The sequence below is a fragment of the Amycolatopsis sp. NPDC049691 genome (assembly GCF_040675005.1).
Taxonomy (GTDB): Bacteria; Actinomycetota; Actinomycetes; order Mycobacteriales; family Pseudonocardiaceae; genus Amycolatopsis.
Genome location: NZ_JBFANX010000006.1, coordinates 391,327 through 481,234, shown reverse-complemented (window position 1 = coordinate 481,234; position 89,908 = coordinate 391,327). Strand labels below are relative to the sequence as shown.

Below are 89,908 nucleotides of genomic sequence, written 5' to 3'. Positions count from 1 at the left end.
GATGTTGTCGTTCAGGTGGAACTTCTCGGTCATCTGGGCGATGTAGGCCGGCGCGCACTAGGAACGTCATGACCCGCTATGTCCTGCGACGGCTGCTCCAGCTGATCCCGGTGTTCTTCGGCACCACCTTCCTCATCTACGTCCTGGTCTGGGCCGTGCCCGGCGACCCGTTCTCCGGCAAGTGCGGCCAGACCGCCTGCCCGCCGGCCTACATCGCCCAGATGACCGAGAAGTTCCACCTGAACGACAACATCTTCGTGCAGTACTTCAAGTACCTCGGGAGCCTGTTCACCGGCGACTGGGGCGAGACCTTCAACGGCACGTCCGTCGGCGAGCTGATCGCCACGTCGTACCCGATCACCCTGCGCCTGGCCGTGATCGCCGTGGTCATCGAGGCCCTCATCGGGCTGACCGCCGGCGTGCTGACCGGCCTGCGCGGCAAGGGTTTCCTCGACAACCTGGTCCTCGTCTCGACGACGTTCCTGATCTCGCTGCCGGTCTTCGTGACGGCGATCGTGCTGCAGCTCGCCCTGGGCGGCAACGGCCTCGGCCTGATCGAGGCCAGCGTGTCGGACGACCCGGGCATCGGCGAGCTGATCGTGCCCGGCCTCGCGCTCGGCAGCCTGTCGATGGCCTACGTCGCCCGGCTGGCGAGAACGAGCATCGCCGAGAACCGCCGCGCCGACTACGTGCGGACGGCGATCGCGAAGGGCCAGCCGCAGAGCCGGGTCGTGCTCGTCCACCTGCTGCGCAACTCGGTGATCCCGGTGCTGACGTTCCTCGGCACCGACCTCGGCGCCCTGATGGGCGGCGCGATCGTCACCGAAGGCGTGTTCAACATCAACGGCCTCGGCGGCCTCATCTTCCGCGGCATCCAGAACCGGGAGAGCGCGACCGTCGTCGGCGTGGTCGTCCTGCTGGTGCTGGTGTACCTGCTGATGAGCCTGATCGTCGACCTGCTGTACGCCGTTCTCGACCCGAGGATCCGCTATGACTGACCCGAACCTGGTGGGCGGCGGCGGGGCCGACGCGGCCGAGCTGTCCCGCGTCGACGACTCCGCCACCGGCCCGCAGAAACCCCGCAGCCTGTGGAGCGACGCCTGGCGCCAGCTGCGCCGCAAGCCGGCGTTCGTCGCCTCGGCCGTGATCATCCTGCTGATCGTGCTCATCGCGATCGCACCCGGGCTGTTCAGCTCGCGCGACGCGGGCTTCAGCGACCTCGCGCACGCCAACGAAGGCCCGTCCGCGGACGCCTGGTTCGGCTACGACAACCAGGGCCAGGACGTCTACGCCCGCACCATCTACGGCACGCGCGCGTCGGTGCTGGTCGGCGTGTTCGCGACGCTGCTGACCGTCCTCATCGGCTCGATCGTCGGGATCCTCGCCGGCTACTACGGCCGGATCGTGGACAGCCTGCTGTCGCGCTTCGGCGACATCTTCGCCGGCCTGCCGTTCGTGCTCGGCGCGATCGTCATCCTGACGACGTTCAACGCGCCCGGCTCGAACCCCGGCGCGGTCACCATCATCGTCCAGGTGGTCTGCTCGATCGCGGTGCTGAGCTGGCCGGTCGCCATGCGCATCATGCGGTCGGCGACGCTGGTGGCCAAGCAGCTCGACTACGTCAAGGCCGCGCGCGGCCTCGGCGCGAGCACGCCGCGGATCATCTTCCGGCACCTGCTGCCGAACACCCTGGCGCCGGTGCTCGTGTACGCGACCATCGCGCTCGGCGCGTTCATCGGCGCCGAGGCGACGCTGGCCTACCTCGGCATCGGCGTGCGCCCGCCGGTGATCTCGTGGGGTGTGATGATCAGCGACTCGCGGGACTACTTCCGCAACGACCCGCACATGCTGCTGTTCCCCGGCGCCTTCGTCACCCTGACCGTGCTGGCCTTCGTGATGCTCGGAGACGGCATCCGCGACGCGCTCGATCCGAAGTCGAGGTAGATCCTCTTGTCCGACAACGAACTCCTGCTCGAAGTAGAGGACCTGCACGTCGAGTTCCGCACGTCCGACGGCGTGGCCAACGTGCTCAACGGCGTCGGCTACTCGGTGCACGCCGGGGAAACCCTGGCCGTGCTCGGCGAATCCGGCTCCGGGAAGAGCGTCACCGCGCAGACGGTGATGGGCATCCTCGACATGCCACCGGGCGTGATCACCGCCGGTGCCGTCCGCTGGCGCGGCGAGGACCTGCTGACCGCGTCCGACGAACGCCGCCGCGAAGTGCGCGGCAGCGAGATCGCGATGATCTTCCAGGACGCGCTCTCCGCGCTGAACCCCGTGTTCACCGTGGGCTTCCAGATCGAGGAACAGCTGCGCGTGCGGCTCGGGATGTCCAAAAAGGACGCCCGGAAGCGGGCGATCGAGCTGCTCGACATCGTCCGCATCCCCGCCGCCGAGCGGCGGGTCAAGGACTACCCGCACCAGTTCTCCGGCGGCATGCGCCAGCGCGCGATGATCGCGATGTCCCTGGCCCTCGACCCGGACCTGCTCATCGCCGACGAGCCGACCACCGCCCTCGACGTCACCGTCCAGGCCCAGATCATGGACCTCTTGGCCGAGATCCAGGCCGAACGCAAGATGGGACTCGTGCTCATCACGCACGACCTCGGTGTGGTCGCCGAGGTCGCCGACCGGATCGCCGTGATGTACGCCGGCCGGATCGTCGAACAGGCCGACGTCGTCGAGCTGTTCCGCGCCCCGGCCCACCCGTACACCGCCGCGCTGATGGACTCCCTGCCCCGGCTCGACCTCAAAGGACAGACGCTGGAAACCATCAAGGGCCTGCCACCGAGCCTGCTCGACATCCCGCCGGGCTGCCCGTTCCACCCGCGCTGCAAACGGGCCGAAGCGAAGTGCGGCGAGGAAGTGCCGCCGCAGCACGGCATCGGCTTCGGCCGGACCAGCGCGTGCCACTTCGCCGAAGAGGTGGTGAACTCCCGTGCCTGAACCCATCCTTTCGGTCACCGACCTCAAGAAGTACTTCCCGGTCCGCACCGGCGTCCTGTTCAAGCGCACGATCGGCCAGGTCAAGGCCGTCGACGGCGTCTCGTTCGACCTGCTGCCGGGCGAGACGCTCGGCGTCGTCGGCGAGTCCGGCTGCGGCAAGTCCACCTTGGCCCAGGTGCTGATGCGCCTGGAAGAACCGACCGGCGGCACCGCGAAGTTCGAGGGTCGCGACATCTTTTCGCTGCGCGGCGCCGAACTGCGGAAGCTGCGGCGCGAGATCCAGATCGTGCTGCAGGACCCGTACACGTCGCTGAACCCCCGGATGACCGTCGGCGACATCGTCGGCGAGCCCTTCGAGATCCACCCCGACGTGGCGCCCAAGGGATCGCGGGCGACGAAGGTGCAGGAACTCCTGGAGGTCGTCGGGCTCAACCCCGAGCACCTCAACCGCTACCCGCACCAGTTCTCCGGCGGGCAGCGCCAGCGCATCGGCATCGCCCGGGCACTGGCCCTGCGGCCCAAGGTGATCATCTGCGACGAGCCGGTGTCCGCATTGGACGTCTCGATCCAGGCGCAGGTGATGAACCTGCTCGGGGACCTGCAGACGGAGTTCGGGCTGTCCTACGTGTTCATCGCCCACGACCTGTCCGTGGTGCGGCACCTGTCCAACCGGGTCGCGGTGATGTACCTCGGCAAGATCGTCGAGATCGGGACGGACGAGGAGATCTACGAGCGACCGTCCCACCCGTACACCCAGGCGCTGCTGTCGGCCGTGCCGGTGGCCGACCCGGCCGTGCGCGGGCAGCGGCAGGTGATCCGGCTGACCGGCGACGTGCCGAGCCCCCTGGATCCCCCGTCCGGGTGCCGGTTCCGCACGCGCTGCTGGAAGGCGCAGGACGTGTGCGCGACCGACGTCCCCCTGCTGGAGCCGCGCACCGACGGACACTTGTCAGCTTGTCACTTCGCGGAGCAGAAGTCGGTTGTTCCATAACGTACGTTTGGCCGTTGTTTGCGCAATGTCCGATCTATACGGTGCAGGAACCGCTTTCCCGAGGAGGAGAATCGTGAAGAGACCCAGGCTTCTCGCCGCGGCCATGGCCGTCCCGCTGTTCGGGGCGATCTCGGCCGTCGCGGTCCCGGTCGCGTCGGCGCAGCCCGCGCTGTCCGGCCCGGCGACCGAGTTCACCGTGCTCGCCAAGGACACGCAGAGCATCGCCACCGCCCAGCAGGCCATCAAGGCCGCCGGCGGCACCGTGCTGGAGACCAACACCGCCGTCGGCCTCATCAAGGCCAGCGCCCCGGCCACCGGGTTCACCGAGCGCGTCTCGGCGAACCGGGCCGTGTTCGGCGCGGCCAAGTCCCAGGTCATCGGCTCGCTGCCGAAGAACGGCAAGAAGGCCAAGAACGACAACGCCGAAAAGGAAGGCCGCGGCACGGCGGCTTCGGCGAAGAAGGCCGCCGCGGTCGGGATGGACCCGCTGGACGACCAGCTCTGGGGCCTCAAGTCCGTCCGCTCCGACCTTTCGCGCACCAAGCAGGCGGGCAGCAAGCAGGTCAAGGTCGGCGTCATCGACACCGGTATCGACGGCACGCACCCGGACATCGCGCCGAACTTCGACGCCGCCGACTCGCGCAACTTCACCAAGGACATCCCGTTCGACGCCAACGGCGTCGAGGTCGACGGGCCGTGCGAGTTCCGCGGCTGCGTCGATCCGGCCAACCACGACGACGGCGGCCACGGCACGCACGTCGCCGGCACCATCGCCGCCGCGGCCAACGGCTTCGGCGTCTCGGGTGTCGCGCCGAACGTGACGCTGGTGAACATCCGCGCCGGCCAGGACTCGGGCTACTTCTTCCTGCAGCCGACCGTCGACGCGCTGACCTACGCCGGCGACGCGGGCATCGACGTCGTCAACATGTCGTTCTACACCGACCCGTGGCTGTACAACTGCACGGCGAACCCGGCGGACTCGCCCGCCGAGCAGGCCGAGCAGCGCACGATCATCGAGGCGACCCAGCGCGCGCTGAACTACGCGCACCGCAAGGGCGTCACGATGGTGGTCGCGCTGGGCAACCAGCACACCGACCTCGGCGCGCCGCAGCCGGACACCACCAGCCCGGACTACCCGGCGAACGCGACGCACCCGCGCACGATCGACAACACGTCGTGCCTCAACCTGCCGGTCGAGGGCAACCACACGATCGGCGTGAGCGCGTTCGGGCCGTCGCAGGCGAAGGCGGACTACTCGAACTACGGCACCGAGCAGATTTCGGTTTCCGCGCCGGGCGGCTACTTCCGCGACGGCTTCGGCACGCCGTGGTTCCGCACGGTCGAGAACGAGATCCTCTCGACGTACCCGAAGAACGTGGGCGTCGCCGAGGGCAACATCGACGCGGCGGGCAACGTGACGCCGGCCGGCGTCGCACTGGGCATCCAGAAGGCGACGGCGGCGGACGGCCGGGTCGGCTACTACCAGTGGCTGCAGGGCACGTCGATGGCAACGCCGCACGCGACCGGCGTCGCGGCGCTGATCATTTCCCAGTACGGCAAGAAGTCGCACGGCGAGTTCGGCATGGACCCGGACAAGGTCCAGCGCGTGCTCGAGGGCACGGCGACGGAGGTCGCCTGCCCGACGCCGCGGACGGTGGACTACCTGAAGGAAGGCCGCGACGCGACGTTCACGGCGACCTGCGTGGGTGACCCGTCGTTCAACGGCTTCTACGGCCACGGCGCGGTCGACGCCTACGCGGCGGTGACCCGTGGGGCGCAGTACCTGAAGTAGGGATCCGGCGTGAACGGCCCACCTCCGGCCGGAGGTGGGCCGTTCCGCGTTCCGCCGGGCTTCTCCGGCCGGTAAACCTTTCCGTCGCTTCGCGCGTGTACGGCGGGACGAGGGAGGTCCGGTGAGCGTGAAGACGGCGGAGCAAGCGGCGGCGAACTGGCTGAAGGCCCACGGCGTCCGGGTGGCCGAGCCGGCCCCGCCGTTGACGGCGCGGCTGAGCCCCCGCTGCGGCAAGAGCGTGCCGGAGGCGGTCGGCCCCGTCGCCGCCGTGCTCACGGTGCTCGGTGCCGGCATCCTCGGCTACCAGTTCCTGCGGCTCCTGCCCGGCGTGGAACGCGCCGACCTGCCGTCCGGCGGGTACATGTCCTTGATGGCCGCCATGGTGTCGATGACGGCGTGGCTGCACCGCCGCGCCGGCGACCGGCGGGCGGCGGCGCAGCTGGGGGTCCGGCGCCTGGACCGGCCGCGGCCGCCGTGGCGGGAGGTGCTCGGCGGCTGGTACGTGACGTCGCTGGCGATCACGTTCGGCGGCGGTGCCGTCCTCGGGATCGCGCTGGCGGCCACTGGCTCGCTGTGGGGAGTCTTCTGGCTCGCCCTGCTCGCGGTCGGGGCGGTCGTGGACGCGGTGATCCTGACCGGGGTGATCCGCCGGCCGGTCCTCGCGCAGGACGAAAGCTCACTGGCGGTCGACGTCGTGACGCGGCTGGAAGACGTCCAGCTCGCCCTGCCGTCGCTCTTCGCGGTGCCGGTGGTCGTCGACGTCGTCCTCGAGCACCCGCCGGGCAAGCCCTGGCTGGTCGGCTACGTCGTGCTGGCGGTCGCGACGCACGTCGTCGCGTGGTTCGCCCAGCGCCGCCGGACCCCCGCGCTGCCCGTGGACGGCAGCTACGGCGTGCCGGCGTGAGCCGGGCGGCCGAGCGCGAGGCGGCGCTGCGCTGGCTGGCCGGCCGCGGGCAGCCCGTCGCCGCGCCGACGCCGTTCATCGACGCGCTGCTGGCCACGCGCAACCTCCGCCCGCAGAGCCTGCTGTGGCTGGTGGTGTTCGGCGTGCCGGTGGTGTTCGGCGGGATCTTCTACCTGGACTTCTTCGGCGCGAGCTGGAGCGCGCTGGTGTACCTCGGCTGCTTGGTGATCCAGCTGTCGGTGTGGCAGTCCGTCCGGTCCGCGCAGCGGCAGCTGGCGAAACGGACCCAGCCCTGGCCGGGCGCGCCCGGTCGCCCCGGCGGCTGGTTCCTCACCGCGTGCGCGCTGGCCTACGGCGGCGGTGTGGCCATCGCGGTGTCGCTGCTGCCCACCGCGCCGGCCTTCGCCACCGGACGGCTGGTCCTGCTCGGCGTCTTCGCGCTGTGCGGGCTGCTGATCCTGGTCGGCTTCCTGCGGGCGCCGGTCCTCGCCGTGGACGACGCGTCGGCCGCGGTGTACCGCGGGCTGCGGGCGGAGAACGTCCACGCGGCCTCGCCGGCCCTGGTCGCGGTGCCGCCGCTGCTGGACCTGGTCACCGAGTCCCCGCTGCCGCACGGGTACGCGCCGCTACTGGCGCTGTACGCCGCGCTGGTCGTGGCCGCCGAGCTGGTCGCGTTCGTCCGGGGCCGCCGCCCGTTGCCACCGGGGCACTACGGCGAGCCGCTGCCGCGGGGGTCCGAGGTCGACTGGTCGCCCCCGGACCCCCGCTGACGTCAGCGGTTCGACGCCTTCTTCACGAACTTCGCGAGGTCCTTCGACTGCTGCACCCGCGTCGGCTCGTGGACGTACATCATGTGCCCCGCCGGGTAGTACGCCGTGTCGATGTTGTCCCGCAGCTCCTCCGGGATCTGCAGGTGGGCCAGCACGTGCTCGGCCGCGTAGTAGGCGGTCGCGCCGTCGTAGTGGCCGAACGCCACGTGGATCCGCAGGTGCGGGTTCGCCCGCATCGCCGCGCTCACCGAGTCCACCACCGACACCGAGCGGCCCTCGAAGTCCGAGTACGACCACGCCTTGAACGTGTCCTCGTGGATGAGCTCGTACGGCAGGTCGCTGGCGTACCCGAGCTCGGCCCGCACGTAGTGGTTGAACGCCGCCGCGTACGCGCCGATCACCCGGGAGATCGACGGGTCGTCGCTCATGTGCTCGCGGCCGCCGTCCGGCTCCCACGTGGTGAAGCGGCCGTCCATCCGGCCGACCGTCAGGCCCCGGTCGCGCAGCAGCTCGGTGAAGAACCGCACGTGCTCGATCCGCAGGTTCACCCGGTCCACATAGGACTCCGTGAGGCCGGTCAGCGACGCCAGCGTGGCCACCGCCTCGGCACGATCCTGAGTGGACAATCGTGCGCCGCGCGAAAGCACGTACGGCAGGTCCTTCGCCGCGAAGTCCTCGGCGTCGGCCAGGACGTCGTCGAGCGGGCGCTCGCCGTGCAGGCCGTGGTAGTGCGCGATGGCCGCGTACGTCGGCACGTACAGCGAGTACGGCAGGTCGTTGCCCTCGGTGAACCGCAGCGTGCCGAGGTCGAGCACCGACGAGATCAGCAGCAGGCCGTTGAGGTAGAGCCCGTGCCGCTCCTGCAGGTGCGCGGCCAGCCCGGCGGCGCGCAGCGTGCCGTAGGACTCGCCGGCCAGGAACTTCGGCGACAGCCAGCGCTGGTGGCGCGACACCCAGAGCCGGATGACCTCGCCGACCGACTCGATGTCGCCCTTGAAGCTGTGGAAGTCCTTCGTCTCCTCGCCGCCCGAAACCCGCGAGTAGCCGGTCGACACCGGGTCGATGAACACCAGGTCGCTGTGCGCGAGCAGCGACTCGGGGTTGTCGGCCAGCCCGTACGGCGGCGGCACCAGGTCGTCGACGTCGCCGGAGAGCACCCGGCGCGGGCCCAGCAGGCCCATGTGGAGCCAGATGCTCGACGAGCCGGGGCCACCGTTGAAGGCGAACGTCACCGGCCGCGTGCCCGGGTCGGCGTCGTCGAGGGTGTAGGAGGTGATGAACACCTCCGCCTTCGCCTTGAAGCCCTCGGACTTGCCGTCCTTGACGATCTCCTTGCGGAGCACGATCCGGCCCGCCTTCGCCGTGTACGCGAGCTTCTTGCGCTTCACGGTGAGCGTGTGCTGGGTCGTGACGATGTCGTCGGTCGGCTCGGCCGGGATCTCGGTGGTGTCCTCGGCCTTCTTCTCGGGGGCCTCATCGGGGGTCGTGTCCGCCATGGACCCAACTTAGACGGCGGCGGCACGGGCCTGTGGCAGGGTGACTTGGTGCACACCGACGACCGGCCGCCGAGGTCCCTCGCCCAGCTCGACGCCGCCGTGTCCGAGTGCCGCGCCTGTCCCCGGCTGGTGACCTGGCGCGAGGGTGTCGCCGGCACCAAGGCGGCGTTCCGCGGTGAGGAGTACTGGGCGCGCCCGGTGCCGGGCTTCGGGCCGCCCGACGCGTCACTCGCCGTCGTCGGCCTGGCCCCCTCGGCGCACGGCGCCAACCGCACCGGCCGGATGTTCACCGGCGACCCGTCGGGCGACTTCCTCTTCCGCGTGCTCCACGAGGTCGGGTTGGCGTCGCAGCCGACGTCGACGGCCATCGGCGACGGCCTCGAGCTGTACGGCACGCGGCTCGTCTCGCCGGTGCGCTGCGCCCCGCCGGAGAACAAGCCGACCCCGGCCGAGCGCGACACGTGCCGTCCGTGGCTCGCCGAGGAGCTGGCGCTGTTACGTCCGACACTGCGCTCGATCGTGGTCCTCGGCGCGTTCGGCTGGCAGGCGTTACTGCCCGTGCTCGCCGCGGCCGGCTGGCCGGTGCCGCAGCCGCGGCCGGCGTTCGCGCACGGCGCCGTCGTCGAGCTGGGCGACCTGCGGCTTTTCGGCTGTTACCACGTGTCACCGCGGAATGTCCAGACGCACCGCGTGACCCACGCCATGGTGGCGGACGTGTTCCGCGCCGCGACCTCGGTGACAGCGCCGGACTGAATCGTTACGGAAACCGCAGCGACGCTGGTCACAGCCGGATGGGGCCCCCGAGCGAGGTCGCGGCGAAGGTGTCACCATGAGGACATGGCTGCTGCGAAGTCGAAGTCGGAACCGACTCGGATCCTCGTCCTCGGTGGTGGGTACGTCGGGCTCTACACGGCGTACGGCCTCCAGAAGATGCTCCGGGCCAACGAGGCCTCCGTGACCGTCGTTGACCCGCAGCCCCACATGACCTACGCGCCGTTCCTCCCGGAGGCCGCGGCCGGCGCGATCGAGCCCCGGCACGTGGTCGTGCCGCTGCGGCGGGTGCTGAAGCGCTGCCACGTGCTGACCGCGCGCGTCACCAAGATCGAGAACGAGAAGAAGTCCGTCACGGTCGAGGCCGCCGACGGCCACATCGAGCAGCTGGGCTACGACGTCCTGGTCGTCGCGCTCGGCGCCGTCGCGCGCATCCTCCCGATCCCGGGCCTGGTCGAGCAGGGCATCGCCTTCAAGACCATCGGCGAGGCGATCTACCTGCGCAACCACATCATGACCAAGCTCGACGAGGCGGCCAGCACGCTCGACCCCGAGCTGCGCAAGCGCCTGCTGACCTTCACGGTCGTGGGCGGCGGGTTCGCCGGCATCGAGGCGCTGGCCGAGCTCGAGGACATGACCCGGTTCGCGGTGGAGAACTACTACCCGAACATCAAGGTCTCCGACATCCGCTGGGTGCTCGTCGAGGCCGCCGGCCGGATCCTGCCCGAGGTCCGCGAGACCCTCGGCGTGTACACGGTCGAGCAGCTGGAGAAGCGCGGCATCGAGGTGTACCTGTCGACGGCGGCGAAGTCGTTCGAGAACGGCCACGTCGTGCTCTCGGACGGCACGGAGTTCGACACCGACACGATCATCTGGACCGCCGGCGTGAAGGCCAACCCGGTGCTGGCCAACTCGGACCTGCCGCTGGACAAGCGCGGCCGCCTCGAGGCGACCGCGGCGATGCAGGTCGTGGGGCACCCGGAGGTGTGGACCGCGGGCGACAACGCGGCGATCCCGGACCTCTCGCGGACCGAAGAGGACCCGACGGCGACGTGCCCGCCGAACGCGCAGCACGCGGTCCGCCAGGCGACGCTGCTGGCGAAGAACATCATCAAGGTCCTGCGCGGCGGCAAGCCGAAGGACTACTACCACAAGAACCTCGGCGCGGTGGCCAGCCTCGGCCTGCACAAGGGCGTCGCGGACGCGCTGAACCTGAAGATCAAGGGCTTCCCGGCGTGGCTCTTCCACCGCGCGTACCACCTCAAGGCGATGCCGACGTGGAACCGCCGCATCCGGATCCTGTTCGACTGGATCCTCGGCGGGCTGTTCCGGCGCGAGGTGATTTCGCTGGGGCAGATCAACAACCCCAAGGACGAGTTCGCGCGCGTCTCGAAGTCCTGACCCTCCTTTCCGGAAGCCCCTGGCCCTCGCGGCCGGGGGCTTTCGTCGTTTTCGGGGCTATTGCAGGGAAATGACCGGCTGTGTGCCGGTGAGCGACATGGTCTGGACAACTGGGCCGGTGAGCGGGTAAACCCTTTCTTCACAACGCGGAATAAGTCCGCTCCGGCTCCTCTCCCCACGGTCCCCCCTGGAGCTCACCATGTCCTTTTCCCGTGTCCTCACCGCGGCTTTGCCCGCTGTCGTGAGCGCCGCCGTCCTCGCCACGACCCCGTCGACCGCCGCCGCGGCCGGCGGCGCCTTCCCCGCCCACTACGCGGCGCCGTACCTGCAGATCAGCGACGCCGACGCCGGTCAACTGGCCGCCGACATGAACGCGACCGGCACGAAGTTCTACACGCTCGCGTTCCTGACCCCGCAGTCCGGCTGCACGCCGGTGTGGGAGGCGAACGGCACCGGCGTCGGCTCGTTCAAGTCCCAGATCAGCGCGTTGCAGGCGGCGGGCGGCAACGTGATCCCGTCGTTCGGCGGCGCCGAAGGCGGCGAGCTGGCCCAGACGTGCACGAACACGGCCGGCCTGACCGCGGCGTACGCGAACGTGGTGAACACGTACGGCACGCCCCGCCTCGACTTCGACATCGAGGGCGGCGTCCTGACCGACACGGCGTCCAACCAGCGCCGCAACTCGGCCCTGGCGGCGCTGCAGCAGCAGAACCCGGCGGTCCAGGTCGACTACACGCTGGCGGTCGACCCGACGGGAATCCCGTCGAACGAGCTGGACCTCCTGCGCGACGCGAAGAGCAAGGGCGTCAAGGTCAGCGTGGTCAACTTGATGGTGATGGACTTCTACGACGGCCAGCCGGTCCTGAGCGACGCGCTGTCGGCGGCCCGGGCATCGGCGTCGCAGCTGTCGAGCCTGTACGGGATTTCGACCTCGGCGGCGTACGCGATGATGGGCTTGACGCCGATAGCGGGCCGCAACGACGACGGCGCCCAGTTCAGCCAGTCGGACGCCCAGCAGCTGGAGACGTTCGCGGCCCAGAACGGGGTGGCGGAGCTGTCGTTCTGGGAGCTCCAGGACTACGACCGGGCAACGGGCTACGCGTACTCGCGGATCTTCAACGCGATCACGGGCGGCACGACAACGCCGCCTGCATCGAGCGGCACGATCACGGGCTACGGCGGCAAGTGCGTGGACGTGGCAGGAGCATCCACGGCGAACGGCACGACGGTGGACCTGTACACGTGCAACGGGACGAACGCCCAGCAGTGGACATCGACTTCGGGAACGCTGCGAGCGTTGGGCAAGTGCCTGGACGTGAACGCGGCGGGCACCGCGAACGGAACTCGAGTGCAGCTGTACGACTGCAATGGGACGGGTGCCCAGCAGTGGACGCACTCGGGCAACCAGCTGGTGAACCCGGCATCGGGCAAGTGCCTGGACGCAACGGGCCCGAGCTCGGCGGACGGAACACCGCTGCAGATCTGGACGTGCACGGGAGCGGCGAACCAGTCCTGGACGCTCAACTAAGTCCACAGTAGACACTGGGCCGGGTCGCTCCTGCGGCCCGGCCTAGTGTGTCTTTCGAGTGACGACGCCGCTGCACTACCATCCAAATGGCGAGGGGAGGGGCGGTGAGCCAACCGGTCGATGCGAAGTTTCCTCCGGGCAGCTTCCTGGCCGGGTTGTCCCGTACGGCGCGAACCGCTCTGCTCGAGCTGGGCGTTGCGCGGGAGTTCGGGCCAGGGAAGATCCTCCTTCGAGAGGAAGACACCAGCACGCACGTCTACTTGCTGGTCGACGGCTGCGTGAAGATCACCGGCGCCACACCCGACGGCCATCTCGCTCTGCTGGCGATCCGCGTCGGCGGCGACCTCGTCGGCGAGCTGGCGGCGATGGACGGCCAGCCTCGCGTCGCCACCGTGACCACTGCCGGCCGGTTGCGGACCCGTCTCATCACGCAAGCCGAGTTCCGCCGATTCCTCCTCGCTTTCTCGGACGTGTCACTCGCGGTCAGCGGCAGCGTCGGCGCGAAACTGAGGTGGGCCACCCGACGGCGGATCGACTTCGGCAGCCGCGAGGTGCGGATCCGGCTCGCCAGGGTGCTGCTCGAGCTCGCGACGTCGTACGGAGTTTCGGCCGGGCCGCACCTGCGGATCGGTGTGGCTCTCACCCAGCCGGAGCTCGCCGCGCTGGTTGGAGCTGCCGAACCGACGGTGCACCGCTCACTGGCCCAGTTGCGCCGCGAGGGGATCGTCGAGACCGGCTACCGCCGGGTCTGCGTCTGCGACCGGGTCCGGCTCGCGGTCATCGCCGACGGCTGAGTGGGCTCACGGAAGAACCGCCGCGATCACCAGGACCAGAGCGCTCGCGAAGAGCGCGCACGTACCGGCCAGCGCAGACCGCACGTGGTGGTGCTTGCGCATCGCCAAGGCTGCCAGCAGCCGGATCAACTCGTGCGCTTGTTCGCGTTGCGCCGCTCGTCTGGTGACGGCCGTTCCGGCGGCTACGCTCGGGAAGGCGAACTGATTCTCGCTGGAGGGGGCGGCCGTTCGCGGCCGGATCGCCAGGAATACGTGCAGCGACGCGTAGGCGTAGGCCAGTGCGAAGCAGATCAAGGCACCGACCAGGACTAGCCGCGGCACCGAGCCGGATCGGGCGCTTCCCAGGAAGCCGGCTTGAGCGGCTACGAGTGCGGTGATCATGGTCTGCACGGCCACCACGGTGCGGGCTTTCTCGTCGGCGTGCTGGACCGCGCCCTGGAAGAAGGTCACCGTTGTCAAAGCGGTGGCCACCTCGTCCGCGATCCCGCCGTGCCCTCCGGTCAGGCCGGCTGGTGTTCTCTTCCGCGTCACGCCCATGGTTCTCCTTCCCGGTCATCTTCGATCGTCGCCGCCCTGAGCCGTGGGTATCCCATCGCGCGACGGCTTTGAGAGGCCGGAAACCACTTCTTCCCGAACGGGAAAGCCGTCTTCTGACGTGGTGCGCGTGGTCGTCGTGTGGCAACGGTGGAGCGCGGCGCACACGCTCGAGGAGGGGAGTGGAGCTGAACCAGAAGTCGTGGCCGATGGGTAGCTTGCTCGGCCGTATGTCTACCAGGACCCGTGACGGTTTTCTCGAACTGGGCACAGCCGTGACCTACGGCGCGCGCCAGCAGGTCATCCGGCAAGGCGAGGAAAGCCATCACGTGCTGGTGGTTCTCGAGGGGACCATGAAGGTGTTCGTCGACACGGAGTTCGGCCGTCCGGTCCTGCTGGGCCTGCGCGGACGGGGTGATCTGCTCGGCGAGATGTCGGTGCTGGAGGGCAGGCGCCGGTCAGCCAACGTGACGACCTGCACCGCGGCCCACGTCAGACTGGTCAAGAGCGCGCAGCTGAAGAATTTCCTGGACCGCAACCCGGACGCGTGGGCCGCGATGGCGGCTTCGCTCAGTTCGCGGCTGCACTGGGCGAACAGCCGACGGGCCGAGTTCGTCGCCTGCCCGGCCCCGATGCGGGTCGGCCGTGTGCTCGCCGATATCGCCGGCAGACACGGCGTCCGTACGCCGGAGGGCTGGGACCTCGACGTGGCGCTCACCCAGACGGAAGTCGCGTCGCTGGCCGGAGTGGCGCTGGCGACGTTCGAAAAGGCCCTGCAGCTGTTGCACCGGTCGGGCCTGGTCCGCCGGGAATATCGACGGATCGTAGTCGACGATCTCGAGAGGCTGGCCCGGTTCGGGGTGCCCAACCGGCGAAACCCGTATCAATACGGGGTCGGCGACGCGGATGTGGCTCAGAGTTAGGGAATCGAAACGCAGATCGATCTTCCGGAGGAGGCCGCGTTGCCGGAATACACCGAGTTCTCGCGGGCGCTGCTGCTGGCCGTCGACATGTGGCGCTATGGGGCCCGGGACGGGTGGCAGCAGGCTGAGCTGCAACAAGTGCTGTCAGAGATGGTTTCGGCCGCGGCCGCGGTGGCCGGACTCGATCAAGCGGCGTGGGAAGTGCAGGACGGTGGTGACGGCTTCTTCGCCCGCGTCGCCGACAGCGCTGCCGAGCCCGCGCTGGTGGGCCCGTTCGTCCGGGAGCTCGACGCTCGCCTCGGGCGGTTCAACTACGTCCGGCGGCTGGAAACACGCTTGCGGTTGCGCATTTCGATGCACCACGGTGGATCCGTGCCGGCCGCTCACGGCCACGCGTCGGACGGACCGGTCCACGTCAACCGCCTTCTGAACGCGGAACAGGCGCGAGCTGTATTGGCCGAGTTGCCCGAGGCCAACCTCGTCCAAATCGTTTCACAGCCGATCTTCGAAGGCTGTGTGCGGCAACGTCTCACCGAGGTCTCCGAAGCCGAATTCTCGCGGATCCGGGTAGACCTCCCGGCCAAGGAGTTCTCGGCGGATGCGTGGATCCGCGTACCGGGGGTGCCGGCCGCGACGGTATCCGGCCTCACCGGCGGTCCCGGGACGCTGGTCGTCAGCCTCCACCCCCTGACGCCCGTGCGCAACAGCTCGGACTTCGTCGGACAGGTCCTGGCTCGCGCTTGCGTCGCGGCGGCGGTCACGTTGCCCGGTGACTTCGACGAAGGAGTACCGCCATTCACCCTGTCCCTGGCCGAAAGCGACGGCGACCGGGTGCTGGGGGTGTGGCTGCACCACCTGAAGCAGGCGCTCCAGGCGCACGACGCGGATCTGCGGATCGTGGTCGGGGTGGCTTTCGGCCCCAGCCCGGTGGCTGCACGAGAGCTGGCGAGCGGGAACGTGGCTGGGGGCTACCTGTCCGGTATCGACGGGAGTCCCCTCGTCGTGGTGGTGTCCGACGACGTCCACTGGCGGATCATCGCGGGTTCCACCGCGCGCATGGTCATGCCGGACAGCTACCGGCCGCTGGGCACCGAACCGGAATCCTGGCTGCGCGTTCCGGGGTACTCCGTGCCGCCGGATCCGGCTCCGCCACGGCGCGATGCGCCGACTGCCCCTCGGTTCGGGGTCGTACACGGACCGGCGTCGAACTTCGAAGGGGGGACTTTCAACGCCCCCATCGTCGTCGGGTCGTGGCACAACTACGGGGAGCCAGGACGATGAGCGAAGGTTCCGCGGGCACGCCGCCGCCTCAGTCGCCGGCACCCAGCCCTGCCCCGGTAGCGAAGTCCACGGGGCCGTCCGAGGGCGGCGGCTCGCCGAAGGGGGCTGCGCAAACGGGAAGCGCGCAGAGACGCGGTGCGACGCAGAAGACCGGTTCCGACAGCGAAAAAGACCGGCTCGACGACGAGACACGAGGCGTAAACCAAGCGCTGCGCCAAGGAGACCGCTTCTTCTCGACGAAGTACTCGCAACACGGGCCCAGCGCCTACTTGCACCAGCCGATGGTCACCGACCTGCAGGTCGGTGACCGGATCCAGATCTACGCCGGGCAGGAGATCTCCCGTCGCTCCGGATCTGTGCGCAAAGACGTGCTGTCCTGGGTCCGGGCCCGTTACCTGCCCGCCGACGACCACGACGACATGCGCGAGGTGCTCAAGCAACGCAGGGTCATTCTCCTTCGGGGGCAACCGGGCACCGGACGCGCCACCACGGCGTTGCATCTCCTGGACCGGGTGGCCGAAAGCCGGGTGTTCCGGTTCCGGTGTGGCAAGACCGTCAAGTCGCTCACCGGCGCCGAGTTCCCCGAAAAGAACGCCGGGTATGTGACCAGACTGCCCCGCCAGGTGAGTGGCGCCCTCACCGAAGACAGCCTCGACGAGCTTCGCGACCGGCTCGAGAAAGCGTCGTCGTTCTGTGTGCTGGTCGCGGAGGGGGACGCCCGGTTCCTCGACGTTTTCGGAGGTTACGCGTTCGACCACCGGCCGCCGGACCCCGCCGCTTTGCTCGCCAAGCACATCGAGCACGAGGTCCGGCCCGATGATCCGCCCGACCTCGAAGATCGTCTGAAGGCCCTTCGCGCAGAGCGGTGGGTCGCGGACGCCCTGGGACCCTGCCCGCGGCCCCTCGAGTCCATGCGGATGGCGACACTGCTCGTGCAGCACGCCCGGGGCGAACTCACCCGGGAGGACGTCGAGGGTGAGGCCGCCCAGGCGGTGCACCGCCAAGTGGGGAACTGGTTCGCCGCCTTGCAGGGGATGGCACCCGGCGCCGAACTCGACGAAGCTCTTCGGCTGTGCGCCTTCCGCGTCGCATTGGCGGTGCTGAACGATTCGCCGTACAACCTGGTGGCGGAAGCGGCTGAGATCCTGGGCTCCAAGCTGGTCAACGCCACGGGCAAAGACGACAAGCGCCGGGTGTCCCTGTTCGCCGATGACCAGGGCAGCCGGCTGCCGGCCTTGCGAGCGGGGATCTTCGACGGTTACGCCACGTTCGGTCGCGAGAAGGTGCCCATGCCGCTGCTGCGCTTCCACGACCCACGGTACCCGACGGCCATCCTCGACCACGTGTGGTCGAACCACCACCGGATGCGGGACTCCCTCAACGAATGGCTGACGAAGCTGGGTGAGGACGACCGCCCGATGATGTGGGTTCGCGCCGCGCAGGCCACCGGCTACCTCTGCCGGAAGGACTTCGTCTACGTCTACACGAAGATGATCAGGCCACGAGCCGTTGAAGGCGAACGGGGTTGGCTGCTGGGCAGCCGCCGCCTGTCGCCGGCGATCGCGCTGGACCAGGCCGCTCAGGACGACGACCTCCGGCCGGCCATCATCGAGAGACTGCAGGACTGGCGTCGATCCGCCTACCGCCCGCTTCGCTGGACGGCCGCGGCGACGTACGGGTTTTCGCTGGGACGCCGTCGCATCGACGAAACACTCGAAGAGCTGAGGGTGCTGGGAACCCCGTCGGAAATCCGGGAGCCGCTGGAAGAAGGCGACGACTGGGACGTCATCTGGATCTCCGGCTACAGCGTCGCGAAGCTACTGGCGTTCGGCAAGGTCACTGAGGTCCTCGCGTGCCTCCGGCGGTGGATCGGCAGCGATCGAAGCAGTCTCCGGCGGCTGGCGTTGCGAAGCCTCCAGCATCTGACCGACCTTTACGGGTTCGAACTCGATCACCTCGAGATGGCCACCCAGGACGACCGGCCCGTGCTTCGGCCCGGAGCCGAGCAATGGCCGTTGCTGCTTACCTTGCATTCGCAGGACCCGAGCCTCACGAAGCCGATCGCCGAGCTGCTCCGCGAATCGTTGCGGGCACGCGAGGGCGACGTGCTGGCCCGGCATTTCCTCGCCCGGTGGATCCGCTGCGCGGAACAGGACGAGGTGCTGCTGGACACCCTTGCCGGGTTCCTGGCCGAGCTCGTGGGACGGCGAGGTGACGCGGAACGCCTGCTCCACCTGATCGGCCGGCTGACGAATGACTGGGCCGACCCGCTGCAACCCGGCGTGGCGGCTCGGCTTACCACTGCGATCAAAGGCCGGACCGAAATGAAGGTGGTCGTATGACCGACGAAAAAGCGACCGAGGAAACCGACCCGAAGGACGAGGAACAAGCGGAAACTCCGGACAAGACCGAGCCGGCTTTGCCGAACTCGAGTGCGCAAGGTGGTGCACCGACGGTGCGCACCCTCGACGGTTCCGCCTATGCGCCCATCCTGGACAACGAGCGCGTGGGCCGACTCGGGTTCATGCGGAACAGGACGCCGGTCCGGCCCTGGGTGGCTCGGGTGTTCGTCCAGGCGGACGGCCGGATGACGGTGTTCGACCGGCACAAGCAACCGACCGCTGGCGAGCTCTTCTGGGGCGGGTTCCGTTCGGTCTTCGAGGTCGACCTTTCCCTGCGGCGGCTCTCGTTGGAGATCGCGTTGCCGAGCAAGGGAGACGCCTTCGTCTTCCGCGCGGAGGCGGATATCCAGTGGCGGGTCAAGGATCCCGAACTGGTCGTGGCTGAAGGGCTCAGGGACGTCCGGCCCGTGCTCGTACCGCCCTTGCTCGCCGGGCTGCGGCAGGCGAGCCGTGCCCTGGAGGCGTCGGACGTCGAGGCCGCGGAGCAGGCGGTCAACACGCAATTTCCGACCGACTGGCTGTCGGAGGACTTCGGGCTGTGGACGAACGTGCTGATCCGGCTCCGGATGGACGAGCAGAAGGAGCGCAACGTGCGGCTGAAGTCCGAAGTAGCGGCCTTCAAGGTGCTCATCAAGGACGGCGATCTCGATCAGTTCGCGCTGCAGCTGGCGCAGAACCCGAAGGACGTGGAGCCGGTGGTGCGCGCGCTCGTCCAGGAGCGGGACACGCACCGCCGGGAGGTCTTCGACTTCATCACGCGGCTCATCGAGTCCGACGCGCTCGACCGCTGGCAGATCGACGACCAGGTCCGGATCGTGATGCAGTGGATGCAGACGTCGATCAACCGGGTTTTGACCGGCACGGACGCCGCGCGGCAGCTCAGCTTCGAGGACCGGACGACCGAGCCCTCCCGGAACGGCTCGGCGAGCCACGCGAGCGGTGCGTGATGTGGCCGCTGCTCCCGCAAGCGTTGCCGGGCCTGGCGGTGGTCGTCGCGATGGCCTGCCTGGTCGTCCGGTTCGTCGTACCGGTGGCGCTGAGAACGTTGGTCGAGCCGGCCCGCGATGTGGTGACGTTGCTGGCGGCGCTCCTGGTACTGCCGGAGTACTGGGTCAGCCGGGCCCACCGGCGCGCCGGCGGGACACCACCTCACCTGGCCTACCTCTACGGACACGGCGTGACCCGGCTGGCATGGCTGGGCGACCGGGGTGTCGTCTTGACGCTCCGATCCCTGGCGAGGGCCGCGGTTGCGGTCCACCCATTGGTGGTGGGACTGGTGGCGGCGGCGTGGAAACTCGCGCTATCGGTCTGAGCCCCGCGCCGAACCAGTCCTCCGCTGGATGTGTGCATCACCTAGAGTGTGCGGTGCCCCCGTAGCCCAATCGGCAGAGGCAGTCGACTTAAAATCGACGCAGTGCGGGTTCGAGTCCCGTCGGGGGCACCACCACCCTGGATTCCGGCTCAGGCGACGCCGTCCTGTACCGGATAGTGGATGACGACCGCGCCGCCGGTGGCGTAGTTCGCGACGTCCGCGGACACCTCCCGGCCCTCCGGAGACTCCCTCGCCGCCTTCATCGCCTCAGCGTCCGCGAACTCGGCTTCGAAAATCGCGAAGTATGGCGTCTCTCCCCGCGTTGCCGCCACGTCGAAGCTGTAGCGCCACGCCAGCAGGCCCGGCATGCGCGCGACCAGCGGCAGGTGCTTGGTCACGTAGTACTCGCGGAAGTGCTCGGGATTGGCGGGCTCGGGGTACAGGACCACCAGTTTGTGCATGAAACCTCCGTTCAGCGGCGACGGCTCAGGCCGATCCGACGTCCGGCCCGGTCGTGCCTCCATAGGTCGCGATCTTGTACTCCGTCGCCGCGAGGGACAAGGTCAGCTCGCGGATTCGGCGACGGATCGTGTCGCGGTGCTCGATGAGCATGTCGAGGCGCTCGGGCACCGTGTCGTCGCCCGCGTCCACGAGGGCGATGTAGTGCTGCAGGTCGCGCATCGGCATTCCCGACAGCCGCATCCGGGTCAGGAAGATCAGGCGCCGGACCGCTTCGGCGTCGTACACGCGGTATCCGTTGCTGTCCCGGCCTACTTCGACCAGCCCCGCTCGTTCGTAGTAGCGCAGCGTGTGCGGGGAGAGGTCGAGCATGTCGGCGATCTCGGCGATCGTCATCGGCCCGTCCGCCGAGGTGGCGTCGGTGAGCCGGTGGATGGCCTCGACCGACAGCTCGTCGTCGTCGCCGAGCATCGCCAGTGCCCGGGCCATCAGTTCGTCCGTGGCCATGCCGTCCAGCCTAGATCGGCCGGGCCGACGGCGGGACGTCGGTGAAGTCGGCGCTGCGGGCGGTTTCGGCCCACCGCTCGACGCCTTCGAGGTCGCGCCGGTAGGCCCGGGTGAGCCGCTCGACGGCCTCGCTGCCCAGCGGCAGCCGCAGCGGCACGTCGTCGCCGTGGACGAGGGAGACGATGATGTCCGCGGCGCGCGCCGGGTCGCCTTCCTGGGCGCCGTCGGCGCCGGCCATGTCGGCGCGGACGGCCGAGAGGACGTCGCGGTAGGTCTCCGACGGCTCCGCGAACTCCAGCACGTCGGCGCCGTTGAACCCGGTCCGGAACCGGCTCGGCTCCACGAGCATCACGCGGATCCCGAACCGCCCGACCTCCCCGGCGAGGGACTCCGACCAGCCTTCGAGGGCGAACTTCGACGCCGAATACGCGGCCACGCCGGGGAACGACTGCCGTCCTCCCTGGCTGCTCATCTGCACGATCGTCCCGGACCCGCGTTCGCGCATCCCGGGCAGCGCGGCGCGGACGAGGGCGGCCGGGCCGAACAGGTGCAGGTCCATCAGCTCACGCAGCTGCGCGTCGCTCACTTCCTCGACGGCGCCGACCACCGCGCGGCCGGCGTTGTTGACCAGGACGTCGAGCTGTCCGAAGTGGTCGTTGGTGTCCTTCACCAGGTCCGCGGCCGCGGTGGTGTCGCGGGCGTCGAACTTCACGACCAGGCAGCGGTCCGGGTACTCGGCCTCCAGGTCGAACACGCCTTCGGGCCGGCGTACCGCGGCCACCACGTTGTCGCCCGCCGAGAGTGCCGATTCCGCCAGTGCGCGTCCGAAGCCGCGGGTCGCGCCGGTGATGATCCAGGTCTGTGTCATGGCGGCGACGCTATGGCTTCGAGCGCGCTCGAACGCAAGCCCGACCTGATGCGGGAAGATGGCCGGCATGACCTTGCCTGCCCTGCCCGACGAGTCCTTCCGGCGCGTCCTCTGCGTGGTCGCCCACCCCGACGACATGGAGTACGGCACCTCCGCGGCCGTCGCGAAGTGGACGTCTCGCGGCGTCGACGTCGGCTATCTGCTGCTCACCCGCGGCGAGGCCGGCATGCCGAACCCGCCCGAGGAGACGGCTCGCCTGCGGGTCGCCGAGCAGCGGGCCGCCTGCGACGTCGTCGGCGTGGAACACCTGACCGTTCTCGAGCACCCGGACGGCGTGCTCGTCTACGGCCTCGATCTGCGCCGGGACATCTGCCGGGAGATCCGCCGCTTCAAGCCCGACGTCGTCTACGGCACCGGGTACGCCGTCGAGACGCCCTACGGCTTCGACCAGGCCGACCACCGCGCGGCCGGGCTGGCGACGCTCGACGCGATCCGGGACGCGGGCAACCGGTGGGTCTTCCCCGAGCAGATCGACGACGAGGGGCTCGAACCGCACACCGTGCGCTGGTACCTCACGACGGGCGTCACGGATGCAACCCACGGCGTCGACGTCACCGGCGAGCCGCTGCGGCGGGGCGTCGCCTCGCTCGAGGCGCACGCCGCCTACCTGGCCGCGCTCCCGGACCACCCCGCCCCCGCGGACTTCATCCCGAAGTTCTCCGCCATGAGCGGCAAGGCCATGGGCGTCGAGCACGCCGTCCTGTTCCGCGCCTACGACCTGCAGGCCCCGCCGGAACTGCCCACCGACCCGGAAGCCGGGTGAATCCTTTCGCGCTGCGGGCGTCTCTTATGAGGTGACAGGAGAACGCCGGGAAGGGAGAAGCAGCGTGGGCTGGGCGAACGAGCAGCTGATCAAAGCCGCGCAGGACGGGGACCTGGAGTCGCTCACCGCGGTGGTGCGGGACGCGCACCCGCACGTGCGCCGCTTCGCCGAGCACCTCTGCGCGTCACCGCAGGATGCCGAGGACGCGGCGCAAGAGGCGTTGATCGTTCTCTACCGCAAGATCGGGACCTTGCGGGCCTCGGCGGCGCTGGCGTCGTGGATGTTCCGGATCGTCCGGAACGAGTGCCTGCGCCGCCTGCGGCGGGCGTTCGACCAGGACCCCGGCGGCGCGGCCGCGCTCGACCTCGTCGCGTCGGCCGAAGACGAAGTCCTCGGGCGGCTGGAAGCCGAGCGGGTCGCGGAGCTGATCCGGGCCTTGCCCGACGTCACGCGCCGCGTGCTGATCATGCGCGACGTACTGGGTTATCCGGGACGGGCGGTTGCCGACGCGCTCGGGCTGAGCACCCCGGCGATGAAGTCCCACCTGCACCGGGGCCGCACCACGCTGCGCGGCCGCGCCTGATCGCCCTCTCACTTCGGCTCGAAGGGAAATCCCGCCATGCTCGAACCCGGCTCGCCCGCGCCCTCGATGGTGCTCGAAGACACCGCCGGGCAGGACGTCCGCCTGCCCGGCCACCAGGGCGCGGTGCTGCTCTACTTCATGCGGTCGACGTCGTGCCCGATCTGCAACCGGCACGTCCAGGACCTCGTCGCGAGCAGTGCCGAATGGGCCGGCGTCCGCGTGCTGATCGCCGTGCCCGAGGACCGCGAGCACGCGGCGGCGTGGAAGGCCAGGCGCCGGATCCCGTTCCCCGTGCTCACCGGCCGCCGCGACAGCCCGCACGAGCTGATCGGGCTGAGCCGCAAGGTGTTCGGGGCGATGCAGCAGTCCGGCAGCGTCCTGATCGACGCCCACGGCGTCGTCCGCCACGCCCATGGCGCCACTTTGCCCACGAACAGCTACGACAGGACGGGCATCGCCGCGGCCGTCGCGGCACTCGGCGCCCCGGCCTGAGCCCTTAGGCTTCCGGCTGCCCGGGCATGCGGAGTTCGTCGGAAGGCCGGAAGACAAAGTGAAGAGACGTCGTCGGGTGGCCGGTGGCGGTGCGGGAACGTCGCCGCGGAACCGTCAGGACCGGCTCATGGTGCTCATGCACGAGTACAACGCGGCACGGATGGAGCAGCTCCAGAGCCGTACCACCCAGAACTCGATGATGACCGCGGCGGTGGCGGCGACCGCCGCGGTCTTCGCCGCGCTGCTGTCCACCTGGTCGAACGCCGGTTTGCGGATCGGCATCCTGAGTGCGGCTCCGCTGTTCATCGTGATCCTGTGGAGCGTTCGGCTCGCTGAGATCATGCGGATCGGGCGGACGTCGGAATTCCTCCTCGAACTCGAACGACTAGTCAACGCGGAGGTCGCCGGCGGCCGGCGTACGGCCGATCCGCGCGGGCTCGACCCGGCGAACGCGTTGCACTGGGAAAGCTGGCTCCGGGGAAAGAACAGGTGGCGGATCGCGTTCCGGACCGGAAGCAGCTACCTTCTGACGTCGGTGCTCCTGCTCGGCACGGCCTTCACCGGCACCGTCCTGGCTGTCGTCTACTCGCTCGCGGATGCCCGCGCCGGCGGCGGGCTGAGGGTGTTCACCTGCCTGGCCTCCGCGCTCTGGATCGGCGTGTTCACCTACTCGGCAAGGTGGTTCCGGCACCCCGTGGTCCGGAACCGGACCGAGCTGGTGACCTGAACGCCATGCCGGTCAGACGTGGACGGGGAACTTCGCCGGCCCCCGGAGGTTGATGCGGCCGTTCCACTCCAGGTCGCCCGCGAAGTCCAGCTTTGGGAACCGCCGCACCAGACGGCTCACCGCGACCTGCCCCTCCAGCCGCGCCAATGCCGCGCCCAGGCAATGGTGCGGGCCCGCTCCGAACGAAACCTGGTGTCGCGCCTCCGGGCGGTCCAAGCGCAGTTCCGCGGCGTCCGGGCCGAAGAACCTCTCGTCGCGGTTCGCCGATCCCAAGCATGCCAGCACGAACGTCCCCGCCGGGATTTCGCGGCCCGCCACCGTGTGCGGCGATGTCGTGATCCGGCGGGTCTGCTGGACCGGTGAGTCGTACCGCAGGAACTCCTCGACGGCGTTGGCCGCCAGCTCGGGTTGGGCCGCCAGCAAAGCCAGCTGTGCGGGGTTGCGCAGCAATGCGTTGACGCCGTTGGCGATCAGGTTGACCGTGGTTTCGTGGCCCGCCACGTACAGCAGCACCACCTGGGCCACCAGCTCGTCGCCGTCGAGGACCTGGCCGTCGTGTTCCGCCGCGATCAGCGCCGTCAGCAGGTCGTCCGCCGGGTTCGCGCGCTTCCAGGCGATCACCTCGCGGGTGATGGCCGTCAGCTCCGCGTCCGCCGCCGCGATCGCGCGGGCCGTTTCCTCGTCGGCGACGATCTCCAGGGACCGGACCAGCGTGCCGCTCAGCTCGCGGATACGGGAGTGGTCGGTCGGGGGCATGCCCAGCATCTCGGAGATCACCGCGAACGGGAGCGGGAACGCCAGCTCCTCGACCAGGTCGCAGGTTCCCTTGTCCGCCATGCGGTCCAGCGCCGTGTCCACCAGTCCGGCGATCTTCGGCTCCAGGGCGGCGATCGCGCGGCGGGTGAACACCTTCGTCACCAGGGACCGCAGCCGCGTGTGGTCGGGCGGGTCGCGGTCGAGCATCGACCGGTTGAGCGCGCCCGCGTCCTCGTCGGCGGCGGAGAACTCGAACGGGGATTCCGCCAGGTTGGCGACGTCCACCGACAACCCCGCCCGCAGCAGCGCCGAGACGTCTTCGTAGCGCGAGACGAACCAGAAGCCCAGCGGGTGGTCCTGCACCGGATCCTCGTCGCGCAGCAGCTTGTACTGCTCGTACGGGTTCTCGAAGAACCCGGGCGCGAACGGGTTGAACAGCAGCTCGTCGGTGTTCGTCATGGCGTGACCCCCGTACCTACACCGTGTCGGTGACATACGCAGTGTATGTCCTATGCTTTGCGCATGTCGACCCTCAAGAGCCGGCGGGAGCAGTACTCCGAGGCCACGCGGGCCGCGCTGCTGGCCGCGGCCACCCGCCGGTTCGCCGAGGACGGCTTCGCCGGCACGGCCCTGGAGGACATCGCCGCCGACATCCAGGCCACGCGCGGCGCGATCTACCACCACTTCGCCAGCAAGAAGGCGTTGTTCGAGGCGGTCTTCGAACAGCTCGAGACGGGCGCGCTGGAAGTGTCCGCGAACGCGGCGGCGCGCGCGGCGGACCCGTGGTCGGCGGCGTTCTCGGCCCTCGACGCGTTCCTCGACCGCTGCTGCGACCCCGTCTACGGCAAGCTCGTCTGGCGGGAGGCGCCGCTCGCGCTCGGCTGGGTGCGCTGGCAGGCGGCCGAGGAGCAGTACGCGTACGGCCTCGTCGAGCAGCTGATCAAGGCGCTCGTCGAGGGCGGCGACATCGACGAGCAGCCGCTGGAGACCACGACCCGGCTGGTGTTCGGCATGGTGGGCACGGCCGGGATGGCGCTGGCCGAGGCAGCCGATTCGGACAAAGCCCGGCTCAAATCGGAGTATGCGACGGTCATCGCGAGGATGGCTTCGGGATTGCGGCCCGCCGTCACGTGAATCGTGGCCCGCGGCTTTCCCGAGCATCGTTTTCTTCGGTTTTCTGACCCATTCGAGATAACGGGGACACCCTGAGTAGCACTTGTGAGGTCCGTGTAGGCTCCGGACTCGCTTGACCGGGTGATCACTCACCCGAATCAGTAGCCGCCTGCGGGGGTGGATGGCTGCTTACGTCGTGGTTCGGGCTCGGATAGGAGATTTATGCAGGTCAGGTCCACTCTCGTCCGTGGCGGGATCGCGGCTCTCGCCGCGGCCGCCGCCGTCATGATCAGCTCGCCCGCCGCCCTCGCGGACGACGGTGCCGCCCGCGGCCGCGTCGTCGCCGACGAGCACGGCAACGCCAAGGCGACCGTCGGCTACCGGCTCAACCTCGGCCGGGGCGGCGACTACATCGCCGAGCTGTTCGAAATGAAGCTGTCCAACGGCAGCACGCTGAAGCTCTACTGCGTGCAGATCACCGTCGGCCTGCGCACCGACGTCGACATGGTCGAGCGTCCGTGGAGCAAGTACCCGGCCGAGAACTCGTCGTTCGAGAAGAACAACACCAAGATCAACTGGGTGCTGCACAACGGCTACCCGGGCACCGGCCTCGACGCGCTGGGCAAGGCGCTGAAGAAGGCGGGCGTCGAGACGCACGACGGCATCTCCGAGCGCGAGGCCATCGCCGCGACGCAGGCCGCCGTGTGGCACTTCAGCGACGGCGTGAACCTCGACGCCACCAAGCCGCTGGCCGAGGAGAAGGACGCCGGCGCCAACGCCGACGTCGCCGCGCTCTACGCCTACTTCACCGGTGACCAGAACAAGGGCATCGGCGAGCAGCCGAAGCCGACCCTGAACATCGCCGCGGACAAGACCGAGGGTGCGGCCGGCAGCAAGATCGGCCCGTTCAGCGTCGCCACCAGCGGGGACATCACCTCGCTGACCAGCCAGCTGCCCGAGGGCGTCAAGATCACCGACGCCGACGGCAAGGAGCTGAAGAACTCCGACGTCAAGGACGGCAGCAAGCTGTACGTCGACGTCCCGGCGGGCACCAAGCCGGGCAAGGGCGGCTTCACGCTCAAGGCCACCGGCGAGCTGGACACCGGCCGCCTGTTCGTCGCCGAGAACTACGCGAAGAAGCCGGCGCAGTCGCTGATCGTCGCCGACTCGGAGAAGACCGAGGTGACCGCGAACGCGGCCGCCAGCTGGACCGAGGCGGGCGCCCCGACCACCGCGCCGAGCACCCCGGCCGGCTCGAACGGCGGTGGCGGCGACCTGGCCAACACCGGTGTCGACGCTGCGGTTCCGTTCACCGTGGGCGGCCTGCTGCTCGGTGGCGGCGCGCTGATGCTGCTGGTGAACCGCCGGCGCAGCCGCGCGTAAGCACGCTCGACGAGACGGGGTCGGTCCACAGTGGACCGGCCCCGTTCTTCGTGTCCGGAAACCGACCATCGGATTGCGATCATCGGGGCAAACCGGGCGAATCGCCGGGTAATTGGTCTAGACTTTTCGGCATGCGTGGGACGACCGTTCCGCCGGGGACGCCCTGCCCGCCGCCGCGGGCGGGGGAGCTGCCGATGCACCGGCTGGAGGTGCCCGCCCCGCACGCGCCGCCGTTCGCCGTGGGCACGTTCGACGAGGTCGGGCCGCTGTCGCGCGCGGAGTTCCCGCACCGGCACACCTTCCACGAGCTGGTCCACGTCACCGGGGGCACCGGCGCGCACGTCGTCGACCTGGCGCGCCGCCCGCTGCGGCCGCCGCACTTCGGCGTCATCGCGCCCGGGCAGGTGCACCAGTGGGCCGGCGTGCGCGGCCTGACCGGGCACGTCGTCCTGTTCACCGACGACTTCCTCCTCGACCACCCGGCCGACCGCGAACTGCTGCGGCGGCTGAGCGAGCAGCCGTGGCCGCGGCTGGACGCGGCCGCCGACGCCGTCGTCACGCGGCTGATCGCCGACCTCGTCGAGGAACACCGCCACGGCGAGGAATCGGTGCTGCGGGCGCTGGTGCACGTCCTCCTCGCGCGCGCCGCGCGGTTCCTGGGGACGCCTCCGGCCCCGCCCGCCGGGGCGGTGGCCGCGGAGTTCACCCGGCTCACCGGCCGGCCCGACCTCGGGCTGTGGTCGGTGTCGGCGCACGCCGAACGCCTCGGCGTCACCCCGGGCCACCTCACCGAGGCCGTGAAGGCGGCGACCGGCCGGACCGCCGCGCAGCTGCTGCGCGAGGCGCGGACCCGGGAGGCGCAGCGGTTCCTGCTCCGCACGGACCTCACCGTGCGGCAGGTCGCGAGCCGCGTCGGGTTCGCCGATCCGGCGTACTTCTGCCGGTTCTTCCGCCGCGAAACCGGGCTGAGTCCCGGCGACTTCCGCCGCGGCGCGGGAAATCACCACGACTGACCGGTCCAGTCCATCGTCGCCGGCCCGGTGCGCTGCCTACGTTCGAGGGGATCCCCGACGCCCCCACGAGGAGCAGGCATGGACGAAGACAGCAAGCTCAGCCGCAAGACGGTGCTGCGCGCGGCGCTGGCGGCGGGCGTCGCCGCGCCGGTCGCGCTGATCGGCGGCCCGGCGCTCGCCCGCACGACCGTCGCCGGCGGCCGGGTCCCGGAACTGACGCCGGCGTGCCACGACGGCGACGAGCCGACGATCGAGCAGACCGAAGGGCCCTACTTCAAGCCGAACTCGCCGGAACGGACCGACCTGGTCACGCCCGGCACCCCGGGCACGCGCCTCACCGTGTCGGGCTACGTCTTCGGTCGCGCCTGCCTGCCCGTGAGCCGCGCGCTGCTGGACTTCTGGCAGGCCGACGTCAACGGCGCGTACGACAACACCGGCTACACCTTCCGCGGCCACCAGTACACCGACGCACAGGGCGCGTTCCGGCTCTCGACGATCGTGCCCGGCCTCTACCCCGGCCGCACCCGGCACATCCACGTCAAGGTCCAGGCGCCCGGCCGGCCGATCCTGACCACCCAGCTCTACTTCCCCAACGAGCCGCGCAACAACACCGACACGATCTTCGACGCGCGGCTGCTGATGACCGTGCGGGACAACGGCTCCGCGAAGGAAGGCGCCTTCGACTTCGTGCTGAACGTCCCGCAGACGCCGACGTCGACGCCGCCGACCTCCACCCCGCCCGGGGGCACCACCTGGGCGGTGGGCACCAGCTACGCGGCCGGTGCCCGGGTCACCTACGGCGGCCAGGGCTACGTGTGCTTGCAGGGGCACACCGCCCAGCCGGGCTGGGAACCCCCGGCCGTCCCCGCGCTGTGGCGGGCGGAGTGACCCGCTGAGGAGGGAGGGAACGGGCGGGGCCTGGACTGCACCCGGGCCCCGCCCGGTTTCCGCACGATTGGCGTCGCGCCGGCCCCGGCCGGCCTGCGACATTCGCGGCATGACGGATTCGCGATCGTGGCTGCGGCGCTTCCACCCGGCGGCGCCCGGCGCGCCGAGGCTCGTGTGCTTCCCGCACGCCGGCGGGGCGGCGAGCTACTTCCACGCGTTGTCGGCCGCGCTGGCCCCCGCGGTCGACGTGCTGGCCGTGCAGTACCCGGGCCGGCAGGACCGCCACGCCGAACCGCTGGTGGACGACCTGTTCGTGCTCGCCGACCGGCTGGCCGGGGTGCTCGCCGCCGAGGTCGCCGCGCCGGTGGCGTTCTTCGGGCACAGCATGGGCGCCAGCCTGGCCTTCGAGGTCGCGCGGCGGTCCGGGCCCCGGCTGTCGGGCCTGTTCCTGTCCGGGCGCCGGCCGCCGTCGGCGGAACCGGCTCCGCTCCCGGAGCGCAGTGACGACGACCTGCTCGCCGACCTCCTGCGGCTGGGCGGCACCGACGGCCGCGTGCTCGAGCACACCCAGCTCGTCCGCGCGATGCTGCCGGTGCTGCGCAACGACTACCGGGCCACGTCGGCCTACCACTACCGGCCCGGGCCCGACGTGGCCTGCCCGATCGTCGCGCTCGTCGGCGACCGCGACCCGAAGGTCACGGACGGAGAAGCGCGGCAGTGGGCGGCGTTCACGTCCGGCGCGTTCGAGCTGACCACGTTCGACGGCGGGCACTTCTACCTGAACGACCAGCTCACGGTGGTGAGCGGCCTGCTCGGCGAGCGGCTCACCCGGTGGACGGGTGAGCCGCTCGCGTCGGGTCAGCAGTAGAGGTTCGCGCCGGGGTCGACGCCGAGGATCGACGTGATCTGGCGGTACTTGTCGACGCGGCTCTGGACCTGGGCGGGGTTGCCGCCGTTGCACTCGATCGAGCCGTTGATGCTGCGGATGGTCTCGCCGAAGCCGGCGCCGTTCACCATGGCGTTGTGCGGGGTCATGGTGCCGGGGCCGCTCTGGGTGTTCCAGTACCAGAGGCCGGTCTTCCACGCGACGGCCGCGTTCTGCTCGACCTGGTAGGGGTTGCCGAGCAGGTCGATGCCGAGCGCGTCGCCGGCGGCCTTGTAGTTGAAGTTCCAGCTCAGCTGGATCGGGCCGCGGCCGTAGTAGGCCGACTGGCCGGCGGGGCAGCCGTAGGGCTGGTTCCAGTCGCAGTAGTGCGGGTAGTTCGCCGTGTTCTGCTCGACGATGTAGACGAGCCCGCCGGTTTCGTGGTTGACGTTGGCGAGGAACGCGGCGGCTTCCTGCTTCTTGACCGTGTCGCTGCCGGTGTTCGCGAAGCCGGGGTACGCCGACAGGGCCGCGGTCAGGCCGCTGTAGGTGTAGAAGCTGTTGCGGCCGGGGAAGATCTGGTTGAACTGCGCTTCGCTGACGACGAACGCGCCGGGGTTGCCCGGGTCCGTGCCGCCACCGCAGCTGTAGGGCTCCCAGTACCAGGTGCTGATGACCGGGTCGTAGCCCGGGTTGGCGTTCTTGGCGCGGTAGTAGCCGCCGTTGGTGTAGCGCACGATCGCGCCGACGTCGTACCACTGGCCTGCCACCCAGTTCGGGTAGCTGCAGGTGGTCCCGCCACCGCCGTCGCAGCTGTAGGGCTCCCAGTACCAGGTGCTGATGACCGGGTCGTAGCCCGGGTTGGCGTTCTTGGCGCGGTAGTAGCCGCCGTTCGTGTAGCGCACGACGGCGCCCACGTCGTACCACTGGCCGGCGACCCAGTTGGGCGCGGTGCAGGCGGCGGCCGCGGCCGGCGGGGCCTGGCCGGTGGCGGCGGGTACGCCGAGCACGAGCCCGGCGACGGCGGCGAATGCGGAGAGGATCGCGGCAAGACGTCTTCTCAAGACTGGCTCACTCCTTCGGCCACGACGGAGTCCGGACGCGGGGGCGCCCGGTGTCGGAGGGGGTGTGCTCATCCGGCCGAGACGAGGGTGTCACCGGTCACTAGAACAGATTGGTCTAGTCCAGTCAAGGATTCTGGCCCGCCGGGCAAGGGGTGTGCGCGAACGACTCCGGAGTTGAACCGCGCGGCCGCCCGTGACGATCGGACCGGGCGCATCCAGTCCTATGTGGACTCCGCGCGGCCGAGGTGGTCGAGCATCGAGCGGACGGCTTCGAACTCCCGGACCTCCTGGCGGCAGTCCGGGCACGCGGCGAGGTGCCGCTCCACCCGCGCCGCGTCGGCGGCCTCGAGCAACCCCAGGCTGTACGCCCCGAGGTCGGTCCGGTCGTACCGGGCCATGGATCGCGTCTCCGTTTCCGCGTCCCGCACGGGAACGCCCGCACTACCGGACGTCTCCAGAGTCCTGGCCCGTACGCGGCACCGGCGGCCTTCTCCCGTTTTCCACCCGATCGGCCGACAACTTGCGGCGCCGAACAGCCCATGTGAGTGACAGCGGGCGGTCACGGTACTCACCGGTCCGGACACGGAAAGCTTTTGTGCCACCAATTTCCGCGATTCCGCGTCATGGGCCCGCGGCGGGCTCGTCGGTTCTGCGTCGGACCGGAATTTTCCGGCTCCGACCTGGGCGAAGGCGATCCGAAACGAGGAGAGCGAGAGCGATGACCGTACGGAGCCACCGGGCGGACGACGTCGTGGACGAGGTCGGGGTGTGGCTGGCCGGGGAGTTCGCGGGGCGGCTTCCCGCCGGGGAGATCGACCGCGTCGTCAAGCTGACGCGGCTCGATCTGGAAGGCAGCATCGCGTCGGAGGAGCTGGGGGAGATGCTCCACCGGCTGGGGCGGGCCCGCTTGCAGCGGATCCTGGACCTGGCGCCGGCCACGCAGGTGCGCATCCCGCGAGCCCGCTGACCAGGGCTTTCCCGGGAAAGCGACGGGTCAGCGGGACGCGGCGGCCTTGAGGGTGCGCAGGACCGGCGCCGTCTCCAGCGTGTGGATGGCGTCGAGCGCACCCAGCCTGCGGGTCAGGTAGTGGTGCAGCCCGGCCGCGTCCGGGCAGAGCGCGTGCGCGACCAGGTTCGCCGGCCCGGTCGTCGCCGCGACGAGCGCCAGTTCCGGGTGCGTGGCCAGCTCCCGGGCGACGGCGTCGAGGTGCGCGGGCGCGACCGACATCCAGAGCAGCGCGTGGGTGGTCGCGCCCAGCGCGGCGGCGTCGACCTCCAGGTCGAAGAACACCGTGCCGCCCGCTTGGAGGTCGGCCAGCCGGCGCGCGACGGTCGCCGCGGACCAGCCGGTGGCCGTCGCCAGCTCGGCCAGGCTCGCCCGGCCGTCGCGCTGCAGCGCCGCCATCAGCAGGTCGTCGTCCTCGGTCAGCGGCTTGCCCTCGCCCGAGACGGCCGGGGTCAACGCGGCGGCCTGCGCGGCGTCGAGGGCGTTCGCGCGCCCGAGCCACGCGGTCGGGCCGCCGAAGTAGCGGTGCAGCAGCTGGTGCGCCGACACCGCCGTGATGCTCGCCGAGCGCGGGACGTCCCGCAGCAGCAGCGAATGGTCGCTCGCGGCCGGCGTGTGCACGTTCACGCAGATCTCCGTGCCGCCCGAGACGAGCTTGACCCACGCGGTGTCGGCCCGCCGCGCCAGCGCGAGCGCGACGTCGCGCGCCGTGTTCGGCGTCGCGGTCAGCCGGACCATCCACTCGGCCTGTCCGGCGCGTTGCGGGTCGGGCAATCCGACGACGCGAAGCGACGCTTCGGCGCGTAGCCGGCGATAGCGGCGCGCCACCGTCTGCGTCGAGACGCCGAGTACTTCGCCGATCTTCGTGAACGGCGCCCGGCCGTCGAGGTGCAACGCGTGGATCAGCGCGCGGTCGACGTCGTCCAGAGCCGTGGTCATATCCATCATCAAAGCGCAGTGCGTGGAAGAAATCAGCAACCTTGCCCCGGAAAGTGGAACCTGCGGCCAGGTAGAGGCGATGGTCGGTGGCGAACGAAAGGGGGCACCTCTTGCCGACCAGGACCCGCTACCGGCACCGCTGGGCCGCACTCGCCGTGCTGCTCACGGCCGAGGCCATGAACCTGCTCGACGCGACGATCGTCCAGGTCGCCGGCCCGGTGATCCACGCCGAGCTGCCCGGCCCGGACGCCGACATCCCGTGGTTCTCCGCGGCCTACACGCTGCCGTTCGCGGTCTTCCTGATCACCGGCGGCCGGCTCGGGGACGTCTTCGGCCGGGCGAAGACGTTCAAGATCGGTGTGACGGGCTTCGTGCTCTCGTCGCTGGTCTGCGCGGCCGCGCCGGACGCCGCCATCCTGATCGGGGCCAGAGCGGTGCAGGGCGCGGCCGCGGCGCTGGTCATCCCGCAGACGATCGGGCTGATCCGCGCCCTGTTCGACGGCGACGAGCGTGCGAAGGCGCTCGGCACCATCGGCCCGGTGATGGGCCTGTCCGCGGTCACCGGGCCGCTGCTCGGCGGGCTCCTGACGCACGAAGTGTCGTGGCGAGCGGTGTTCCTGGTGAACGTCCCGCTCGGGCTGGCGGTCCTGCTCGCCGCGCGGTTCCTGCGGGAGGACAAGGCCGAGACGCGCCCGAAGCTCGACGTCGCGGGCACGCTGCTCGTCGTCGCCGGGACGGGGCTCGTCGGCTACGCGCTGATCAACCCGGCCGGGACGAACTTGTGGCTGCTCGCCGCCGGTGCCGCGGTGCTCGCCGGGTTCGGGTTCCACCAGCGCCGCACGTCCGCGCCGCTGGTCGAGCCCAGCCTGTTCGCCAACCGGGGGTTCCCGTCCGCGCTCGCCGGGTCGCTGCTGTTCTTCGCGATGATGACCGGGCTGATGCAGGTCGTGCCGATGCGGCTGCAGCTCGGCGAGGGAGCCGACGTCCGCACCGCCGGGCTGACGCTCGTGCCCCTGTCCGCCGGGCTCGCGGTGGCGTCGTGGTTCGCCGGGAGCAGGCTGGTGCCGCGGTTCGGCGCGCGCGTGATGTTCGCCGGACTCGCGCTGGTCCTGGCCGGGACGCTGGCGCTGGCGCTGGCCGACGCGCGCGTCGGTGCGCTCGCGCTGTGCGGTCTGGGCATGGGGACGTTCACGGTCCCGTTCTTCAGCGCGGCGCTGGACCGCGTCCGGCCGCACGAGACGGGCTCGGCGGCCGGGCTGCTCAACGCCGTGCAGCAGCTGGGCGGGACCCTCGGCGTCGCGCTGCTCGGCGGGCTCTACCTGAACACCGGCAGCGCGGCCACGGCGTTCGGCGTCGCCGCCGGACTGACCGTGGCCGCGGCCGTCGCGGTCGTCCCGCTCAGTAGTCGTCGCGGCCGGTGAACTGCTGCTCCAGCAGCTCCGCCGCGCCGGCCACCAGCTCCAGCGGGTCGATGAACTCGTTGATGTCGAGGTTGATCAGCGGCAGCGAGTGGCGCAGCACGAGGTGGTCGCCCATCACCGCGAGCCCGCCCACGACGGTCGAGTTGCCGACCTCGGTCAGCACGTCGAGGAGGTCGACCTCGTCGTGGCGGGCGAATGGCGTCGCGATCTGGACCCAGTCCTCGCGCTGGTCGAGGATCTCGCGGGCGATCACCACGATCTGGGCGCGCTGCTCGGTGTCGGGCTCGTCGCCGAAGATCAGCCGGATGCGGATCTCGTCGGGCTCGTCGCGCACCACCCGGTACTCGTGCCTGATGTACGCGACCAGGTCGCCCCACTCGGCCATCAGGCGGCCCCGATCCGGTCGAGGTCGGCCAGGACGTCCGACGGCAGTTCGAGCGAAGCCGCGGCGAGGTTTTCGCGCAGGTGCTCGGGCGACGACGTCCCGGGGATGAGCAGCATCGACGGCGACCGCTGCAGCAGCCAGGCCAGCGCGACCTGCATCGGCGTCGCGTCGAGGCGGGCGGCGCAGTCGTCGAGGATCCCGGACTGCAGCGGGCTGAAGCCGCCGAGCGGGAAGTACGGCACGAAGGCGATGCCCTCGGCGGCGCACTTGTCGACGAGGGCGTCGTTTTCGCGGTGCGCCAGGTTGTACTGGTTCTGCACGCAGACGACGGGCGCGATCGCCTTCGCTTCGTCGAGCTGCTCCGCGGAGACGTGGCTGACGCCGAGGTGCTTGATCAGGCCCTGCTGCCGCAGCTCGGCGAGCACCCCGAACGGCTCGGCCAGCGACATCGGCACCGGGTAGTCGCCGGCCGCGTTGCTCAGCCGCAGGTTCACCACGTCGATGGCGTCGACGCCGAGGTTGCGGAGGTTGTCGTGCACGGCCTGGGTCAGCTCGCCGGCCGACAACGCGGGCGGCCACGCCTTGTCGGGCGTCCGCCGCGCGCCGACCTTCGTCACGATCGTCAGCGACTCGGGGTACGGGTGGAGGGCCTCCTTGATCACCGCGTTCACGGTGTGCGGCCCGTAGTAGTCGCTGGTGTCGATGTGGGTGACGCCGCTTTCGACGGCTTCGCGCAGCACGGCGACCGCGGTGTCGTGGTCGCGCGGCGGTCCCCAGACACCGGGGCCCGCCAGCTGCATGGCCCCGTACCCCATCCGGGTCACGGGGATCTCCCCGCCGAGGCTGAAAGTGCCGCCCAGGTTTGCCATTCCGCTCCTCAGGTAGGTGGCGTTCCGCCGAGGAGTCTAGGGAGGATCAGCCGCACGCGCCCTTGCTTCGCAGCACGCGCGTCACCGACTCCTGCACCCGTGCCGCCGGCAGTTCCCCCGTCTGCACCGCCTTGACCAGCCGGTCCAGCACCTCGTTCACCCGGCCGCCGGACGACCACAGCGCCTGGTCCGCCCCGGCCTGCAGGGCCTTCAGCACTGCGTCCGGCAGCGGGTACTGGGACGTGATCGCCTTCATCGCGCCCAGGTCGTCGGTCACGACGAGGCCGGTGAAGCCGAACTCGGTCCGCAGCAGCTGGTAGGCCGCCGGCGAGATCGACGCCGGGACACCGCCGGTCAGGTCCGGCACGTCGAGGTGGCCGACCATGACCGCGACCGGCCCGTAGCTCGCGATGTCGCGGTAGGGCACCAGGTCCACCGCCCGCAGCTGCGCGAGCGGCGGGGTCACGACCGTGCCCTCGTGCGAGTCGCCCGAGCCGTGGCCGTGGCCGGGGAAGTGCTTGAGCACCGGCTGGACCCCGCCGTCGCGCAGGCCGGCCGCGAACGCCGCCGCGTAGGTCTTCACGCGGTTCGGGTCGGGGCTGAAGGACCGGTCGCCGATGACGTCGTCGTCCGGGGCGTCGGTGACGTCGGTGTCCGGCGCGAAGTCGACCGTCACGCCGCGCGCGCGCAACTGGCGGCCGCGGTCGGCGGCCAGCGCGCGGACCTCGGCGGGCGACTTCGTCGCGGCCAGCTGCCGGGCGGACGGGATGTCGCCGTCGAGGTCGTCGATGCGCTGGACGCGGCCGCCCTCTTCGTCGACCGACACCGCCACCGGCAGCCGGGCCACGCCCTGGACGGCGTCCAGGGAACGATCTTTCAACAACGCTGTTGCGTTACCGCCGATGAAGATCCCGCCGACCTGGTTGTCGCGCACCAGCGACACCGTGGAGGCCGGGTTGTCGCCGGACACCCCCACGACGACCAGCTGCGCGACCTGACGGCGGACGTCGAGGCCGTTCACCAGCGCCGCGCAGTCCCCGGGGCGGGCCAGCCTCGACGTCGGCGCCGGGGCGGTGGTTCGGGACGAAGACGGTGAAGGCGGTGGCGGCGGGACCGGCGAGCGCGGGATGGCCAGCCCGCTGACGGACTCCGCTCCGCAGCCGGTGACCAGCGAACTCAGGCACAACGCCACCCCCACGGCAGCCAAACTTCGGCGGTTCATCGGTCCCTTCACTCGTCGGCGTGCCCCACGACCGTAGTCGACGCCCCGGCTTCACGATGTGAAGAAGGGGGTGAGGAAGGTTAGAGAATTCGTGAAGGCGGCCTCAGCAGACTGGCACCGCAAGGACACGGACAGTGGGGAGGGGTTCGATGGACCAGGTGCGGGTGGCGGCGTGGGCGTCGGATCCGATCGCGCTCACGGGGCTGATCAACCACCTGAAGTCGCGGCCGGAGCTGCTGGTCGTCTCGCGTGCCCGGCGCGCCGAGGCGTCGGTGCTCGTGTTCGCCGTCGGGCAGGTCGACCGCGAGGTGATCAACGCGCTGCGGGGCGCGGCTGCCGAGTCGCCCGCCGCGATCGTGCTGGTCGCCGGGCACGTCGACCCCGGGCTCCTGAGCCTGCTGGCCGACTGCCACGTCTCCGTCGTGCTGCCGCGGACCGCGCTGGACCGGCTCACCGAGAGCGTGCTCGCCGCCGCGCGGGGCCGCACGACGCCGTTGCGCGACCAGGTCGAGGCCCTGGCCCACGAAGGCGCCGGGGCGGCGCTGACGCCGCGCGAGGTGGATGTGCTTCGCCTGATGGCCGAAGGCTGGGACACTGCGGAGATCGCGGGCAAGCTCTGCTACTCCGAGCGGACCGTGAAGAACGTCATCTACGCCATGACCAACCGGCTCAACCTGCGCAACCGGCCGCACGCGGTCGCCTACGCCGTGCGGGCCGGTGTGATCTGAGGAAGGCCGTTGCGCACGATCGTCCGCCGGACCGCCGTCGCGGTCGCCGCGTTGATCCCGCTCGCCGCCTGCAGCACGGGTGACGCCGGCGGCCCGACGAAGCTCACCATCGCCACCTTCGGCGAATTCGGCTACGCGCCGCTGATCGCCGAGTACCAGAAGCTGCACCCGGACATCACGGTCCAGAACCGCGTCACCGACTTCGACACCCACCACAAGGGCCTCGCGACGCAGCTCGCCACCGGCCGCGGTGCCGCCGACGTCGTCGCGATCGAAGAGCAGTACATCCCGCAGTACCGCAAGGCGAAGGACAAGTTCGTCGACCTCGCTTCCTTCGGCGCGCGTGAGCTGGAAAAGCAGTGGGCGCCGTGGAAGTGGGCGCAGGGCACCGACGGCGCGTTCGTCCTCGGCCTCGGCACCGACATGGGCAGCCTCGCCCTCTGCTACCGGCGGGACCTCTTCCAGGCCGCCGGCCTGCCGGCCGACCGCGACGAAGTCGCGAAGCTGATGCCGGACTGGGACGCCTACGCGGCCACCGCCCAGCGGTTCACCGAGAAGACGCCGGGCGTGAAGTTCGCCGACTCCGCCGGGACCGTCTACACGGCGATGCTCAACCAGTCGCCGGAGAACTACTTCTCCGCGGCCGACGACTCGTTCATCGGCGACCGGAACCCCAGTGTCCGCGCGGCTTTCTACCTGTCCGGCGGCATCGCCGCGAAGGGGCAGACGGCGGCCGCGACGACGTTCACGCAGGCCTGGAACGTGGCCATCAAGCAGGGTTCCTTCGCGACCGTCGCCTGCCCGGCGTGGATGCTCAGCCAGATCAAGGAAGCCGGGGGCGACGCGGGAAAGGGCAAGTGGGACGTCACGACCGTGCCGGGCAAGAGCGGCAACCAGGGCGGCTCGTTCCTCACCGTGCCGAAGCAGAGCGCGCACCCGAAGGAGGCGTACGAGCTCGCGAAATGGCTGACCGCGCCGGAGCAGCAGAAGAAGCTCTTCCTCTCCGACGGCATCCTGCCCAGCGAGCCGTCGGTGTACACGGATCCCCAGGTCGTCGCGCACACCGATCCGTATTTCGGGGACGCGCCGATCGGGCGGATCTTCGCCGCGTCCGCCGATCGGCTGCGGCCCAACTACCGCGGCCTGCGCGACGCCGACGTCCGGCCGGAGTTCGGCCGCGCGCTCGGGCGGATCGAAGACAAGACCGACGGTGTCGACCAAGCCTGGGCGGAAGCCGTGCAGCAGGCGCAAGCCGCCCTGAAGTAGCGCGCGTGCTCGCTCGTTTCGACCGCAAGGCGACGCCGCTGCTGCTCGTCGCGCCCTTCTTCGCCCTGTTCCTCGTCTTCGGCGCGTTCCCGCTGCTCTACACGGCGTGGGTGTCGCTGCACGACTGGAACCTCCTGGACGGCGACCAGGGCTACCTCGGCCTGGCGAACTACGGCGAGCTGCTGGCGGACCCGAACTTCTACAACGCGCTCGCCAACACCGTCGGCATCTTCCTGCTCGCCGCCGTGCCGGAGTTCCTGCTGGCCCTGGGCATCGCGGCGCTGCTCGACCGCCCGCTGCGCGGCGCGACCTGGTGGCGCACCGGCGTGCTGCTGCCGAACGTCGTGTCCGTCGTCGCGATCGGGCTCGTGTTCGGGCAGCTGTTCAGCCGCGACTACGGCGTCGTCAACGAAGTGCTCGGCTGGTTCGGCATCGCGCCGGTCAACTGGCAGGCGACGAGGTGGACGTCGCACCTCGCGGTGGCGTCGATGGTGCTCTGGCGCTGGACCGGCTACAACGCGCTGATCTACCTGGCCGCGATGCAGGCCGTCCCCGGCGACCTCTACGAAGCCGCTGCGCTGGACGGCGCTTCGCGGTGGCGGACGTTCTGGTCGATCACCGTGCCGGGCATCCGGCCCGCGATCGCCTTCACCGCGATCGCCGGCACGGTCAGCGGCCTGCAGCTGTTCGCCGAGCCGCAGCTGTTCGACGCCGGCGGGTCGGGCGGGACCGGCGGCAACGACCGCCAGTTCCAGACGCTCGCGATGTACTTGTACGAGAAGGGTTTCACGCACTTCGACGCCGGTTACGCGGCCGCGCTGACCTGGGTGCTGTTCGTCGTCTGCGCGGGGTTCGCGCTGGTCAACTACCGGCTGGTGCGCCGGTTCGTGAGGTCGGCGTGAGGCGCCCCGGCGGCTGGGTCTACGTGGTGCTGATCGGCGTGCTGGGCGCGTCGATCTTCCCGCTGTACTGGTCGTTCATCGTGTCCACAAGGGACAACGCGGCGATCGGCGAGACGTCGCCGCTGCTGCTGCCCGGCGGGCACCTCTTCGAGAACGTGCGCCGCGTCTTCGACACCGTCGACTTCTGGCTGGCGCTGGGCAACTCGCTCATCGTCGCGGGCACGGTGATGGTGTCCAACGTCGTGCTCGCGAGCCTGGCCGGGTTCGCCTTCGCGCGGCTGCGGTTCCCGGGTCGCGACACGCTGTCTCTGCTGGTCGTCGGCTCGGCGATGGTGCCGGCGCAGCTCGGCGTCATCCCGCTGTACCTGGTGGTCGGCGAGCTCGGCTGGTACGGGCGGCTCGAGGCGGTGATCGTGCCGGGGCTGCTCAGCGCGTTCAGCGTGTTCTGGATGCGGCAGGCGTGCGAGAACGCGATCGACGCCGAGCTGGTCGACGCCGCGACCGTCGACGGCTGCTCGATCCTGCGCACGTACTGGCACGTGGCCGTCCCGTCGCTGCGCCCGGCGGCCGCGGTGCTGGGCATGCTCACGTTCCTGGCGACGTGGAACGACTACTTCTGGCCGCTGGTCGTCCTCGACCCGAACGAGACACCGACCGTGCAGGTCGCGCTTTCCCAGCTCGCGAGTGGGTACTACACCGACTACGCGCTCATGCTGACGGGTGCGACCGTGGGCGTCCTGCCCGTGATCGCGTTGTTCCTGCTGCTGGGCCGCCACATCGTGCGGGGGATTCTGAGAGGGGCGCCGGTATGACCTTTCCGACGGGCTTCCTGTGGGGCGCGGCGACCGCGTCCTACCAGGTCGAAGGGGCGGTGACCGCGGACGGGCGCGGACCGTCCATCTGGGACACCTTCTCGGCTCGCCCGGGCGCGGTGCTGGGCGACGCGTCCGGCGAGGTCGCCTGCGACCACTACCACCGCTTTCCCGAGGACATCGGGCTGCTGGCGGACCTCGGCCTGAACGCGTACCGGTTCTCGGTGGCGTGGCCGCGGGTGCTGCCGGACGGGCGGACGCCGTCACCCGCCGGGCTCGCCTTCTACGACCGGCTGGTGGACGAGCTGCTCCGCCGGGACGTCACGCCGGTGCTGACGCTGTACCACTGGGACCTGCCGCAGGCTCTGGAGGACGCCGGTGGCTGGCCCGCACGCGATACGGCGTACCGGTTCGCGGATTACGCCTCCTTCGTGCACGACGCACTCGGCGACCGGGTCAACCAGTGGACGACGATCAACGAGCCGTTCTGCGCGGCGTTCCTGGGGTACGGCAGCGGGGTGCACGCACCGGGCGTCCAGGACCACGACACGGCGCTGGTCGCGGCGCACCACCTCCTGCTGGCACACGGGCTGGCGACGCGGGCGTTGACGGCGCAGGCCCGGCCGGGGCACCAGTTCTCGCTGGCGTTGAACTTCGCGCCGGCGCTGGCGGACGGCACCTCGCCGGCGCACCTCGAGGCCGCGCGGAAGTTCGACGGGATCCACAACCGGTTCTTCCTGGACCCGGTGCTTGGCCGGGGCTATCCGCCGGACGTGATGGCCGATGTCGAGTACCACGGCGGCCGGTTCGCGGCATCGGTCCGCGACGGCGACACGGACACGATCGCGGCGGCGATCGACTGGCTGGGCGTGAACTACTACGCGCCGGCGCGGGTCACGCCGTTGGCCGATCCGTTGGCGCCGGGCAATTGCCCGTTGCCGGGCCTGCGGGGACTGGACGTGCTGCCGGCCCGCCCGCCGTTGACGGCGTTCGGCTGGGAGCAGGCCCCGGCCGTGCTGACCGACTTGCTGGGGTGGCTGTCGTCGCGGTCCGGGTTGCCGTTGGTGGTGGCGGAGAACGGAGCGTCCTTTGTGGACCAGGTGGCCGGCGGCCGGGTGTACGACGCGGCGCGGGTGAACTACTTCATGGAGCACTTGGGGGCGGTCCACGAGGCCATCCGCGCCGGCGCGGACGTGCGCGGGTACTTCGCGTGGTCGCTGCTGGACAACTTCGAGTGGGCGATGGGGTACTCGCAGCGGTTCGGGCTGGTGCACGTGGACTTCGAGACGCAGGTCCGGACGGTGAAGGATTCGGGCCGCTTCCTGGGCCGCGTCGCCAAGGCGAACGCGCTAGGGCCGCTGCTGCCGGAAGGCGTCGGCGACGCCCGAGCGTGACGGTGTCTCCAGCTTCCCCAGCAACCGGGCCACGTGCGCCTGTACCGTCCGGCGCGGCAGCGACAGCTCCGCCGCGATGTCCGGATTGGACTTCCCGTCCGCGACCAGACTCGCGATCCGGACCTCGATCGGCGTCAGCGACTCCCACCCGTGTCCCGGCCGGATCGGGGAGAACAACGCACCTCGCCGCACGCCCAGCCGCCGCAACCGCGTCTCCGCCCGGCGCAAGTCCCAGCGGGCGCCCAACGTCGTGTACAGCTCCGCCGCCTCCTCGAACGCCGCGTGCGCCGCGTCCAGGCGGCCCGCGCGGGCCAGCAGCACCGCCGCGTCCTCCAGGACCGTCGCCAGCTCCGGGCGGCGGCCGACCGCGCGGAAGTGCTCCGCCGTCGCCAACACCGCCGCCGGGTCGTCCTCGATCAGCCCGCGGCACCACGACGCCGCCGCGTGGGCGCGTGCCGGGCGCCGCTCCTTCGCCGCCTCCTCCTCGCACACCGCCAGTGCCCGGCGCGCCCGGTCGGGTTCGTCCTGCTCCATCGCCAGCCGGACGTACGCCGGGAGCCATTGGTGGCGCAGCATCATCTGCGCGTACGTCGGGTTCAGGATCGGCTCGAGGATCGCCAGCGCGCGGACCCGGTCGCCGCGCTGCTCGGCCGCCAGTGCGTCCGCCACCAGCAGGAAGTCGAAGCTCTCGCGCTCGGCGCCGGTCGCCGGGGCGTACTCCTCCGCCGCGTCGAGGTGGGCCGCCGCCTGGGCGCGGTCGTCGCGGCGGCCCGCGATCAGCGCCGCGACGCCGTGCAGCAGCAGCGCCGCCGGGCCCGGCTCGCGCAGGCCGTAGAACGTGATCGCCGGGCCGTCTTCGGTGACCGTGTCCAGCTCCACCAGCGCCTCGTCCCAGCGGCCCTCCCAGTACCGGTGCACCGCGACGGAAACCTGCAGCCCCACCGGCATCGCGTGCCGCGCCGCGACGTCGCCCGCCGCGCGCAGGGCCGCGTCCGCTTCGGCGAGCCGGTCGAGGTTCTGCAGCGTGAAGACGCGGTTGTCGAGCAGGTCCAGGTGCAGGTCGGCCAGCTCGTGCTCGTCGCCGACGGCCTCGATCGCCGCGTCGATGTGCGCCAGCGCGGAATCGTGCTCGCGGCGCACGGAATCGACCAGCCACAGCGACTGCAGTGCGTGCGCCGTCAGGTACCGGTCACCGTCGGCGAACGACTTCGTCTCGTACGCCGCCTTTTCCGCGGCGTCCAAATCGGACAGATCACCGCGCCGGAAGTTCGCCAGCAGCTGCCGGTGCTTGACCCGCCACAGCTCCGGCACGGCCGGGTCGTCGACCGACGCCGCGAGCGTCGCGACCGCGCCCTCGGTGTCGCCACGGCGGTGCCGCAGCGCCGCCAGGATGTGCCGCATCTCCTCGACGGCGTCGGGCTCGGCGGCGACGTCGAGTGCCTGCTGCGCCAGGGTTTCCGGGTTCCGCTCCAGCCGGAACAGCACCTTGACCAGTGCCACGAGCAGGACCTCGCGACGGTCCCCGGCACCCGCGGCCAGCGCGCGTTCCAGCAGTTCGACGGCGATCAGCGGCGCGCGGTTCGACACGGCCGCGTGGTGCGCGGCGAGCCAGTCCAGCACCCATTCGTCCACTGTGGCCGGTGCCGCGACGAGCTGCTCGGCGACGCGCTTGACCGGCGCGCCGATCCCGGCGAGCGCTTCCGCGGCCTGCCGGTGCAGCGCGGCCCGCGTCCCGGCCAGCAGCCGGTCGTAAAGCGCTTGGCGCAGCAGGGGATGCCGGAACGCGAGCTGCGTCCCGGTGTCGATCAGGACGTTCGCGGCGACGGCCTCTTCGAGCGGCTCCAGCAGGTCCGACGGCCGCGTGCCGAGCACCGCGGCGATGTCCCCGACGGCGAACTCCATGCCCAGCAACGCACCCCAGCGCAGGACTTCCTGGGTCCGCGCGGGCAGGAAGTCGAGCCGCCGGTCCACCGCGGCGACGAGCGAACTCGGCGTTTCGAACTCGGCCGGGTCGTCGACGTCGGCCGCGCCGCCGGTCACCTCGACCGCCCCGGCGCGCAGCAGGACGTCGACCATTTCCTTGACGTACAAGGGGTTCCCCGCGCCACGGGCGGCCAGCTCGCGCAGCCCGGGCCCGGGTGCCGCGCCGATCTGGTCCTCGATCAGCCGTCCGACGTCCTCGCCGCTCAGCGGGGCCAGATCGAGCACGACGCCGTCGCGGGCCTGGACGCCGCGCCGCAGCTGGGCGAGCTCGGCGCGGTCCGGCGCCGGCCGGGTCGCGGCCACCAGCAGCAGCGGCAGCTGCCGGGTCGCCGCGCACAGGCGGTGCCAGACCAGCACGGACGCCTCGTCGGCCCACTGCAGGTCGTCGACGACCAGCACCTGCGGCGAGTCCGCGCACAGCTCGTCGACCAGGGCCAGCAGCCGGTCGACCGCGCCGAGCACCGGGTCGGCGGGCCCCCAGCTGCGGCGCACCGGGTCGCCCGAGAGCTCCTTCGCCAGGCGGGCGCGCCGCGGGTCGGGCGAATGCGCGTCGATCTCGAGGCACTCCAGCATCACCTGCAGCGGGAAGCGGGTGCTCAGCTCGTCGGCGGCGGCCCAGAGCCGCCGGAAGCCGGGGCCGTCCGGCAGGGTGCTGGTGAGCAGCTCGGACTTGCCGATCCCGGCATCGCCTTCGATCCACACGGCCCGGCCGCGCCCGGCCCGGACGTCGGCGACGAGCTCGGCGAGCCGGGCGGTTTCGGCTTCCCGGCCGAAGAGCCGGTGCCCGGTGACCTCGACCGGCGCCGCGGGCGCGTCGAGGGCCGGGTCCTGGGCGAGGATCCGCTGGTGGAGCCGCTGCAGCGCCGGTCCGGGCTCGACGCCGAGCTCGCCGACGAGGGTGGCGCGGGCGTCGCGGAAGACGTCGAGGGCGTCGGCGGGCCGCCCGCTGCGGTAGAGGGCGAGCATGAGCGACTCGCGCAGCGACTCCCGCAGCGGGTGTTCGCCGGCCAGCACGGCCAGTTCGGGCGCGAGGTCGAGGTGGCCGCCGAGGGCGAGCAGGGCCTGGGCGCGCCGTTCGAGGGTGTCCAGCCGCAGTTCGGCGAGGTATTCACGGTGCCGCTCGGCGAACCCGCCGGGCACGCCGGAGAGCGCTTCCCCTTGCCAGAGCGCGAGAGCGGCGTCGAGTTCGGTGACGGCGGCTCGCGGGTCGCCTCGGTCCAGGTGCGCCTGCGCCTGTTCGCGGTGGCGTTCGAAGACGGCGGCGTCGAGCGCGTCTTCGTCGAGCAGCAGCGAGTACCCGGCCGGGTCCGAGACGAGGACGCTGGCCGCCGACCAGCGCGACCGGTCGGGTTCGAGCGCCCGCCGCAGCCCCGAGACGTAGGTGTGGACGCTGCCCTCGACGCTCGCGGGCGCGGAGTCGCCCCAGACTCCGGCGATCAGCTCGGCGCGCGGGACGGGCCGGCCGGCGTTGACCGCGAGCACGGCGAAGATCGCGCGCTGACGAGCGGGGCCCAGGCCGATCTCGGCCACCCCGCGCCAGGCCCGCAGCGGGCCCAGCAAGCCCACTCGCAGCCCGGTGTCCGCTTCCCCGCGCATGTCGTGCCGTCCCCTCTGGGACTCGCGTCCCAGACCCCATTCCCCCAGGGACAACTACTTCGGCGAGCTTACTGACGTGGCAACCCCCGATCGGGTTGCCTGGTCCGCCACGGCCCTCACTCGCCGGCGACCGCGCGGGTCCGCACCGAACCCGCCCGCCGGATCCCGAACGGCTGCATCCGGCTTTCCGCGCGCCGCACGTCCCACACCGCGCCCATCCCGGTGTACGCCGTCAACGCCGTGCGGAACGCCGTTCGCGCGTCGTCGAGCTGCCCGGACTCCGCCAGCAGGATCGCCGCGTCTTCGGTCGCCTTCGCCTGCTTCAGCAGCCGGCCCGCCGCGCGGTAGTGCGCGACCGCCGTCAGCACCGGTTCCGGGTCGCCGGCGACCAGCCCGCGGCAGTGCGCGGCCGCCGCCGCGTGGGCGGGCGGGACCTCGCCGTCGGCCGACAGCAGGCGCACCGCCTCCTGCGCGCGCTCGGGCATCCCGAGCTGGAGCGCCAGCCGGACGACGTCCGGCAGCCACTGGTGGCGCGCGGCCGGCGGGTAGTTCTCCTCCAGCAGCGGCAGCAACGCCGCCAGCGCCGCCTCGGGCCGGCCGTCCTGCTCGGCCAGCAGCGCACGGGCCGCGAGCAGGAAGTCGCCGCCGTCGGGCTCGAGCCCGGGCGGCCACTGGCGGCGGCCCGCAGCGTCGACGTGCGTCCTGGCCACGGCGGTTTCGCCGCGGTGTCCGGCGATCAGCGCGCCGACGCCGTGCACCAGCAGCGCCGAACCCGGGCTGCGCAACACGTACGACGCCGTTTCCGCGCCGTCGCGGATCACCGCGTCCAGCTCGCCGAGGGCCTCCGGCCAGCGGCCCAGCCAGTAGTAGTGGACCGCGCCGGCCAGGTGCATCTCGCCCGGCACCGCGCGGGTCGCGGCGATCCGCCGGGCGGCCTGCAGCGGTTCGGCGGCTTCGTCGAGGCTGTCGAGCGTCGGCACGGACAGCGCCGCGTCGTCCAGCGGGTGCAGCCCGGCCGGCGCCAGGACCGTCTCGTCGCCGAGCCGCTCCAGCGTGGCCAGCAGCGATTCATGCCGCCCACGCCACATCTCCGGGACGTCGGCGTCGTCGAGGGTCCGCTTCAGCTCGGCCGTCGCCTCGGCGAAGTCGCCGCGGCGGTAGTAGACGTAGGCGAGGATCCAGCGCATCTCCGCCGCGCGACGGCTGTCGGACGTCCGCGCGACGACCGAACGCGCTTCGGCTTCGGGCTCCCGGCCGAGCCAGAACAGCAGCCGGGCGAGCGTCGCGGTCAGCGTCTCCCGCGCGTCCGGCGGCAGCGCGCCCTGGGTGACGGCGTGGCGCAGCAGGTCCACGGCGACGCGCGGGGTCTCGGTGGCGACCGCGCCGATGTTGTCCAGCAGCCACGTCGTCACCCACGGGTCGACCTGCGCGGGCGCGGCGGCGAGCTGCTCGGCGACGCGGGCCGCGGGAGCGCGCGCGGCGGCGAAGGCCTCGGCCAGCTGCCGGTGCAGCGCCACCCGCATCGCCGCGGGCGCCTTCTCGTAGAGCACGCGCCGCAGCAGCGGGTGCCGGAACGCGAGCCGGTCGCCCGACTCGACGAGCACCCCGGACGTGATCGCCTCGTCGACCGCGCCGACCAGCGCCGTCGGCGGCCGCTCGGTGGCGACGGCGATGTCCGACAGCGAGAACTCGCCGCCCAGCAGCGCGGCCCAACGCAGAGTGTCGCGGGTGCCGCTGGAAAGGAAGCTCAGGTACAGCGTGATCCGCGACCCCAGCGGCGCCGGGATGGTCTGGCAGGAGTTGCCGTCCAGGTGCGCGTGGACGCCGTCGAGCACGATCATCGACTGCGCCAGCAGCGTCTCGACGATTTCCCTGGTGTAGCGCGGGTTCCCGGACCCGTAGGAGACCAGCGTCCGCAGGCCGGGCCCGGGTGGCGCGCCGACCAGCTCGGTGGTCAGCTCGGTCGTCTCGGCCTCGGCCAGCGGGGGCAGCGCCAGCACGGTGACATCGTTGTCGAACTCGGCTCGCAGCTCGTCGAGCGCGGCCGGTCGCGGGACCGGGCGGCACGCGCCCACCAGCAGCAACGGCAGTTCCCGCGTCTCCCGGCTCAGGTACCGCCAGACGCGCAGGGTGGTGTCGTCGGCCCAGTGCAGGTCGTCGACGACGAGCACCAGCGGCGCCTCCGCGCACAGCTCGCGGACCAGCCCGAGCAGGCCGTCGACGGGGTCCTCGCCCGAGCGCTCGCCGAGCCGGGCGGCCAGGTTCGCGCGCCGCTCGTCGGTCGCCCGCGGGTGCACGCCCAGCGCATCCAGCAGCGGCCGCAGCGCGAACCGCTGGTCGAGCGCGTCCGCGGCGGCGAAGGCGGGCTTGAGGTCGTGGGCCATGGCGAGCAGTTCGGCCAGCAGCGCCGTCCGGCCGCTGCCCGGTTCGCCTTCCAGCCACAGCGAATGCCCGGTGCCCGCGGCGGCGTCGGCGACGGCTTCGCGCAGCCGGGCCAGCTCCGCTTCCCGGCCGACGAAGACGTCGGCGCGCTCGGGCATCGCCGTGACCGGCGACCGCGGCACGCGCACGGGCGGAGGCGGTTTCGGCGCCGGCTCGTCCCGCAGCTCGTCGTGCAGCCGCCGCAACGCGGGCCCCGGCTCGGTGCCCGAGGATTCGACGAGCCGGTCGCGGACGTCGGTGTAGACGGCGATCGCCTCGGTCCGCCGGTCGGAGCGGGCCAGCGCGCGCATGAGCAGGCCGCGCAGCGTCTCGCGGAACGGGTGCTCGCGGGTCAGCGCGGTCAGTTCGGCGATGAGCTCGGCGTGCCCGCCGGACTCCAGCACGATCTCGGCGCGTCGCTCGATCGTCGCCAGCCGCACCTCGGCCAGCCGCGCACGCTGGGCGGCGGCGAACGGCCCGGGCAGGCCCGAGAGCGGGACGCCGTGCCAGAGGTCGAGGGCCTCGTCGAGGATCTCGCGCGCCCCGCGCAGGTCGCCGGCCGACTGCTTGCGCTGGGCCGCCTCGCGCCGGGCCTCGAAGCGGTGGACGTCGATCGCGCCGGCGTCCAGGCGCAGCGAGTAGCCGGAGCCGATCGACGCGAGCAGCTGCGGGCCTTCGCCCTTGGCACGGCCGGGTTCGAGCGCGCGCCGCAGCCCGGAGACGTAGGTGTAGATGGAACCCTGGGCGCTCTGCGGCGGCGCCTCGCCCCAGACGGCGTCGATCAGCTCCTCGCGCGAAACCGTGCGGTTCGGGTTCATCGCGAGGACCGCGAGAACCGTCCGACGGTGCGCGGAGCCGAGGTCGAGCTCCGTTTCCCCATGCCAGGCTTTCACCGGGCCGAGCAGCTGGAGTCTCGGTGCCGCAGCCGACATCGATCTCCCTTTCTGCGCTGACGAACCGTCACGCGCCGGATGCCTGACGTGAGCATACGCGGCCGCCGTGAACCGGCAGGCAAGGATGGCGGACATTCGGGCAACGGCGCACGGGCGGGGTTCCGCCGGGCCGCGGCGTGCGCGACGCTCGGGGACGCCGAGACCTCGAGGAGCCCGAAATGGCCACAGCCGAGCCGACGGAGGACATGAAGCGGGCGGCCGCCCGCTTCGCCCGCGCCGTCGACGCAGCCGGCTCCCACCTCCGTGACGTCGCCAGCGAGATGGCGCTGGTGCAGGCGTCCTGGCGCGGGGACGCGTCGGTGCGGTTCGGCCAGGCGATGAGCGACTGGGAGCAGGAGTTCGACGTGATCCTCTCGCGGCTGGCGCGGCTGCTCGAGACGACCGGCGGCCCGGTGCCGCTGCAGCGGCGGCCATGAGCAGGCACGAGCTCGACGTCCGCTTCGCCGACCTGGTGCTCGACCGGATGGGCGCGATCACCGGTGAGCTGGGCGACCTGCTCGCCGAGCTGGAGTCCACTGTGGAGCCGGAGCTGGCCGGCTGGACCGGCGAGGCGCGCGAGGAGTACCTGCGCGCGAAGCGCGAGTGGGGGCGGGCGGCCGAGCGGATGCCGGGGTGCCTGGAGCGGGCGCGGGAGGCGTTCGGCGAGCTGGCGGGTTCCGTCTTCACGCGCGTGAAGACGGAATAGGGACGGTGTGAAGACGGGCGGTCCACACTGCGACCATGAAGCCCGTCGAAGTGACCGTCCTCGCCTCGGACCCGATCACGCACGCCGGCGCGGTGAGCCTCCTGGAAGCCCATCCGGACGTCCGGATCACCGACCTGGTGCCCGACGTGCTGCTGGTGATGGAGGAGCACGTCACCGAGGCCGTGCTGGGCGAGATCCGGGCGGCGAAGGCGTCGCACGTCGTGCTGGTCGTCGAGCACTTCCGCGAGAGCGACCTGATGGCGGTGCTGGAGAGCGGCGTCGTGGCGATCCTGCCGCGCCGCGAGACGGGCGGCGCCGAGCTGGTGACGGCGGTGCTCGCCGCGGGCGACGGCACGGCGAACCTGCCGCCGCGGCTGCAGGGCGCACTGCTTTCGCAGGTCCAGCGGATGCGCAAGGACGTCCTGGAGCCGAACGGGCTCACGCTGTCCGGGCTCGCGGCGCGCGAGTGCGACGTCCTGCGGCTGGTCGCCGAGGGCTTCGGGACCGAGGAGATCGCGGCGAAGCTGTGCTACTCCGAGCGGACCGTGAAGAACGTTCTCTACGGCTTGATGACGCGGTGCGGCCTCAACAACCGGGCCCACGCCGTCGCTTACGCGTTGCGAGCGGGCGCGATCTGAGACGTTTTCTTTGCCACTGTCACCTTTCCGTGGGCTAGGGTCGCGATCATGGTGTCGACCGCCGCGGAGATCGCGGCTTCCGTGCGGGCCGGGCAGCTCGATCCGGTCCAGGTGGCCAAGGAGGCCCTCGACCGGATCGCGGCGGCGGACGGCGTGGTCGGCGCCTTCCGCCGGGTGCGTTCGGCCGAGGCGCTCGAGGAAGCCGCGGCGGTGGCAACGCGGCCCGATCTGGCGTCGTTGCCGCTGGCCGGGGTGCCGGTCGCGGTCAAGGACGTCACGGAGATCGCGGGCGAGTACGCGTCGCACGGTTCGCTGGCGGGGTCGTCTTCGCCGTTCGAGGAGGACGGGGTGATCGCGGCCCGGCTGCGGGCGGCGGGCGCGGTGCTCGTGGGGCTGACGCGGGTGCCGGAGCTGTGCGTCTGGCCGATGAGCGACACCCCGGACGGCATCGCCCGCAACCCGTGGGACCCGACGTACGCGTCGGGCGGCTCGTCCGGCGGCAGCGCGGCGGCGGTGGCGGCGGGCTTGGTCCCGCTGGCCCACGGCACGGACGGCATGGGCTCGGTCCGCCTCCCGGCGGCGATGTGCGGGCTGGTCGGGCTGAAACCGGGCGCGGGCGAGCTGTCGGAGGGCGGCTGGTTCGGCATGTCGGTGCACGGCCCACTGGCGACGACGGTCGAGGACGCGGCGCTGCTGTACTCGGTGCTGGCCGGTGATCCGTCGCTGGCGTCGGTGCCTTCGCCGTCAGCGGTGCGCATCGGGATGTCGACGACGGTGCCGCTGCTGCACACCCCGGTGCCCCGCGAACTGGTGGCGGCGGTTTCGCAGGCGGCGGGCCTGCTGGCGTCGGCGGGGCACGCGGTGACGCCGGCCGCGCCCCGCTACCCGGCGACGATGGTCCTGGGCATGACGGCCCGCTGGCTGGCGGGCCCGGCGGTCCAGGCGGCGGACTTCGACTTCGCGCGGTTCCAGCGCCGGACGCGCACGCACGTCCGGGTGGGCAGGCTGCTGTCGCGAGCGGGGCTGATCCGTTCGAGCACGCGGGACCGGTGGGTGGCGCGGGCCGCGGAGTTCTTCGCTTCGCACGACGTCCTGATCACGCCGACGCTGTCCCATTGGCCGGTGAAGGCGGGCCGCTGGCACGAGAAGCGGTGGCTGGCGAACGTGCTGCCGTCGACGCGGCTGGCGGGCTTCACGGGGCAGTGGAACTTCGCGGGCTACCCGGCGATCACGGTCCCGGTGGGCCGGTCGGCGCGCTCGGGGCTGCCGACGTCGGTCCAGCTGGTGGGGCGGCCGGGCGAGGAGTCGTTGCTGCTGGGCTTGGCGGCCCAGCTGGAGGCCGCGAACCCGTGGCCGAGGACAGCCCGCTCCTGAAGCGCCCCAAGCTCAGAAAGGTTCCGCGGCTTCTTGGGGCATGCGGCGCTCGAACTCGGAGAACGCCATGCTTTGTTCCGGGGTCAGACGGCGGTTGAGACTCCGGACCCACTCGGCTCGGCGCGCTTGCATCGCTTGTGAGTAACGCCTGCTCTTGCCCTGGCGAGGCGCCTTGGCGAATCGTTCCCAAGCCGCTTGGCGGCTGACGCCCAGCGCTTCGGCGATTTCGTCCCATTTCACCCCGAAACTGCGGGCCAGCTCGACCTCGTACGCGACCAGGCGTTCCGCGCTCGCGGCGAGTTCGCTGACTTCCAGCAACCACGGGGTGAAGTCCCTGTCCGCGGTGAGTGCGGGCTTTTCCCGGGCGACCGCGTCCGCGGCCGAGCGGTGCCGCCGAGCCAGATCCGAATACGCGCGAGCCACCGCGGCCAGGTGCTCGGCGTGTGCCCGCAAGGTGGTTCGGCGCGGCTTTCGCATGATCGGAGGCCCCCTCTGCTTGTTGAAGTTCGTCAAGCCGACCTTGACGAACTTTTTAAAGTTTATCTTGACAAGAGCGGACGCGGCGTTCGCCCCCCAGGAGGGGGCTCACCACTGCACTTGCTCAGTTGGTGTCAAGGTTACCTTGACAGATGAGTGCAAAGACGCCCAACCTGTGGGCCACCGGGCGTTCGACGGTGGTCCGCACCGGCCGGAGGCTGAAAAGTCCCTTGGTGTACCAACCGCACACCTTGGGAGTTCTTGTGTTGACCACGATCATCCAGCCCGCCGCGACACCGGTGGCCGGTGTGGTGCTCGCGTTGGCCGTCATAGCGCGTCCGCTACTGCGGTATCCACATCTCTGGCGGTACCTCGAAACCCGGCTCAAGGTGAGAGCCGCGAAGCGAAAGCAGCGAAAGCGCCCCTGAACGCGCCGAAGGCCGCCTCGAAACCTCGAGGCGGCCTTCGGCGCGTCAGCTCAGGAGCCCGGCTTGCTCGCCGTCGGGGTCAGGGGCTTGGCCCCGTTCCCGTTCGCCGGCTTCGTCGCCGGCCCGTTCGAGTTGGCGGGCTTCGGCGCCGGCTTGGGCGCCTGCGCGGCCGGTTTCGGCGCCTTCGCCGATGCCGGGATCGACGGCTGGACCACCGGCACCACCGGGGCCGACGGCGTCGTCGCGGCTTCCGGGGACTCCGCCGAGTCGCCGCCCACCAGCTTCGACGCCTGCGGGATCACCGCTTCCTCCGGCAGCGGCGCCAGCTGCGTCTCGCTGCGGTTGAGGATGTCCTCCGCCATCGCCAGGCTCTTGCGGGCCTGCTCGCGGATCTCCGCCAGGCGCTCGACCTTGCGGTTCGCCGCCGTCGTGCGCTGGGCCGCCTGGGTGGTCGCCTCGTCGAGGCGGCGGCGGGCCTCCGCGGTGGCCTCGTCCAGCCGCCGCTTGGCCTCCGCCGTCGCCTCCGCCAGCCGGCGCTCGGCCTGGTTCTTGCTCGCCGTGCGCTGGTCGGCGACGTGCTTCTCCAGCGCCGCCTTCTGCGCCGCCTGGGACGCCTCGAACTCGCGCTCGAGCTTCCGCCGCTTCCGCTCCGCCTCGTTGTCCAGCAGCTCGCGCCGCTGGGCCGCCTCGACGGTCAGCCGCTGCACCTCGGCGCGCGTCTCGGCGAGCGCGTTCTCGTGCTCGGAGTGCAGCAGGTCGGCCTGCTTGTCGAGCTCCGCGACCAGCTTCGTGTACCGCTCACGCAGCTTCTTCGACGCCTCGGTCGAGCCCGCCCACGTCTTCTCCGCGGCGGCCTCGGCGCGCTTGATGATCTCGTCCGCGCGGGCCTGCGCGAGCGTGACCGTGCGCTGCATCCGCTCGTCGAGGTCCTCGAGCCGCTCCGGCGGCTTCTTCAGCTCCTCGATGCGCGCTTCGAGCGCCGCCACCTGCGAACGGACCGTCTCGGCCTCGCGGGTCGCGGCGGCGGCCTGCGCCACGGCGGCGTCGCGCTCGCTGAGCACGCGGCGCAGCTGGGCTTCGACGTGGTCCAGGTACTGCCGGACCTCGTTGCGGTCGAAGCCGTGCCAAGCCTGCGTGTACTCGCGGCGAAGGGGGAGGAGGCCGTTGAGGGCGGTTGCGGCGGGGTCGCGCTCAGGAACCATGGGCCCGACCGTACCCGGGGACCGTCCGCTTCCGCCGTCCGGCTTAACGAATCACCAACACGTGTCGCCGTGTCGCCGGAACGGCCTCACCCCGGAAACCCTCGGTTACCAGTGGAACCCGCGCGAAAGCCGGGCGAGAGCCATCGCCGCGCGCGAGAGGTGTTTCTCGCCACGGCCGATCTTCAGCTGGCCCGAACCGCCCGCCGCGGTCGAATCCGGGAAGATCCGGAAGCCCTGGTACGCGATGGCGTCGGTGAGGCCCGGCGTGAGCGTGTAGGCCAGCCCGATCGCCTGCCCCGCCGGGGTGCCGATGTGCTTGGGCCGCTCGACCAGCGCCTTCATCACCATGTCCGCGGCCTGCTCCGGCGACTTCGTCGGGAACGCGTCGTAGATCTTCGTCGGCCGGATCATCGGCGTGCGCACCAGCGGCATGTGGATCGTGGTGAACGTGATCCCGTCGCCGTGCGTCTCGGTCGCCGCGATCCGGGAGAAGTAGTCCAGTGCCGCCTTCGACGCCGCGTACGCCGAGAAGCGCGGCGCGATGCCCTGGACGCCGATCGACGACACGTTCACGATGTGCCCGAACTTCCGCTCCGACATGTGCGGCAGCACCGCGAGGATCAGCCGGACCGCGCCGAAGTAGTTGATCGCCATCGCGCGCTCGTAGTCGTGCATCCGGTCGTAGGACAGCTTGATCGACCGGCGGATCGACCGGCCGGCGTTGTTGACCAGCATGTCGATCCGGCCATGCTCGGCCAGCATCGCGTCGACGGCCTTGTGCACCGAGTCCTCGTCGGTGAGGTCGGCCGGGTAGACCGACGCCGTGCCGCCGGCGGCGACGATCTCGTCGCGGACCTCTTCCAGCTCGTGCTGGCGGCGCGCGACGAGCAGCGGGACCCCGCCGGCCGCGGCGACCTTCAGCGCCGTCGCGCGCCCGATGCCCGACGACGCGCCGGTGATGATCACGCGCCGGCCGTCCAGTTCGCCGCGCGGGCCGTGCTTGCGCGCGCGGAACGGGTCGAGGTGCTCGCGCCAGTAGCGCCACAGCGTCGGCGCGTACTCCTCCAGCCGGGGCACCTCGACCGTGCCGGCGAGGGCCTTGCGCGTCTCGGCCGAGGAGAACACCGACGGGAACGCCATCGTCTCCAGCAGCACCGGCGGGATGCCGAAGCGCTCCAGCACGGCGTCGCGGGCGATGGTGACGCCGGGGATGTGCTCGGTCAGCTTGACCAGCCCGACGATCCGCTTGGACAGCCCTTCCCCGAGCTGCACGGTGATCGTCGGCGCGCCCGCGGCCTTCGCGAAGGCGTTGTAGACCGAGACGACCGGCTGCGGCTCGGGGTTGACCAGGTGGAACGCGTGGCCGTCGAGCCCGGGCTTGACGACCAGCTCCAGCAGCGCCTCGGCGACGTAGTCGACCGGCACGATGTTGGTGTCGCCGAGGTCCGGGCCGACGAGCGGCAGCACGTCCGGCAGCCCGGCCAGCCGGTTGATCGCCGGGAAGAGGTAGTACGGGCCGTCGATCTTGTCCATCTCGCCGGTCTCGGAGTGCCCGACGACGACGGCGGGCCGGTACACCCGCCACGGCACCCGGTCCTGCTCCCGGACGATCTTCTCGGCCTCGAACTTGGTCCGGTGGTACGGCGTGACCAGCCGCTGCCCGGCGTCGAACATCTCCTCGGTGAAAACGCCTTCGTGGTCGCCCGCGACGGCCACCGAGGACACGTGGTGCAGGCAGCCGGCGCGCAGGTCGGCGGCGAGGTCGACGACGGCGCGCGTGCCGTCCACATTGGCCTTGACGCTGGCTTCGTCGTCGGCGGTGAGGTCGTAGAGCGCGGCCAGGTGGACGACGTGGTCGACGCTGCCGCGCAGCTGCTCGCGGTCCGCTTCGGACACGCCGAGCAGCGGCTCGCCGAGGTCGCCGGTGACGAGCGTGACGCGGTCGGAGTGCGGCCACTGGTCGACCAGCGCGGCCAGCTTGGCCTTGCTCGACGCGCGGACCAGCAGCGCGACGCGGTCGTCGTCGGGACGGGAGAGCAGCAGCCGGGTGAACTGGCGCCCGATCAGTCCGGTCGCCCCGGTCACCAAGAACGTCGCCATCGTCTTCACACCTCTCACCGCGCTCGCCTGACCCTGGGCATTCTGCTGCATGGCGACGTCACTGACCACCGTGCCGAAACGTGATGTTACCCACGAGTAACTTATTCGGGGTCCGCGACGACGACGCGGTTCTCCTCGTAGCCGTCCGAGCCGCCGACCCAGCGGCCGCCGCACGTCACGAGCACCACGCGGTGCGGGCCGGACTGGCCGAACAGGTCGTCGGCGCGGGCGGGCAGGTCGTCCTTGTGCACCGTGACCAGCTGGGAGATCCGGTAGCGCCGGGTCCGGCCCGCACTGTCCACAATGGTCACTTCGCCGCCGATCCGCGCGGACCACAGCTCGGCGAACGGCCCGGTGGCGCCCCGCCAGTTGACGTGCCCGGCGAAGACGCTCGCCCCGCCGGCGGCGTTCAGGTCGGCGCCCCACCAGGTCGCTTGGCGCAGGTCGGCGGGGACGGGGAGTTCCCCGCTGGGGCCGAGGTCGGTGCGGACGAGGGTCGCCGTGCCGCCGGCGGGGAGCCGGACGGTGCCGGGTTGTTGAGGGGGCGGTGCCGGTGGGGCGGACGTCTGCGCGGCCGGGGCGGCGGGGGCGGCGCTGGTGGTCGCCGGCGCCGGGGGCGGCGGCGGTGCGGGCGTGGCCGGACGGGCCGCCGGCGCGGCGGCCCCGGCGGCGGGCAGCGCGGTCCCGGCGACGACGACCGCGGGCGCCGAGGTGACGACGTTGCCACCGAACTGGACGGCGAGCACGGTGGCCGCGCCGAGCGCGAAGCCGACGAGCAGCCGCCCGCGCTTCGGCTTCCGGGGCGCCCATTCGCCGACGGGCTCGGCTTCGCCCCAGCCGGCCCAGGTGTCGTCCGCGGTCCAGCCGGCGTTCGCGGCGGCCTGGCCGGTGGTGCCCGCGACTGCCCGGCCGCCGGTGTGGCTGCTCGTTGCCCGGCTGGGGTCCGCGGCGGTCTGGCTGGCGGTTGTTCGGCTGTCGGTGTGGCCGCTCGCGGTCCGGCCGGCGTTCGCTGTGGTCTGGCTGGCCGCTGTCTGGCTGCCGGTGTGGTCGCTCCCGACCCAAGTCGCCGCGGCCTGGCCGCCGGCCGTGCCCGCGAGCGGTTCGGCCCGGCCACCGTGGCCGGCCGGCCGGGCCGGGCTCGGCTCGAACCAGCCGCCCGCGCTGGGCCGGTACAGCGTCCCGTCGTCGTCCGCCGACCAGCCCTCGGCGTTGGTGCGTGCCATCTCGCTTACCTGCGCGAGGCCCGCCGCGCGGCGAAGGCCGCCAGCCCGGCGCCCAGCAGCACCAGCGCGCCGAGCCCGGCCAGCCCCGCCACCGAATAGCTCGTCTCGACCGCACCCCGCGCCTGGACGACCGGCGCGCCGCCCGCCGGGATCGCCCGCGGCACTTCATTGGGCTTGTTCGTCACCGTCAACGCCAGCGTCTCGCCCGGCTTCACCGTGCCACACGCCGACGGCGGGTTCTTCGGGTCGTACGCGTTCGTGTAGCCCGGCGGCGGGCTCGCCTCCACCACGCAGATCTCCTGCGGCGCGCGCAGGTTCTCGACCTTCACGCCGCCCGTCGCGCCGTCCGTCGTGACCACCGCGGGCTTGCCGTCGGCGCCGGTGAGCGGCTTGCCGTCCTGGCCGAGCGCGGCCGTCGCCCTGTCCTTGCCCGTGATCCGCAGGACCGCGCCGCCGACGCCCTTGCCCGTGTTCGCGTCCGTCTTGGTCACCTGGACCTTGCCCGGCTTCGCGACGCTGACCACGCCCTGCGCCGTCAGCTCCTGCTCGCCGCCGGTCGAGACGACGCGCTGCTTGCCCGTGTCGACCGGTACCCGCACGTACGGCCGGTCGGCCGGCGCGGACAGCGACGCCACGAGCTTCGGCTGCTCACCGGCCGGGGTCAGCTTCACCTTCACGGTCCCGTCGGCGCCCGTGTCGAGCGTGACGTCCTTCGCGGCGCCCTGCGGGCTCGCGTTGCCCGCGGCCGGTTCCCCGCCGCCGAGCGTCGCGGCGGTCGCCACCAGCTTCACCGGCACCCCGGGAACGCCCTTGCCCTTGGCGTTCTTCACCGTGACCGTCCACTCGGCGGGCTCGCCGGGGTACTGCGGGTCCTTCGGCGTGGTCACCGACGCCGTCCACGGGCCGCGGTTGGCCGCCGCTTCGGACTTCAGCTCGTCGACCGCCGCCCGGGCGCTCGCGGGCAGGCCCGCCAGGTGGAACGGCGCGTCGTAGCCGAGCTTCGCGGCGGGCAGCGCCGGGTCGAGGTCCGCCGGGGTGCGCGGCGCCGAGGTCCAGGAGTGCAGCAGGTGCGCCAGCGCCGCGGCCTCGTCCGGCTTCTTCGTGGCGCCGTAGCGCAGCAGCAGGTACGAGATGTCCGCCGCCTGCTCGGCCGGGAGCTTCGTGCCCCACTTCGTCAGCAGCTCGTCGCCGGGTTTGTAGACCTCGTCGGTGTCCGGCGCCTTCAGCTGGAAGCTCACGCAGAACACCTGCTGCCCGCCGACGACGTAGGACCCCAGCCAGTTCCGGGGGCCGGTGCCGTCCTGGCCGGGCTCGACCGCGTAGCCGACGCCCTCCTGCTTCGCGGCGTAGGCCGCCGGGGCCGCGACGGTCACGGACAGCGCGCCCAGCAGGGCCGCGGCGACCAGGCCGGTGAGCGCGCGGACGCCCGCGCGGGGACGTGTCGACCACCTCATGGTGTCCAGGCTCCTTCGTCGGACGCGGTTCGGTACCACCGCGTCTTCGCAGGTCACGTGCTTGATCAAGTCCCCGACGCGCGCACGGTGAGCATCCGGGCACGCCAGGTGAGGGTCACTCGGAAGGGGTGCGGGTGTCTACCGCTCTTCGGGTGGCTGTCGCCGAACGGTCGTGATCTCCGTCGCATACCGTGTCCACCGAGGCCAGGGGCTCGCCGTCGAGTAAAGTCCTCTTTACTCGACGGGAACCGCTCGCTCCCGGCGGTCGTTGAACCCGATGCAGCGTCGATCCACGAAGCAGCAGATCCAGGAGGATCAGGTGCGTTCCAGTAGCAACCCGGCGTTCCGCAACCTGCCGCACGGCGGAACGCAGACTTACGGCCAGTACGGGCCCCCGGTGGGCTTCAACCAGACCCAGGGCGGCGTGCCCGGGTACGGCCCCGGGCAGGTCCGCTCCGGCGAGGGCGACCGCCCGATGACGGTCGACGACGTCGTCGTCAAGACCGGCATGAGCCTCGGCGTCGCGCTGCTCGCCGGCATCGTCACCGGCATCTGGGCCCAGACCCAGCTCGCCGAGACCGGCAGGCTGTCCGGCGCCCTCATCGGCGCCATGCTCGGCGGCCTCGTCGTCGGGCTCGTCATCTCCCTCGTGATCATCTTCCGGCAGAAGCCGAGCGGCCCGCTGACGCTGGTCTATTCGGCGGCCGAAGGGCTCTTCCTCGGCGCGCTCAGCGGCGTGTTCGAGGTCGTCTACCCGGGCATCGCGCTGCAGGCGATCATCGGCACCGCCGGTGTCTTCATCGGCATGCTGGTCGTCTACAAGACCGGCGCGGTCAAGGTGACGCCGAAGCTGACCAAGTGGATCGTCGGTGCCGTCGTCGGCGTCGCGATCCTGATGCTGTTCAACCTGATCAGCGCGCTGTTCTTCGGCTTCAACCCGCTGCGCGACGGCGGCCCGCTCGCCATCGTGTTCAGCATCGTCTGCATCGGCATCGCGGCGTTCAGCTTCCTGCTCGACTTCGACCAGGCCGACCGGATGATCCGCGAGGGCATGCCGTCGAAGTGGGCCTGGTACACCGCGTTCGGCCTGATGACGACGCTCGTGTGGCTGTACCTGGAGATCCTGCGGCTGCTGTCGTACCTCCGCGAGTAACCTGGCTCACCGTTCCCCAGTGAAGGCGCTCCGTAATCGGCGGGGCGCCTTTTCTGTGGGTAATTCGTGCATTCGGGGACCCCGCTGCGGGCCGCGCTCACCCTGCGTGTTGGATGTGCCGGTCGGTTCTTCATTTCACATGTGTGAGGTGCACAGTGAGCGTTCCCCCTCCGGCCCCCGGGGGCCAGCAGCCGGTGGGCCAGCCCGATCCGTACGGGCCGCCGCCGGGCGGTCAGCCGCAGCAGTACGGCCAGCAGGGCCAGTTCGGCGCGCCGGGCACCCCGCCGCAGGACGGCCAGTACGGCCCGCCGCCGGGGCAGTACCCGCCGCCGCCCGGTCAGCCCGGCCAGTTCCAGCCCGGCCAGTTCCCGCCCGCGCCCCCGGTGCCGAAGAAGTCGAAGACCGGCGCCATCATCAAGTTCGGTGTCCTCGGCGTCGTCGTGATCGTGGCCGTGGTCATCGGGATCGTGTCGTTCAACAGCTCGCCGGCCAGCTCCAACGTCGGTGACTGCCTCTCGATCACCGAGTTCACCCGGGGCGGCGACGACCCGGCGAAGGCTGACTGCGGCGACCCGAAGGCCAACGTCAAGATCGCCGCGAAGCTCGACAGCGCGAGCGACCAGTGCCCCGGCGGCTCCGACTCCGGCTACGACACGTACTCGGTCAGCGGCCGCAGCTCGTACAAGCTGTGCCTGATGATCAACGCGAAGCAGGGCGACTGCCTGGCGAACTTCTCGTCGCAGACCAAGGGCTACCAGAAGGTCGCGTGCACCGACCCGAGCAAGGACGCCGAGCTCGTGAAGGTCGTCGAAGGCCAGGCCAGCGACAGCGTCTGCGAGGGCACCGAAGCCACCCGCGTCGCGATCTACCCGCAGCCGGCGACGACGATGTGCGTCAAGACGAACTAGCTGCCGGACCGTCGGAGGCCTTCTCGCGTGCTTCGCGAGGAGGCCTTCTTCGCGTCGGGAGGTACCCGGATTGCTCCGTTCGTCCCACAGTGTGCGACGGGCTGCGACGAAGCGATCACCGGACCTACCTTGGGTCGTCCTTCCCGCCCGAGCCTGGAGTACTGGTGGCGACGACCGAATCCCCTGCCGGTGAAAAGAAGTTCCTCGACTTCCCCACCTCCTGCGCCGCGCCCGTCCCGCAGCCGGAGGAGCCCGTCCGCGTGGTCCCGCTGGCCGTCGCGGGTGTCCTCGCGGCCGGCCTGACCTGGTACGTCTGGGCGAGCCAAGGCCCCAAGTTCGGGGTCCTGCTGCTGCTCGGCCTCGGCCTCGGGCTCGCGTTGTTCCACTCGCGCTTCGGTTTCACGTCGGCGTGGCGCCAGCTCATCGCCGTCGGCAACGGACAGGGCCTGCGCGCCCACACGCTCCTGCTCGGCACCGCCGCGACGCTGATCGCGCTGATCGCGGGGACCGGTGCCGGGCTGTTCGGCAGCAAGCCGGCGCCGACGGCCAGCCCGCTCGGCCTCGCCCTCTTCGTCGGCGCGACGCTGTTCGCGATCGGCATGCAGCTCGGCGGCGCGTGCGCGTCCGGCACGCTGTTCGCCGTCGGCTCCGGCCAGTCGGCGATCGTGCTGACGCTCGGCGGGTTCATCAGCGGATCCGTGCTCTACACCTGGGCGTACCCGCTGCTGAACGGCTGGCCGGCCTTCCCGGGCGTGCTGCTGGCCGACCACGTCGGCTGGTTCGGCTCGTGGGCGATCACGATCGCCGTGCTCGGCGGGATCGTGCTGGCCACCCGCGCGGTGCAGCGCCGCCGCACGCCGCCGCCGGTGGACGTCGTGCCGACCGCGCACGGCTTCGCGCGGATCCTCCGCGGCTCGTGGCCGGTCCTCGTCGGCGCCGTCGTGCTGGGCGTGCTGGCCGGCGCGGTGTTCCTCGTGTCCGGCGGGATCTGGGGCGTCACGAGCGCGTTCTCCTTGTGGGGCGCCAAGATCCTGCAGGTGTTCGGGCTGCACCCGGAGTCGTGGGAGTTCTGGCGGCAGAAGACCAACGCGACGTCGCTGGCCGGCCCGATCTGGAAGGACAAGAACAGCCTGACCGACATCGGGATCATGATCGGCGCGGCGGTGGCCGCCGCGGCCGCGGGCGCGTGGAAGATCCACAGCTCGATCCCGTGGCGCACCGCGGTGGCCGCGATCCTCGGCGGCGTCCTGATGGGCGTCGGCGCGCGGATGGCGGGCGGCTGCAACATCGGCGCGTACCTCGGCGGGATCTCGACCGGCAGCCTGCACGGCTGGCTGTGGGGCGTGTTCGCGCTCGGCGGCACGTGGGTGGGGCTGAAGCTGCGGCCGCTGTTCGGGCTGGCGAACCCGGTGCCGACCGACAGCATCTGCTGACGCGGTTTTGTCGGAGGTCCCCGGTATCGTCGCGGACGAATCGACGAAACTGGGGGAAATCTCCTTATGACTACGGAAAGAACCGGCTCGGCGCCGAACGGTGACGCGCTCGACGCCGGGGTGCTGAAGGTCGCGTCCGTGGTCGTCCTCGGCGCCATCATGGCGATCCTGGACACCACGGTCGTCAACGTCGCGCTGCAGAAGCTGACGATCGAGTTCTCGACGTCGTTCGACGTCATCCAGTGGGTCGCCACCGGCTACCTGCTGGCGCTGGCCACCGTGATCCCGGTCACCGGCTGGGCGTCCGACCGGTTCGGCACCAAGCGGCTCTACATGCTCGCGATCGTGCTGTTCCTGGCGGGCTCGATGCTCGCGGGCGCGGCGTGGAACATCGAAACGCTGATCATCTTCCGCGTCCTGCAGGGCTTCGGCGGCGGCATGCTGATGCCGTGCGGCATGACGATCCTGACCCGCACGGCGGGCCCGCAGCGGCTCGGCCGGGTGATGGCGGTGCTGGGCGTGCCGATGCTGCTCGGCCCGATCGGCGGCCCGATCCTCGGCGGCTGGCTGGTCGACGCGGTGAGCTGGCGCTGGATCTTCTTCATCAACGTCCCGATCGGCCTGGTCACGCTGCTGCTGTCGTGGCGGCTGCTGCCCAAGGACGAGCCCGAGACGGCGTCGCGCTTCGACTTCGCGGGCATGCTGATGGTGTCGCCCGGCCTGGCGGCGCTGATCTTCGGCGTCTCGAAGATCCCGTCGGCGGGCGGGGTCGGCGCGGTCGAGGTGTGGCTGCCGGCGCTGGCCGGGCTGGCGCTGCTGGTGGCGTTCGTGCTGCGCGCGCTGCGCGTGCCGAACCCCCTGGTGGACCTGCGGCTGTTCAAGAACCGGTCGTTCACGGTGGCGATGGTGACGATGTCGCTGTTCTTCGTGGCGTTCCTCGGCGGGATGATGCTGCTGCCGACGTACTTCCTGCTGGTGCGCGGCGAAACGACGCTGCACGCCGGGCTGCTGCTGGCCCCGCAGGGCATCGGCGCGATGATCACGATGCCGATCACCGGCAGGCTGGCGGACAAGGTCGGGGCGCGCAAGATCGTGCTGCCCGGCATGGTGCTGATCATCGGCGCGATGGCGGTGCTGACCCAGGTCACGGCGACCACGCCGTACTGGACGCTGCTGTCGGCGCTGTTCGTGATGGGCCTGGGCATGGGCTGCACGATGATGCCGATCACGACGTCGGCGCTGCAGACGCTGCAGCCGAAGGACATGGCCCGCGCGTCGACGGCGACGAACATCGTCCAGCAGACGGCGGGCGCGATCGGCTCGGCGGTGATGGCCACGATCCTGGCGGCGCTGCTGGCGGGCAAGTTCGGCGTCCCGACGGCCCAGGGCCAGCTGGCGGCAACGGGCGCGATCCTGAACCCGGCCACGCACACGGCGGCGACGGGCCTGGCGGCGGAGGCGTTCTCGACGACGTTCGTGTGGTCGCTGGTGCTGGTGGTGCTGTGCGTGCTCCCGGCGCTGTTCCTGCCGAAGACGAAACCGGCGGCACCGGCCCCCTCGGAAGGCGAGGAGGCGGCACCGCCGGTGATGGTCCACTGAGCCGATGGGGAAGACCGGGAAACCGTGGTCGTTCGGGTTCGTCTACGTGCTGCGCAACCCGCGTGATCCGGGCGTGGTGAAGATCGGGTTCACCGACCGGCTTGCGGAAGACCGGGCCAAGGAGTTGTCGGGCTCCGGCTTGCCCGAACCCTTCACGGTCGAATTCCGGGCGGCGACGTGCCGCCCGCGGGAGCTGGAGCGGTTCGCGCACGACGCGCTCGCCGAGTTTCGGCTCAACCCGCGCCGCGAGTTCTTCGAGGTTCCCGTCGAAGTCGCCATCGAGACGATCCGCGAAGGACGTGCGCTGGTGGACGGGATCGGTGCGTGGGCGTCGGACGAGGTTCACACCGTCGGCGCGGGCGATCGGATGACGCTCGCCACGAAGGCCGGTGAGATCTTCGTGGTTCTGGCCATGCTGGATCCGTTGCTGTCGAGACCGTTTTATCCGTACGACTTCTGGCAAGCGCACACCGACGGCGACAGCCTCGAACTGATGGGCACGGACAACGTCGGCGCGGTGGCGGGACTCAGTGACGACGATCAGGGCGCCACTGAGGACCCCGTCCCGTTTCTCGATCGGGCCGGGACCGCCCCAGCGGGAGTGATCAACGGCCGCGAACGTCTCCGTCCGGGGGACAGGCTGGTGTGGCTGGCGGTCGATCCGACAGGGGAAAACGCGGTGACCGCCATCTTCGAGATGAGCGATCACTGCCAGGTCGTCAGCCGGACGTGGGACTTGAAGTTCGCCCCGAACGGCTTCCCGCTGCTGCTGAACATCCCGATGTTCGAGAAGCTCCCGCCGGTCGCGGTCCGCCGCACCCGCGCAGCCTTGGCGATGCCGCGTCTTCGCTTCCCGGGGCCGGGGCGTCTCGATCCGGAGGAGGAGGTGCCTGTCGCCGGGGATCCGCAGCCCCCTGAGTACTGGCTGCCTCAGCTGAAGCGAGGGGAGCGCGGCAGCAGCTGACCGGAAGGGGTGAAGGCCGCCACCGGAAGCCCGGTGGCGGCCTTCACCGCGTCACAAGCTCAGGAGAGGCGTTCGATGATCAGCGCCATGCCCTGGCCGCCGCCCACGCACATCGTCTCCAGGCCGAACTGCTTGTCGTGGTGCTGCAGGGAGTTGATCAGCGTCGACGTGATGCGCGCGCCCGTCATGCCGAACGGGTGGCCCACCGCGATCGCGCCGCCGTTGACGTTCAGGCGGTCCAGGTCGATGCCCAGGTCGCGGTACGACGGGATCACCTGCGCGGCGAACGCCTCGTTGATCTCCACCAGGTCGATGTCGCCGATCGACAGGCCCGCCCGCGACAGCGCCTGCTTGGACGCCTCCACCGGCCCGTAGCCCATGATCTCCGGCGACAGCCCCGTCACGCCCGTCGACACGATGCGGGCCAGCGGCGTCAGGCCCAGCTCGCGCGCCTTCGTGTCGGACATGATCACCAGCGCCGCCGCGCCGTCGTTCAGCGCGCAGCAGTTGCCCGCCGTCACGCGGCCGTCCGGGCGGAACACCGGCTTCAGGCCCGAAACGCCCTCGATGGTCACGCCCGCGCGGGGGCCGTCGTCCTTCGAGACGACCGTGCCGTCCGGGAGCGTCACCGGGGTGATGTCCTTGGCCCAGAAGCCGTCCGCGATGGCCTTCTCGGCCAGGTTCTGCGAGCGGACGCCGAACTCGTCCATCTCCTCGCGCGTGACGCCCTTCAGCCGCGCCAGGTTCTCCGCGGTCTGGCCCATCGCGATGTAGACGTCGGGGACGTCACCGGACTCGCGCGGGTCCGTCCAGCTGTCCGTGCCCGACTCGGCCGTCGCCGCCGTGCGCTTCTCGGCGTCGGCGAACAGCGGGTTGTGCGTGTCCGGCCACGAGTCCGAGCTGCCCTTGGCGAACCGCGAGACGGTCTCGACGCCGGCCGAGATGAAGACGTCGCCCTCGCCGGCCTTGATCGCGTGGAACGCCATCCGGGTGGTCTGCAGGCTGGACGAGCAGTAGCGCGTGATGGTGCAGCCGGGCAGGTGGTCGTAGCCGAGCTCGACGGCGACCGCGCGGCCCATGTTGAACCCGGACTCGCCGCCCGGCAGGCCGCAGCCGAGCATCAGGTCGTCGATGTCGGTCGGGTCGAGCTCCGGCACCTTGGCCAGCGCGGCCTGGACCATCTGCACGGTCAGGTCGTCGGGCCGCATGCCGACCAGCGAGCCCTTCCCGGCACGGCCGATCGGCGAACGAGCGGTGGAGACGATGACGGCTTCAGGCATGGCGTGACACATCCTCGTATCGCGAGCTAAGCGGTTGCTCACCAGTGTGCCGTGAACCACGCTCCCGGCAAAGCCGAACGCGACCAACGCAACAGCGGGCTGGCAGGATCACCCGGGTGGGGACCGAGACGCGCGTGCTGCGGACGAGGACGATCCTGCTGTGGGGCGCCGGGCTGCTGGTCGTCGCCGCGCTCGCGGCCACCCTGCTGCTGACCCTCCTGGGCGGTGGCCGCCCGGAGGACTCCGCCCGGCTGGACGCCCTCAAGACCGCCGCCAACATCGTCGTCGGCACCGGGGGCGCCGCCGCCCTGCTGCTCGCGGCGCGGCGGCAGCGGTCGGCCGAGCTCGACCTCGCGCAGAAGGACCACGACGCCACCGAGCGGCGGATCACCGAGATCTACGGCAAGGCCGCCGACCAGCTCGGCAGCGACAAGGCGCCGGTCCGCCTCGCCGGGCTGTACTCGCTCGAACGGCTCGCCGGCGGGTACCCCGAGCACCGGCAGACGATCGTCAACGTCCTCTGCGCCTACCTGCGGATGCCGGTCGAGGACGCCGACAAGGAGGGGGCGCAGGTCCGCAAGACCGCGCAGCGGATCCTCCTGCTGCACCTGCGCCCCGGCAGGCCCGAACAGCCGAACGAAGGCTTCTGGCCGGACATCGACCTCGACTTCTCCGGGGCGCGGCTGGTCGGGCTGAACCTCACGCACTGTTCGATCCGCTCGATCACCTGCTACGGAACGACGTTCTCCGAACTGACGTCCTTCCGCGGCACCCGATTCCGCACTAAAGCGGACTTCAACAAGGCGCACTTCAAGGAACGGGTCGATTTCCGCGGGGTGGAATTCGTCGACGGGTGCGAGACGTTCAACGGTGCCGTTTTCGCAGGTCCGGCCGATTTCGGGACGAAGTCCGCCGCGCGGCTCGCGGGCGCCGAAGCCGAACCCGGGTTTCCCCGTACCTGGCCGGAAGGCTGGGAAGAACGCGGCGGCACGGGCAGGTCACAATTGACACGAAAGGACGAACCGGGGCAACCGGCGCGCCGATAGGATCGTCGCAGCAATAGCAGGGTCGCCATTTCCGATACGGGAGGTGAACTGGCGATGTTGACCGGACGGGCCGCCTACGGGGCGTCCCTGGCTCTTCGGATGGGGTGCCGCACCACGGCCTGCGCCAGGCGGGACCTCCGGGACGGGACGACGGCTCGGCGTGCGGCGGCCCTCGGGCCGGCACCGGGGTAGACGAGCGGCTTGGTGGCCGCCGGCGGTCTGCACCGGGCGGTCCGACCCCGCTGACGCGGACCCGGCGTGCCCGACGCGCACCCGGAGACCCCGCCGGCGCACGAGTGGACAACGCCACCGGTGCGCCGTTTAGGCTGGCGGTCGTGGAGTACGCAGAGCACATCGCAGACCTCGTGGGCAACACCCCGCTGGTCAAGCTGAACTCGTTGACCAAGGGGCTGAAGCCGCTCGTGCTGGCCAAGGTCGAGTACCTGAACCCGGGTGGCTCGGTCAAGGACCGGATCGCGCTGCGCATGATCGAGGCGGCCGAGAAGTCCGGCGAGCTGCGCCCGGGCGGCACGATCGTGGAACCGACGTCCGGCAACACCGGCGTCGGCCTGGCCATGGTCGCGCAGCGCAAGGGCTACCAGTGCGTGTTCGTCTGCCCGGACAAGGTCAGCGAGGACAAGCGCAACGTGCTCAAGGCGTACGGCGCCCGCGTCGTGGTGTGCCCGACGGCGGTCGCGCCCGAGCACCCGGACTCCTACTACAACGTCTCCGACCGCCTGGTCCGCGAGATCGACGGCGCCTGGAAGCCCAACCAGTACGCCAACCCGCAGAACCCGGAGAGCCACTACCTCTCCACCGGCCCGGAGCTGTGGACGCAGACCGACGGCAAGATCACCCACTTCGTCGCCGGCGTCGGCACCGGCGGCACCATCTCCGGCACCGGCCGGTACCTCAAGGAGGTCAGCGACGGCCGCGTGCAGGTGGTCGGCGCCGACCCGGAGGGCTCGGTCTACTCCGGCGGCAGCGGGCGGCCGTACCTGGTCGAAGGCGTCGGCGAGGACTTCTGGCCGGACACCTACGACCGGAACATCGCCGACGAGATCATCCCGATCTCCGACGCCGACTCCTTCCAGGTCACCCGCCGGCTCGCGCTGGAGGAGGGGCTGCTGGTCGGCGGTTCCTGCGGGATGGCCGTCGCCGCCGCGCTGAAGCTCGCCGAGCGGCTCACCGAGGACGACGTCGTGGTCGTGCTGCTGCCCGACGGCGGCCGCGGGTACATGACGAAGGTGTTCAACGACACCTGGATGTCCTCCTACGGCTTCCTGCCGCCCGACTCCTCCGGTGCCACGGTCGCCGACGTGCTCACGAAGAAGAGCGGGCACCTGCCGGCCCTGGTGCACTCGCACCCGAACGAGACCGTCGCCGAGGCCATCGCGATCCTGGCGGAGTTCGACGTCAGCCAGATGCCCGTGGTCAGCGCGGAGCCGCCGGTGATGGCCGCCGAGGTCGTCGGCGCCGTCAACGAGCGCGACCTGCTCGACGCGCTGTTCACCGGCAAGGCGCAGCTGGCCGACCGGCTGGAGCGGCACATGTCCCCGCCGCTGCCCACGATCGGCGGCGGCGAGCAGGTCGGGGCCGCCATGACGGCGCTCGAAGGCGCCGACGGGGCGCTCGTGCTGATCGACGGCAAGCCCGCCGGCGTCGTCACCCGGCACGACCTCCTCGGCTTCCTGGCCGGGCGCTGAACAGCAGCTCAAAAGAGTCTTGATCGGTGGACCCGGCAGGGGCGTTACGAGCGCCCCGCCGGGTGATCCGATAGCGTGAGCGCGAGTACAAAACTTTCGCGTCCTCGTCAAGGGGGTTCAAGACCCACATGAGTGCACCGCAGCCACCGAACCAGCCGTGGGGTGGCGGCCAGCCACCTCAAGGCCCGCCGAGTGGCCCCCAGCCGCAGCAGGACAACCCGTTCGGCAGTCCGGAACCGACGCAGGTCGTGCAGCCCGCCCAGCCGCAGGGTGGTTCCCCGTTCGGGGAGACGCCGGAGCCGACCCAGGTCGTCCAGCCCGCGCAGCCGGGTGACGGCGGGGCGACCCAGGCGATGCCGCCGGTCGACGCGAACGCGACCCAGATGGTGAACCCGGTCGGCGGCGGCGACGCCCCGGTCGCGGACTCCACGCAGCTGGTGCCGCCGGGCTCCCAGCCGCCGGCGATCCCGTACACCCCGCCGCCGAGCGCGGCCGACAACCCGGCCGCGGCGTTCGGCCAGCAGCCGGGCGGCTACGGCCAGCCGGGGCAGCACGGTCAGCCCGGTCAGCCGGGCGGGTTCGGGCAGCAGCCGGGCGGGTTCGGCCAGCCGGGCCAGCCGGGCCAGCCGCCGCAGGGCTTCGGCGGTCCCGGCTTCGGTGGCCCCCAGCAGCCCGGCTTCGGCGGTCAGCCGCCGCAGTTCGGCGGCCCGTCGGCGGGCGGCAACGGCCTCTTCGGCTACATCGCCGGTGGCGTGGTCGCCCTGCTGGCCCTGGTCGCGCTCATCATCTCGTTCAGCTACATGGGCGACGCGAGCGACTACTCGAAGATCTTCGACCTCGCCCCGGACCAGGCGGCGATCGACAAGGTCCTCGACGCGGCGGGCATCGTCGGCCCGGGCACGGTCTGGTTCTACGTGATCATGATCCTGCTGGGGTCGCTGATCTCCCTCGCCGGCGGCGTCGGGCTGGCGCTGGTGGGCAAGCTCGGCGGGATCAAGAAGTTCGTCCCGATCGCGATCGCCGCGGGCGGCGCGCTGCTCACGCTCTTCGCGCTCCTGCTCAAGATCGGGATGACGCCGAACTCGGAGACGCTCGCGCAGGCGTCCGCGTCGGAGAAGGACACGTTCGGCCTCGGGCTGCCGCCGCTGATCATCGGCATCCTCATCCTCATCGTGGGGGTGCTCGGGCTCATCCCGGCGACGCAGCAGTTCGTCGGCCTCGGTGGTGGCGGCGCCGCGCCGGGCGGGCCGCAGGGCTTCGGCGGACCCCAGGGCTTCGGCGGCCAGCAGCAGGGCGGCTTCGGCCAGCCAGGCCAGCAGGGCGGGTTCGGGCAGCAGCAGGGCGGCTACGGCCAGCCCGGTCAGCCGCCGCAGGGCTACGGCCAGCAGCAGGGCTACGGCCAGCCGGGCGGGCCCAACCCGTCCAGCGGCGGGTTCCCGCAGCCGTCGAGCGGGGGCTTCCCGCAGCCGGGCCAGCCGCCGCAGCAGGGTGGGTACGGCCAGCCGGGGCAGCCGCCGCACGGCTACCCGCAGCAGCCGGGTCAGCCGCCCCAGGGCTGGGGTCAGCCGCCGGGGCAGCAGGGCCCGCCGAGCGGCGGGTTCGGCCAGCCGGGCCAGCACGGTCAGCCGCCGCAGCAGCAGTGGTGAACTAGTACACCTTTCCGTGCCCCGGAGCCCATTCGGCTCCGGGGCACGCTGCGTTTATGGCCGAATTCGCAATTGTCCGAAGAGGACGAATAAGCGATACATCAACTGTCGGTGATCACGTGACAGCATTTCGGCCGCTACCGCAGGAAAATGATCTTGGGTTCCGCCGTCCGGCCGAATTCGGTTCTCTTTCGGAGTCATTTCCCCATTTGCCCACTAGGGTGAACGCCGTAGTCCCGCGCTGGAGCTGATGGGGGAGTTGTGACCGGTCCGCACGGATACCCGGTGGCACATTCACGTTCGCATTCGTCGGCTAGGCCGTCCGGCGTAACGGCGGTTCTCGCCGGATTGCTCGGGCTCGCGGCCGCGGTCGCCGCCGGATACGTGCCGGTCAAGATCTACCTCGACATGCCCGCCGAATTCAGCCTCGGCGCCCTGCCGGGCTGGGTGCTGATCGACCTGGCCGGCTACCTCGGCGCCGGGCTGGTGCTCCTGCTGGGCGCGCTGGTGACGTTCTTCCGCGCGACGGCGGGCGCGGTCCTGCTCGGCGCGGGCGCCCTGCTGGCCATCGGGTCGCTGCTGACCGAGCCGTTCTCGGTGGGCGTTCCGCTGGGCCGCTTCACCGACGCGATGTTCACCCACGGCGGCTTCGCAATGGTCGACCGGGTGGGCCTCGCCGCGCTGGCCGTGCTGGTGCTGGTCCTGGCGTTCGTGCCGCCGACGTTGCGCTACCTGCGCTACCGCACGCCGACGCGGGGGATGTGGACGAGCCAGGAGGCCTACTCGACCCGGAGCTGGTGACCCGCGCCGGTCACCCGCGGTGATCGGTCGTATCCTCGGCGGCCGTGACCGGAACCGAAGGCCGGGCGGCCCGCGCCGCCGCGGCGCTCGCCCTGCTCGGCGGAGTGGTCTACCTGGCCGGGCTCGTCCTGGACGTCGTCGCGCTGTTCCGGTACCCGGAGGACGCCGGGCGCGTCGCGGTCCACGCGGCCGTCGACGCGGTGCTCGCGTCGGCGCTGCTGCCCGGCGGTGTCCTGCTCCTGCGGCGGCAGGACGCGGGCCGGATCGGCTGCATCGCCGGGAGCTCGGCCGCCCTGCTCGCGACGCTGACGTCGGCGGCCCTGGCGGCGGCCGGGGTGACCTTCGGCGGCCCCGGTGACCTGGCGATGGGCGGGCTGACCGCGCTGGCCGTGGTGGTGCCGCCCGCGCTGGCCACGCTGGCGCTCGCCCTGTCCGCCCCCGCCGCCCGCTGGTGCACCCCTGAGATCCATCCCACCTGACGGGAATGTCCGGCCCCCGCCGTACGCTCTACCCATGGTGGACGACTACTCCGTACTGGGATTCGAGACTCGCGCGATCCACGCCGGTCAGAAGCCCGACCCCCGCACCGGCGCCGTGATCGTGCCGATCTACCAGACCTCGACCTACGCGCAGGACGGCGTGGGCGGGACCCGCGAGGGCGACTACGAGTACTCGCGCACCGCGAACCCGACCCGCTCGGCGCTGGAGGAGGCGCTGGCCTCGCTGGAAGGCGGCCGGCACGCGCTGGCCTTCGCGTCCGGCATGGCGGCCTCCGACGTGGTGCTGCGCAGTACGCTCCGCCCCGGTGACCACCTCGTGCTCGGCAACGACGCGTACGGCGGCACGTTCCGCCTGATCGACAAGGTGCTCAGCCTGTGGGGCGTCGAGCACACCGTCGCCGACCTCGCGAACCTCGACGAGGTGCGTGCCGCGATCCGGCCCGAGACCAAGCTGGTCTGGTGTGAGTCGCCGACCAACCCGATGCTCGGCATCGCCGACATCGCGGCGCTGGCCGGGGTCGCGCACGACGCCGGCGCCCGCCTGGTGGTCGACAACACCTTCGCGACGCCGTACCTGCAGAACCCGCTGGCGCTGGGCGCGGACATCGTCCTGCACTCGACGACGAAGTACCTCGGCGGCCACTCCGACGTCGTCGGCGGCGCGATCATCACCAACGAGGACGAGCTGCGCGAGCAGTTCTTCTACCTGCGCAACGCCGCGGGCGCGGTGCCGGGGCCGTTCGACGCGTGGCTGACCCTGCGCGGCATCAAGACGCTGGCCCTGCGCATGGAGCGGCACAGCGACAACGCCGAGCTGATCGTCCAGGCGCTGGTCAAGCACCCCAAGGTGGCGAAGGTCTACTACCCGGGCCTGCCGGAGCACCCGGGCCACGAGACGGCGGCCAAGCAGATGCGCCGGTTCGGCGGCATGGTGTCGTTCAGCCACGCCGACGGCGAGGCGGCCGCCCTGGAGGTGGCGTCGCGCACCAAGCTGTTCATCCTGGCCGAGTCCCTCGGCGGCATCGAGTCGCTGATCGAGCACCCGGGCAAGATGACCCACGCCAGCACGGCGGGCTCGACGCTGCAGGTCCCGGCCGACCTGCTGCGCCTGTCGGTCGGCATCGAGGACGGCCGCGACCTGGTGGCCGACCTGCTGGCCGCCCTCGGCTGACCCTCAAGCGCCGACGTCGAGACCGCCGCCGTAGAGGCGCTCCACCCGGAGCGTGATCACGACGCGGCGGTCTTCGACCATGTTCCGCAGGAACACGGCTTCGTCCCCGGGATCGGTGAACGGCGCCTGCATCGCGAGCAGCGCCCGCCCGGTCGCGTCCCCCGGCACCGTGCTCGCGGGCGACACCTCGGCCACGCCTTCCGCGACGGCGAAGGCCAGGTGGTCGTCGCTGCCCACGTAGAGCGACGCGTGCGGGTCACGGGCCAGCTGGCGGACCTTCGCGCGCCCGAGCGCCGACCCGATCCGCACGACGCGCTCTTCGGGGTCCCAGGCGTAGGCGACGGTCGACAGGTGCGGGAAGCCGGCGCGGTTGACCGTCGCCAGCGCGCCGAGACTGTGGCCGCCGAGCAGTTCGCTCAGGGCGTCTTCGGTGGGCTTCGCGGGTCCGGGGCCGCGGCCCGGTTCGTAAACGGTGGTCACCCGATGATCATCGGGGCCGGGCGGACCTCGCGGAAGAAGGCACTTTCGTGTTCCCGGGGCACACCGGGGTAACCCACCAGGTCAGGGGTTGTAGTTCCCGTGCACGACGCCGCCGGACTTCGGGGTGCCCGCGGCCGGGAGGTTCGCGCCGTCCACGCAGCCGCCGACCAGCTCCACGTGGCTGTCGTGGCGGATGTACTGGGCCGGGGACGCGCACGAGGCGCTGTCCACCGTGATGTACGCGGCTCCGGTGAGCGCGGCGGCCGACGCGAGGCCGATCACGAGCGGGACCAACCCGGCGGACCGGGTGGCGCGAGCCCGTCGAGCGTCGTTCCCCCGTGCCATGGTTGCTCCCTGTTTACCGTCCGTTGACACCGCCCAGGGTACCCGGCCACCCGCCCTGTCAACCTGTGGAGTTCCTGAGTGGCATAGTCCGGGCCATGGAACTCGTCACCATCGAGCGGATCCAGGCCGCCCGGGAACTCCTAAAAGGAGTGACCAGGGTGACGCCGATGGAGCACGCGCGCGACCTGCGCAAGCTCCACGGCGGTCCGGTGCACCTGAAGTGCGAAAACCTGCAGCGCACGGGGTCGTTCAAGATCCGCGGCGCCTACACCCGCATCCACGGCCTGAGCGCCGCCGAACGCGAACGCGGCGTCGTCGCGGCCAGCGCCGGCAACCACGCGCAGGGCGTCGCGCTCGCCTCGTCGCTGCTCGGGGCCAAATCGACCGTCTTCATGCCGCTGCGGGCGCCGCTGCCGAAGCTCGCCGCGACCCGCGGGTACGGCGCCGACGTCCACCTCCACGGCGCGCTGCTGGAGGAGACCCTCGCCGCGGCGATCGAGTTCGGCGAGCGGACCGGCGCGGTGTTCATCCACCCCTTCGACCACGCGGACGTCATCGCCGGCCAGGGCACCGTCGGCCTCGAGATCCTCGAGCAGGTGCCGGGCGTGAAGACGATCCTGGTCGCCACCGGCGGCGGCGGGCTGGTCGGCGGGGTCGCGTCGGCGGTGAAGGCGGTGCGCCCGGACGTCCGCGTCGTGGGTGTCCAGGCCGAGGAGGCCGCCGCGTACCCGCCGTCGCTGGCCGAGGGCGCGCCCGTGCGGCTGGGCTCGACCTCGACGATGGCCGACGGCATCGCGGTCGGCGAACCGGGCCCGGTCAGCTTCGCGCACGTGGCGTCGCTGGTCGACGACGTCGTGACGGTGTCCGAGGAGTCCCTCTCCCGCGCGGTGCTGCTCTGCCTCGAACGCCGGAAGCTGGTGGTCGAGCCGGCGGGCGCGGCGACCGTCGCGGCCCTGCTGCAGCACCCCGGGCTCTTCGAGCCCCCGGTGGTGGCGGTGCTTTCGGGCGGCAACGTCGACCCGGTGCTGCTCCTGCAGATCATCCAGCACGGCATGACCGCGGGCGGCCGCTACCTGCGCCTGCACCTGCGGGTCCCGGACCGCCCGGGCTCGCTGGTCGGCGTGCTGTCGTGCGTGAGCGAGCTGGGCGCGAACGTCCTCGACGTCGAGCACTCCCGGATCTCCGGCAGCCTCGACCTCGGCGAGGCCGACATCGTGCTGGCGCTCGAAACCCGCGGCCCCGAGCACTGCAAGGACCTCGAGATCGCGTTGACGAACGCGGGTTACACGGTGGTCTGACCGGTCTTTCGGGGGTTCCCGGTGGCGGAGCCCCCGGCCCGCGGCGAAGCCGCGGATGTCACAGCGTTTCGCCCGTGATCGCCGCCAGGGCCAGGTCCTTGGCCGGCTCGGGGACGTCCGTCGGCGCGGTGAAGCGGCGGGCCCGGATGTGGGCGACCAGGTCCGGGTCCGGCGGCACGCCGTGCTCGCGCAGGTAGTACGCGACCGCGCCGGGCCAGGCCCAGGCTCCGTCGGTGCGGAAGTTCATCGGCACCGCGTCCGCGCGGTCGGGCGCGAACGCGTCCGGGCCGTTGCTGCGCGAGGCCAGGATGACCGGCGCCGCGTCGAGGTACGCGAGCACCCGTTCGGCCTCCGCCGGAACCAGCTGCGGCCGCCGGACGAGCGGACGGCCCGAAGCGTCGACGCCGTCGTAGATCCGCGGCGTGCGGACCTCGCCGTCGGCCGCCGGCGGGGTCAGCCCGGCGCGCTCGCGCAGCCAGGCCGGGATGTGCTCGTCGGCGCGGGGGAAGAACCGCAGCTCGTCCTGGAACCCGATCGGCGGCGGCTGCTGCCGGAACGGCGGTTCGAGGTCGGGCCGCACGAAGTCGACGTCGGGCGGCTGCGCCGGCTCGAACACGAGGATCGCGCCCAGCCACGTGCCGACGCCGGGCTGGTACATGCCCGACCGCAGCACCCCGAGCAGCCGCACCGCTTCCGGGTGCGGCTGTCCGGGCCGGGGCACGCCGTCCGGCCCGGTCACCAGCAGGTCGGCTTCGACGTGCCGCCCGGCGGCGCGGTACTCCACACGCAGCTGCCGCCACCCCGGCGGCACCTGCGACGTCAGCACCGCGCCGAGCCGGCGGGCGATCTCCTGCTGCTGGTCCGGGCGCAGCGGCCCCGGTGGCTGGGTCATGGCGCGGAACTCCCGTGTCAGTTGCCCGCCGCGCGAGCCGCCTGGAGCCCGGCGCGGTACCACTCCGGCATGTACGCCTCGTCGCGCGGGAAGCGCTCCTGCTCGGTCGCGAACTCCTGCGGCGCCGGCGGCGGCTGGAAGTCCGGCTGGTTCTTGTAGTTGTACTGGATGGTGAAGCGCGACGGCGGTTCCAGGATGTAGCGCGCGGAGAACCAGGTGCCCTCGTTCTCCGTGTACATCCCGCCGCGCAGCCGCTGGAAGCCGCGCCAGACCTCGGCGGGCGGGTCCCAGACGCGTTCCTTGCCGTCCGGCCCGGTCACGGCGACGGCGACGTCGAGGTTCCGGCCGACGGCGCGGAAGTCGATCACCAGCTCACGCCAGCCGGGCGGGAGCGCTCCGACCAGCTCGTTCGTGATTCCGTCCAGTTCTTCCTTCTGCTGGACCGGGTCGAGCAGTGGCCAAACGGGCATGCGCGGGTTCCTCCTGGTGGTTCGGGGCGGTGGCCATCATGGCACGGCGGGTGGGGTCCGCTGCTGCTCGAGCTGCCCGCCCTCGTCGAGCAGGTCCCGCAGCCACGGCGGGATGTGGGCGTCGTCGCGCGGGAACGCTTCGAGGTCGCGCGAGAACGCCGTCGGGTGCAGCGGCGGCCACCAGCGGGGGTCTTCGTCGAAGTTGTAGGCGAACTCCGGCGCGGCGCCGGCCCGCAGGTGCACGGTGGCGGAGAACCACGTGCCGCGGCCCGGTTCGTACTTCGTCTCGCGCAGTTCCCGGAAGCCGGCCTTCGCCGCGGGCGGGACGTCCATCGACCCGTTGCGGCCGTCGGCCAGCTTCAGTTCGAGGGCGTAGTCGTAGGCGAGGACGGTCGCCGAGACGGTGAGCCTGATCCACCCCCAGCCCGGCGGCGCATCCTCCGCGAGCGCGGCGGCGACCGCGGTTTCGAGGTCGTCAGGCATCGGCGGCCTCGCTTCCGTAAGGGGTGTTCGGACCGTAGTTGATCTTGGAAGGATCGTTGGGGAAGTCACGTTCCTTGGTCACGCGCGAGAGTTCGATCGGCTTGCCGTCCGCGCCCTTCACGATCTCGCCGTCCGCGTCGACCTGGTACTGGACCTCCTGCCAGCGCATCGTGACGTTCGCGGGGACGCCGTTCCCGAGGTCGCCCTCGGTCCGGACCTGGTAGTTCTCGATCTCCTGGCCGGGGTGGTCGGCGTACCGGCCCAGCTCGACCTCCTGCTTGCGCCAGGAGGCGTCGTGGATCCAGCCGTCGCGGTTGTTGCCGCTGTTCGAGGCCGCCATCTGCGAGTGCATGTTGACGTACTCGCCCGGCCCGCCCATCTCGTTGGCCGCGAAGTGCCCGCCGGCCCACTTGACCTGCTCGTACTCGGCGTCGCCCTTGAACGTCTTGCGTCCTTCGCCGCCGGACCGGTTCTGGGACGCCGTGTCGCGGAAGTCCTCGTTCTGGCCACCGAAGTGCGGCTCGCCGGTCATCGCGACCGGCTTGCCGTTGTCGCCGACCTGGAAGTTCCAGTGCTTGTTCGAGTTGTGGAAGTTCTCCACCTGGTACTGCGCGCCCGGCACGAGCGGGTAGCGCAGGTCCGGGTTGTGGAACGGCGCCTCCTTGCCCGGGGTCGCCTCCACGTGCGTCACCTTGCCGTCGGCACCGGTGAAGAAGCTGCTCGTGGCGCCGTTCTTGTAGGTCACGTTGTACTGCGCGTTGGGCGCCAGCGGGCCTTCGGCACGCAGCACCTGCGGGACACCGTCGTCGGCGAGCTTCGTGTTGCGCGTCCGCGGTTCGACGTCCTCGATCTCCTTCGGCGATTCGATCGACGGGTGCCCGTCCGGCCGATCGCGGTGGCCGGCGTAGTGGCTGTCCTCGTGCCGGTCGAAGGTGACGAACCGTTCGCCGAACTCCGGGGAGTTGCGGTCGATCGTCCGCGGCTTCGGCACCTCGTCGTAGGGCAGCGGGTCGTCGGGGGTGTCGCCGTCCCCGCGGTGCTGCGCGCTGTCGGCGTCGACGTCGTGCTGGTCGCCGTGGTGGCTGTCGGGCGCGAAGCCGTCGTCGCCGGCCCGGTGGGTGGAGCCGTCGGGGTGGTGGGTGTTCCACTCGCCGTCGGGTGGGATGCGGGGACGCATCTTGCCGTCGGGGCCGATTTCGTAGTCGGACGAGAAGACCCGGCCGTGGGAGTCGGTCCAGGCCGGTTTGGTGGGGGCCATGACTTCGGTGTCGAGCTCACGGGAGAGCCGGTGGGCGAAGTCGTTGGAGGAGGCGTCACAGCCGATGAGCCGGATGGGGCGGCCGTCGTAGTCGCCGTTGCGGCGCAGGATGTCGGCGAATTCCTCCGGGGTGTAGAGGCGGTCGCCGATGCGGGCGTGGCCATCGGGGGTGACGTGGACGTCGACGGTGTAGCGGCCGTCCGGGTCGGGTTGGACGCGGTGGGGCAGGTCGCCCATGGCGGGGTCGCCGGCGTGGTAGGAGCTGCCGGAGGGGGTGCTTTCGGCGTGGCGGGCGTTGACCTCGTCCGGGGTGAGGGGCTCGTTGTGGTGCGGGGCGCCGTCGGGGCCGGGGGTGTTGTCGTGCGGGGTGTGCCCGGGGCCGTTTTCGTGCGGCCGGGTGTGGGTGTCGGAGCCGTGGGGGCCGCCAGGGCGGGTGCCCGGGGCGTGGGTGTCGGGGCCGTGCGTGCCGCCGGGGCGGGCGCCCGGTGCGTGGTCCGGGGCGTGGGTACCGGGGCCGAAGCCGCGGGCTGCGGGGGCGGGGGCGTCCGGGGTGCGCGGACGGCCGCCGCCGGGCAGGTCGCCGCCGCCGCGGGGGCGGCCGGGTGCGTCGACGTGCGGGCTGTGGGCGCCGGGGCTGCCCGGGGTGCCGGTCCAGCCACCACCGCCACCGCCGGCGCGCGGGGAGCCACCGCCGAGGCCACCGCCGCCCGGAGTGCCCCCGGGCATGCCGCCGCCCATCATCGGGGCACCACCCTGCGGCGGGACACCCGCGGCGGCACCGTCGCCACCGCGCGGCGACGGGACGGTGCCGGGGTCGCCGGTCCGCGGAGCGGTGGGGGCGGTACCACTGGCCGAGGTAGCGCCATCGGCGCGCGGCGGCGCGGCATTGCTCGGCGAATCGGTCCCGCCGTGCGACGGAGTGCTGTCGCCACCGCGGGTGGGCGACGGGCTACCGTCCCCGACCCGCGACGGGGTGCTGTCGGTGCCTCGCGCGGGCGAGGGGCTTTCGCTGGTGTGCGACGGGGTGCTGTCGCTGCCGCGGGTGGGCGAGGGGTTGCTTTCGCCGGTGTGGGAGGGAGTGCTGTCGGTGCCTCGCGTAGGCGAGGGGCTGCTGTCGCCGATGTGCGACGGCGTGTTGTCGCTGCCGCGGGTAGGCGAGGGGCTGTCGCTGGTGTGTGACGGGGTGCTGTCGCTGCCTCGCGTAGGCGAGGGGCTGCTGTCGCCGGTGTGCGACGGGGTGCTGTCACTGCCACGCGTGGGCGAGGGGCTGCTGTCGCCGGTGTGCGACGGCGTGCTGTCGCCACCCCGCGTCGGCGAAGGACTCGAGTCGCTCGCCCGCGAGGGTTCCCCGGCGTGGGACGGGGTGCTGTCCGTGCCACGGGCGGCAGAAGGACTGCTGTCGCCCGAAGGCGATCGCGACGACGAAGGACTCGAATCGCCTGTGTGCGACGAAGAACTGTCGCCCGTGTGCGAAGCAGAACCGTCGCCGGTGTTCGAGGTTGAACCCTCCCCGTCACCCCCGTGCGATGGCGCGCTTTCCCCGTCCGGCGATCCCGATCCCTCCCGGCCGGAACTCCGCCGCGATCCCGGATCGGTGTTCATCGGGTCGGAACTCGGCGAGTCACCGTCGGCGTGGCCGGAGTCGCCGGAGTGTGAACCGTCCCCGGCGTGGGCGCGGGTGTGGACTCCGCCGCCCTCCTTGGGGATCTTGTGGACGAACCCGCCCTCCTTGATCTTCAGCCCGTCCAGGCCGCTGACCTTGCCCAGCACCTTGCCGAACACCTTCGCGATCTTCTCGAAGACGTCCACCAGCTTCGACAGCAGCGGCGACACCTTGCGGATCGTGTCGGTCAGCTTCTTGAGCAGGTCGCCGATCTTCTTGCCCCACTTGGCGATCGCGGCCGACGCCTGCGCCACCACCACCGGCGTGCCGAAGCCGAGGGAGAAGACCTCCTCCATCACCCACGCGATCAGCTTGCCGACCAGGTCCGCGATCAGCTGCCGCACCGTCTCGCGGACGAACGACACGACCTGGCCCATGATCATCGTGACCGTGCTGATCGCGCCGGCCACCGTCGCCGCGCCCGAAAGCGCCTCCGAATGCTCCGCGGCGAACTTCCGGTACGCGTCCGCGCCCGCGCCCGTCCAGCCCGTGGTGCCGTTCTTGACCGCGTTGTCGAAATCGGTCTTGCGCTCGCCCAGCGCCTTGGACACGTTGCCCCACGTGTCGGCGTAGGACTGGATCACCGGCGGGTTGCCCGCCACCGAATCCAGCATGTCCTTCAACGGCTGCACGTGCTCCATCAGGAACGACGCCACCGACGACATCAGATACCCGAACGGGTCCACCGCCGCGCCGGCGATCTCGCCCGCCAGCGACAGCATCCCCAGGCCACCGGAAACCCAGTCGCCGTCCTTGATGCCGTTGAACGCGTCCATCGACGACTCGGCGATGCCGATGCCGCCGGCCCAGCCGTAGTCGCCGTTGCCCGCGGTGAACGCGCCCGGCCCGTCCGGGTCCTTCTTCGCGTCGACGACGAGCGGGTTCCCCTCCGGCATCACGCACCGCCCGCGGACTTGTTGAGATCGCCGGCGACGCCGGACTCGTACTTGTGGTAGGCCGCCGCGGCTTCGCGGACCTTGCCCGACACCGCCGTCATCGCCTGCACGGCGTCCTTCAACGCGTCGATCCCGTACTGCTCCACCGGGTCGAGCATCATCCGGAACGGCTGGCAGAGGATGCCGTACGCGTCGGTCGGCATGCTGACCTGGTTCGCCGCGTCGACGGCCTGCTGCAGCCCGTCCCCGATGGCGTCGAGCTGGTGGGCGTGCGCCGTCAGGTCGGTGCTGAGTTCCACGTCCGTCATCGGTTCCCCCTCAGGAAAGGATCGGTCCGCCGAAGTCGTCGTCATCGTCGTTGTCGGCCGGACGCCGGCGCCGCGGCGGCTGCGGCGGGGCAGGCGGCGCGGGCGGCGGTGGCGGAGTGCGCGGCGGCTGCTCGTCGCTGTCCTCCGGCAGGAACCGGCGGACGCGGTCGGGCTCCGGGAACGCGGGCTCGGGCTCCGGCGGCGGCTGCGGGAACGTGCTCTGCGCCTCCCGGACGATCTCCGCCGCGGCCTGGTCGCCGGTGCCGGTGGTCTCGCTCATGGCCTGCTGCAGCAGTTCGGGGATCCGGGCCTGCGCGCGCTGGACGAGCTGCATCACCTGCGCCGACACCTCGGCCATCCGCTTGCTCGTGGCGGTCTCGGCGATGACGAGGTTCTTCAGCAACCCGCGCGAATCCACGGTCACCTGGACGGTGCCGTCCTTCGACCGCTCGGTGACCGACTGGCCCTGCATGCGATCGGCCAGCGCCTGGTACCGGGCGGCGTTCTCCTCGAGCCGCTTGGTCCAGTTGTCGATCATCGCGTCGCTGGCGTCGATGCTGTCCGGCATCCGGCCCCCTTCCCTCCACTCACACAGACGGAGCCGGGACACCGTCGGTTCCCGATTCACGTCAAAGGCCACCATAGGGGACCCGGAGGTCCCCTATGGTGGCCTTCGCCGAGATGTGTCAGAGGTTGCCTCGGCGCTCCTGCTCACGCTCGATCGCCTCGAACAGGGCCTTGAAGTTGCCCTTGCCGAAGCCCAGCGAGCCGTGGCGCTCGATCAGCTCGTAGAAGACGGTCGGGCGGTCGCCGATCGGCTTCGTGAAGATCTGCAGCAGGTAGCCGTCCTCGTCGCGGTCGACCAGGATGCTGTGCTCCTTGAGCGTCTCGATCGGCACGCGGACGTTGCCGATCCGGGCGCGCAGCTCGGGGTCGTCGTAGTAGGAGTCCGGGGTGTCGAGGAACTCGACACCGGCGGCGCGCATCGCCGTCACCGTGGCGATGATGTCGTTGGTGGCCAGCGCGATGTGCTGGCAGCCGGCCCCGTCGTAGAACTCGAGGTACTCGTCGATCTGCGACTTCTTCTTCGCGACGGCCGGCTCGTTCAGCGGGAACTTGACCCGGTGGTTGCCGTTCGAGACGACCTTGCTCATCAGCGCCGAGTACTCGGTCGCGATGTCGTCGCCGACGAACTCCGCCATGTTCACGAAGCCCATGACGCGGTGGTACCAGTCGACCCAGTAGTCCATCTTGCCGAGCTCGACGTTGCCGACGCAGTGGTCGACGGCCTGGAACAGCCGCTTCGGCGCGCCTTCGGGCCGCTTGATCGTGCTCTCGCGCGGCTCGTAGCCGGGCAGGTAGACACCGGTGTAGCGCGACCGGTCGACCAGCGAGTGGCGGGTCTCGCCGTACGTCGCGATGGCCGCCACGCGGACCGTGCCGTGCTCGTCGGAGACGTCGTGCGGCTCCTCGAGGATGGTCGCGCCCTGAGCCCGCGCGTGCTCGATGCACTTGTCGACGTCGGTGGTCTCCAGCGCCAGGTCGATGACGCCGTCGCCGTGCTTGCGGTGGTGGTCCAGCAGCGGCGAGTCCGGCTTCACGCCGCCGGTGATGACGAACCGGGCCGAGCCGGACTTCAGCACGTAGGACTTGCGCTCGAAGTCGCCGGTCTCGGGACCGGAGTACGCGACGAGCTGCATCCCGAACGCGATCTGGTAGTACCAGGCGGTCTGGGTGGCGTTGCCGGCGATGAACACCACCGCGTCCATGGCCTTGACCGGGAACGGGTCGGTCGAGGCGTCGTGGTCCACGAGCCCGACGAGCTGACGCAGCTGGTCGTAGCTGACGTCGTCGAGCGCGCCCTGGGGTTCGGCAGTCTGGGTCATACCTCGAAGGATCATCCCTTCGAGGCAAGATGCGCAATGGTCTCTGTTTTGGCTGGACACATTGACCAGTGTCTGTCGGCCATCGGCGGTCATCATGGACAATCTGTGCATGCCGGAGAACCTGGATGCGCTGGATGCGCGACTGCTGCTGTTGCTGACGGACTCCCCGCGCCTGGGGGTGCTGGAGTGCGCGCGCCGGCTCGGCGTCGCCCGCGGGACGGTCCAGGCGCGCCTCGACCGCCTGACCGAGCGCGGCATCCTCGGCGGCTTCCCGCCGGAACTCGACCTGGCGGCGATGGGCTACGGCCTGACGGCGTTCGCGTGGCTGGAGATCGCCCAGGGCCGCCGCGCGGAGGTGACGGAAGCGCTTTCGGCGATCGACGAGGTGTGCGAGGTGCACGCGACCACCGGCCAGGGCGACCTGTTCGTCCGGATGGTCGCGCGCGGCAACGACGACCTGCAGCGGGTGATCGACGAGGTGGTCGGGGTACCGGACGTGCTGCGGACGTCGACGTCGATCGCCTTGTCGACCCCGGTGCCGCCGCGGGTCCGCCCCCTGCTGGAGCGGACCGCGCGGGGCTGAGGACTCAGGAAACCTGGGCCAGGTAGCGCTTGGCCGAGCGCTGGACGACCTCGAAGCCGTCGGTCCGCACGATCGCGTCCCACCAGGCTCCGTAGATCGCTTCGAAGCGATATCCGGCCAGCAGCTCCGCCGCCCGCCGGACCACCTCCGGCCGTTCCGGGATCAGGTTCGGGTAGCTGTACATGAAGCCGACGTGCGTCCGGTCGGGGATGACCTGCACGATGTCGCCCGACAGCAGCGCGCCCTGCCCGCCTTCGCCGTCCGGCCAGTGCAGGACGGTGCCGCCGGTGAAGTGCACGCCCAGGTTGATCAGCCGCAGGTCGTCGGCGACGTCGAGGGTGGTGCCCGACCACAGCTTGACCGCCGGGTCGGGCCGGCCGATCCACTGCTGGTCGCCTTCGTGCAGGTAGATCGGCACGTCGAACGCGTGCGCCCACTCGACCATCGTCGTGTAGTAGTGCGGGTGGCTGATCGCGATGCCGGTGATGCCGCCGAGGTCGCGGACCTGCTGGACGAGGGCGTCGTCGAGGTAGGCGGCGCAGTCCCAGAGGAAGTTCCCGGACCGCGCCTGGACCAGCAGCGCGCGTTCGCCGATCGCGAACCCGGGGGTCGAGCCGACGCCGATGATGCCGCGGCCCTGCTCTTCGATCCGCGGCGTGTACGTGCCACTCGCGCGCAGGGTTTCGAGAGTGGTCCACTGCTGCCCGGACTGCGGGACGTACTGGCGTTCGTCCTCGCAGATCGGGCAGTCGTCGCGGGTCACGGCGTACTGCATGCCGCACGCCTGGCAGATCGGTTCGGTGCTCACAGCGATGTCCTCCCAGAATGTGGATCCTGGGAGGACATTAGCCGTGACTATTTGGCGTCGGTGTAGGGAACCGCCTTGACGAGGGTGACCTTCTGCAGCTTGCCGTTGGGCAGCTCGTACTCGCGGGACTCGCCCTCCTTGGCGCCGAGCAGGGCCTTGCCCAGCGGCGACTCCGGGGAGTACACGTCGAGCTCGCCTTCGGCGCCCTCTTCACGCGTGGCCAGGAGGAACTTCTCGTCCTCGTCGTCGCCCTCGTAGCGGACGGTGAGCACCTTGCCCGGGCCGGCGGTGCCGTCGTTCGCGGGCGCCTCGCCGACCTTGGCCGAGCGCAGCAGCTCCTGCAGGTGCCGGATGCGCGCCTCGGCCTGGCCCTGTTCCTCACGGGCGGCGTGGTAGCCGCCGTTCTCCTTGAGGTCGCCCTCTTCGCGGCTGTCGTTGATGCGCGCGGCGATGACCGGACGATTCTCGATCATTTCGTCGAGCTCGTGCTTGAGCCGGTCGTAGGCATCCTGGGTCAGCCAGGTCACCTTGGTGTCGCTCACGGTCACCATCTCCTCGTCGGGCCTGCCAGGCTTGCGTGTTCAAGCCGGCCCACGCGGGCGTAGGTGCCCGCGTGGCTGAGATAAAGGAAAAACACGGCCCGTCGTGGGCCGTGCTGAACGGTCAGAGTATCACGGCGCGACAGGTCGACGCCCGTTAAATCCGCACGCCGTGGGCGTTGGGCGCGCGGTTCACCCCGTTGGCCGCTATGGGGTTGACAAATACTGTGGTACGTCGTACGAGCAGCCGTACACGTCGGCGGTCACCGGTTGCCCGATGCTCTTGATCGTCGTGCTCATCCTGCTGTACTTCGCGCCGGCGGGGATCAGGAGCTCTTTGCGGCCGCTCTCCGCGCCGGTCTTGTCGCGGACGCGCACGATGCACACGCCCGGCCTGCTGGTGTCGTCCCGCGTCACGTTGATGGTGATTTCCATCGCGTTGCCCGGTTTGGCGCTGAAGGCGACGCGCTCGGCGTCGATCGGCGCGGACCCGAGGTTGACGTAGGCGACCCACGCGATCACGCCGCTGACCAGCAGAGCGATCGCCAGGAAGAGCCACCGGCGGCAGCGCCGGGGTGCCTTCGCGCGGCTGGTGCCGTACCGGCCCTCGGGCAGCGCGGGGGCTGCCGTTTCCGCCGGTCCGCCTGCCAACGCGGGGCCTCCTGCTCGTTCTTGTCGTACCCGCGGGGACAATGGTGGGGCGGGTACGGCTTCGAGTATCCGCCCGCTGGGTGGGCGGCCCGCAGGTGGGTCGCGGAATACGGGTAGAGAAGGAGTCGTTCGCAGCATGGTGGACCAGCTGACGAAGCCGCGCTTGCGCATGATGGCCGTGCACGCACACCCGGACGACGAGTCGAGCAAGGGCGCCGCCACGATGGCGCGCTACGCCGCCGAAGGGCACGAGGTGCTCGTCGTCACGTGCACCGGGGGTGAAGCCGGCAGCATCCTCAACCCGGCCATGGACCGGCCCGAGGTGCTGGCGAACATGTCCGAGATCCGCCGGGAGGAGATGGCCCGCGCGGCCAAGATCCTCGGCGTGAGCCAGCGCTGGCTGGGCTTCGTCGACTCCGGCCTGCCGGAGGGCGACCCGCTGCCGCCGGTGCCCGAAGGCTCGTTCGCCGTCGTGCCGCTCGAGGAGCCGACCGAGGCGCTGGTGCGCGTCATCCGCGAGTTCCGCCCGCACGTCATCACGACGTACGACGAGAACGGCGGCTACCCGCACCCCGACCACATCCGCACGCACGAGGTGACGATGGCGGCGTGGGACGCGGCGCCGGACCCGGACCGCTTCCCCGACGCCGGCGAGCCGTGGCAGCCGCTGAAGCTGTACTACATGCACGGCTTCTCGAAGGCCCGGATGGTGGCCTTCGACGCCGCGCTGAAGGAGGCCGGGCTCGAGTCGCCGTACACCGAGTGGCTGGCCAAGTGGGACCCGGATCGCGCCGATGTGATGGAGCGGGTGACGACCCGCGTCGAGTGCGGTGAATACTTCGAGGTGCGGGACGAGGCGCTCAAGGCGCACGCCACGCAGATCGACCCGAACAGCCGCTGGTTCTTCGTCCCGTTGGAGATCCAGCGCGAGACTTGGCCGACCGAGGAGTACGAGCTGGTCAAGTCGCAGGTCGACAGCACGTTGCCGGAGGACGACCTGTTCGCCGGCATCGGAGTCGAGGAGAAGGTGAACACATGAGTCTGACGCTGCCGGCCGGCGTGGCGCTTCCGGTGACCGCGTCGGCCCTGGTCCTGACGCAGCAGCCGGGCGACGGCGACAACGGCGGGCAGGGGGAGGACTTCGGCAAGTCCTCCCCGGTCGGCTTCCTGGTGCTGATCCTGTTCCTCATCGCGGTGGCGTTCCTGGTCCGCTCGATGACGAAGCACCTGAAGCGCGTCCCGGCCAGCTTCGACGAGCCGCCGGCCGAAGAGGCGGCGGTGAAGCCCGAGGTCGCGGAGAAGACCGAGGAACCGGAGCCGGAGAAGAAGCAGCCGAACGGCGCCTCGTCGGCCAGCGCCGACTGAGACCTTCCCGGGTTGCGGCAGCCCCGAAGCCCGATTGTGACTACGGCCGGCGCCGCCGACCGTGTTCTGGCTTCGGATCGGGGTTGCGGGGGGTCTGGGTTGATCTCTGGGCCGGTTGGGCTTTCCCCTCGCGTTGAGGCCCTGGCGGGGCGGTGGTCAGAGCCGGGGGTCCACCGGGTCCGACTCCAGGGCGAGCACTGCGAACACGCATTCGTGCACGCGCCACAGCGGCTCGCCCCGGGCCACTCGCTCCAGGGCCTCCAGTCCCAGCGCGTACTCGCGCAGCGCCAGCATCCGCTTCCGGTTGAGCCCTCGCTTGCGCAGCCGCTCGAGGTTCTCCGGCAGCGTGTAGTCCGGCCCGTAGATGATTCGCAGGTACTCGCGCCCGCGCACCTTCACCCCCGGCTGGACCAGCCCGCGCGTCCCTCGGGTCAGGTTCGCCGACGGCTTCACCACCATGCCCTCGCCGCCTGCCGCCGTCAGGTCCTCCCACCACGACACCCCGGCCGCGACGGACGACGAGTCCAGCACGTCCACCGTCAGCGTCCGGGTGCGCTGGAACCGCGGGCCCGTGAGTCGGTCCAGCACCGACAGGTGCCACGAATGCGGCCGGTCGTGGTAGGCCGTGCCCTCCGACGCCAGCAGCTGGAACGGTGCCAGCCGCACGCCGTCCAGTCCCGTCGTCGGCCAGCAGTACCGCCGGTACGCCGCCCGGTAAGCGTCCACTGTGGATGCCCGCGCTGCCGTGCGCCGCAACAGGTCCGAGACGTCGATGCCGCGTTCGGACGCCGTCGTCAGTGCCGAGACCGCCGCCGGCAGCACCGCCTGGGCCGCCGCGCCGACCGACGCGTACTGGTCCGCGATCAGCCCGCCCGCCTTGGCGCTCCACGGCAGCAGCTCGGCGTCCAGCAGCAGCCAGTCCGACTTCAGCTCGTCGAACAGCTCGCCGGCCGCCGCCCGTACGTCGGCCAGGAGCAAGGAGTTCTGCGAAGCCGAGAAGAACGGCCGCCCGGTGCGCGTGTACACCGCGCCGCCGCCCTCGATGCCGAACCACCGGACCGCGACGGTGTCGTCCCGGCACACCAGCACCACGGCCCGCGAGCCCATGTGCTTCTCCTGGCAGACCACCGACTGCACGCCCGCCGCGCGGTACTCGGCGAACGCCTCCTCGGGGTGCTCCAGGTAGTCGGACAGCGACGACGTCGAACACGGCGCCATCGTCGGCGGCAGGTAGGCGAGCCACCGCGGGTCGACCGCGAACCGGCTCATCACCTCCAGCGCCGCCGCCGACTGCTCCGCCGAGACGCCGACCCGGCCGTGGTGCGCGGTCTGCACGATCCGCTTCCCGGTGACGTCGGCCAGCTCCAGCACCGCGGGCTCACGCCCGCCGAGCGGCCGCGAGGCGTCCAGCGGGCGAGAGGGCTCGTACCAGACCCGGTGCGCCTTCACCGAGACGACCTCGCGCTCCGGGTAGCGCAGCGCGGTCAGCTTCCCGCCGAACACGCACCCGGTGTCGAGGCACATCGTGTTGTTGACCCACTCCGGCTCCAGCGTCGGCGTGTGCCCGTAGAGGACCATCGCCGATCCGCGGTAGTCGCGCGCCCACGGCAGCCGCACCGGCAGGCCGTACTCGTCGGTCTCGCCGGTCGTGTCGCCGTAGAGCGCCATGCTCCGCACCCGCCCGGACGCGCGCCCGTGGTAGCGCTCGGGCAGCCCGGCGTGCGCGACGACGAGGTTGCCGCCGTCGAGGACGTAGTGCGCGATCAGCCCGTCGCAGAACTCGTGCGCCGCGCGGAGGAACTCCTGGCTCTCGGCGCCGAGCTGCTCCAGCGACTCCGCGAGCCCGTGCGCGACGTTGACCTTCCGGCCGTGCAGCGCGCGCACCAGCTTCTGCTCGTGGTTGCCGCAGACGACCAGTGCGCTCCCGGCCGCGGCCATCCCCATCACGCGCCGCAGCACACCAGGTGTATCCGGGCCGCGGTCGACGAGGTCGCCGACGAACACCGCCGTCCGGCCGTCCGGGTGGACGCCGTCGACGTAGCCCAGCTCGGCCAGCAGCTCCTCGAGCTCGGCCGCGCAGCCGTGGACGTCGCCGATCACGTCGAACGGCCCGGTCAGCGCCCGCTTGTCGTTGCGCAGCGGCTCGACGACGATCTCCGCCTCGGCCACCTCGGCCTCGCCGCGCAGCACGTGCACGCGCCGGAAACCCTCGCGCTCCAACGACTTCAGCGAGCGCTGCAGCTCGCCGCGCTGGCGCCGGACCACGTGGTCGCCGAAGTCGCGGTCGGGCCGGCCAGCGTTGCGTGCGACGCACACGGACAGCGGCAGGTCGAGCACGATCGCCGTCGGGAGCACGTCGTGCTCCTTCGCGAGCTTCACCAGGCTCGCCCGCGAAGCGCGCTGGACGTTCGTCGCGTCGATCACGGTCATCCGGCCGGCCGCGAGCCGCTTGCCCGCGACGTAGTGCAGCGCGTCGAAGGCCTCGGCCGACGCGGACTGGTCGTTTTCGTCGTCGGCGACGAGCCCGCGGAAGAAGTCGCTGGAGAGCACCTGCGTCGGCGCGAAGTGCGTGCGCGCGAAGGTCGACTTGCCGGAGCCGGAAGCGCCGACGAGCACGACGAGCGCCATGTCGGGGACGGTCAGCTTCACGCGGCCACCTCCTCACTGGTCGAAAAGACCGCCATCTGGGTCGGCGGTCCCGATTCCTGGTCCACCGGTCCGATCGGCACGTACCGGACCTCGTAGCCACGCCGGGTCGCGACGCCGTCCGCCCAGGCGCGGAACTCGGCTCGGGTCCATTCGAACCGGTGGTCGGCGTGCCGGAAATGCCCCGTTGGCAGGAACTCGAACAGCCGGTTGTACTCCGCGTTCGGCGTCGTGACGAGCACCGTGCGCGGCGCCGCGACCCCGAA

Annotated in this window: 85 protein-coding genes and 1 tRNA gene (1 of these 86 cut by a window edge); 52 read left to right on the top strand and 34 right to left on the bottom strand. The window is 71.3% G+C overall.

Features of this window, described 5'->3' with window-relative positions:
* The first annotated feature begins 68 nt into the window (after window positions 1–68).
* The 7 genes from AB0J40_RS17390 (at window position 69) to AB0J40_RS17360 (ending at window position 7,403) form a co-directional block, all read left to right on the top strand.
* Window positions 69–998 (top strand): ABC transporter permease, encoded by a 930-nt coding sequence (locus AB0J40_RS17390; RefSeq protein WP_364453647.1) that lies wholly within the window; start codon window positions 69–71, stop codon window positions 996–998.
* On the top strand, window positions 991–1,944 hold the full coding sequence (locus tag AB0J40_RS17385) for an ABC transporter permease (RefSeq protein WP_364453644.1): 954 nt from the start codon (window positions 991–993) through the stop codon (window positions 1,942–1,944). Before AB0J40_RS17390 ends, AB0J40_RS17385 begins: the two co-directional genes overlap by 8 nt.
* A gap of 6 nt (window positions 1,945–1,950) precedes the next feature.
* Window positions 1,951–2,946, top strand: a complete 996-nt coding sequence (locus tag AB0J40_RS17380) for an ABC transporter ATP-binding protein (protein WP_364453642.1) — start codon at window positions 1,951–1,953, stop codon at window positions 2,944–2,946.
* On the top strand, window positions 2,939–3,937 hold the full coding sequence (locus tag AB0J40_RS17375; protein ID WP_364453639.1) for a dipeptide ABC transporter ATP-binding protein: 999 nt from the start codon (window positions 2,939–2,941) through the stop codon (window positions 3,935–3,937). The genes AB0J40_RS17380 and AB0J40_RS17375 overlap by 8 nt, the downstream gene beginning before the upstream one ends.
* Before the next feature lie 103 nt (window positions 3,938–4,040).
* Window positions 4,041–5,729, top strand: a complete 1,689-nt coding sequence (locus tag AB0J40_RS17370) for a S8 family serine peptidase (protein WP_364453706.1) — start codon at window positions 4,041–4,043, stop codon at window positions 5,727–5,729.
* Between the two features lie 121 nt (window positions 5,730–5,850).
* Complete coding sequence (locus AB0J40_RS17365; RefSeq protein ID WP_364453636.1) at window positions 5,851–6,633, top strand: hypothetical protein; 783 nt, start codon at window positions 5,851–5,853, stop codon at window positions 6,631–6,633.
* A complete protein-coding gene (locus tag AB0J40_RS17360) occupies window positions 6,630–7,403 on the top strand; it encodes a hypothetical protein (RefSeq protein WP_364453633.1) in 774 nt (257 codons plus the stop codon). Before AB0J40_RS17365 ends, AB0J40_RS17360 begins: the two co-directional genes overlap by 4 nt.
* Before the next feature lie 2 nt (window positions 7,404–7,405).
* On the opposite strand, the gene AB0J40_RS17355 is transcribed toward AB0J40_RS17360, so the two are convergent.
* Window positions 7,406–8,899, bottom strand: a complete 1,494-nt coding sequence (locus AB0J40_RS17355; protein ID WP_364453630.1) for a peptidase S10 — start codon at window positions 8,897–8,899, stop codon at window positions 7,406–7,408.
* Between the two features lie 48 nt (window positions 8,900–8,947).
* On the opposite strand from AB0J40_RS17355, the gene AB0J40_RS17350 reads away from it, so the two are divergent.
* From AB0J40_RS17350 to AB0J40_RS17335, 4 genes are all read left to right on the top strand, one after another.
* Entirely contained in the window at window positions 8,948–9,652 is a 705-nt protein-coding gene (locus AB0J40_RS17350) for a uracil-DNA glycosylase (RefSeq protein ID WP_364453627.1), read from the top strand.
* 84 nt (window positions 9,653–9,736) lie between these two features.
* Window positions 9,737–11,071 (top strand): NAD(P)/FAD-dependent oxidoreductase, encoded by a 1,335-nt coding sequence (locus tag AB0J40_RS17345; RefSeq protein ID WP_364453625.1) that lies wholly within the window; start codon window positions 9,737–9,739, stop codon window positions 11,069–11,071.
* 199 nt (window positions 11,072–11,270) lie between these two features.
* Entirely contained in the window at window positions 11,271–12,599 is a 1,329-nt protein-coding gene (locus tag AB0J40_RS17340; protein WP_364453622.1) for a ricin-type beta-trefoil lectin domain protein, read from the top strand.
* A 104-nt stretch (window positions 12,600–12,703) separates the two neighbouring features.
* On the top strand, window positions 12,704–13,393 hold the full coding sequence (locus AB0J40_RS17335; RefSeq protein WP_364453619.1) for a Crp/Fnr family transcriptional regulator: 690 nt from the start codon (window positions 12,704–12,706) through the stop codon (window positions 13,391–13,393).
* Window positions 13,394–13,399: 6 nt separating this feature from the next.
* On the opposite strand, the gene AB0J40_RS17330 is transcribed toward AB0J40_RS17335, so the two are convergent.
* Window positions 13,400–13,930, bottom strand: a complete 531-nt coding sequence (locus tag AB0J40_RS17330; RefSeq protein ID WP_364453617.1) for a hypothetical protein — start codon at window positions 13,928–13,930, stop codon at window positions 13,400–13,402.
* Window positions 13,931–14,109: 179 nt separating this feature from the next.
* Here AB0J40_RS17330 and AB0J40_RS17325 point away from each other — a divergent pair, with 179 nt between their 5' ends.
* The 6 genes from AB0J40_RS17325 (at window position 14,110) to AB0J40_RS17300 (ending at window position 19,977) form a co-directional block, all read left to right on the top strand.
* The gene (locus AB0J40_RS17325; protein ID WP_364453614.1) at window positions 14,110–14,850 is read left to right on the top strand and encodes a Crp/Fnr family transcriptional regulator; all 741 of its coding nucleotides are present in this window, start codon (window positions 14,110–14,112) and stop codon (window positions 14,848–14,850) included.
* Between the two features lie 39 nt (window positions 14,851–14,889).
* Window positions 14,890–16,131, top strand: coding sequence for a hypothetical protein (locus tag AB0J40_RS17320; protein WP_364453611.1), 1,242 nt, complete (start codon window positions 14,890–14,892; stop codon window positions 16,129–16,131).
* The gene (locus AB0J40_RS17315; RefSeq protein ID WP_364453608.1) at window positions 16,128–18,473 is read left to right on the top strand and encodes a hypothetical protein; all 2,346 of its coding nucleotides are present in this window, start codon (window positions 16,128–16,130) and stop codon (window positions 18,471–18,473) included. Before AB0J40_RS17320 ends, AB0J40_RS17315 begins: the two co-directional genes overlap by 4 nt.
* The gene (locus AB0J40_RS17310) at window positions 18,470–19,480 is read left to right on the top strand and encodes a hypothetical protein (protein ID WP_364453605.1); all 1,011 of its coding nucleotides are present in this window, start codon (window positions 18,470–18,472) and stop codon (window positions 19,478–19,480) included. The genes AB0J40_RS17315 and AB0J40_RS17310 overlap by 4 nt, the downstream gene beginning before the upstream one ends.
* Entirely contained in the window at window positions 19,480–19,845 is a 366-nt protein-coding gene (locus AB0J40_RS17305) for a hypothetical protein (RefSeq protein WP_364453602.1), read from the top strand. Before AB0J40_RS17310 ends, AB0J40_RS17305 begins: the two co-directional genes overlap by 1 nt.
* Before the next feature lie 55 nt (window positions 19,846–19,900).
* A tRNA-Leu gene (locus AB0J40_RS17300) sits at window positions 19,901–19,977 on the top strand.
* A 17-nt stretch (window positions 19,978–19,994) separates the two neighbouring features.
* Here AB0J40_RS17300 and AB0J40_RS17295 read toward each other — a convergent pair.
* Genes AB0J40_RS17295 through AB0J40_RS17285 form a run of 3 tightly spaced genes read right to left on the bottom strand, consistent with a single transcriptional unit; the run spans window position 19,995 to window position 21,679 of the window.
* A complete protein-coding gene (locus AB0J40_RS17295; protein ID WP_364453601.1) occupies window positions 19,995–20,306 on the bottom strand; it encodes an EthD family reductase in 312 nt (103 codons plus the stop codon).
* Window positions 20,307–20,331: 25 nt separating this feature from the next.
* Window positions 20,332–20,811, bottom strand: coding sequence for a MerR family transcriptional regulator (locus AB0J40_RS17290; RefSeq protein WP_364453598.1), 480 nt, complete (start codon window positions 20,809–20,811; stop codon window positions 20,332–20,334).
* A gap of 10 nt (window positions 20,812–20,821) precedes the next feature.
* A complete protein-coding gene (locus tag AB0J40_RS17285) occupies window positions 20,822–21,679 on the bottom strand; it encodes an SDR family NAD(P)-dependent oxidoreductase (RefSeq protein ID WP_364453596.1) in 858 nt (285 codons plus the stop codon).
* 67 nt (window positions 21,680–21,746) lie between these two features.
* Between AB0J40_RS17285 and AB0J40_RS17280 the strand changes: the two genes are divergently transcribed.
* The 4 genes from AB0J40_RS17280 to AB0J40_RS17265 all read left to right on the top strand — a co-directional run bounded on the left by AB0J40_RS17280 (window position 21,747) and on the right by AB0J40_RS17265 (window position 24,304).
* Window positions 21,747–22,502 carry a PIG-L deacetylase family protein gene (locus tag AB0J40_RS17280; protein WP_364453594.1) on the top strand — a complete coding sequence of 252 codons (756 nt, stop codon included), beginning with the start codon at window positions 21,747–21,749 and terminating at the stop codon, window positions 22,500–22,502.
* 64 nt (window positions 22,503–22,566) lie between these two features.
* Window positions 22,567–23,085, top strand: coding sequence for an RNA polymerase sigma factor (locus AB0J40_RS17275; protein ID WP_364453592.1), 519 nt, complete (start codon window positions 22,567–22,569; stop codon window positions 23,083–23,085).
* Window positions 23,086–23,121: 36 nt separating this feature from the next.
* Window positions 23,122–23,577: a redoxin domain-containing protein gene (locus tag AB0J40_RS17270; RefSeq protein ID WP_364453590.1), complete on the top strand. Its 456-nt coding sequence runs from the start codon at window positions 23,122–23,124 to the stop codon at window positions 23,575–23,577.
* A gap of 127 nt (window positions 23,578–23,704) precedes the next feature.
* Window positions 23,705–24,304, top strand: a complete 600-nt coding sequence (locus AB0J40_RS17265) for a hypothetical protein (RefSeq protein WP_364453587.1) — start codon at window positions 23,705–23,707, stop codon at window positions 24,302–24,304.
* A 12-nt stretch (window positions 24,305–24,316) separates the two neighbouring features.
* Here the strand turns inward: AB0J40_RS17265 and AB0J40_RS17260 are convergent, their stop codons facing one another.
* Complete coding sequence (locus AB0J40_RS17260; RefSeq protein ID WP_364453584.1) at window positions 24,317–25,519, bottom strand: cytochrome P450; 1,203 nt, start codon at window positions 25,517–25,519, stop codon at window positions 24,317–24,319.
* Between the two features lie 63 nt (window positions 25,520–25,582).
* On the opposite strand from AB0J40_RS17260, the gene AB0J40_RS17255 reads away from it, so the two are divergent.
* The 5 genes from AB0J40_RS17255 (at window position 25,583) to AB0J40_RS17235 (ending at window position 30,325) form a co-directional block, all read left to right on the top strand.
* Window positions 25,583–26,194: a TetR/AcrR family transcriptional regulator gene (locus tag AB0J40_RS17255; RefSeq protein ID WP_364453581.1), complete on the top strand. Its 612-nt coding sequence runs from the start codon at window positions 25,583–25,585 to the stop codon at window positions 26,192–26,194.
* 201 nt (window positions 26,195–26,395) lie between these two features.
* A complete protein-coding gene (locus AB0J40_RS17250) occupies window positions 26,396–27,556 on the top strand; it encodes a thioester domain-containing protein (protein ID WP_364453579.1) in 1,161 nt (386 codons plus the stop codon).
* A 131-nt stretch (window positions 27,557–27,687) separates the two neighbouring features.
* A complete protein-coding gene (locus tag AB0J40_RS17245) occupies window positions 27,688–28,569 on the top strand; it encodes an AraC family transcriptional regulator (protein ID WP_364453576.1) in 882 nt (293 codons plus the stop codon).
* 78 nt (window positions 28,570–28,647) lie between these two features.
* Entirely contained in the window at window positions 28,648–29,457 is an 810-nt protein-coding gene (locus tag AB0J40_RS17240) for a carbohydrate-binding protein (RefSeq protein WP_364453573.1), read from the top strand.
* Between the two features lie 109 nt (window positions 29,458–29,566).
* Window positions 29,567–30,325 carry an alpha/beta fold hydrolase gene (locus AB0J40_RS17235; RefSeq protein ID WP_364453571.1) on the top strand — a complete coding sequence of 253 codons (759 nt, stop codon included), beginning with the start codon at window positions 29,567–29,569 and terminating at the stop codon, window positions 30,323–30,325.
* Here the strand turns inward: AB0J40_RS17235 and AB0J40_RS17230 are convergent.
* Window positions 30,316–31,332 carry a glycoside hydrolase family 19 protein gene (locus AB0J40_RS17230; RefSeq protein ID WP_364453704.1) on the bottom strand — a complete coding sequence of 339 codons (1,017 nt, stop codon included), beginning with the start codon at window positions 31,330–31,332 and terminating at the stop codon, window positions 30,316–30,318. The genes AB0J40_RS17235 and AB0J40_RS17230 overlap by 10 nt on opposite strands.
* Window positions 31,333–31,607: 275 nt before the next feature.
* The gene (locus AB0J40_RS17225; RefSeq protein WP_364453568.1) at window positions 31,608–31,784 is read right to left on the bottom strand and encodes a zf-HC2 domain-containing protein; all 177 of its coding nucleotides are present in this window, start codon (window positions 31,782–31,784) and stop codon (window positions 31,608–31,610) included.
* 320 nt (window positions 31,785–32,104) lie between these two features.
* On the opposite strand from AB0J40_RS17225, the gene AB0J40_RS17220 reads away from it, so the two are divergent.
* Entirely contained in the window at window positions 32,105–32,353 is a 249-nt protein-coding gene (locus tag AB0J40_RS17220) for a hypothetical protein (RefSeq protein WP_364453566.1), read from the top strand.
* Between the two features lie 27 nt (window positions 32,354–32,380).
* Here the strand turns inward: AB0J40_RS17220 and AB0J40_RS17215 are convergent, their stop codons facing one another.
* Window positions 32,381–33,331: an AsnC family transcriptional regulator gene (locus AB0J40_RS17215; RefSeq protein ID WP_364453563.1), complete on the bottom strand. Its 951-nt coding sequence runs from the start codon at window positions 33,329–33,331 to the stop codon at window positions 32,381–32,383.
* Between the two features lie 110 nt (window positions 33,332–33,441).
* Here AB0J40_RS17215 and AB0J40_RS17210 point away from each other — a divergent pair, with 110 nt between their 5' ends.
* Window positions 33,442–34,752, top strand: coding sequence for an MFS transporter (locus tag AB0J40_RS17210; RefSeq protein WP_364453561.1), 1,311 nt, complete (start codon window positions 33,442–33,444; stop codon window positions 34,750–34,752).
* On the opposite strand, the gene AB0J40_RS17205 is transcribed toward AB0J40_RS17210, so the two are convergent.
* Genes AB0J40_RS17205 through AB0J40_RS17195 form a run of 3 tightly spaced genes read right to left on the bottom strand, consistent with a single transcriptional unit; the run spans window position 34,730 to window position 37,228 of the window.
* Entirely contained in the window at window positions 34,730–35,137 is a 408-nt protein-coding gene (locus tag AB0J40_RS17205; RefSeq protein ID WP_364453559.1) for a hypothetical protein, read from the bottom strand. The genes AB0J40_RS17210 and AB0J40_RS17205 overlap by 23 nt on opposite strands.
* Complete coding sequence (locus tag AB0J40_RS17200) at window positions 35,137–36,006, bottom strand: oxidoreductase (protein WP_364453556.1); 870 nt, start codon at window positions 36,004–36,006, stop codon at window positions 35,137–35,139. The genes AB0J40_RS17205 and AB0J40_RS17200 overlap by 1 nt, the downstream gene beginning before the upstream one ends.
* A 46-nt stretch (window positions 36,007–36,052) precedes the next feature.
* Window positions 36,053–37,228, bottom strand: coding sequence for a glycoside hydrolase family 3 N-terminal domain-containing protein (locus AB0J40_RS17195; RefSeq protein ID WP_364453553.1), 1,176 nt, complete (start codon window positions 37,226–37,228; stop codon window positions 36,053–36,055).
* 149 nt (window positions 37,229–37,377) lie between these two features.
* On the opposite strand from AB0J40_RS17195, the gene AB0J40_RS17190 reads away from it, so the two are divergent.
* Genes AB0J40_RS17190 through AB0J40_RS17170 form a run of 5 tightly spaced genes read left to right on the top strand, consistent with a single transcriptional unit; the run spans window position 37,378 to window position 42,330 of the window.
* Window positions 37,378–37,956 carry a LuxR C-terminal-related transcriptional regulator gene (locus tag AB0J40_RS17190; RefSeq protein ID WP_364453551.1) on the top strand — a complete coding sequence of 193 codons (579 nt, stop codon included), beginning with the start codon at window positions 37,378–37,380 and terminating at the stop codon, window positions 37,954–37,956.
* A 9-nt stretch (window positions 37,957–37,965) separates the two neighbouring features.
* A complete protein-coding gene (locus AB0J40_RS17185; protein ID WP_364453548.1) occupies window positions 37,966–39,222 on the top strand; it encodes an extracellular solute-binding protein in 1,257 nt (418 codons plus the stop codon).
* Between the two features lie 5 nt (window positions 39,223–39,227).
* Window positions 39,228–40,124: a sugar ABC transporter permease gene (locus AB0J40_RS17180; protein WP_364453546.1), complete on the top strand. Its 897-nt coding sequence runs from the start codon at window positions 39,228–39,230 to the stop codon at window positions 40,122–40,124.
* The gene (locus tag AB0J40_RS17175; RefSeq protein ID WP_364453544.1) at window positions 40,121–40,936 is read left to right on the top strand and encodes a carbohydrate ABC transporter permease; all 816 of its coding nucleotides are present in this window, start codon (window positions 40,121–40,123) and stop codon (window positions 40,934–40,936) included. The genes AB0J40_RS17180 and AB0J40_RS17175 overlap by 4 nt, the downstream gene beginning before the upstream one ends.
* Window positions 40,933–42,330: a GH1 family beta-glucosidase gene (locus AB0J40_RS17170; RefSeq protein ID WP_364453541.1), complete on the top strand. Its 1,398-nt coding sequence runs from the start codon at window positions 40,933–40,935 to the stop codon at window positions 42,328–42,330. Before AB0J40_RS17175 ends, AB0J40_RS17170 begins: the two co-directional genes overlap by 4 nt.
* On the opposite strand, the gene AB0J40_RS17165 is transcribed toward AB0J40_RS17170, so the two are convergent.
* Together AB0J40_RS17165 and AB0J40_RS17160 are read right to left on the bottom strand one after the other, a co-directional pair.
* The gene (locus tag AB0J40_RS17165) at window positions 42,286–45,909 is read right to left on the bottom strand and encodes a BTAD domain-containing putative transcriptional regulator (RefSeq protein WP_364453539.1); all 3,624 of its coding nucleotides are present in this window, start codon (window positions 45,907–45,909) and stop codon (window positions 42,286–42,288) included. The genes AB0J40_RS17170 and AB0J40_RS17165 overlap by 45 nt on opposite strands.
* A gap of 116 nt (window positions 45,910–46,025) precedes the next feature.
* Window positions 46,026–49,262 carry a BTAD domain-containing putative transcriptional regulator gene (locus tag AB0J40_RS17160; protein ID WP_364453536.1) on the bottom strand — a complete coding sequence of 1,079 codons (3,237 nt, stop codon included), beginning with the start codon at window positions 49,260–49,262 and terminating at the stop codon, window positions 46,026–46,028.
* A 179-nt stretch (window positions 49,263–49,441) separates the two neighbouring features.
* Here AB0J40_RS17160 and AB0J40_RS17155 point away from each other — a divergent pair, with 179 nt between their 5' ends.
* Genes AB0J40_RS17155 through AB0J40_RS17140 form a run of 4 tightly spaced genes read left to right on the top strand, consistent with a single transcriptional unit; the run spans window position 49,442 to window position 51,980 of the window.
* Window positions 49,442–49,699, top strand: a complete 258-nt coding sequence (locus AB0J40_RS17155) for a WXG100 family type VII secretion target (protein ID WP_364453533.1) — start codon at window positions 49,442–49,444, stop codon at window positions 49,697–49,699.
* A complete protein-coding gene (locus AB0J40_RS17150; RefSeq protein WP_364453530.1) occupies window positions 49,696–49,968 on the top strand; it encodes a WXG100 family type VII secretion target in 273 nt (90 codons plus the stop codon). The genes AB0J40_RS17155 and AB0J40_RS17150 overlap by 4 nt, the downstream gene beginning before the upstream one ends.
* A gap of 35 nt (window positions 49,969–50,003) precedes the next feature.
* On the top strand, window positions 50,004–50,606 hold the full coding sequence (locus AB0J40_RS17145; protein ID WP_364453528.1) for a response regulator transcription factor: 603 nt from the start codon (window positions 50,004–50,006) through the stop codon (window positions 50,604–50,606).
* Between the two features lie 48 nt (window positions 50,607–50,654).
* Entirely contained in the window at window positions 50,655–51,980 is a 1,326-nt protein-coding gene (locus AB0J40_RS17140; protein WP_364453525.1) for an amidase family protein, read from the top strand.
* 12 nt (window positions 51,981–51,992) lie between these two features.
* Here the strand turns inward: AB0J40_RS17140 and AB0J40_RS17135 are convergent, their stop codons facing one another.
* The 5 genes from AB0J40_RS17135 to AB0J40_RS17115 form a co-directional block, all read right to left on the bottom strand.
* A complete protein-coding gene (locus AB0J40_RS17135; protein WP_364453523.1) occupies window positions 51,993–52,493 on the bottom strand; it encodes a hypothetical protein in 501 nt (166 codons plus the stop codon).
* Between the two features lie 442 nt (window positions 52,494–52,935).
* Window positions 52,936–54,087 (bottom strand): cell division protein DivIVA, encoded by a 1,152-nt coding sequence (locus tag AB0J40_RS17130; protein WP_364453521.1) that lies wholly within the window; start codon window positions 54,085–54,087, stop codon window positions 52,936–52,938.
* A gap of 105 nt (window positions 54,088–54,192) precedes the next feature.
* Complete coding sequence (locus AB0J40_RS17125) at window positions 54,193–56,187, bottom strand: SDR family oxidoreductase (RefSeq protein ID WP_364453519.1); 1,995 nt, start codon at window positions 56,185–56,187, stop codon at window positions 54,193–54,195.
* 101 nt (window positions 56,188–56,288) lie between these two features.
* The gene (locus AB0J40_RS17120) at window positions 56,289–56,933 is read right to left on the bottom strand and encodes a class F sortase (protein ID WP_364453701.1); all 645 of its coding nucleotides are present in this window, start codon (window positions 56,931–56,933) and stop codon (window positions 56,289–56,291) included.
* A gap of 482 nt (window positions 56,934–57,415) precedes the next feature.
* Window positions 57,416–58,864 carry a hypothetical protein gene (locus tag AB0J40_RS17115; protein WP_364453516.1) on the bottom strand — a complete coding sequence of 483 codons (1,449 nt, stop codon included), beginning with the start codon at window positions 58,862–58,864 and terminating at the stop codon, window positions 57,416–57,418.
* 319 nt (window positions 58,865–59,183) lie between these two features.
* On the opposite strand from AB0J40_RS17115, the gene AB0J40_RS17110 reads away from it, so the two are divergent.
* The 5 genes from AB0J40_RS17110 to AB0J40_RS17090 all read left to right on the top strand — a co-directional run bounded on the left by AB0J40_RS17110 (window position 59,184) and on the right by AB0J40_RS17090 (window position 64,921).
* The gene (locus AB0J40_RS17110; protein ID WP_364453514.1) at window positions 59,184–60,017 is read left to right on the top strand and encodes a Bax inhibitor-1/YccA family protein; all 834 of its coding nucleotides are present in this window, start codon (window positions 59,184–59,186) and stop codon (window positions 60,015–60,017) included.
* A gap of 155 nt (window positions 60,018–60,172) precedes the next feature.
* On the top strand, window positions 60,173–60,925 hold the full coding sequence (locus tag AB0J40_RS17105; RefSeq protein ID WP_364453512.1) for a hypothetical protein: 753 nt from the start codon (window positions 60,173–60,175) through the stop codon (window positions 60,923–60,925).
* Between the two features lie 164 nt (window positions 60,926–61,089).
* Window positions 61,090–62,358, top strand: coding sequence for a YeeE/YedE family protein (locus AB0J40_RS17100; RefSeq protein WP_364453509.1), 1,269 nt, complete (start codon window positions 61,090–61,092; stop codon window positions 62,356–62,358).
* Window positions 62,359–62,424: 66 nt separating this feature from the next.
* On the top strand, window positions 62,425–63,957 hold the full coding sequence (locus AB0J40_RS17095; protein ID WP_364453506.1) for a DHA2 family efflux MFS transporter permease subunit: 1,533 nt from the start codon (window positions 62,425–62,427) through the stop codon (window positions 63,955–63,957).
* 4 nt (window positions 63,958–63,961) lie between these two features.
* The gene (locus AB0J40_RS17090; protein ID WP_364453503.1) at window positions 63,962–64,921 is read left to right on the top strand and encodes a GIY-YIG nuclease family protein; all 960 of its coding nucleotides are present in this window, start codon (window positions 63,962–63,964) and stop codon (window positions 64,919–64,921) included.
* 59 nt (window positions 64,922–64,980) lie between these two features.
* Here the strand turns inward: AB0J40_RS17090 and AB0J40_RS17085 are convergent, their stop codons facing one another.
* Window positions 64,981–66,201 carry an acetyl-CoA C-acetyltransferase gene (locus tag AB0J40_RS17085; RefSeq protein WP_364453500.1) on the bottom strand — a complete coding sequence of 407 codons (1,221 nt, stop codon included), beginning with the start codon at window positions 66,199–66,201 and terminating at the stop codon, window positions 64,981–64,983.
* A gap of 116 nt (window positions 66,202–66,317) precedes the next feature.
* On the opposite strand from AB0J40_RS17085, the gene AB0J40_RS17080 reads away from it, so the two are divergent.
* The 6 genes from AB0J40_RS17080 (at window position 66,318) to AB0J40_RS17055 (ending at window position 73,071) form a co-directional block, all read left to right on the top strand.
* A complete protein-coding gene (locus tag AB0J40_RS17080; RefSeq protein ID WP_364453497.1) occupies window positions 66,318–67,247 on the top strand; it encodes a pentapeptide repeat-containing protein in 930 nt (309 codons plus the stop codon).
* 335 nt (window positions 67,248–67,582) lie between these two features.
* Entirely contained in the window at window positions 67,583–68,953 is a 1,371-nt protein-coding gene (locus tag AB0J40_RS17075; RefSeq protein WP_364453495.1) for a cystathionine beta-synthase, read from the top strand.
* A gap of 128 nt (window positions 68,954–69,081) precedes the next feature.
* Window positions 69,082–70,599, top strand: a complete 1,518-nt coding sequence (locus AB0J40_RS17070) for a hypothetical protein (protein WP_364453493.1) — start codon at window positions 69,082–69,084, stop codon at window positions 70,597–70,599.
* A 285-nt stretch (window positions 70,600–70,884) separates the two neighbouring features.
* A complete protein-coding gene (locus AB0J40_RS17065) occupies window positions 70,885–71,400 on the top strand; it encodes a hypothetical protein (RefSeq protein WP_364453490.1) in 516 nt (171 codons plus the stop codon).
* A gap of 44 nt (window positions 71,401–71,444) precedes the next feature.
* Complete coding sequence (locus AB0J40_RS17060) at window positions 71,445–71,879, top strand: hypothetical protein (protein WP_364453487.1); 435 nt, start codon at window positions 71,445–71,447, stop codon at window positions 71,877–71,879.
* A 34-nt stretch (window positions 71,880–71,913) separates the two neighbouring features.
* On the top strand, window positions 71,914–73,071 hold the full coding sequence (locus AB0J40_RS17055) for a cystathionine gamma-synthase (RefSeq protein WP_364453485.1): 1,158 nt from the start codon (window positions 71,914–71,916) through the stop codon (window positions 73,069–73,071).
* A 3-nt stretch (window positions 73,072–73,074) separates the two neighbouring features.
* Here the strand turns inward: AB0J40_RS17055 and AB0J40_RS17050 are convergent, their stop codons facing one another.
* Together AB0J40_RS17050 and AB0J40_RS17045 are read right to left on the bottom strand one after the other, a co-directional pair.
* On the bottom strand, window positions 73,075–73,551 hold the full coding sequence (locus tag AB0J40_RS17050; RefSeq protein ID WP_364453483.1) for a TIGR03618 family F420-dependent PPOX class oxidoreductase: 477 nt from the start codon (window positions 73,549–73,551) through the stop codon (window positions 73,075–73,077).
* An 81-nt stretch (window positions 73,552–73,632) separates the two neighbouring features.
* Complete coding sequence (locus tag AB0J40_RS17045) at window positions 73,633–73,896, bottom strand: hypothetical protein (RefSeq protein ID WP_364453480.1); 264 nt, start codon at window positions 73,894–73,896, stop codon at window positions 73,633–73,635.
* A 95-nt stretch (window positions 73,897–73,991) separates the two neighbouring features.
* On the opposite strand from AB0J40_RS17045, the gene ilvA reads away from it, so the two are divergent.
* The gene (gene ilvA, locus AB0J40_RS17040; protein WP_364453478.1) at window positions 73,992–75,194 is read left to right on the top strand and encodes a threonine ammonia-lyase; all 1,203 of its coding nucleotides are present in this window, start codon (window positions 73,992–73,994) and stop codon (window positions 75,192–75,194) included.
* Window positions 75,195–75,252: 58 nt separating this feature from the next.
* Here ilvA and AB0J40_RS17035 read toward each other — a convergent pair whose 3' ends face one another.
* The 7 genes from AB0J40_RS17035 to hppD form a co-directional block, all read right to left on the bottom strand.
* Window positions 75,253–76,086 carry a ferredoxin gene (locus AB0J40_RS17035; protein ID WP_364453475.1) on the bottom strand — a complete coding sequence of 278 codons (834 nt, stop codon included), beginning with the start codon at window positions 76,084–76,086 and terminating at the stop codon, window positions 75,253–75,255.
* Between the two features lie 17 nt (window positions 76,087–76,103).
* Complete coding sequence (locus tag AB0J40_RS17030; RefSeq protein WP_364453473.1) at window positions 76,104–76,556, bottom strand: hypothetical protein; 453 nt, start codon at window positions 76,554–76,556, stop codon at window positions 76,104–76,106.
* A gap of 36 nt (window positions 76,557–76,592) precedes the next feature.
* Complete coding sequence (locus tag AB0J40_RS17025) at window positions 76,593–77,039, bottom strand: hypothetical protein (protein ID WP_364453471.1); 447 nt, start codon at window positions 77,037–77,039, stop codon at window positions 76,593–76,595.
* Window positions 77,032–80,856: a hypothetical protein gene (locus AB0J40_RS17020; RefSeq protein WP_364453469.1), complete on the bottom strand. Its 3,825-nt coding sequence runs from the start codon at window positions 80,854–80,856 to the stop codon at window positions 77,032–77,034. Before AB0J40_RS17020 ends, AB0J40_RS17025 begins: the two co-directional genes overlap by 8 nt.
* A complete protein-coding gene (locus AB0J40_RS17015) occupies window positions 80,856–81,164 on the bottom strand; it encodes a type VII secretion target (RefSeq protein WP_364453467.1) in 309 nt (102 codons plus the stop codon). Before AB0J40_RS17015 ends, AB0J40_RS17020 begins: the two co-directional genes overlap by 1 nt.
* Before the next feature lie 10 nt (window positions 81,165–81,174).
* Window positions 81,175–81,732, bottom strand: coding sequence for a YbaB/EbfC family nucleoid-associated protein (locus tag AB0J40_RS17010; RefSeq protein WP_364453464.1), 558 nt, complete (start codon window positions 81,730–81,732; stop codon window positions 81,175–81,177).
* A gap of 118 nt (window positions 81,733–81,850) precedes the next feature.
* Complete coding sequence (hppD, locus tag AB0J40_RS17005) at window positions 81,851–83,050, bottom strand: 4-hydroxyphenylpyruvate dioxygenase (protein ID WP_364453462.1); 1,200 nt, start codon at window positions 83,048–83,050, stop codon at window positions 81,851–81,853.
* Window positions 83,051–83,159: 109 nt separating this feature from the next.
* Here hppD and AB0J40_RS17000 point away from each other — a divergent pair, with 109 nt between their 5' ends.
* Window positions 83,160–83,633, top strand: a complete 474-nt coding sequence (locus tag AB0J40_RS17000; RefSeq protein ID WP_160696256.1) for an Lrp/AsnC family transcriptional regulator — start codon at window positions 83,160–83,162, stop codon at window positions 83,631–83,633.
* A gap of 4 nt (window positions 83,634–83,637) precedes the next feature.
* Here AB0J40_RS17000 and AB0J40_RS16995 read toward each other — a convergent pair whose 3' ends face one another.
* The 3 genes from AB0J40_RS16995 to AB0J40_RS16985 form a co-directional block, all read right to left on the bottom strand.
* A complete protein-coding gene (locus tag AB0J40_RS16995) occupies window positions 83,638–84,441 on the bottom strand; it encodes an MBL fold metallo-hydrolase (RefSeq protein WP_364453459.1) in 804 nt (267 codons plus the stop codon).
* 47 nt (window positions 84,442–84,488) lie between these two features.
* Window positions 84,489–84,992, bottom strand: a complete 504-nt coding sequence (greA, locus tag AB0J40_RS16990) for a transcription elongation factor GreA (protein WP_086857442.1) — start codon at window positions 84,990–84,992, stop codon at window positions 84,489–84,491.
* A 195-nt stretch (window positions 84,993–85,187) separates the two neighbouring features.
* Complete coding sequence (locus AB0J40_RS16985) at window positions 85,188–85,631, bottom strand: DUF4307 domain-containing protein (RefSeq protein WP_364453456.1); 444 nt, start codon at window positions 85,629–85,631, stop codon at window positions 85,188–85,190.
* 136 nt (window positions 85,632–85,767) lie between these two features.
* Between AB0J40_RS16985 and mca the strand changes: the two genes are divergently transcribed.
* Both mca and AB0J40_RS16975 read left to right on the top strand, forming a co-directional pair.
* Complete coding sequence (mca, locus tag AB0J40_RS16980) at window positions 85,768–86,670, top strand: mycothiol conjugate amidase Mca (RefSeq protein ID WP_364453453.1); 903 nt, start codon at window positions 85,768–85,770, stop codon at window positions 86,668–86,670.
* On the top strand, window positions 86,667–86,996 hold the full coding sequence (locus tag AB0J40_RS16975) for a hypothetical protein (protein ID WP_364453451.1): 330 nt from the start codon (window positions 86,667–86,669) through the stop codon (window positions 86,994–86,996). The genes mca and AB0J40_RS16975 overlap by 4 nt, the downstream gene beginning before the upstream one ends.
* A gap of 156 nt (window positions 86,997–87,152) precedes the next feature.
* Here AB0J40_RS16975 and AB0J40_RS16970 read toward each other — a convergent pair whose 3' ends face one another.
* Together AB0J40_RS16970 and AB0J40_RS16965 are read right to left on the bottom strand one after the other, a co-directional pair.
* Entirely contained in the window at window positions 87,153–89,645 is a 2,493-nt protein-coding gene (locus AB0J40_RS16970) for a polynucleotide kinase-phosphatase (protein ID WP_364453448.1), read from the bottom strand.
* Window positions 89,642–89,908: the end of a 3' terminal RNA ribose 2'-O-methyltransferase Hen1 gene (locus AB0J40_RS16965; RefSeq protein WP_364453445.1), read on the bottom strand. It continues 1,101 nt past the right edge of the window; only the last 267 of its 1,368 coding nucleotides appear in the window; the start codon falls outside the window, past its right edge — the gene reads right to left on this strand; its stop codon occupies window positions 89,642–89,644. Before AB0J40_RS16965 ends, AB0J40_RS16970 begins: the two co-directional genes overlap by 4 nt.

Coding starts and splice junctions, on each gene's coding strand:
- AB0J40_RS17390 (WP_364453647.1), top strand. CDS start 69: ATGACCCGCTATGTCCTGCGACGGCTGCTCCAGCTGATCCCGGTGTTC.
- AB0J40_RS17385 (WP_364453644.1), top strand. CDS start 991: ATGACTGACCCGAACCTGGTGGGCGGCGGCGGGGCCGACGCGGCCGAG.
- AB0J40_RS17370 (WP_364453706.1), top strand. CDS start 4,041: ATGGCCGTCCCGCTGTTCGGGGCGATCTCGGCCGTCGCGGTCCCGGTC.
- AB0J40_RS17355 (WP_364453630.1), bottom strand. CDS start 8,899: ATGGCGGACACGACCCCCGATGAGGCCCCCGAGAAGAAGGCCGAGGAC.
- AB0J40_RS17345 (WP_364453625.1), top strand. CDS start 9,737: ATGGCTGCTGCGAAGTCGAAGTCGGAACCGACTCGGATCCTCGTCCTC.
- AB0J40_RS17340 (WP_364453622.1), top strand. CDS start 11,271: ATGTCCTTTTCCCGTGTCCTCACCGCGGCTTTGCCCGCTGTCGTGAGC.
- AB0J40_RS17330 (WP_364453617.1), bottom strand. CDS start 13,930: ATGGGCGTGACGCGGAAGAGAACACCAGCCGGCCTGACCGGAGGGCAC.
- AB0J40_RS17315 (WP_364453608.1), top strand. CDS start 16,128: ATGAGCGAAGGTTCCGCGGGCACGCCGCCGCCTCAGTCGCCGGCACCC.
- AB0J40_RS17310 (WP_364453605.1), top strand. CDS start 18,470: ATGACCGACGAAAAAGCGACCGAGGAAACCGACCCGAAGGACGAGGAA.
- AB0J40_RS17305 (WP_364453602.1), top strand. CDS start 19,480: ATGTGGCCGCTGCTCCCGCAAGCGTTGCCGGGCCTGGCGGTGGTCGTC.
- AB0J40_RS17295 (WP_364453601.1), bottom strand. CDS start 20,306: ATGCACAAACTGGTGGTCCTGTACCCCGAGCCCGCCAATCCCGAGCAC.
- AB0J40_RS17290 (WP_364453598.1), bottom strand. CDS start 20,811: ATGGCCACGGACGAACTGATGGCCCGGGCACTGGCGATGCTCGGCGAC.
- AB0J40_RS17285 (WP_364453596.1), bottom strand. CDS start 21,679: ATGACACAGACCTGGATCATCACCGGCGCGACCCGCGGCTTCGGACGC.
- AB0J40_RS17280 (WP_364453594.1), top strand. CDS start 21,747: ATGACCTTGCCTGCCCTGCCCGACGAGTCCTTCCGGCGCGTCCTCTGC.
- AB0J40_RS17270 (WP_364453590.1), top strand. CDS start 23,122: ATGCTCGAACCCGGCTCGCCCGCGCCCTCGATGGTGCTCGAAGACACC.
- AB0J40_RS17265 (WP_364453587.1), top strand. CDS start 23,705: ATGGTGCTCATGCACGAGTACAACGCGGCACGGATGGAGCAGCTCCAG.
- AB0J40_RS17260 (WP_364453584.1), bottom strand. CDS start 25,519: ATGACGAACACCGACGAGCTGCTGTTCAACCCGTTCGCGCCCGGGTTC.
- AB0J40_RS17255 (WP_364453581.1), top strand. CDS start 25,583: ATGTCGACCCTCAAGAGCCGGCGGGAGCAGTACTCCGAGGCCACGCGG.
- AB0J40_RS17250 (WP_364453579.1), top strand. CDS start 26,396: ATGCAGGTCAGGTCCACTCTCGTCCGTGGCGGGATCGCGGCTCTCGCC.
- AB0J40_RS17245 (WP_364453576.1), top strand. CDS start 27,688: ATGCGTGGGACGACCGTTCCGCCGGGGACGCCCTGCCCGCCGCCGCGG.
- AB0J40_RS17240 (WP_364453573.1), top strand. CDS start 28,648: ATGGACGAAGACAGCAAGCTCAGCCGCAAGACGGTGCTGCGCGCGGCG.
- AB0J40_RS17235 (WP_364453571.1), top strand. CDS start 29,567: ATGACGGATTCGCGATCGTGGCTGCGGCGCTTCCACCCGGCGGCGCCC.
- AB0J40_RS17225 (WP_364453568.1), bottom strand. CDS start 31,784: ATGGCCCGGTACGACCGGACCGACCTCGGGGCGTACAGCCTGGGGTTG.
- AB0J40_RS17220 (WP_364453566.1), top strand. CDS start 32,105: ATGACCGTACGGAGCCACCGGGCGGACGACGTCGTGGACGAGGTCGGG.
- AB0J40_RS17215 (WP_364453563.1), bottom strand. CDS start 33,331: ATGACCACGGCTCTGGACGACGTCGACCGCGCGCTGATCCACGCGTTG.
- AB0J40_RS17205 (WP_364453559.1), bottom strand. CDS start 35,137: ATGGCCGAGTGGGGCGACCTGGTCGCGTACATCAGGCACGAGTACCGG.
- AB0J40_RS17200 (WP_364453556.1), bottom strand. CDS start 36,006: ATGGCAAACCTGGGCGGCACTTTCAGCCTCGGCGGGGAGATCCCCGTG.
- AB0J40_RS17195 (WP_364453553.1), bottom strand. CDS start 37,228: ATGAACCGCCGAAGTTTGGCTGCCGTGGGGGTGGCGTTGTGCCTGAGT.
- AB0J40_RS17190 (WP_364453551.1), top strand. CDS start 37,378: ATGGACCAGGTGCGGGTGGCGGCGTGGGCGTCGGATCCGATCGCGCTC.
- AB0J40_RS17170 (WP_364453541.1), top strand. CDS start 40,933: ATGACCTTTCCGACGGGCTTCCTGTGGGGCGCGGCGACCGCGTCCTAC.
- AB0J40_RS17165 (WP_364453539.1), bottom strand. CDS start 45,909: ATGCGCGGGGAAGCGGACACCGGGCTGCGAGTGGGCTTGCTGGGCCCG.
- AB0J40_RS17160 (WP_364453536.1), bottom strand. CDS start 49,262: ATGTCGGCTGCGGCACCGAGACTCCAGCTGCTCGGCCCGGTGAAAGCC.
- AB0J40_RS17155 (WP_364453533.1), top strand. CDS start 49,442: ATGGCCACAGCCGAGCCGACGGAGGACATGAAGCGGGCGGCCGCCCGC.
- AB0J40_RS17150 (WP_364453530.1), top strand. CDS start 49,696: ATGAGCAGGCACGAGCTCGACGTCCGCTTCGCCGACCTGGTGCTCGAC.
- AB0J40_RS17145 (WP_364453528.1), top strand. CDS start 50,004: ATGAAGCCCGTCGAAGTGACCGTCCTCGCCTCGGACCCGATCACGCAC.
- AB0J40_RS17140 (WP_364453525.1), top strand. CDS start 50,655: ATGGTGTCGACCGCCGCGGAGATCGCGGCTTCCGTGCGGGCCGGGCAG.
- AB0J40_RS17130 (WP_364453521.1), bottom strand. CDS start 54,087: ATGGTTCCTGAGCGCGACCCCGCCGCAACCGCCCTCAACGGCCTCCTC.
- AB0J40_RS17125 (WP_364453519.1), bottom strand. CDS start 56,187: ATGGCGACGTTCTTGGTGACCGGGGCGACCGGACTGATCGGGCGCCAG.
- AB0J40_RS17115 (WP_364453516.1), bottom strand. CDS start 58,864: ATGAGGTGGTCGACACGTCCCCGCGCGGGCGTCCGCGCGCTCACCGGC.
- AB0J40_RS17095 (WP_364453506.1), top strand. CDS start 62,425: ATGACTACGGAAAGAACCGGCTCGGCGCCGAACGGTGACGCGCTCGAC.
- AB0J40_RS17090 (WP_364453503.1), top strand. CDS start 63,962: ATGGGGAAGACCGGGAAACCGTGGTCGTTCGGGTTCGTCTACGTGCTG.
- AB0J40_RS17085 (WP_364453500.1), bottom strand. CDS start 66,201: ATGCCTGAAGCCGTCATCGTCTCCACCGCTCGTTCGCCGATCGGCCGT.
- AB0J40_RS17070 (WP_364453493.1), top strand. CDS start 69,082: ATGAGTGCACCGCAGCCACCGAACCAGCCGTGGGGTGGCGGCCAGCCA.
- AB0J40_RS17055 (WP_364453485.1), top strand. CDS start 71,914: ATGGTGGACGACTACTCCGTACTGGGATTCGAGACTCGCGCGATCCAC.
- AB0J40_RS17045 (WP_364453480.1), bottom strand. CDS start 73,896: ATGGCACGGGGGAACGACGCTCGACGGGCTCGCGCCACCCGGTCCGCC.
- ilvA (WP_364453478.1), top strand. CDS start 73,992: ATGGAACTCGTCACCATCGAGCGGATCCAGGCCGCCCGGGAACTCCTA.
- AB0J40_RS17035 (WP_364453475.1), bottom strand. CDS start 76,086: ATGACCCAGCCACCGGGGCCGCTGCGCCCGGACCAGCAGCAGGAGATC.
- AB0J40_RS17030 (WP_364453473.1), bottom strand. CDS start 76,556: ATGCCCGTTTGGCCACTGCTCGACCCGGTCCAGCAGAAGGAAGAACTG.
- AB0J40_RS17025 (WP_364453471.1), bottom strand. CDS start 77,039: ATGCCTGACGACCTCGAAACCGCGGTCGCCGCCGCGCTCGCGGAGGAT.
- AB0J40_RS17020 (WP_364453469.1), bottom strand. CDS start 80,856: ATGCCGGAGGGGAACCCGCTCGTCGTCGACGCGAAGAAGGACCCGGAC.
- AB0J40_RS17015 (WP_364453467.1), bottom strand. CDS start 81,164: ATGACGGACGTGGAACTCAGCACCGACCTGACGGCGCACGCCCACCAG.
- AB0J40_RS17010 (WP_364453464.1), bottom strand. CDS start 81,732: ATGCCGGACAGCATCGACGCCAGCGACGCGATGATCGACAACTGGACC.
- hppD (WP_364453462.1), bottom strand. CDS start 83,050: ATGACCCAGACTGCCGAACCCCAGGGCGCGCTCGACGACGTCAGCTAC.
- AB0J40_RS17000 (WP_160696256.1), top strand. CDS start 83,160: ATGCCGGAGAACCTGGATGCGCTGGATGCGCGACTGCTGCTGTTGCTG.
- greA (WP_086857442.1), bottom strand. CDS start 84,992: ATGGTGACCGTGAGCGACACCAAGGTGACCTGGCTGACCCAGGATGCC.
- mca (WP_364453453.1), top strand. CDS start 85,768: ATGGTGGACCAGCTGACGAAGCCGCGCTTGCGCATGATGGCCGTGCAC.
- AB0J40_RS16975 (WP_364453451.1), top strand. CDS start 86,667: ATGAGTCTGACGCTGCCGGCCGGCGTGGCGCTTCCGGTGACCGCGTCG.